The following is a 114,359-nucleotide window of genomic DNA, read 5'->3' as shown; positions in this document are numbered from 1 at the left end:
CGCTGGTGCCGATCGCCTCGGTGCTGGCCTCGGCCTACCTGATGCTCAACCTGCCGGTGGAGACCTGGATCCGCTTCTTCGTCTGGATGGCCGTGGGCACGGTCGTCTACTTCCTGTACGGATACCGGCGGAGCCGGGTGGCGAATCCTAGGAGTAAGCCGGGGGAGCCAGCCCTCGGACGATGAGCACGACGCCGACGGCGGCCAGCAGCACGCCGCTCGCGCCGAGCAGCAGGCGGTAGCCGCGGGGGGTCAGCCGGTGCCTGCCGGCCCCCACCGCCCCCGCCAGCGCCACCTTGGAACCGACCAGGACCAGGTAGAAGGCCCCGGTGAAGCCCAGCGCGTACGCCGGGGCCCGGTCCCAGGCCGCGACGTACACCGGCGAGCCCACCGCGATCCAGAACAGCCAGGGGTGCGGGTTGAGCAGGTTCACCACCACCCCGCGCAGGATCTCCCGCGCCGAGGACGGCGCGTCCTCGCCGGGCCGGGGCGGCAGCGCCGTACGGGCCTCGCGCAGCGTCTCCACACCCAGATAGACCACGTAGAGGCCACCGCACACCGACAGCACGCGCAGCAGCGCCTCCGGCAGCGCCCCGACGGCCGTCACGGCGAGCAGCACCACGGGCAGGTCCGACAGCAGCGGCACGCAGGCCAGGCGCACGCCCGCGCGGAAGCCGCCGCGCAGGCTGGCCGTGATGACGAGCGTCAGCAGCGCCCCGGGCATGACGCCCGCCCCCAGCCCCAGGCTGAGCCCCATGAGTAGTTCTGGCACATGACCTCCAGATTTGTCCGCACGAGAGGCTATCGGCGGCCGGCACGCGGCCCTGCCGGTGATCCGCTCGTCGGTGGTGTCCGGCTGTCCCGGCCTGCAGGTCGACGGGTGCGACGCCCGTGACCTCGTGAGCCACGGGGAACGGCATCCCGAACGATCTACCGATATGGCGGTTTATCAATTACCTTGACTTGGTGCAAAGGTGATCGATAACAGTGCCGGCGATAAAGGAGTTTCGGGATGACGTTATTCCGTCACGGCGGCGTGCGGCCCGGGGGGACGCGCCGGCTTCCGGCGGTGATCGCCGCCGGGGTCGTAGCGATCGCGGCGGTCCTGGTCGCGCCCCTCGTGCCCCTCTTCGCGCCCGGGCCGGCGGCGGCGGACACGCCGTGGCTGAACGTTTCGGACGACGGCTACCTGTCGATCAGCATCCCGGCGGCCTCCATCGAGGCCAAGGTGGGCCCGGTGTCGGAGGTGGCCGTCGAGGGGAACTTCGGCCCCTCCTCCGCGTGGGCGGAGTACGGCCTCACCCGCCGCGGCGACGTCTGGTGGGGGGCCCTCGGCCCGCTCAAGCCGGGCCTGTACTCCTACCAGGTCACGGGTGACATCACCAAGGGTCTCAAGGATCCGACGAACGCCACCAGCGTGGCGTCCAAGCCTCTGTGGAGCACCTTCCTCGTCGCGGGCGACTCGGCGCGTCTGCTGGCGGACGCGCCCGGAGGGCAGGGCGGCAAGGTCGGGACCCTGACCTACCGGGCCGGGACGCAGGAGCGGTCGGCGCTCGTGTGGACCCCGCCGGGGTACCCGGCCAAGGGCGGCAGGCCGCTTCCGGTGCTCTACCTGCTGTCCGGCCCGGACAGGAGCGCCACCGACTGGCTCGACCTCGGTCGTGCCAAGCAGATCCTCGACAACCTGTCGGCCGGCGGTTCCATCGAGCCGATGGTGGTCGTGATCACCGACGGTCGCGGGCCGGACGACGACAAGGACCTCAAGGACCTCCGCAAGGCCGTCGGGGACGCCTACCGCGTCCATCACGACCGGGAGCACCAGGCGATCGCCGGTGTGTCCGAGGGCGGGACGCGGGCGCTGCGGGCCGCCCTGACCAGGCCGGACGACTTCGCCTACGCCGGCTCGTTCTCCGGTCTGCTGACGGGTCCTCTGCCGGACGCGAAGGCGGTCAACCGCGACCTCAGGCTGCTGCGCCTGTACACCGGGAACGTGACCGACCCCGCCTACAACGCCACCGTCCGCCTGACGAAGGCGCTGGACCGCGCCGGTGTCAGGTACGAGTTCGACGGGGTCAACCCCGACGCCGGGGGGAACTGGACCGCCTGGCAGGAGAACCTGGCCGACTTCCTCCCGCGGCTGTTCCGCAAGGCGCCGGATCACGGTCCGAGCGCCGGTCACGAGCGGCTCAAGGGCGAGTTCCACCCGCCGAGGCCCGGCACGACTCCGACGCCGTTCGTGACGAAGGACGGCTTCGTCACCTTCGAGACCACGACGGACTTCAAGAACGCCCAGCACGTCACGGTGTGGGCCAACGACGCTCCCGGCGGGAGCTGGCTGCGCGTCCCGATGTCCCGCGACGGCGACCGGTGGCGGGTGACCATCGGTCCGCTGGACCCGTGGTTCTACTACTACCAGTGGATCGTGGACGGGGTCTCGGTCAAGGACGTGTCGAACCCGACGAAGGTGACCTCCGAGCCGAAGTGGAGCACCTTCCTCATCCCCGGTGAGCGGTCGCGCCTGCTGTCGGACGTCCCCGCCGGCCGGGGCGGAAAGATCGAGAGCCTGACGTATCCGAGCACCGTCGCGAACCAGGACCGGACCGCGCTGGTGTGGATCCCACCCGGATACGACGCCGGCCGGGCGGAGCCGTATCCCGTCCTCTACCTGCAGCACGGCAGCGGCCAGAGCTACACGGACTGGGTGGAGATGGGACGCGCCAAGCAGATCCTCGACCACGAGTTCCTGGACGGGAAGCTCGTGCCGATGGTGGTCGTGATGGGCGACGGCAACGTGCCCGACTTCGGCAAGGAGCTTCTCGACAACATCGTTCCGGCGGCCCGCGCCCGCTACAACATCTCCAGCGATCCGTCGCAGCAGGCCCTGGCCGGTCTCTCGATGGGCGGGGTGCAGACGCTCGGGGTGCTCAAGGCGTATCCGGGCCGGTTCGCCTACATCGCGGCGTTCTCGGCCTGGTTCGGCAGCGGCGACGGCGTCGACGCGGAGGCGATCAACAAGGGGACCAGGATGCTGCGCCTGTACGTCGGCGACCAGACCGACTTCGTGCAGCCGTTCTTCATGGCGTCCCTGCCCACCTTGGACGGTCTCGGCATCCACTACGAGTTCGACGGGGTGACCCCCGGGCCGCACGGCTGGGACGTGTGGCAGAAGAACCTCATCGACCTGGCGCCACGTCTGTTCAGGCGCTGACCCTCGGCTCCACGCGGCGCGGTCACCAGGGGTGACCGCGCCGCGTCCGTGTTTGTGCCCGTCCACAAACCATCCTCAATCTTCCGTCGCCACACCAATTGCCGGTCCCTTCGCTCCTCCTGCAGACTTGCCGATCCATAGCCCCTGACCTGGGGCTTCGCAGTGGAGGGAAAGGATCGGGTATGACCGTGCCCCGGGGGCCCACCGACTCGTCCCGGGTTCCGCGATTCGCCGGACCGGCCACCTTCGCGCGGCTGCCGCGCCTGGACGAGGTCGGCCACGCGGACGTCGCGGTGGTGGGCGTGCCGTTCGACAGCGGGGTCTCCTACCGCCCCGGCGCCCGGTTCGGCCCCTCGGCCGTCCGGGAGGCCAGCCGGCTGCTCCGGCCGTACCACCCGGGCCTGGACGTCTCGCCGTTCGCGGCGATGCAGGTGGCCGACGCGGGGGACATCGCGTGCAACCCGTTCGACATCCACGAGGCCGTCGAGACGATCGACGAGGCGGCGTCCGGGCTCATGGAGGGCGGCACCCGGCTCGTCACGGTCGGCGGCGACCACACGATCGCGCTGCCGCTGCTGCGCGCCGCCGCCCGGCGGCACGGCCCGGTCGCGCTGCTGCACTTCGACGCCCACCTCGACACCTGGGACACCTACTTCGGGGCCGAGTACACGCACGGCACGCCGTTCCGGCGGGCGGTCGAGGAGGGCATCCTCGACACCGAGGCCGTCTGCCACGTCGGCACCCGCGGCCCGCTGTACGGCAAGAAGGACCTGGAGGACGACCGGCGCCTCGGCTTCGGCATCGTGACCAGCGCCGACGTCATGCGCCGGGGCGTGGACGAGGTGGCCGGCGCGCTGCGGGAGCGCATCGGCGGCCGCCCGCTCTACGTCTCGGTCGACATCGACGTGCTCGACCCGGCCCACGCGCCCGGCACGGGGACCCCGGAGGCCGGTGGCCTGACCAGCCGGGAACTGCTGGAGATCCTGCGCGGCCTGACCGGGTGCGACATCGTCGGCGCGGACGTGGTCGAGGTCGCCCCGGCCTACGACCACGCCGAGATCACCTCGGTCGCGGCCTCCCACGTGGCGTACGACCTGATCAGCCTGCTCGCACTCAAGGAGGAGCGGTGAGCGACACGAACGCGGCGACGGGTCTTCCCGCCGCCTTCGCCTGGTCCCCGAAGGGCTGGCCCTCGGAGCGTGCGTTCGCCACGCCGGACGCGGCCGAGGTGTGGTGTTACACCGACCGGTTCTCGTACTTCCCCGGGGAGACCGTCCGCTTCCACCTCAGCGCGAACGTCCCGTCCTTCGACCTGGAGGTGGTCCGCGACGGGCTGGAGCCCCGCGTGGTGTGGTCGCGGCGCGGGCTGTCGGCGGGCTGGTTCGAGGCGCCGGCCGACGCCCACGCCGCCGGCTGCGGCTGGCCGGTGGGGCTGGAGCTGGAGATCCCGGACGACTGGCGGAGCGGCTTCCACATCGTCACCGTGCGCGCGGTCACGCCGTCCGGCGAGCTGTGGGAGCGCGAGCACTTCTTCGTCGTCAAGGCCCCGGCCGGGCGGCGTGCCCCGGCCGCGCTCGTGCTGACCACCAGCACGATGCTGGCCTACAACGACTGGGGCGGCGCCAACCACTACCGCGGACTGGGCGACGATCCGCGTTCCGACAACGGGTCGCCGCTGGCCTCGACGCAGCGTCCGATCGCCCGGGGAATGATCCGCAAGCCCGCGGGCGCGCCGCGGGAGGCCAACCCCGGCACGCTGCCGATGCACGGCGCTCCCCGTTACCCGTCGTACGAGTGGGCGCGCCTGTTCGGGTACAGCCGCCACCACGCCGACGCGTTCTGGGCGACGTACGAGCGGCACTTCGCGGTGTGGGCCGAGCGCCACGGGTACGAGATCGACTACCTGACCCAGCACGACCTGCACTTCGACCCCCAGGCGCTGGACGGGTACTCCTGCGCCGTCGTCGTGGGACACGACGAGTACTGGTCGTGGCGGATGCGCGACACGGTCGACGCGTTCGTCGACGCGGGCGGCAACCTGGCCAGGTTCGGCGGCAACTACCAGTGGCAGGTCCGGCTCGGCGACGACGGGACCACGCAGTACTGCTACCGGCTGCCGTCGCTGGACCCCGAGGCCGCCACGACGCCGCACCTCGCCACCACGGTGTGGGAGGCGAAGTCGGTCGGCCGGCCGGGCGCCACCACCATCGGGCTCAACGGCCTCGGCGGGATCTACAACCGCTACGGGGTCGCCACCCCCCGCTCGTCCGGAGGCTTCACGGTCTACCGGCCGCATCACTGGGCGCTGGAGGGGACCGACCTCTACTACGGCGACCTGCTCGGCGGGCCCCCGTACTTCCTCGCGGCCTTCGAGCTCGACTCGGTCGAGTACACGTTCCGGCGCGGGCTGCCGTACCCGACGTTCGAGGACGGCGCCCCCGAGACGCTGGAGATCCTGGCCCTCGCGCCGGCCGTACGCGGGGAGGAGGACCGCTTCGGCGGCCGGGTGCCGATCGGCGGGCCGGAGGAGGAGGTCTACAACTACAACGTGGACCTCGGCGACGACCTGCCCGGCTACGTGCACGAGGGGGAGATGCGCGGTGCCGGGATGATCGCGGCGTTCACCCGCGGGGACGGCGAGGTCTTCAACGGCGGCACCACCGAGTGGTCACACGTGCTCAGCCTCGGCGACCCCTTCGTCGAGCGCATCACGCACAACGTCCTGCGCCGCTTCGGCCTGCGCAGCCGCTTCGAGAACCAGAAGGGAGCCGCATCGTGAGCGACGGGCAGACCCCCGTGGGCATCGACGCCGTCCGCGTCGTCTCCGCGGCGAACGGCGAACGCTTCGTGCCCCCGCTGAATGGCTACCATGTGCTGTCCGCCGAGTGGACGGAGGCGGAGTTCCGCGTCTTCGGCGGCGCCGCGAGCGCGTTCACCGGCGGTTACTGGACGGGCGAGCCCGGCGCCGTACGGTTCGACTCCTGGCCCTACGACGAGATCTGCTTCATCCTCAAGGGCCGCGTGGCCGTGCAGGACGACTCCGGCCGGCGCAAGGAGTTCGGACCGGGGGAGTCGTTCCACATCCCCCAGGGCTTCCGCGGTGACTGGATCACCCTGGAGCCGAGCGAGAAGGTCTTCGTCGCGGTCAGCCGCTGAGCTCCCCCTTCCCGCCTTCGGGGCCCATCCGCCTTTCTCTCCCCACCTGCCTTCCTCCCAGCCCGCAGTAAGGAGCCCCTCCCATGCCCGGTCGTCCTCCCGACAGCTCCGCGAACGCCCCCGGTTCCCAGATCGGCTCCCTGGCCGGCAACGCCATGGGGACCAAGGACCTCGTCTTCACGGTCCTCGCCGCGCTGGCGCCGCTGACGCTCATCGTCGCGGTCGCCCCCCTGCACTTCCTCAAGGGTGGCGCCGCCGTCCCCGGCGGCTACCTGGTCGCCGGGGTGGTCATGGCGCTGTTCGCCGTCGGTTTCATGACCATGAGCCGGTACGTCCGCAACGCCGGGGCCTTCTACGCCACCGTCTCGCGCGGGCTGGGCAAGCCGGCGGGGTCGGGCGCGGCCATGCTCGCCGTCGTCGCCTACAACGCCCTGCAGATCAGCACGTACGGCGCGCTCGGCGTCTACGCCACCGAGACGTTCGAGAACTACTTCCACCGCGACGTGCCGTGGTGGGTGTTCGCGATCGTCGGCCTGGTCTTCGTGGGATGGCTCGGCTACCGGGGCATCCACACCAGCGCCCGGATCCTCGGGGCGCTGCTGGTGCTGGAGACGGCCGTGCTCGTCGTGCTGGCGGTCTACGTCCTGGTGAAGGGCGGCGCCGGGGACTGGTCCGCCGAGTCGTTCGCCCCCACGAGGGTGTTCGACCCGGGCAACGGAGCGATGTTCGCCCTGGTCGCCGGGGCGTTCATGGGCTTCGAGGCCACGGCGATCTTCAGCGAGGAGGCGCGGGGCGGCATCCGCACGGTCCGCCGGGCGACCTACATCGCGGTCGGGTTCATCGCCGTCTTCTACGCCTTCATCACCTGGGTCGTCGTCATGGCGTACGGCGTCGACAAGATCGCGGCCGCGGCCGAGGCCGACCCGGTCAACCTCGTCGTCGCCGTCTTCGACAGGTACGTGCCCGCCCCGATCACCGAGGTGATGCACATCCTGTTGCTGACCAGCGCGTTCGCCGCGCTGCTCGCGCTGCACAACGCGGCCAACCGTTACTTCTACGCGATGGGACGGGAGGGCCTGCTGCCCCGCCCGCTGGGCCGTACCCACCCGCGGACCAAGGCGCCGTGGACGGCCGGGCTCGTGCAGACCGTGCTGGCGGCCGCGGCGATCGTCGTGTTCGCGGTCTTCGGGATCGACCCCTACCTGGGGCTGCTGCTGTGGGGCAGCGCCCTCGGGTTCCTCGGGATCATCTGCCTGTGGGCGCTGTGCTCCCTGGCGATCATCCGCTTCCTGCGCCGGGAGGCGCCCGAGGCCGGGATCTTCCGTACCACGATCGCCCCCGGGCTCAGCTTCGCCGCCCTGGCCGTGGTGCTCTTCCTCGTCCTGAGCAACCTGCCGCTGCTGACCGGCGCCGGCACCGCCACCAACCTCCTGATCGTCGGTCTGGGCGTGGCGGCCGTCGTGACCGGCGTGGCCAGGGCCCTGTACCTGCGGGCCCGCGCACCCCGGCTGTACGCCGGGCTGGCCCAGACGTCCGTCGACGAGCCGCCCGCGGGGCGGAGAGAGCCTGTCACCGGAAATGCCTGATCACGACACGTCGCCCGCGGGCCGGGGCTACCGTCCGCTCGACCTCGCCGGTGTGTTCAACGTGCCCCGTTCGGTCCTGGACGACGGCGACTCCTATCCGCTCGGCGCGCGTACGCTCTACGGCCTGCCGTTCCTCTTCGGCGACGAACGGGACGCCGGGGCGGCCCTGCTCCGCGTCGGCGGCCCGCACCCGGCGGCCGTCACCATCCCGGTCGGCCGCGCGGTCACCTGGCTGGTGGTCGCCCACGCCCTGGAGTCCCCGGACCTGTTCGACGGGCAGGCGGTCGGCGGGACCTGCGGCCACTACACCCTCGTCTACGACGACGGGAGCACCGAGCGGCTGCCGGTGCGTCAGCGCATGGAGATCGGGCCCACGCCGCGGCTGTGGAGCGACCGCGCCATCCCGCTCGACTGGGGCCAGACCCCGTTCCTGGCCGTACCCGACGCCCAGCACCGGCTGATGCCGCGCACCCACGGGCGTTTCGACGCCGCCGGGGCGCGGTTCGTCGACATCGACGACCCGCAGGCGCGGTCGCCGTACGTCCTGCCCTACCGGTTCTACCTGTGGCCCTGCCGCAACCCCCGGCCCGGCCGCACGGTCCGCGCGCTGGAGATCCGGTCGGCGGGCCCGGCCATCCTCGTCGGCGCGGTGACCACCAGCGACCTCGACGAGGACCCCTTCGGGCGTACGGTGTGGCGCGACGTCCTGCTCGACCTGGACCCCTCGGCGGGACCGATCGCGGAGGACCTGGCGGTGACCGTCGACCGGGGCTCGGCGACCTACGTCTACTCCCGTACGGCCGGTGCCGCCGAGGGCGCACCGGCCTGGGGGACGCCCGTGGAGGAGCACCACCAGGGCTACGTACGGGTCGCGGCCACGCCCTCGGCGCGGCTGACGCTGACCCGCGGGGAGCACGTGATCAGCACCTGCGGGTGGGGCGAACTGCTCGCCGCCGGGCGGCGCCGCGACGGAGGGGTCACCTGGCGGGTCCCCGACGCCGGGCGGGCCTGGGTGCGCACCACGGTCAGGGACGCGGCCACGGGTGAGCCGATCCCGTGCCGGATCCACTTCCGGTCCGCCGACGGCGTGCCCTACCCACCCCACGGTCATCACGGGCACATCAACTCCGACGGCAACACCTGGAACCTCGACATCGGCGGGGACGTCCGCCTCGGCACCACGACGTACTCCTACATCGACGGCACGTGCGAGGGCTGGCTGCCTCTGGGGGAGGTCACGGTCGAGGCGGCTCGCGGGTTCGAGTACGAGCCGCTGCGCACCACGGTCACCATCCGGCCGGACCAGGCCGAGCTCGAGCTGACGCTGACCCGGGTGACCGACATGGCCGCGGAGGGCTGGTACAGCGGCGACACCCACGTGCACTTCGTCTCGACCCTCGGCGCGGAGCTGGAGGCCCGCGGCGAGGACGTCCGGGTGACCAACCTGCTGCTCAGCCAGTGGGGGCACCTGTTCACGAACACCGAGGAGTTCACCGGCCGCCCGCACACCTCGCACGACGGGCACACGCACGTGTTCGCCGGCCAGGAGAACCGCAGCGGCATGCTCGGCCACATCAACCTGCTCGGCCTGCGCCGCCCGATCATGCCGTGGTGCACCGGCGGCGCGGAGGAGTCGGAACTCGGCGGCGGCCTGGAGACCACGCTGTCCCACTGGGCCGACGAATGCCGCGAGCAGGGCGGCACCGTCGTGCTGGCGCACTTCCCCGTGCCCAACGGCGAGGCGGCCGCGCTGCTCGCCACCGGCCGGCTCGACGCCGTCGAGATGATCGCGTACGACCCGTACAACATCCAGGAGTACTACCGCTATCTCAACGCGGGCTACCGGATCACCCTGGTGGGCGGCACCGACAAGATGAGCAGCGAGGTCCCGATCGGCCTCATCCGCACGTACGCGCAGGTGCCGGCCGAGGAAGAGTTCGACTACTGGAGCTGGTGCCGGGCCGTCCGGCGGGGAGCGACCTTCGCCACCAGCGGTCCGCTCCTGTGGCTCGGCGTCGACGGCCGTCAGCCGGGCGAGGAGACGCGCGTGTCCGCGAGCGGCACCGTCCACGTCGGCGCCCGCGTCGAGTCGATCTTCGAGGTCGACCGGCTGGAGATCGTGGTCAACGGCCACGTCGTCGCCGAGCGGAGGGTCGAGACTCCCGGCCGTACGCTGGAACTGACCGCGGACGTGCCGGTGACCGAGGACAGCTGGATCGCCGCGCGCTGCTACGGGCCGGGCGCCGGAGTCGCCCGCCACCACGACGTGTGGGCCAGGCCGATCATGGCGCACACGTCGCCGGTCTACGTGCGTACGGGCGAGGAGTACACGCGATCCGACGCGGACACGATCGACCACATGCTGAACCTCGTCGACGGCTCCCTCGCGTACATCGACGAGCGCGGCCGTCGCCTGTGGCCCGGCCAGGTCTGCCATCGGCACGGGCAGGAGGATCACCTGGCCTTCCTCCGGGCGCCGTTCCTGCAGGCGCGCGAGCTGCTGCTGAAGCGCAAGGCGGCCGGCTGAGGGCCCGCGCCGTCTCGCCCGGGAACCGCCAGGGAGCGGATCTCGGGCGAGCGGTCATCTCGCGGTCCCCCCGGCGGACGACTGCGGGCCGTCGTCCGAGCCGAGAGGTGGGTCACCCCACACCCAGAAGCGGTAGAGCGCGTTCTCCCGTAGCGATTCGAACGACAGGCGGATTCCGGTGATCCGCTCCGTAAGGACGAAGGCGTGGATGCGCCAGTCGTCCAGCGTCTGCTCGCCCGGCACGAGGCCTCGCTCGACGTCGGCATACCGCTCGTGCAGGTTGAACAGGCCGTCGAGGTGCTTTCCGATAGAGGCCGTGTCACCCCAGATGTCGCCGCCGTAGTCGAACACGCACAGCCTGCGGCCCTCGCGTGCGTAGTACAACCTGCCCCGATAGAGCATCTGACCGTTTCTCCGCCATTCGCGATATTTCTCGGGAATAAATGTGTTCTGAGGGAATGCGGAACGCGTCGCATTCTGGGCAATTTGGGATTCCGGCTGTGGCTCCAACAAATCCCGGCGCGAGGGTGCTCGTGCCTGGTGAGGCGTGGAAGAATTAATACAGGTTTTCGAATCTCTAGGGAGGTGTGATGGATCTGTTCGACGCTGATCCTGAGCACCTCCGTCGTTCGAACGATACTGTTGATGGCGACTGGTGGGAGCGGCTCACCGCCAACTCGCCCCTTTGGTCTTCCGAGGGTGCGCTAGCCCGTGAATACGTGCCGATCGTCGAGCCCGGGGCACGGAAGCACGCGAGCCAGTTCGAGGGCTTGGCGGAATCGCCCAGATCTGCCCATGTATTCGAGACTCGTGGCGGCAACGCGTCCAGCGTTGAATTCACCGATGATGAGGCCGCAAGCGATGCCTCTTCCGGCGGTGCTTGTCCTGACAGCGTCCGGGGGGCCGACAGCGGCAATTCCGCTGGCGTTTCCTGCGACGCTTTGGCCGGCGCTCCGGGTGGTTTTCCCGGCGGTGCTCTTGGTGCTGTTCCCGGAGGTGCGTCGAACGGTGCCTCTGGCGCTGGCTGGGGTGATGCGGGCCGGGGTGATGCGGGCCGAGGTCAGGATGCGGGCAGTGAGCGGGACGTCAGTGGCGCATCCGGCGGCGCGTCGGATGGTGCGCCCGGCAGTGCGTCTGAGCGTGGCTTTGAGGGTGTTCGTGGTGTGGGGTCGTCGTCGTGGGTGGCGGTGGCGGCGGTTGGTGAGGCGGCGCGGGTGGTGGCGCTGGTGCCGGTGCCTGAGTCGGCGGAGGTGTGCCTGGCTGAGGCGGAGGAGTTGCTGGCGGCCCGCGATCGGATCACCTCGGCGTTGGCCGCCCGGGTGGGGCGGGTCCACCAGGCTGGGGAGGCGAGGAACCATGGGCATGCCTCGACCCGGTTGTGGTTGCGCTCCGTTGGCGGGATGACGATTCCGGGTGCGGGCCGGTTGGTGACGATGGGCGTGGAGTTGGGTCGTCTGTCGCGGGTGCGTGAGCGGTTCGCCGAGGGCAGCCTGGCGGAGGGGATTGTGGAGGCGATCTGCACGGCCACTGCGGGGTTGACCGACGAGCAGGCGACGACGGCTGAGGGGATTCTGCTGGAGTTGGCGGGTTCGGCGGGTGCGGCGGAGGTGGCCAAGGCGGGGCGGTATCTGCGGGCGGTGCTGGACCCCGACGGCCACGAAAGCGATGAGCAGGCCGATTTCGACCGCCGGTTCTTTAGGGTGCGGCGGCGCAGGAACGGCGGGCTGGAGGGAGAGTTCTACCTCCCGGTCGAGGCCGCGGCGCGGTTGCAGCACCTGCTGGACGTCTACGCCAGGCCCAAGGCCGAGGGCGATGACCGGACGCTGAGTGTGCGGAACGCCGATGCGTTCATCGCGTTCCTGGAGAACAAGATCGCGACTGAGCTTCTGGTGCTGGTCACCGCCGAATCCCTCCCCGACGACCCCCCAGCCGACGACCCCTCACGCGAGCCCGCAGGCACCGACCCCTCAGGTGATCCCACAGCCGACCCCTCTGCCGACCATCCCACCAGCGATCCCTCAGACACCGACCCGAGCGACGGCCCTGGCCCCGACCCTTCGGGTACCGGCCCCGCCTGTGGGACCTGTGCCGACGAGACCTGCGCCTGTGCGACCTGTGCCGACGTGGCCGACGCCACCGGCGAGCCCTCCGCCGCCGACACCGCCGACGCCGCCGCCGACTCCGCCTCTGATCCGCCGCCCGAGCACGGCGATCCTCCTGGTAGTCACACTGGGGAAAGCCCAGGCGGGGACTGCCCTGTCGGCGACTGCCCGGCGGGGGACTACCGGCATGCCTTCGCGCCGGGTGATACGCCGCACGGGATGCCCGGGGCGGGCTCCGACGCGCCGTCGGGTGCGGAGGGGAGCACCTGGCTGGGAGGCAGCGCCTGGCTGGGGGGAGATGCCCGGGTGGGACGCGGGGCCTGGTCGGGAGGCAGCGCCTGGCGGGGTGGCGGTGTCTGGGCGGGGGTGGGGGTGAACAGTCCCCCGCCGGGGGTGTGGTTGCGGGGGTTGCCGGGGCTGATCCTGGCGACCGGGCAGCTGCTGCCTGTTGCCAGCGTGCATCGGCTGGCCCGTACCAGCACTTTGGTGCGGATCGTGATGGACGCTGGTGGGCAGGTGCTGGACATGGGCCGCAAGGTGAGGTTGGCGACCCCGGCGCAGCGGCGGGCGGTCTTCGCGCGGTATGCGACCTGCTGGGTGGACGGCTGCCCGCTGCCCGCCACGATGTGCCAGATCGACCACGCCGAGGACTGGTGCAGCGGCGGGCTGACCGACCTCAAACTGCTCGGACCGGCCTGCCAGTTCCACAACCGCGACCGCTACCGCCACCCGGCCCGCTACACCCGCCGCAAGATCGGCGACGACCGCTGGGCCTTCACCTACCGCAACCTCCGAAACCCCCGCACCACACGACTGCAGGTGTAGAGACGGGGCACCGGCAGGGCCGGGGCGGCGAGTCGTCGTCGCCCCGGCCCCGTGCCGGCGCAGTAAGACCAGCGCAGTAAGACCAGCGCAGTAAGACCAGCGCAGTAAGACCAGCGCAGTAAGACCAGCGCAGTAAGACCAGCGCAGTAAGACCAGCGCAGTGCGACCAGCGCGGTTCAGGCCGGTACTGAGGCCACGCCGGGCTCCAGGAAGCGGGAGCCGGTGACCTCCTCGGAGATGCCTGCACGGTCCAGGTACGGCGTGATACCGCCGGTGTGGAACGGCCAGCCGGCGCCGAGGAGCATGCACAGGTCGATGTCCTGGGGCGCGGCGACCACGCCCTCGTCGAGCATCAGCCTGATCTCCTGGGCGAGGGCACGGAGCGCGCGCAGCCGCACGTCGTCGGTGGTCGAGGGGGACGTGGTCGAGGGGGACAGGCCGCCCTCGAACAGCGCCCGAACCTCCGGGTCGATCTGGAAGTCGGGGCCGTAGAGGCCCGGCTTGCCCGCCGCGACCAGCTTGGCGAGGTTCTCCGACACGCCGAAGCGGTCCGGGAACGCCGCGTGCATGGTCTCGGCCACGTGCAGCGCGACGGCCGGGCCGACGAGCTGGAGCAGCGCGAACGGCGTCATCGGCAGGCCGAGCGAGTCGAGCGCGTGGTCGGCGGTCTCCAGCGGGGTGCCCTCGTCGGCCGCGGCCGTGACCTCGCCCATGAAGCGGGTCAGCAGCCGGTTGACGACGAACGCGGGCGCGTCCTTGACCAGCACGCACGACTTCTTCAGCGTCTTGCCGACCGCGAAGGCCGTGGCGAGCGTCGCGTCGTCGGTGGCCGCGCCCCGGACGATCTCCAGCAGCGGCAGCACGGCGACCGGGTTGAAGAAGTGGAAGCCGACCACCCGTTCGGGGTGGCGCAGGCCCGCCGCCATGCCGGTGACCGACAGCGAGGAGGTGTTGGTCGCCAGCACGCAGGTCTCCGAGACGACCTCCTCCACCTCGGCGAACACCTTCTGCTTCACCGCGAGGTCCTCGAACACCGCCTCGATCACGAAGTCGGCGTCGGCGAAGGCGTCCTTGGTCAGCGACCCGGTCACCAAACCCTTGAGCCGGTTGGCCTGGTCGGCGGAGATCCGGCCCTTGGCCAGCAGCTTGTCCACCTCGCCGTGGACGTACCCGACGCCCTTGTCGAGGCGGGCCTGGTCGAGGTCGGTCAGCACGACCGGGACCTCCAGGCGGCGGGCGAACAGCAGCGCGAGCTGCGAGGCCATCAGCCCGGCGCCGACCACGCCGACCTTGGTGACCGGGCGGGCGAGTGACCTGTCGGGCGCGCCGGCCGGGCGCTTGGCCCGCCGCTGCACGAGGTCGAAGGCGTACAGCCCGGCGCGCAGTTCGTCGCCCATGAGCAGATCGGCCAGCGCCTCGTCCTCGGCAGCGAAGCCCTCGTCACGCGACGCCGTACGCGCCAGGGCGACCAGGTCGAGAGCCCGGTACGGCGCGGGGGAGGCGCCCCGCAGCTTGAGATCGACGAGGGTCCTGGCCTGGTCGATCACCGGCGTCCAGTCGCCGGCGGTGTGGTCGGGGCGCTCCACGGTCACCTCGCCGCGCAGCACCTGGGCCGCCCATCGCAGCGACTCCTCCAGGAAGTCGGCGGGCTCGAACATCGCGTCGGCGATCCCGAGGGCGTACGCGTCGCGGCCCTTGATCATGCGGTTCTGCGACAGCGGGTTCTCGATGATCAGCTTCAGCGCCTTCTCCGGGCCGATCAGCCGGGGGAGGAGCTGGGTGCCGCCCCACCCGGGCACCAGGCCGAGGAAGCACTCCGGCAGCGCGATCGCCGGGACCCCGGACGACACGGTCCGGTAGGTGCAGTGCAGGGCGATCTCCAGCCCGCCGCCCATCGCCGCGCCGTTGACGAACGCGAACGACGGCACGCCCAGCTCGCCCAGGCGGCGGAACACGTGGTGGCCGAGCGCCCCGATCGCGACGGCCTCCTCCCGGGCGGACACCTCCGCCGCGCCCTTGAGGTCGGCGCCGACGGCGAAGATGAACGGTTTGCCCACGACGCCGACCGCCGCGACGTCGCTGCGCGCGGCGATCCCGTCGAGCGCGTCGTCCAGCGAGAGCAGGCCGTGCGGGCCGAAGGTGTTCGGCTTGGTGTGGTCGTGCCCGTTGTCGAGAGTGATAAGCGCCATCGTGCCCGCGCCGTACGGAAGCTCGACGTCGCGCACGAGCGCCTTGGTCACGACCTCGTCGGCGTTCCTGCCCTCCAGGAGGGCCTTCCAGGTCTCGATCGTGCTCATGCGAGGTTCTCCCAGATGACGGTGCCGCCCATGCCCATGCCGACGCACATCGTGGTGATCCCGTACCTGACGTCGGGACGCTCGGCGAACTCGCGCGAGAGCTGGATCATCAGCCGCACGCCCGACGACGCGAGCGGGTGGCCGAACGCGATCGCGCCGCCGTACGGGTTGACCCGCGGGTCGTCGTCGGCGATGCCGAAGTGCTCCATGAAGGCCAGCACCTGTACGGCGAACGCCTCGTTGATCTCGAACAGGCCGATGTCGCCGATCGACAGCCCGGCCAGGCGCAGCGCGCGCTCGGTGGAGGGGATCGGCCCGACGCCCATCACCTCGGGGTCGACGCCGGCGAAGGCGTACGACACGAGGCGCATGCGCGGGGTCAGGCCCAGCTCCTCGGCCACCTCCTGGGCGGCCACGATGCAGCCGGTCGCGCCGTCGTTGAGACCGGAGGAGTTGCCCGCGGTGACCCTTCCGTGTGAGCGGAAGGGCGTCTTGAGGCCGCGGATGCCCTCCAGCGTCGTGCCGGGGCGCGGCCCCTCGTCCACGGTGGCGAGGCCCCAGCCCTCGGCGGCCTTGCGGGTGGCCACCGGCACGAGGTCGCGCTGGATCCTGCCGTCGGCGTACGCCTTGGCGACCTTCTCCTGCGAGGCGACGGCGAAGGCGTCGGCGCGCTCCTTGCCGATGGACGGATAGCGGTCGTGCAGGTTCTCCGCGGTCATGCCCATGACCAGCGCCGAGCCGTCGACGAGCCGCTCGGACAGGAACCGGGGGTTGGGGTCGACGCCCTCGCCCATGGGGTGGCGGCCCATGTGCTCGACGCCGCCCGCGATGGCCACGTCGTACGCGCCGAAGGAAATGCCGCCCGCGACCGTGGTCACGGCGGTCATGGCGCCGGCGCACATGCGGTCGACGGCGTAGCCGGGGACCGACTTCGGCAGCCCGGCGAGCACCGCCGCGGACCTGCCGATGGTCAGGCCCTGGTCGCCGATCTGGGTGGTGGCCGCGATGGCCACCTCGTCCACCCGCTCCGGGGGGAGGCCGGGGTTGCGCCGCATCAGCTCGCGGATGACGCGGACTACCAGGTCGTCGGCACGCGTCTCGGCGTACAGGCCCTTCGGGCCCGCCTTGCCGAAAGGCGTCCGAACGCCGTCGACGAAGACGACTTCACGGGACGCAGGCACGGGTTCGCTCCTACTAGTCGGTAGCTGCCGGAGTCCCATGCTACTGGTCGGTAACCCGTTCTGGGAGCGGTGGGCGCGCCGCGCCTGTGAGAGATCGTTAACCCGGGAGAAACCGGTAGGAATCAGCACATGTGACCAACAGCGATCTCATTCGGGATGTAAGCCCCACAAACCTCAAGATTCCCTCATGTAACTCCCGTGATCGGCATTCTTGGGGCATTGCACTTGAAAAGGGATCCAATGCACTCCCCTGTGCGCGCCTGGACCAAGGCGCTCGCCGCGGCCGTCACGGCCGTGACCCTGTCCACCTCCCTCCTCCCTGGTCCCGCTCACGCCGGGCCACCCGTCTCGGCCGGCTCGGCCGGCGACGACGGCACCTGGACCGTCGAGCCCGTCGGCGGCGGCCACCGGGTCACCCTCCGCCTGAACAAGCCGCTGCCGGTCCGCGACGCCGTTCCCGAACTCGCGGCGGACGGCCGGTCGCTCGGCCCGGCCGAGGAGTCGCCCGACGGAATGACGCTGACCGTCGTCACCCCCGACCCCGCCGTCGCCACGGCGTCCTCCGTGGACGTGGCCTGGAACGGCGAGGTGCCCAGGGTCACCGGGTCGGCCGTCGGCAGGGCCGTCCCGTCACCCGCAGGTTCTCCGACCAGGACACACGGCAAGCCGGCCCCCGTGCCCGTCGACCCGGCCGCGCCCGGCCCGTACGCCGTGAGCCACGACGAGTACGACCTCGGCGACACCGCCATCACGCTGGAGGGGCTCGGCGGCCGCCAGGCCGAGATCCGGGCGAAGGTCTACCTGCCCGAAGGCGCCCCCGGCAGGCGCCCGCTGGTCGTCTTCCTGCACGGCCGCCACTCGGCCTGCTACAACCCTGCGACCCGGGCGACGTCCAACACCCAGTGGCCCTGCCCGGCGGGGCAGCAGCCCATCGCCAGCTACCAGGGATACGACGGTCCCGCGGACGTGCTCGCCAGTCAGGGGTACGCCGTGGTGTCGGTCAGCGCCAACGGCGTCAACGCCGCCGACAACCCCTACAGCGAGGACCGGGGCGCGCTGGCCCGGGGCGAGGTCGTCATGCGGCACCTCGACCTGCTCGCCGACGCGGCCAAGGGGGTGGGCGACGCGAAGCTGGTGAGCCTCTTCGAGGACCGCCTCGACATGTCCGACGTCGGCCTGATGGGCCACTCGCGGGGCGGTGAGGGCGTCGTCAAGGCCGCGCTGATGAACGCGGGCCGGGCGAAGCCGTACGGGATCAGGGCGGTGCTCCCGCTCGCGCCGACGGACTTCGCGCGGGCGACCCTGCCCGGCACGCCGATGGCCGTCATCCTGCCGTACTGCGACGGGGACGTCTCCAACCAGCAGGGCCAGCACTTCTACGACGACTCCCGGTACGCCGTGGACGGCGACCCGGCCTTCCGCGCCTCGCTGATGGTCATGGGCGCCGACCACAACTTCTTCAACACCGAGTGGACCCCGGGCGTGGCGCACGCGCCCGCGTCCGACGACTGGTCGAACCGCAACGACCCCGTCTGCGGCGGCTCCGCGCCGTCGCGGCTGACCGCCGCCGAGCAGTACGCCGTCGGCACCGCGTACATCGCCGGGTTCTTCCGGCTCGTGCAGGGCGGCGAGCAGGGCCTGCTGCCGCTCTTCGACGGCAGCGGCGGCACCACCCCCTCCGCCGGGCGGGCGGTCGTCCACACCGTCGCCCAGGCCCCCGCGGCCGGGCGCCTCGACGTGGCCGCCTTCACGTCGCCGTCGCCGTCCACCCAGGTCTCCGGCGCGGCCACTGCGGTCGTCTGCGCGGGGATGCTCGACCGCTCGCCGCAGAGCGGCCTGCCGTCCTGCGCCTCCGCGCTGACCACCTCGCAGGCGCCGTCCTGGACGCCCGCGACGTACGCCGGGAACGTCGCCTCGACTCCGGTGCTGCGGTTCTCCTGGAGTGACCCGACGGGCGCGGTGACCGTGCCGCTGGACAAGCCCGACCAGAACGTCTCCCGCTACGACGCGCTGACCTTCCGGGCGGCCCGGGACGAGACGGCGACCGGCGAGGTGGACCTCGCGGTCGAGGTCGTCGACAAGAGGGGCGCGTCGCACACGTTCAAGGTGTCGGAGGTGAGCGACGCGCTCACGCCGTTCCCCGGCACGGCCTCGCCGCTGCCCAAGACCTGGCTGCGCACGGTCCGCGTCCCGCTGAGCGCGTTCACCGGCGTCAAGCCGCAGCAGATCAGCGAGATCCGGATCTCGGGCGCGAGCCAGAAGGGCGCCGTCTACCTCGCCGACCTCGCGTTCACCACCATGACCGCGGGCGAGGCCCGTACCGACAGGCTGCCGCAGGTGTCGGTGGAGGGCACCACGGTGGACGAGGGCGACGGTCCGGGCACGGCCCTGATGACGGTGCGGCTCTCGGAGAAGAGCAGGACGCCGGTGACGGTCCAGATCCAGACGATCGCGACCGGGGCCACACCGGTGGTCGCCTCCGCGGCGCAGGAGGTCGTCATCCCGGCCAGGTCCCTGGAGACGTCCTTCCAGGTGCCGGTCAACGGCGACACCGCGGTGGCGTCCGCGCCGCAGTCCTACCAGGTGGTCGCCTCGGTGCCGGTCAACGCGACGATCGGCGGCGGCTTCACCCGGCTCCTCGTCACCGACGACGACATGAGCTGACTCCCCTGCCGGCTGAGTCCTTCCGCCTGCGGAAGGGCTCAGCCGGCGTCAGGGACCGGCGTGCACGGTTTCACGGGTGAGCCCGCTCTGGCCAGCCAGGCGCCGAGTCTCCAGGGTCGTTGCGCGTTCTGGTTGTCGCGGAACTCCAGCACCAGGGTCTCGCCCGGCCGGATGAACTCCGGACGGATCCTGATCTCACGGACGTCGACCACCTGGGTCGCCTCGAACGAGCGCCACCGTTCCACACCCGCCCGCAACCGCGCCTCCGTGTGGCCACGCGACCCGTAGGAGGGATCCACGCCCTCGAACCGGGGATCCGCGCACCGCGTGTGCGGCGCCAGGAACGACACGTCGGCCGTGACGCCGGCCGCCAGCAGATCGGCCTGCAGTCCCTCGGGGTCGCGCATCTCGTCGAGAGCCACCGTGATCGTGCCGTCGGGGTTCTCGGTCACCGCGTACGCCGGGGTCCCGCCGCCGGCGACCAGCGGTGTGGCGACGGCCGCCGCCACGACGGCGGCCGCGACCAGCAGCCGAGGGGCGGTGACGACCCGCCGCCGGGCGTGCATCCCGTCCATCAGCCGCCGTCTCGCCCCGGTGAGGTCCTCGGAGGAGGCCACCGGGACGTCCTGCCACATGCCGTCGAGCACCTTCATGATTGTTCTCCTTCTGGTAGCGACTGCCGGATCTGGGCGCGGGCGCGGTTGAGCCGCGAGGCGACGGTGCCGGGAGGGATGCCGAGCGCGTCGGCGACCTCCTGGTAGGTGAGGCCGGCCCAGGCGACGAGCAGCAGCACGTCGCGGTCGGCCCGTTTGAGCCGCAGCAGGGCCCGCGCCAGCGGGCGGTTGACGGCCAGGGTGTTGACGCCGTCCTCAACCTGCGCGCCCGCTGTCTCCCCCGGGTGCACCCCGCTGCGCAGGTACGCGCGGTAGAGGGCGGCCTCGGCACGGCGGCGTCTGCCGATCATGTTCGAGGCGATGCCGTACAGCCACGGCCGGGCGTCGGGGCGGCCCCGGTCGTAGTCGGCCCGGCTCTGGAAGGCGGCCAGAAAGGTGTCGGCCACGACGTCCTCCGCCTCGCCGGGACCCAGTCGCCTGGTCACGTAGCGGTGCAGAAGCGGCGCGTGCCGGTCGAACAGGACGGCGAAGATCTCCGGCTCGTGCAGCGATCTCCCGATGAGGGTCGCGTCATCCGCCGCGATGACTTCGCGGGTGGTTGTCATGCATCTCGGCCTTTCCTGGCGTATGCGGTCACCAGTACTTGCCGCGCCGGGCCGAAATGCTTCATTCCCAGGGCACGCGCCGGTCGCCGGCGTCCCGGGTCAGACCTCTCCCTTGATCTCCAGCCGTTCGAGCGCCTTGGTCAGCGGGTGGACGGTCAGGCCGATCTGCCACTCCCGGGCGCCCAGCGCGCGCAGCCGCGCGGCCACCGACTCCTCCGTGACCGGGGCGGGCGGCTCCCACGTGAGGCGGCGTACGGCGTCGGGCTGGAGCAGGTTCTCGGTCGGCATGCGGTGCTCGTCGGCCAGCGCGGCGACGACGGCCCGCGCCGCCGCGAGCCGCTTGGCCGCGGCCGGGTCGCGGTCGGCCCAGCGGTTGGCCGGGGGAGGGCCGTCCCCGGGCCCCACGGGCTGCGGCAGCGCCGGTTCGGGCATCGTGCGGGCCCGGTTCACCGCCGCGAGCCAGTCGTTCAGGTGGCGCCGGGCGCTGCGGCCGACGAAGGGCGTGATCTCGGTGAGCGCCTTGGTCGTCCGCGGCTGGTCGAGCGCGGCCTGGACGATCGCGGAGTCGGGCAGCACGCGGCCCGGCGCGAGGTCGGCCTCCCGCGCGATCTCGTCGCGCAGCGTCCACAGCTCCCGTACCACGGCGAGCCCGCGCAGCGAGCGGACCCGGTGGATGCCGGAGGTGCGCCGCCACGGGTCGGTGCGCGGCGGATGGGCGGGGGCGGCCAGGATCGCGGCGAACTCCTCCAGCGCCCACTCCAGCTTGCCCGTGGCGGTCAGCTCGTCGTGCAGGAAGTCGCGCAGCTCGACCAGCACCTCCACGTCGAGCGCGGCGTACCGCAGCCAGTCCTCCGGCAGCGGGCGGGTCGACCAGTCCGCGGCCGAGTGCCCCTTCTCCAGCCGCAGCCCGAGGACCAGTTCGACCATGGTGCCGAGGCCCACCCGCTCGTAGCCGAGCAGCCGCCCGGCCAGCTCGGTGTCGAACAGCCGCCGCGGCCGGAAGCCCAGCTCCGCCAGGCAGGGCAGGTCCTGGTTCGCGGCGTGCAGGACGATCTCGGCCTCCCGCAGCGCCTCGTCCAGCGCGGACAGGTCGGGGCAGGCGACGGGGTCGATCAGCGCGGAGCCCGCGCCGGCCCGGCGCAGCTGCACCAGGTAGGCGCGGCCGCTGTAGCGGTAGCCGGAGGCGCGCTCGGCGTCGACGGCCACGGGCCCCGTGCCACGCGCGAAGGCCTCCACGGCGGCCCTCAGCGCGGCGGGGTCCTCGATGACGGGCGGGATTCCCTCGCGCGGCTCCAACAGCGGCTGGATCACGGGTTCTGACACTGGCTACGGGACCTTCGGGTCATCTCTGCGGGCGGGACGCGGGTGCAGCGTCGCGACGTCGGGGGGCAACGGGGGGATGCCCGCCGCCAGGCACATCAGATCGCACCAGGCGGCGGCGTGGGGCGACATGTCCTCGTCGAGCGGCGACCACGAGGCCCGCAGCTCGATCTCGGTGGTGACGGGGTCGTCGGCCTTGCTGCCGAACCCCTCCGACACCGCCCGGGTGACCGTGCCGCCGACCGCCGCGTAGCGCGCGCCGTGCGCGTCGAGCGCCTCGGTGAGCCAGCTCCAGGCCACCGGCCCGAGCAGCGGATCCGTGGTCATCTCCGGCTCCACGTCGGCGCGTACGTAGGCGACCAGGCGGAACTGCCCCTCCCAGCCGCGCTGGCCGTCGGGGTCGAAGAGCAGGATCAGGCGGCCGACGGCGAGTTCGTCGTCGTCGCGGTAGACGGAGGCCCCGACGGCCCCGGAGTACGGCGCGAGCCGCTGGGGCGCCGGGATGTCCTCCAGCTCGATCTCCGGCCGGACCCCGGTGGGGCGCAGCGTCTCCAGCGCGCGCCGGAAGGCGGCGGGAGGCGCCGGCGGCTCACCGAGGGTCATGACGGAAGCGTAGGTCGGATTCGGGAGAGCGCGAAGCAGGGGGGTGGCTGTGGGGGACATGAGAAGTCGTCAAGCCGTCGCCGCCGCTCGAGTACTCGGACGCCCGCCTCCCCGGCGGCAGGCAGGGCGCTCGGCACCGTGATCAGTGCGGTGTTCGGGGGAACTCCACATCGAAGTCATCGCTCCGGGGCCTCTCGTCGGATCCACGGTCGTGGCGGTCGCTCGGGACTGATCCGACGTTGGCACGTCCCGCCGACATTTCCCCGCATCGCACTCGGCGTGTCTCGAAAGTGGTATTGGAATCGATGCCGGATGCCCGATTGACGAACACATTGCCGAGCGGTGAGGCGACTCACAGGAGGGGATGGGGTTCACCTTACGGGATCGGCGGAGTTTTTCGCGTCCTCCGGGAACCCCAGGTGGTGGGTCCGGGCACGGGGCGACCTCCGGGCATGGCAGGCTGGTGCCGTGAAACCCCAGCTCGCCGAATCCGTCTTCGTCCGCGCCTGCCGGCGCGAGGCCGTCCCGCACACCCCCGTCTGGTACATGCGACAGGCCGGGCGCTCACTGCCCGAGTACCGGAGGGTACGCGCGGGTGTCGAGATGCTCACCGCCTGCGCCACGCCCGACCTGGTGGTGGAGATCACCATGCAGCCGGTCCGCAGGTACGGCACGGACGCGGCGATCTTCTTCAGCGACATCGTGGTCCCGCTCAAGGCGATCGGCGTCGACCTGGACATCAAGCCGGGCGTCGGCCCGGTCGTCGGGACCCCCATCCGTGACAAGGCGGGCGTCGACACCCTGCGGCCGCTGGAGCCGGACGACGTGCCGTACGTGACGGAGGCCGTCGGCGCGCTGACCGGCGAGCTGGGCGGGACCCCGCTGATCGGCTTCGCCGGAGGGCCGTTCACGCTCGCGTCGTACCTCATCGAGGGCGGCCCGTCCAAGAACCACGACCGCACCAAGGCCATGATGTACGGCGAGCCCGAGCTGTGGCACTCCCTGATGGAGCGGCTCGGCGCGATCACGCTCGCCTTCCTGCGCGTGCAGGCGCTGGCCGGGGCGTCGGCCGTCCAGCTCTTCGACTCGTGGGTGGGCGCGGTCGCGCCGCAGGACTACCGGACGTACGTGCTGCCGCACACCAGCCGGATCTTCGCCGGGCTCGCGGACCTCGGGGTGCCGCGCATCCACTTCGGCGTCGGCACCGGCGAGCTGCTCGGCGTGATGGGCGAGGCCGGCGCCGACGTGGTGGGCGTCGACTGGCGGGTGCCGCTCGACGAGGCGGCGCTCCGGGTGGGCGCGGGCAAGGCGCTGCAGGGCAACCTCGACCCGGCGATCCTGCTGGCGCCCTGGGAGGTCGTCGAGAGGCGGGCCAGGGACGTGCTCGAACGCGGCCGGGTGGCCGAGGGGCACGTGTTCAACCTCGGCCACGGCGTGCTTCCCTCGACCGATCCCGACCAGCTCGCCCGGCTCACCGACCTCGTCCACGAGGCGTCGGCCCGCTGACCACCGCTCCGGGTCCTACTCGGGCTCGTCGCCGGGCGCCTGCCCGGGTCCGGGGGTGTACGCGGGGGTCCGGACCGGCGGACGCGGCGCGGCGGGGCCGGGAGACGCGGGGGGCGCGGGAGGCGCGGCGGGCCTGCGCCGGCGGACCCGGCGCACGATCTCCCGTCCGGCCAGCCACAGCACCGCGCCCACGGCGAGCCAGGGCAGCAGCACGCCCACCACGGTCAGCGTCACCCCCGTCGCCGAGGACAGGGCGTCCCACCCGGCCCGCAGCCCGGCGAGGAAGCCGGGGGCGTCCTCGTTCTTCTTCGGCTGCGGGGAGGGGGAGGCGCCCGGCTGCGGGAACAGGGTGAGCGTCAGCGTTCCCATGCCGGTCTGCCCCTCCAGGGCCTTCTGCCTGGCCTGGAGCGACTCCAGTTCGGCCTCGCGGCTGGAGATCTCCCGTTCGATCTCCATGATCTCGCCGATCTTGTCGGCCTTCGACAGCAGCGTGCGGAACTGGCCGAGCGCGGCCTCGGCCGACTTCACCCGGCTGGCGACGTCGGCGACCTCCTCGGTGACGTCCTCGGTGTTCTGCCGCATCGACTTGCGGACGCCGAGGTCGCGTCCGAGCTGGGCCAGCACGCCGGAGTAGCGGTCCGGGGGCACCTTGAACACGATCACCCACTGACCGCCGCCCGGGGAGTGCTCGTCGCCCGCGTAGAAGTCGCTGCGTTCCTGGGCGACGTACCCGCCCGCGCCGCTCACGACCTCCTTGGCGCGGTCGGCCGCCGCCGTGACGTCCTTGGCCTCGACGATGAGCTCCGACGTGTAGACGATGGCGCGGTCGGCCTGGCCGAGCTTGACGTCGTCCTGCTTCCCGCTCCCGCCGCCGGACGCCGCTTTCGAGTCCTGTGCCGAGCCCCCCGCGGAGCCGGCCGCCGAGCCCCCCGCCGATCCCTCTCCGGGAGCCTGCTCCTGCATGGCGGGCACGGGCGCGGCGGCGTCGCTCGCCGCCTGGCCGCTCGACGAGTCGTCGCCGCCCCCACACCCCGTCAACAGAAAGGCGACGGCCGCCAGGGCCGCCGCACCGTACCGGATTCGACTCATGTCAGGTACATCGGTTCACCCGCACGGACAGTTCGACGCCGGCGATCACGATGGCATCACAATGCCTCTGGTCATCGCCGGCGTCTCGCCGCTGGGGGGTGAAGACCCGTGGGCCCCGGCCGGGCCGGGCCGGAGCCCACGGGGGTCGTGCCGGCTGAGTACTCGCCGAGTACTAGCCGAGCTGCCTGATCAGGTCCGCGGCGTCCCGGACGAGGACGTCGCGGACGGCCGGGTCGGACACCTTCTTGCTCTCTCCGGCGAACTCGATGAACTTCTCCAGCCTGCCGACGGCCTTGTGGTTGCGGCCCTTGCCGACCACCTGCTCCTCGGCCTTGTCGAGTTCCTTGAGCAGGGACTCACTCTTGATCTTGCCCGCCGCCTTGAAGGTCCCCAGCAGCGCGCGCACGTCGGCGAACGAGGTGGTGACCTGGAAGGTGACGGTCTTCTCGGTGGTGAAACCGGCCTTGTCGCGGGCGGTGACGGTCAGCGTGTTGTCGCCGAGCGGCAACGTCCACAGCGGGATCGCCGCCCCGGACTCGACCGTACGGTCGCCGATCCTGGCGGTGACGCTCGCCACGCCGGAGGCCGCGTCGGTGGCCGAGAAGACCGGCGTGATCGAGGCCGAGTCGCCGTACGCCTTGCTCTCGACGCCGCTCACGTCCACGGCGGGGGCGGTCTTGTCGATCTTCACCGTGACGGTGCCGATCTGCGAGACGTTGCCGCCGCTGTCGGTCGCGCGGTAGCGGACCTCGGTGGTGCCCTCGGTGCTCAGCGTCACCGCGTTGTTGGCGTTCAGCCAGGTGGTGCCGCCGTTGACCGAGTACTGCCGGCTCGCGACCGTGCCGTTGTCGGTCGCGGTGACCGTCAGCGTCACGTTGCCCTTGTACCAGCCGTTCTCACCGGTCGGCTGGGCCGGGTTGAGGGTGGCGGTCACGGTCGGCGGGGTCTTGTCGGCGACGCCGTCGCCCACGAAGGTGAACGCGTCCACGTCCACGCCGCCGGTGGAGGTGACGTAGAGCTTGCCGCTGCCCGTGGGGGCGTTCTTCAGGTCGGTGGTCACCGTCTGCCAGCCGGCCCCGGCCGGGATCGCGACGGTCGCGAAGGGCTCCGCGGTCGGCGAGTTCCAGCGCAGGGACAGGGTGCCCGCGCCGGTCGCCTGGGTCTTCACCGAGGTGATGCCGGCGAAGTTCACCGGGTCGTAGCCGATGTGGTCGCCCGCGTCGAGCGAGGTGACCTTGTTGAGGCCGGACGCCGTCGAGTCCGGGGTCTTGGTGACGCCCTTGCTGTCGTCCCCGTGCTCGGCCTGCATGAGCTTGGGGTTGAGGATCAGGGTCGTGTCGCTGGAGGCGCCGGGGATGCCGTTGGCGCCGTTGTCGCGGTAGCTGACCACGACCACGCCGAAGATGTTCTCGGTCACGCCGTGCTCGGGAGCGTCCGCGGGGGTCGCCCAGGTGATGGTGCAGCCCGTGCCGGTCGTGATCGGGTGGGCGTGCGTGTCGTGGCCGAGGCCGAAGGTCCACGCGACCCGGCTGCAGGTCGGGTTGTCGCCGTCCTCCTGGTCGGTCACCTTGACCTTGAACGGAACCGCGTTGCCCCAGTCGATGAAGCCGCCGTCACCGGGGGTCTCGATGGAGACCTTGGGTGCGGTGTTGCCGACGGTGATCTCGAGGGTGGCGAGGCCGAACCGGCCGCCCGCGTCGGTGACCCGCAGCCGGGCGGTGTACTGCCCGAGCTTGTCGTAGGTGTGGGTCGCCGTCACGCCCTTCGCGTCGAACGTGCCGTCGCCGTCGAAGTCCCACTCGTAGGTCAGGTCGCCGGCCTCGGAGTCGGAGGACCTGGCGCCGCTGAACTCGACGGTGAGCGGCGCGTTGCTGCCCGACGTCTTATCCGTGGTGATCTTCGCCTGCGGGGCCTTGTTGCCGGGCGAGTAGTCGATGCGGTAGAGACCCGAGTCGGGGTTGGCGCGGAAGAAGCCGTCGCCGTACTCCAGCACGTACAGCGCCCCGTCGGGACCGAACTCGAGGTCCATCGGGTTGTCCGTGATGGGCATCGCCATCTTGGTCAGCTCGGCGTTGGGCAGGACCTGCACGATCTTGGTGACCGGCCCGTCGGAGCCCGAGACCGTGAACGCCGCCAGGTAGTCCTGCGAGAACTCGCCGAAGAAGAACTTGTTGTCCCAGTACGCGGGGAACTTCGTCGCCGACTTGTTGTCCGCGTCGAAGTGGTAGACCGGGCCGCCCATGGGGGCCTGGCCGTTCTGCACCGGGTCGAACTCGGTGAGCCCGGACCACTCCGCCGGCTGGTCGCTCGCGCGGTCGCCGTAGTACAGGTCGGCCGGGGTCGCCGGGGGCAGCTTCTCCAGGCCGGTGTTCCAGACGGAGTCGTTGGTCGCGCCGCCCGCGCAGTCGAAGAACTCACGCGGCTTGGAATTCGCGTAGTCCCAGTGGTTGTAGTTGAAGTTGTTGCCGGTGCAGTACGGCCAGCCGCCGTTCATCGGCTTGTTCAGCGGGGTGACGTTCCACTCGACGAGACCCATCGGGCCGCGCTGGGGGTCGGCGGCGCCGGCGTCCGGCCCGTAGTCGCCCCAGGAGAGCGTCCCGGTCTTCGAGTCGACGTCGATGCGGAACGGGTTCCGCACGCCCATCACGAAGATCTCGGGCCGGGTCTTGGCCGTGCCCTTCGGGAAGAGGTTGCCGTCGGGGACCGTGTAGGAGCCGTCCGCCCCCACCTTGATCCGCAGGATCTTGCCGCGCAGGTCGTTGGTGCTGCCCGCGCCGCGGCGGTCGTCGAAGCCCGGGTTCATGCCGGGGGCGTCGTTGTTGGGCGCCATGCCGTTGGCGCCGGGGGTGCTGGCCGGGGTGTTGTCACCGGTGGCCAGGTAGAGGTTGCCGTCGTCGTCCCAGTCGAAGTCGCCGGCGACGTGGCAGCACTGCCCGCGGTTGGTCTCGACCTTGATGATGACCTGCTCGGTGGACAGGTCGAGCTTGTCGCCGTCCCACTTGAACCGGGAGACCTGGTTGTAGCCCTTCCACTGGTCCCAGTAGGACACGTCGGCGCCGGCGGGCAGGGAGTTGGGCGCCGATCCTGCCGGGGTCTCCGCCGGGTACGGCCCGGTCATCTTCCTCGGCGCGTAGTAGACGTAGACCCACTTGTTGTTCGCGAAGTCCGGGTCCAGGCCGATGGTCTGCAGGCCGTCCTCGGAGTTGTTGTAGACGTCGAACTTGTTGATGATCTTCGTCACGCCGCTGGCGGGGTCGGTCAGCCTGAGGTCGCCGTTGCGCGCGGTGTGCAGGACGCGGCCGTCCGGCATGACCGCCATGTCGATCGGCTCGCCGACGTCCTTGGTGAGAGTGACCTTCTCGTAGTTCTGCCAGTTCAGGGCCGGTTCGTCGGCCGCCTGTGCGGGTGCGGCGGTGAACGCCGCGAACGGGAGTGTCAGTGCCGCGGCGAGCCCGCCGAGCACGATGCGAGTACGCTTCAAGTCTGCTGCGCCTCTTCTCTTCCTGGGGGGTGGCAAGGCAACGGCGGGCCGCCACGAGTGCCGCTGCAATGGAACACGTGGCGGTCCGCCGATTCTCGGCGGCTGATAAAGATCGTCAGCCGCGAAGCTTGGAGATGTTGTTGTAGCTGAGCGCGGCGTACTGCAGCGACTGACCCGGGTTGGCGGTGCCGCCGGGCGCGTTGTCCTGCTCGTACATCGGGTTGTGGTAGCCCTTGGCGCCCATCTCGGAGAAGAAGGACTTGTAGTCGATGTCGCCGGTGCCGAACGGAACCATGTCGTAGCCGTTGGCGGTACCGGTGTTGATCTTGCCGTCCTTGGCGTGGAACAGCGGGAACCGCATGGTCTGGGCCTGCACGACGCCGAGCGGGTTGAAGATCTGCGTCTGCGCCGAGCCGTCGGGCGCGGTGTAGGCCTTGTGCTTGTACTGCGCCACGTGGGCCCAGAAGATGTCCATCTCCAGCCACACGTGCTTCGGGTCGGTGTTCTGGAGGAAGTACTCCAGGCGGCGGATGCCGGAGGAGCGGGTGGGCCGGCCCTGCGCGTCGAGCGGTCCGCTGTCGAGCAGGAAGCTGTAGGCCACGTCGTGGTTGTGGGTGTACAGCTTGAGGCCCGCCTCGGAGGCGATCTGGCCGAGAGCGTTCCACTTCTCGGCGGCCACGTCCCAGTCGGCCTTGTAGGCGCTGCTCGTCGGGTCGTTGCCGGTGCCGACGTGCTTCATGCCGAGGATGTTGGCGATCTCCAGGTGGAGCTTGAAGCGGTCCAGGTCGGCCTGGTTCAGCGGCCAGGAGCCGGGGATGAAGCCGTGGTTGCCCTGGGCGACCAGGCCGCTGTCGTCCAGCCAGCCGCGCAGCAGGCGGGCGCCCTCGACGCTCTCCAGGCTGGCGCCGCCCTCGGCGTTGCGGTGCTGGGCGTAGCCGGCGAACTCCACCTGCGCGTAGCCGATCCGGCCGAGCTCCTGCAGAACGGCCCGGAAGCCGGACGGGAGGTTGCTCGACAGCGGGTCGCGGCTGATCGCGTCCCGGACCGTGTAGAGGATGATGCCGCGCCGCGGCGGCGGGACCAGGATGCCGTTGGCGGCGCGGGCGACCGACTTCATCGGGCCGGCCGCGGTGACCGCGGCGACGGCCGCCATGCCGGTCGTGGCCGCGAGGAACTGGCGTCGGTTGAGCCCCAGCTTGCGTCCGAGGTTTCCGGCCGTCTCCATCTCTTCTTCGTACGCACTCATCTGTCTTACTAACTCCATCTGCGTGGAAGCACCTGGGTCCTCGGGTGGGTCCTCGGGGGTCAGGTGTGTGCGGAGCACTTGACGAGCAAGTTACGCCTCTTTCACCGGGCGTGGAAGAAGTTTCGTCATGATCTTTTGAACTTTCTACCGTCAGAGGACAAAGTTCCCCGCAGGGAGGTTGGGCGACCAGGGATTTCGGGTGGGAAACGAGGGGCGGAAGGGGTGGTGGACGATCTTGAGCTCACCGCTTCATCGCAGGTAGATGAACTTTGTGTAGCAAGCCGGAAACTTTTGCTTGTGCGTGGCAAAAGGTCCCACTTAGTATCCGAATGTTCCGGGGTCATCCTTCATACCCGAGTTGACGGGAGAGTTACAGTGCCCATCGGTGTCTGGCTGGTCGGCGCCCGGGGGTCCGTCGCGACCACGGCAGTGGTCGGAGCGGCGGCGGTACGGGCGGGAGCCGCCCTGCCCACGGGTTGCGTCATCGAGGCCGCCGGCTTCCCCGGCGACTTCCCGCCCCTGGCCGACCTGGTGTTCGGCGGCCACGACGTGGTCGGTACGCCGCTGCGCAAGAGGGCCGAACTGCTCGCCCAGGCGGGCGTGCTTCCTCCCGCCCTGACGACTCTCCTCTCGGCGGACATCGACGCCGCCGAGGCCGAGATCCGGCACGGCTACGTCCCGGGCGTGGAGACCCAGGCGGAGGCCGCGCGCCGGCTCGCCGGCGACATCGCGGACTTCCGCGAGCGGCACGGCCTCTCCCGCGTGGTCGTGGTGGACGTGTCCTCGACCGAGCCGCCGGCCGAGGTGCCGTACGCCCGGCTCGCCGACCTGGAGGAGGCGCTGGCGTCCGGGGCGGACGCGCTGCCGCCCAGCTCCCTCTACGCCTACGCGGCCTTCCTGACCGGCAGCGGCTACGTGGCGTTCACGCCCTCCGCCGGACCGACGCCGCCCGCCCTGGACGAGCTGGCGCGGCGCAACGGCGCTCCGTACGCGGGACGCGACGGCAAGACCGGGGAGACGCTGATCAAGAGCGCGCTCGCGCCGATGTTCGCCGGCCGCGCGCTGCGGGTCCGGTCGTGGTCGGGGCTCAACCTGCTCGGCGGCGGCGACGGCGCCACGCTGGCCGACCCCGCCGCCCGGGCGAGCAAGTCGGCGAGCAAGGCGCGCGCCGTCCCCGCGATCGTGGGCGAGGAGGTCGAGGGCCTGACGCACATCGACTACGTCGCCGACCTGGGGGAGTGGAAGACCGCCTGGGACCACATCACGTTCGAGGGGTTCCTCGGCGTCCGGATGACCATGCAGTTCACCTGGCAGGGGTGCGACTCGACGCTGGCCGCCCCGCTCGTCCTCGACCTCGTCCGCCTCGTCGCGCGGGCGCAGGAGGCCGGGCACAGCGGCGTGCTGCCCGAGCTCGGCTACTTCTTCAAGGACCCGCTGGGCGGCGCCGGGCACGACCTGCCCGCCCAGTACGCCCGGCTGGTGGAGTTCGCCCGGTCACTCGCGGGCGAGACCCCGGCGGACGAGGCACCGACGGACGAGGCACCGACGGGCGACCGGCCGTGAGGGCCTGGCTGGAGCTGGTCCGCGCGCCCGCCGCGCTGTCCGTCCCCGGTGACACGCTCGCGGGGGCGGCCGCGGCCGGGCGGGCCGCCCGGCCCGGCCTCGCCGCGGCGTCGGTGCTGCTCTACTGGGCCGGCATGGCGCTCAACGACTGGTCCGACCGCGAGCTCGACGCGGTCGAGCGGCCGGAGCGGCCCATCCCCTCCGGGCGGATCAGCCCGGCGGGGGCGCTCGGGGTCGCCGTCGCGCTGACCGGCGCCGGGGTGGCCGCCGCCGGGATCTTCGGCGGACGGCGCGGGCTGGCGCTCGCGGGCCTGCTCGCGGGTTCCGTGTGGGCCTACGACATCAAGCTCAAGCACACGCCGGCGGGCCCGGCCGCCATGGCGGCCTGCCGCGTGTTCGACGTCCTGCTCGGCGCGGGCCCCGCCACCCGGGCCGCGGCCCCCATGGCCCTGGCCGTCGGCGCGCACACGTACGGGATCACCCTGCTGGGCACCGCCGAGGTCGACGGCGCCGAGCCTTCGACGATCGTCGGCGCGATGGCCGCCACCGGCGCGACCGCCGCGCTGGCCGCCGTCGCCTGCCGGGGCGGCGGAACCGTGGAACGCCTCGGCGCCGCCGGGCTGATCGCCGGGTATCTCGCCACGGCCGGGCGCGCCCAGGTGGCGCTGTGCACCGACCCCGACCCCCAGCACGTACGGCAGGCCGTGCGGATGAGCATCCTCGGCCTGATCCCGCTGCAGGCGGCGGCCGTCGCCGGGCGGGGCAGGCTCGCCCAGGCGGCGGCGCTGCTCGCCGCGCTGCCCGCCGGCCGGTGGCTGTCGGCGAAGGTGGCCACCTCGTGAGCGCGCTCCTGAACAGCGTCCCCGTGAATTGGGCGTACTGCACCAACGGCTTCCGCGACCACCCGCTCGACGAGGCGCTGCGCGTCCTCGCCGGCCTCGGCTACACCGGTGCGGCGATCACCCTCGACCACGGTCACCTCACCCCCGACGCCCCGCCCGCCGAGGTGGACCGGATCGCGGGGCTGGCGCGGCGGCTCGGCCTCGCCCTGGCCGTCGAGACCGGCGGCAGGTACACGCTCGACTCCCGGCGCAAGCACTTCCCGACGCTGCTGCACGCCGAGGGGGAGGCGCGGGCGGACCTGATCCGCCGCGCCATGCGGATCGCGGCCGACCTCGGCGCTCCGGTGGTGCACTTCTGGAGCGGCATCCGGCCGCCGGAGGTGCCCGAGGCGGAGGCGTGGGACCGGCTCGCCCGGCACTGCGAGCGCCTGCTCTCCGAGGCGGAGCGGGTGGGCGTCACGCTCGGGTTCGAGCCGGAGCCGGGGATGCTCGTGCAGGACCTCGCCGGGTACGAACGGCTGCGCGGCCTGCTCGGCGGGCACCCCCGCTTCGGCCTCACCCTCGACATCGGGCACTGCCGCTGCCTGGAGCCGTACGACGTGCCCGAGTGCGTCGAGCGGGCGAAGCCCTATCTGGTCCACGTGCAGATCGAGGACATGCGGCGGGGCGTGCACGAACACCTCGAGTTCGGCGAGGGCGAGATCGACTTCCCGCCCGCGCTCGCCGCCCTCGACGGCTTCGGCGGCCTCGTGGCCGTCGAGCTCGCCCGGCACAGCCACGCGGCTCCCGACGTGGCGAGAAGGTCGATCGAATTCCTGAGGAGGGCACATGACCTGGCTGGCGCGGGCCGTAGCCGACGTTGAGCGCGACCCGGAGACCGTCCACGCGCTGTTCCCGAGGGCCGCGCGCGACGGCGGCCCCGGCGCCCGCGTGGAGCTGCTGAGAGCGCTCGCGAAGGCCGGGCCGGAGCCGGCCGAGGCCGTCACGAGGCTCTACTGGCAGGGTGACGCCTCCGAGCGGCTGGACATCCTGCGGGCGCTCCCGGACCTCGACCTCGGCCCGGCCGCCCTGCCGCTCGTGCACGACGCCCTGCGCACCAACGACACCCGGCTGGTCGCCGCCGCGCTCGGCCCGTACGGCTCGGCCTGGCTCGACGACCACGCCTTCCGGCAGGGTGTGCTCAAGTGCGTCTTCATGTCCGTTCCGCTAGCGTCGGTCGAGGGCCTCGACCGGCGCTTCGACGAGGAGCTGCGGCGCATGCTCGCGGACTTCGCCGCCGAGCGCCGCGCGGCCGGACGTCCCGTTCCCCCCGACGTTCTCGAGAGGCTCTGATTCCCATGCGGATCTTCGATCCCCACGTCCACATGACGTCCCGCACCACCGACGACTACGAGCGCATGTACGCCGCCGGGGTCCGGGCCATCGTGGAGCCGGCCTTCTGGCTCGGCCAGCCGCGCACCAACGTCGGGAGCTTCCTCGACTACTTCGACGCGCTGCTGGGCTGGGAGCCCTACCGGGCCGCGCAGTACGGCATCCGCCATTACTGCACCCTCGCGCTCAACCCCAAGGAGGCCAACGACCCGCGGTGCCAGGGCGTGCTCGAGGAGCTGCCCCGCTACCTGCTGAAGGACTCGGTGGTCGCGGTGGGCGAGACGGGGTACGACTCCATGACGCAGGAGGAGGAGCGCGTCTTCGAGGCCCAGCTCGCGCTGGCCGAGGAGCACGGCCTTCCGGTGCTCGTGCACACGCCGCACCGCGACAAGGCCGCGGGGACCCGCCGCACGCTCGACGTGGTCAAGGGGATCGACCCGGGGAAGGTGCTCGTGGACCACCTCAACGAGCTGACCGTCGGCATGGTCCACGAGGCCGGCTGCTGGATGGGCTTCTCGATCTACCCCGACACCAAGATGGACCCGGACCGCATGGTCGCGATCCTCAAGGAGTACGGCACCGATCGGATGATCGTGAACTCCGCCGCCGACTGGGGACGCAGCGACGTGCTGAAGACCCGCGAGGTCGGCGAGGCCATGCTGGCCGCCGGGTTCACCGACGACGACGTGGACCAGGTGCTGTGGCGCAACCCGGTGGCCTTCTACGGCCAGAGCGGGCGCCTGGTCCTCGACGACGTCGAGTCCGGCGGCGACTACGAGGGCAACACGATCCTGCGCGGGACGCGCTGACCATGCGCCTGCGTCATCCCGCCGGTCCCGTCGTCCACCTGGCCTACTGCACGAACGTCCACCCCGCGGAGGACCTCGCGGGAATCCACGAGCAGCTCACCGGAGTCGCCGCGCGGGTGCGCTCGCTGACCGGCGCCGGGCGGCTCGGGCTCGGTCTGTGGCTGTCGCGCCGCGCCGCCCGGGCGCTGCGCGACGACCCCGCCGAGCTCGCCCGGCTGCGCGCCCGGCTGGACGAGCAGGGGCTCGAGGTCGTCACCCTCAACGGCTTCCCGTACGGAGGCTTCCACGACGAGGTCGTGAAACTGCGGGTCTACCGGCCCGACTGGGCGGAGCCGGAACGGCTCGCCTACACCCTCGACCTGGCCGAGATCCTCACCGCGCTGCTGCCGGACGACGTGACCGAGGGCTCGATCTCGACGCTGCCCCTCGCCTGGCGCACCGGCTGGACGCCGGCCAAGGCCGCGGCCGTCAACGCCAGCCTGGCCGTGCTCGCCCGGGGCCTGCGGGCGCTGGCGGAGCGCACCGGCAAGACGATCCGGGTCGGCTTCGAGCCCGAGCCGGGCTGCGTCGTGGAGACCACCCCGCAGGCGGTGGCGTTGCTCGGCGGGGCCGACCGCGACCACCTCGGCGTCTGCCTGGACGCCTGCCATCTCGCCGTCGGCCTGGAGGAGGCCGCCGACGCGGCGGCCCTGGGACTGCCGATCGTCAAGCTCCAGGTGTCGTCGGCGGTGGAGGCGCCGCCGGGCGGCCAGCACGCGCTGGCGGCGTACGTGGAGGAGCGGTACCTCCACCAGACGCGGTGCGCGGCGGGCTACACCGACGACCTGCCCGAGGCGCTGGCCGGGGCGCTGCCCACGGACCTGCCGTGGCGCACGCACTTCCACATGCCCCTGCACGCCGCGCCCCCGCCGCCGCTCACCACCACCTCCTCCTATCTGGAGGACCTGCTGCGGCTGCTGGTGACCCCCGCCTCCCCCCACGGGGACCTCGCCGCCCCCCTCACCCGGCACCTCGAGGTCGAGACCTACACCTGGAGCGTGCTGCCCGGCCCGGTGGACATCGCCGAGGGCATCGCCGCGGAGCTGGACTGGACCCGGCGGCGGCTCGCCGCCCTCGGACTTAAGGAGATCTGATGGCGCCCGTCGTCGTCGTCAACGTCGTCGGCCTGACCCCGCGCCTGCTCGCGCACATGCCGAACGTCGCCAAGGTGGGGGCCGCGGCCACCCTGAAGCCCGTGCTGCCCGCGGTGACCTGCACGATGCAGGCCACCCTGCTGACCGGGGCCATGCCGCGCGACCACGGCATCGTCGCCAACGGCTGGTACTTCCGCGACCTCGGCGAGGTCTTCCTGTGGCGGCAGCACAACCGGCTGATCCAGAGCGAGCAGCTGTGGGACGCGGTGCCGGGGATGCGCACGGCCAACGTCTGCTGGTGGTACGCCATGGGCGGCTCCAGCGACTTCATCGTCACCCCCCGGCCCGTCTACTACGCGGACGGCAAGAAGGACCAGGACTGCTACACCCGTCCTCCGTCGCTGCACGACGACCTCGTGGCCGAGCTCGGGGAGTTCCCGCTCTTCTCCTACTGGGGGGCGAACGCCAACATCGCCTCCTCCAAGTGGATCATCGCGGCCGCGCGCCGCATCCTCACCCGGGAACGGCCGGACCTGCTGATGGTCTACGTGCCGCACCTCGACTACGACCTGCAGCGGTTCGGCCCGGACGCGCCGCAGGCCGTCGCGGCGGCCCGTGAGGTCGACGCGGCCCTCGCGCCCCTGCTGCGGGAGGACGCCACCTTCGTCGTGGTGTCGGAGTACGGGATCACCAACGCGTCCCGGCCGGTGGACGTGAACCGCGCGCTGCGCCGGGCCGGGCTGCTGGAGGTCTACACCCAGGCCGGGATGGAGTACCTGGACCCCTGGGCGTCCCGGGCCTTCGCCGTGTCCGACCACCAGATCGCCCACCTCTACGTGCGCGACCCCGCCGACCTGCCCCGCGTCCGCGACATCGTGGCCGAGCTGCCCGGCGTGGACGAGGTCCTCGGCCAGGAGGGCAAGGCGAGGTACGGCCTCGACCACGACCGGGCCGGCGATCTCGTCGCCGTGGCCGACCCGGACGCCTGGTTCACGTACTACTACTGGCTGTCCGACGATCGCGCGCCCGACTTCGCGAAGCTCGTGGAGATCCACCGCAAGCCCGGATACGACCCGGCCGAGCTGTTCATGGACCCGGACGACCCGTTCGTGAAGCTCCGCGCCGGCGCGGCGCTGGCCCGCAAGAAGCTGGGCTTCCGCTACATGATGTCGGTGGTGCCCCTCGACCCGGCGCCGGTGCGGGGCAGCCACGGCCGGCTGCCCGACACGGCGGCGGACGGTCCGGTGCTGCTGGGCCCCTTCGAGGGCGAGTCCTACGCCGCGACGGAGTTCAAGGGCCTGTTGACGCAGCTGCTCAAGGGCTGAGAGACACCTGTGACAAGGCCGCCGTCCCGCGATCGGGGCGGCGGCCTTCGCCTTGGGGGAAGGCTCACTCCGCCGAGAACAGGTGGTCGCTGATCAGGCGGGCCGCCCCGACGATTCCGGCGGTCCCGCCGAGCTCCGACAAGACGATGGGCAGGTTGCCGGTCGCCAGCGGCAGGGAGCGCTGGTAGACGACGCTGCGGACCTCCGCGAGCAACGCGTGGCCGAGACCCGCCACCCCGCCCCCGATGATCACCAGGCCGGGGTTGAAGAAGCTCACCAGCGAGGCGAGCACGAGCCCCACGTGCCGGCCGCCCTCGCGGACCATCCGTACGGCGGCGGCGTCGCCCGAGGCCGCCGCCGCGCCCACGTCCTCGGCGGTGAGCACGCCCTCGTGCGCGAGCCGCTCGGCGAGGAAGGCGGAGTCGCCGGAGCGGGCGGCGGCCAGGGCGTCGCGGGCCAGCGCCGCGCCGCCGAAGTACGCCTCAAGACAGCCCGTGTTGCCGCACGTGCACAGGGGGCCGTCCTCGTCCACCCGGATGTGGCCGATGTCGCCCGCGCTGCCGGTCACCCCGCGGTAGATCCCGCCGTCGACCACGATGCCGCAGCCGATGCCCGTACCGATCTTGACGAGCAGGAAGTCGTCGACGGACCTCGCGAGCCCGGCGTGCAGCTCGCCGAGCGCCATGATGTTCACGTCGTTGTCCACCAGCACCGGGCAGCCGAACTCCCGGGTCAGCGACTCCCGTACGGGGAAGCGGTCCCAGCCGGGCATGATCGGGGGCGAGACCGGCGTCCTGTCGCGGAAGCTCACCGGGCCGGGGACGCCGAGGCCGATGCCGTGGATCACGCCGTGCGTCTCGGCCGTCTCACCGGTGAGCAGCTTGCCGACGAGCTCCATCGTCTGGTCGAGGACCGCCTCGGGGCCCTCCCGCACGTCGGCCGGCTTCGACAGGTGGCCGAGCACCTCCAGCTCGCCGTTGGTCACGCCCACGTCGATGGAGGTGGCGCCGATGTCGACGCCGACGAAGCGCAGATCCGAGGAGAGGCGCACGATGCCCGAGCGCCGTCCGCCCCGGGACGCCGCGAGGCCTCCGGACTCCACCAGGCCCAGCTGCGCGAGGCGGTCGAGTTCGAGGGCGAGCTTGGACGCGGACAGACGGACCACCTCCCCGAGCTCGGCGCGTGAGCGCGCGCCGTCCTGACGCAGGAGGCGCAGGAGCCGGGCCTGGTGCGGATTCTCGGGGCGAACCGTCATTCGCTTCACGCCGCTCTTCGGGGTCGGGAGAACTTCGGGATCGGGGAAATCGGTTGCATGAAGTAACTGACTCTACTTCTGCTCTGGCCCCCTCAACTTTATTACAGGACTGTCTTACTTTTAGCCTGGTATGTGAAAAGTTTCTATGAATCTTGCCCAGGTGGCGGCCATGCCGATACGGCCACCGCGTGTACGGGCCGGTAGCTTTGCCTCCATGGGCAGGACGATGGGCAGGACGGCGGGTAGTCATGTGGTCGTCGTGGGCGCCGGCATCGCGGGACTGGCCGCGGCGCTGCACCTGAGCCGGGCCGAGGCGGGGCTGCGGGTCACCGTGCTGGAGGCCGCGCCGAGGATCGGCGGCAAGCTGTACTCCTCGCCCGTCGCGGGGGTGGAGGTCGACGCGGGCGCCGAGTCGATGCTGGCGCGGCGGCCCGAGGGCACGGAACTGGCCCGGCTCGCCGGTCTCGGCGACGACCTGGCCGACCCGGGCACGACCCGGGCGGCGGTCCTGTCGCGGGGGTCCCTGCGCCCGCTGCCCAGGCAGCAGGTCATGGGCGTGCCCGCGGACGTGGTCGCGCTCGCCCGCTCGGGCATCCTGTCGCCCGCCGGGCTCGCCCGGGTGCCGCTCGACCAGTTCCTGCCGCCCACGCTCGTGACCGGCGACGTCTCCGTCGCGGCCTACGTGCGGGCCCGGATGGGGAGCGAGGTCGTCGAGCGGCTGGTGGAGCCGCTGCTGGGCGGCGTCTACGCCGGGCGGGCCGAGTCGCTGTCGCTCGACGCGACCATGCCGCGCGTCGCCGCCGCCGCCCGCACCGAGCGGTCCCTGCTGCAGGCCGCGAGGAGCATGGCCGCCGAGGCCCCGGCGGACGCCGGGCCGGTCTTCACGACCCTCAGGAGCGGCATGGGCGCGTTGCCGGCCGCCGTGGCCAAGGAGTCCGGCGCGCAGGTCCGGACCGGCGTCACCGTGCGCGACCTCCTCCGCACGCCAGACGGCTGGCGGCTGGTCACCGGCCCCACCCGCGACGAGGAGATCATCGACGCCGACGCGGTCGTCCTGGCGGTCCCGGCGCGGCCCGCCTCCCGGCTGCTGCGGCGCGAGGTGCCCGGGGCGGCTGCGGAACTGGCCGCGATCGAGTACGCCGGGATGGCGATCGTCACGCTCGCCTACCCCCTGACGGCCTTCCCCGAGCCGCCGACCGGCAGCGGCTACCTGGTCCCGCCGGTGGAGGGCCGGCCGGTCAAGGCCGCGACGTTCAGCAGCGTCAAGTGGCCCCACCTGGCGGAGGCCGGCCGGGACGTGCTGATCGTCCGGTGTTCGCTCGGACGGCTGGGGGAGGAGGCGGTGCTCCAGCGCGACGACGCCGAGCTGACGGCCCTGGCGACGGACGAGATGACCGAGGTGATGGGCGTCCGCGGGCTGCCGCTCGACACCCGGGTGACCCGCTGGGGCGGCGCGCTCCCGCAGTACGAGGTCGGCCACCTCGACCGGGTGGCCCGGGTGCGGGCCGCGATCGCCGGGCAGCCCGGCCTGGCCGTGTGCGGCGCCGCGTACGAGGGCGTCGGCGTCCCGGCCTGCGTCGCCGGCGCCCGGACGGCCGCCCGGCTCGTGCTCGACCACCTGCGGACGGCGCAGGCCGCCCCGGGGGCCTGACCACCTCGCCGTACGGGCAGAATGGAGCCATGACGGAGCCCGCCCCGCGCCCCAAGGCACGCGATCTCAACCTGGTCATCCGGTACACGATGTGGTCGGTCTTCCGGCTGCGCGACCGGCTCCCCGACGCCCGTGAGGCCGTCGCCGGAGAGGTCGAGGAGCTGCTCGCCCAGGCGGCGGGCAAGGACGTGACGACGCGCGGCTGCTACGACGTGGCGGGGTTCCGCGCCGACGCGGACTTCATGTTCTGGTGGCACGCCCCCTCCCCGGAGGACCTCCAGGAGACCTACGCCCGGTTCCGCCGTACGGCGCTCGGCCGCGCGAGCGAGCCGGTCTGGTCGGCGATGGCCCTGCACCGGCCCGCGGAGTTCAACAAGTCCCACGTCCCGGCCTTCCTCGCCGACGAGGAGCCCCGCGGCTTCGTCTGCGTCTACCCCTTCGTCCGGTCCCTGGAGTGGTACCTGCTGGAGGACTCCGAGCGCCGCAGGATGCTCGCCGAGCACGGGATGATGGCCCGCGAGTACCCCGACGTGCGGTCCAACACGGTCGCCTGCTTCGCGCTCAACGACTACGAGTGGATGCTGGCCTTCGAAGCCGACGAGCTGCACCGCATCGTCGACCTGATGCGCCACCTGCGTGGGGCCGAGGCGAGGCGGCACACCAGGATCGAGATCCCCTTCTACACCGGCACCCGCAAGCCGGTCAGCGAACTCGTCGCCGCGCTGCCCTAGCGATCGACACCCCCAGGACGGCCCAGGTCAGGGCTTCGACCAGGGGGCCCGCCGCGCCGAGCGCCATCGTCAGCGGCAGCGTCGCGGGCAGGACGGCCGCCACGGGACGGGGCACCGGCCCGTGGCGGAAGCACGCGATCGCCAGCAGGACCAGCCCGGCCATCCACAGCGCGATCCCCGGCACGAACAGCGCGCCGAGCGGGTCCGGCGCGTCGTGGCCGAGGAGGAAGGTGGTCGTCACCGGGACCGCGACGAGCGCGTGGCCGAGGCCGTACAGCAGCGCCCCGGCGTCGCCGACCCGCCCCCAGCCCTCCGCCGGGCGGTGGACACGGCGCAGCGCGAGGACGGCCGCGACCGCCGCCATCAGATAGAGCGCGTACGCGCCCTCGATGACGTAGTCCGCCGGAGAGGCGAACGGCACCGTCTGCGCGTGCAGGATCTGCGTCACGCCGAGCGTCAGTGCCGCCGCCGCGGCGGCGGCCGGAGCGGCGGCCGGCGCGGTGGGGGTGGTGGAAGTGCGGGGCGACGCGGTGGCGTCCATGACGGTTCTCCTCCGGAGGGTGCTGTCGTTGCCCGTCCAGATTCGGGCCGTGACGATCCCGGCCGGAGGAGCCGATGTTCCCGTCCGCGGGGGAACGCCTCCCGGATCTCCGGGAGGCAGGCTCAGCCCGTGGCGAGTCCCGCCGCGCGGGCGGCGGCGACCGCCCCGGCGCGGTCGCGCACGCCGAGCTTGACGAGGACGCCGGAGACGGCGTTGGCCACGGTCTTCGGGCTGACGCCCAGGCGCGCCGCGATCGCCTGGTTGCCCAGGCCCGACGCGACGAGTTCCAGGATCTCGTACTCCCGGTCGGTGAGCGCGGGGAACGGCCGCGGGGACACGCGGGGCGGCGCGTGCAGCAGGTTGATCAGGGACTCGGCCGCGCCGGTCCCGAAGACGGCCTGTCCCCGGGCCGCCGCGCGCACCGCGGCGACCACGTCGTCCTGGCCGGCGTTCTTGAGCAGGTAGCCCCTGGCGCCCGCGCGGACGGCCGCCAGCAGCGACAGGTCGTCGTCCGACATCGTGAGCATCACCACGCTCGGCGGGCGGGCCCCGGCGGACAGCCGCCGGGTCGCCTCGATGCCGTCCATGTTCGGCATCGAGATGTCCATGAGCACGACGTCGGGGCTGTGCGCGCGGGCGGCGGCGAGCGCCCGCAGGCCGTCCTCGGCCACCGCGACGACCTCGATGCCCTCAACGGTCGACATCAGCGCCCCGAGGCCGTCGCGGACCACCGGGTGGTCGTCGACGACGAGCAGCCTGATCACAGGGGAATCCACGCGGCCACCACCGTTCCGCCGCCGGGGGCGGCGTCGATCGTCAGCTTTCCGTCCAGCTCCTCCACCCGCTCCCGCATGGAGGTCAGCCCGACTCCCGGGACGGCCTCGGGCGCGAGCCCGCTCCCGTCGTCGCGCACGCTCAGCTCGAACCCGTCCGTCGTGCCGGTCTTCGCACCGGCCGCGGTCCGGCCGAGGCGTACGGCGCAGCGGCGGGGCCCGCCGTGCCGCACCGCGTTCGTCAGCGCCTCGCGGGCGACCAGGTAGGCCGTGACCTCCACGGCGGCCGGCAGGCCGCTCACGTCCCCGGCCGTGACCTCGATCTCCACCCCGCCGGCGCCCAGCGTCGCGGCGGTGTGCTCGACGGCGCCGGCCAGCCCGAGCTGGGCCAGCTCGGGTGGCCTCAGCCCCCGCACCAGGCGGCGTACGCCCGCGCCCGCCTCGGCCACGTGCGTCCTGATCTGGGTGAGCAGGCCGCGCGCCCGCTCCGGGTCGGCCTTCAGCGCGTTGCCCGCGGCGTCCACCGTGAAGCCGATGCCCGCGAGGAAGGCGCCCAGCCCGTCGTGCAGGTCCCGGCTGAACCGCCGCCGCTCCTCCTCCCGCGCGGTGACCAGCAGCGTCCGCGAGCGCTGCAGCGCCGCGGCGCGGTGGGCGGCGGCGAGCGCCGCCCCGGCGTGCGACGCGAGCGGGGCGAGCACCCGCACGTCGCCTCCCGACAGGCCGAGGACGCCGAGGACCTCGTCCTGGAAGCGCAGCGGCACCGACACGCCGAGCGGGGCGGGCGTGCCCCGCCGGCGCCGAGGCAGATCCACAGCAGCTGGGTGCGCCGCTCGCCCTGCGCCCTGACGGTGCGGACGACGAGCCCGGCCGCGCAGGCGAGCGAGACCGCGGCCAGGAGCACGATGACGGCGGGCAGCGCGTCCCGCGCCGGTGCCAGGGCCTCGACCGGGAACGGCCGGTCCGGGCCCTCGGGCACCAGCGCGGCCAGCACCGTGAACGCCGCCGTGGCGGCCACTCCCGTCGCGGCCACCGGCCGCCAGGCCCGCCCGGGCAGGCGGCCGTCCGGCACGAGCAGCAGCACGCCGCCCACGGTCAGCAGGGCGGGGGCCCAGGCCCACGCGCCCACCCAGGCGGCCCAGCGGCCGCCGGGCAGGCCGGGCCGGAGCGAGTAGGAGTCGGCGAAGTAGGCGACGGCGCCGAGCACGGTCACCAGGCAGCAGGGTCCGACGGCGCCGCCCCTGCGACGGGCCACCAGATAGGCGCCGAGCGGGGTGAAGCCGAGCGCGACCGCGGCGTCCACCGGGTCGGCGCCGCCCAGCGCCCCTCCGGCCGCGACCAGGACGCAGGACAGCCCGAACACGAGCCAGGACACGGTGGGGGACACGGCGGCCGGCACGGACCCTCCCTGTGATCGGCGGAGGACGGGACTCCGTTGGAAGGGACATTCTGTCGGACCACGTGCGAAACGCCTGAAAGGGACTTGGCGGCGGCTGGACTTTGCCATACTGTGACGGAAGATCTACGTCTAGGTGAGGCAGAGTGTCAAGCGGGCTGGCACGTTCCAGGGGGCGCCGCCGTAAGAGGCGGACCCGTTCACACGTCGTCGAACTGTCGCTGGGAGCCGCCGCCTTCGCCGTCGGGGCCTTCGCGATCGCCGGGCCGCTGTCGCACCCGGACGCGGCTCCGGCCGGCGTGGCCGCCGCGCCCGCGCCGCACGCCTCCCCGGCCGGTGAGCTCACCGTCGCGAGCGTCGACACGGGGAAGAAGGCGGACGGCGCGCGGAAGAAGAAGGCGTCGGCGAAGAAGGCCTCGGGACCGTCCAAGTACACCGACAAGAAGGCGGACGCCTACTTCCGCAGCCGGTGGAACGACAAGACGGCCAAGAAGGTCAAGGACATCCGCACCACCGGCCGCTATCTGCGCATCTACACGAGCCTCCCGGAGAACGCCGACAACTCCAAGGCCGCGATCACCCTGTGCAAGCGAGGCCTGGAGTACCTGGCCGAGCGGGGGGAGGTCAACCCCGTGGTGTTCGTCCAGTCCAGGTTCGGCGAGAACGGCAATCCCGTCCTCGCCAACGTCCTCGGCCCGGACGACGACGACTGCCGGGTCACCTACCCGAAGCCGAACTGAGCCGGCCCTACTCGGCCGGTCGCAGGGTCAGGCTGACGGAGTTGATGCAGTACCGGTCGTCGGTCGGGGTGGGATAACCCTCGCCGTGGAACACGTGCCCGAGGTGCGAGTCGCACCGCGCGCAGCGCACCTCGACCCGGCGCATGCCCAGGGAGTCGTCCTCGTGCAGCGTCACGGCCTCCGACTCCGACGGCTCGAAGAACGACGGCCAGCCGCAGTGCGACTCGAACTTGGCCTCCGACCGGAACAGCTCCGCGCCGCAGGCGCGGCAGGAGTAGACGCCGACGGTCTTGGTGCCGACGTACTCGCCGGTGTAGGGGCGCTCGGTCCCCGCCTGCCGGAGGACGCGGAACTCCTCCGGGGAAAGCTGCGCGCGCCACTCGGCGTCGCTCTTGACTACCTTTTCCATGCTCACCACCCTGTGCCCGGTGGCCCCTCGCGGGGATTACGAAGTGAGGAACCATCAGGCCGTCCCGGATCTTCCCCGGGGGTAGGGTCGCCTACATGGCTTCGCCGTACATCGAGATCGAGGTGGGTGACCGGGTCGTCAAGGTCACCAACCCGGACAAGGTCTATTTCCCGGCGATCGGCGCGACCAAGCGCGACCTGGTGACGTACTACGTGAGCGTGGGGGAGGGCGCGCTGCGCGCGATGCGGGAGCGGCCGACCTACCTCAAGCGGCATCCGGACGGCGTCGGCTCCGAGGCGATCTACCAGAAGCGGATGCCCCGGCATCCCGACTGGATCGAGACCGTCACCGTGCGCTTCCCCAGCGGGCGCACGGCCGACGCCTTCTGCCCGACCGAGGTGGCGGCCATCGCCTGGTGCGCCAACCTCGGCACGATCGACTTCCACCCCTGGCACGCCCGCCGCGCCGACCTCGACCACCCCGACGAGCTGCGCATCGACATCGACCCGCAGCCCGGCACCTCGTTCGAGCAGGCCCGTACGGTCGCCTTCACCGCGAAGGAGGTCCTCGACGAGCTCGGCATGCGGGGTTTCCCGAAGACCTCCGGCAGCCGGGGCGTCCACGTGAACGTGCGCATAGAGCCGCGCTGGACCTTCACCGAGGTGCGGCACGCCGCCATCGCCTTCGCCCGGGAGGTGGAGCGGCGCACCGATCTCGCGACGACCGCCTGGTGGAAGGAGGAGCGGGGGGAGAAGGTCTTCATCGACTACAACCAGAACGCCCGCGACCGGACGGTGGCGTCCGCCTACTCGGTGCGCGCCCGGCCCGACGGCCGGGTGTCGGCCCCCGTGACCTGGGCCGAGCTGGAGGACTGCGACCCCGGCGCCTTCGACCTGAGGACGATGCCGGACCGGTTCGCCACGCTGGGCGACGTACAGCGGGAGATCGACGACCGCGCCTTCGGCATCGGCACGCTCCTGGAGTGGTACGACGCCGACGAGCGGGGCGACCTGCCGTATCCGCCGAACTACCCGAAGATGCCCGGCGAGCCCAAGCGGGTGCAGCCGTCCAAGGCCCGGCCCGAGGGCGACGCCGCCGGTGCCTGAGCCCGCCGCCGGCGGATCAGTGGTGGAAGCTCGTCGCGTCGTCCGGGCCGAAGAGGGGCGCCGGCTGTCTGTGCAGCCAGGGCAGCAGGCCGCGAAGGTCGTCCACCAGCCGATCGGCCAGATCGAGCGAGAACCCGTTGCGGCACACCACCCTCAGCACGTGCAGGTCCTCCCGGTCGGGCGGGAAGGCGTAGGCCGGCACCAGCCAGCCCCACTCCCGCAACCGCCGGGAGACGTCGTAGACGTTGAACCGGGTGACGTCGTCGCCGGTGGTGAAGGCGAAGACCGGCAGCTGGTCGCCCCGGGTGAGGAGCCGGAAACAGCCGAGGTCCTCGATCCGCCCGGCGAGATGGGTGGCCACCCGCCGCAGTGCTCCCTGCACCTCGCTGAAGCCCGCGTGACCGAGCCGGAGGAAGTTGTAGTACTGCGCGACGACCTGCGATCCGGACCGGGAGAAGTTGAGGGTGAACGTCGCCACGTCTCCGCCGAGATAGTCCACGTGCTCCACCAGGTCGCCGGGGAGCGCGTCCCGGTCCCGCCAGAGGATCCACCCGAGTCCCGGGTAGACCATCCCGTACTTGTGGCCCGAGACGTTGATCGAGGCGACCCGCGGCAGGCGGAAGTCCCACACCAGGTCCGGATCGAGGAAGGGGGCGATCATCCCGCCCGATGCGGCGTCCACGTGCACGGGCACGGACCACCCCGTGCGTTCCTCCAGCGCGTCGAGCGCCGCGCAGACGTCGGCGACCGGCTCGTAGCTTCCGTCCATCGTGGAGCCCAGGACGGTGACGACGCCTATGGTGTTCTCGTCGCACCGCTCGGCGGCCTCCTCCGCGCCCAGGTGGAACCGGTCGCCACTCATGGGGACCAGGCGGGGCTCCACTTCCCAGTAGTTGCAGAATTTCAGCCAGCACACCTGGACGTTGACGCCCATGACCAGGTTGGGCCGCGCCCCGGCGGCGCGGCGGCCGGCGTCGCGCCGCGTCCAGCGGCGCTTGAGCGCCATCCCGCCGAGCATGCAGGCCTCGCTGGAGCCGACGGTGGAGGTTCCGACCGAGGCGTCGGGGTCGGGGGCGTTCCACAGGTGGCCGAGCATCGGAACGCAGCGCCGCTCAAGCTCCGCCGTCGCGGGATACTCGTCCCTGTCGATGAGGTTCCTGTCGGCGATGCCGGCCATGAGCGCGTGCGCCTCCGGCTCCATCCAGGTGGTCACGAACGTGGCGAGGTTCAGCCGCGGGTTGCCGTCCAGCATCAGCTCGTCGCGGATGAGCCGGGACACGGTGGCGGGCGCCGCGGGCCCGTCCGGCAGCCGGTGCCGGGGAGGAACCGTCGTGATCCCGGAGGCGGGGTCGGTCGCCCCGAACAACGGATTTACCCATACCGGCCGTTGCCCGGACCGTTCGCCGTCCCGTGAAGCCACCGTCCGCTCCTCTCCGCCTCGAACGAGTCTGGCAGTCGGCGGCTACAGACCGGGCAGACGATGGTCAAAGCCGCGGTACATGCTTCTGCGTCATTCCGGTGCCACCGGGTTGAAGGGGTGCATCTCGAAGAAATCCGGTTTGACGATCGTGTACGTCGACTCCGGAACCTCCAGCCACAGACCCGGCAGATCGCGCAGAGGCTCGGACACGACGACCCGCGCGTCGTCCGAGAGCTCCACGGACGCGAACACCTCCGGATGGAGGTGCCGGAGCGTCTGGGTGTTCGCGCTGTGGAACAGCGATCGCGAACGACGGTCGCTGGAGTAGCGGAAGGACCACACGTGCTCGCCGTTCGACGTGGCCAGCGACATCTGGAGCGGGTGCTCCACGCCGTGCTCGCGCGCCGTCCGCTCCACGAGACCGGCCATCCGCTCCACCGCCCCCGGCGGGTCCTCCCGCAGCCCCAGCGTGAGCGCCAGGAAGAACATGACCTCCGAGTCCGTGGACCCCTCGATGGCCGCGAACAGGTCCGGGGCGACGGCCATGACCAGATCCCGTTTGAGGCGCCCGAACTCGGAGATCGCTCCGTTGTGCATCCACAGCCACGGGCCGTACCTGAACGGATGGCAGTTCGTCTGCTGTATCGCCGTTCCCGAGGACGCCCGCACATGCGCCATGAACAGCGGCGACCGGGTATGGCGGGCGAGTTCGTGCAGGTTGCGGTCGCCCCAGGCCGGTTTGGTGTCCTTGAACACCGCCGGTGCCGCGTCACCGTCCCCGTGGTGGCCGTCCCCGTGGTAATCGGCACTGTAGTAGCCGACGCCGAACCCGTCGCCGTTCACCGTCTCCTGGCCGTACCTGGCATGGAGACTCTGGTCGATCAGTGAGTTCTCCGGCTCGTAGAGCAGTTTGTCCAGTGTGATCGGCGAGCCGGAGTAGGCCAGCCAGCGGCACATGTCCCCTGTCCCTCCCGTCGCATCGGCTCGTCCGGCGTCCCGGGTCCCGCTCGGCACCGGCGATGACGCCTCCCCCGATGAGCCGTTCCCGGGCGGCCGGTCCGTACGCGTGGCGGGGCCGGGTCGTGGCGGTGTTGTCGGTGCGGTGTGCGAGTGTGGGAACCGTGCGCCGCATCCATCCCCACGCCGAGGACGATCCCGACATCGCCGCCGCCTACGCCTACCCGCGTGACCACTGGCTGCGTCTCAACATGGTGGCGAGCGCCGACGGCGCGGCCTGGGTCGAGGGCCACTCGGAGGGCCTGTCCGGCCGGGCCGACAAACGGATCTTCGGGCTGCTGCGCGGCCTGGCCGACGTGGTGCTCGCCGGCGCCGCCACCGTCCGCACGGAGGGCTACCGTCCGGCCCGCCCGCGCGAGTCGTGGCGGGCGCCGCGCGAGGGCCGCCCGCCCGTTCCGCAGATCGCCGTCGTCACCCGCCTGCTCGACCTCGATCTCGGGGGCCCGCTGTTCACCGAGGCCGAGCCGTACGCCCGGACCATCGTGATCACGACGGAGGCGGCGCCGAAGGAACGCCGGGACGAGGCCGCGGACAAGGCCGTCCTGATCGTCGCCGGAGAGGACCGGGTCGATCTCGCGACCGCGGTGGAGGAGCTGCGCGGCCTGGGGCTCGGGCGGATCCTGTGCGAAGGCGGGCCGCGGATCAACGCGCAGCTCGCCGCGGCCGGGCTGGTCGACGAGCTGGCGCTGACGGTGAGCCCGCTGCTCGCCGGGGGCGACGCCGCGCGCATACTGGACGGCGTCGCCTCGCGCACGCCGCTGACCCTCGCCCAGGTGCTGGAGGAGGACGGCTTCCTCTTCTGCCGATACCTCAGGGAGGCGCATGATGAAGCCGCCGGTTGAACCGCTGATCCCGGACCTGGACCTGCCGGTGGTGCCGCCGGTCGCGCCGATGCTCGCGAAGGCCGTCAAGAAGCTGCCGGAGCAGGACGGCACGCTCTACTACGAGCCGAAATGGGATGGCTTCCGCTGCATCGTCTTCCGCGACGGCGACGAGGTCTTCCTGGGCAGCAGGAACGAGCGGCCCTTCACGCGCTACTTCCCTGAGCTGGTCGAGGCCGTCAGGAAGGAGCTGCCGCCCCGGTGCGTGGTGGACGGTGAGATCGTGCTCATCAGGGGCCAGTCGCTCGACTTCGACGCGCTCCAGCAGCGCATCCACCCCGCCCAGTCCCGGGTGCGGCTGCTGGCCGGGAGCACGCCCGCCTCCTTCGTCGCGTTCGACCTGCTCGCCGTCGGCGCGGAGGACCTGATGGAGGCGCCGTTCTCGGAGCGGCGGGCCCGGCTGGAGGAGGCGCTGGCGGGGGCGGGCCGGTCGGTGCGGCTCACCCCGGTCACCCGGGACGAGGGCCGGGCCGCCGAGTGGTTCGACGCGTTCGAGGGCGCCGGGCTCGACGGCATCGTGGTCAAGCCGGGAGACCAGCCGTACACGCCGGACAAGCGGGTGATGTTCAAGGTCAAGCACGAGCGGACGGCCGACTGCGTCGTGGCGGGCTACCGCGAGCACAAGTCGGGGCCGGTCGTCGGGTCGCTGCTGCTCGGGCTGTACTCCGCCGACGGCCGCCTGCACCACGTGGGGGTGGCCGCCTCCTTCCCGATGAAGAAGCGCGAGGAACTGGTCGGGGAGCTCGCGCAGTACCGGATGGAGGACCTGAGCGAGCACCCCTGGGGACACTGGGCCGAGGTGGCGGAGGGCGGCGCGCAGGGTGGCGCGCAGGGCCAGCGCCTGCCGGGCGCCGTCTCGCGGTGGAACGCCAAGAAGGACCTGTCGTTCATCCCGTTGCGGCCGGAACGGGTCATCGAGGTCGCCTACGACCACATGGAGGGCGACCGGTTCCGGCACACCGCCCAGTTCCGCCGCTGGCGCACCGACCGCACGCCCGAGTCCTGCACCTACGACCAGCTCGAACGCCCGGTGAGCTACGACCTCGACGAGATCCTCGCCCGCTGAGCCGTCCCGGCATCCGGCCGACCGGCAGAGGTCGGCGGAGCTCAGCCGGTCAGGGCGCGGACGGCGGCGGTGACGACGACGGCCACCGCGACCACCACCAGGAAGGGCGCGCGCAGCAGCAGCGCGACGGCCGCCGCGGCGAGGCCGGCGGCCCGGGCGTCGACGACGAGCGTGCGGCCGTCGGCGAAGGTCTGCAGGGCGATCAGCGCGGCCAGCGCCGCGATCGGCACCAGCGCGGCGAGCCTGCGCATGAGCGGCCGTTCCAGCACCGCCGCCGGGACCGACAGCCCGAGGAGCTTGACCGCGTAGCACCCGGCGACGGTGACCGCGATCGCGATCCACACCCCCATCACGCCTCCTCCGCCCGCGCCGCCGCGCTCCGCTCCCGCCGTGCGGCGGCGCGGGACCGGAGCGCGGCGACGGCCAGGACGGCGGGCGCGGCGAGCACGGCCACCAGCACCGGGACGCCCGCGGGCAGGAACGGCACGCAGGCCAGCGCCAGTACGACGGCCAGCACGGCCACCGCCACCTCATGCCGGAGGACCGCGGCCCGGGCCGGCCGGGCCGTCGCCGTGCCCTCCCCATCCTGGACCGGAGCCGGGGTGGCGCCTGCCCGCGCCGAAGGAGCGGCGGCGGAGCGGTCCGGGAGCATGGGCAGGAGCAGGGCGAGGAAGACGGCCGGACCGGCCACGTCGAGCCCCCAGGCCGCCGGGTCGCCCAGGGCCGCTGCGCCCAGCGCGCCGAGGAGGGTCGTGACGTTCCACCCGGCGTACAGGGTCACGCCCGTGACGGTGAACCCGAGCCGGGCGAGCCGCCGGTCGGGCTGGGCCAGGGCCACGGCCGAGGTCTCGTCGATCACCCAGTGGGCGGCCAGCGGGCGGACCGCCGCGGGAAGGCCGAGCACCTGCGACAGACGCAGGCCGTAGAACGCGTTGCGGACGCCCAGCAGCAGCGCCCCCGCCGCCGCGGGGAGCGGTGCCCCGCCGGCGCCGAGCGCGCCCACCAGCGCGAACTGGGACGCCCCGGTGAAGACCAGCAGCGACAGCACGCAGGTCTGGGCGAGCGTCATCCCGGCCCCGGCCGACGTCACGCCGAACGCGAACCCGGAGAGCCCGACCGCCGCGCCGACCCCGAGGGCGTCCCGTACGACCGCCGACCGGGGCTTCGGCGGCAGGCCGGAATGCGGTTTTTGCGGTGGTGCCGTAGTCACCCGACCGAGGGTAACCGGCGGCTCGGGCCGCCGGCGCACACGAGGACGCGCATGGACCGGTCGGTGACGGTGACCTTGGACCCGGCCGCCAGCGTCTCCGCCGCGTCCGGGTCGTCCGGCGGGTCCTCGTCGGCGGTGTCGAGCACGGGACGCCAGGCCGCGCCCAGCTCCGGGCCGGGGAGGGCGAAGGTCAGGCTCTCGTGGTGCGCGTTGATCAGCAGCAGGAACGTCGCGTCGGTGATCCGCTCGCCCCGCGCGCCGGGCTCGCTGATCGCGTCGCCGTTGACGTAGACGCCCAGCGACTTGGCGTAGCCGGTCTGCCAGTCGGCGTCGGTCATCTCGGTGCCCGACGGCGTGAGCCAGACGATGTCCCTGCTGTCGTCCCCGACCGTGCGGCCCAGGAAGAACCTGCGGCGCCGGAAGACGGGGTGCGCCCGCCGTAACGCGCCCAGGCGGCGGACGAAGTCCAGGAGGCCGGGTTCCCGCCCCACCAGGGACCAGTCGATCCAGGACGTCTCGTTGTCCTGGCAGTAGGCGTTGTTGTTGCCCTGCTGGGTGCGGCCGAACTCGTCGCCCGCCAGCAGCATCGGCACGCCCTGGGACACGAACAGGGTGGTGAGGAGGTTGCGCCGCTGGCGCCGCCGCAGCCGGGTGATCGCCGGGTCGTCGACCGGTCCTTCGGCGCCGCAGTTCCACGACCGGTTGTCGTCCGTGCCGTCGCGGTTGCCCTCGCCGTTGGCCTCGTTGTGCTTGTGGTCGTACGACACGAGGTCGGTGAGAGTGAACCCGTCGTGGGCGGTGACGAAGTTGATCGAGGCGACCGGGCGGCGGCCGCTGGTCGCGTACAGGTCGCTCGACCCGGCGAGGCGCGAGGCGAACTCGGGCAGCGTCCGGGAGTCGCCCCGCCAGAAGTCCCGTACGGCGTCGCGGTACTTGCCGTTCCACTCGGTCCACAGGGGCGGGAAGTTGCCGACCTGGTAACCGCCGGGACCGACGTCCCACGGCTCGGCGATCAGCTTGACCTGGGAGATCACCGGGTCCTGCTGGATGAGGTCGAAGAACGCGCTGAGCCGGTCGACGTCGTGCAGCTCGCGGGCGAGCGCGGCGGCGAGGTCGAAGCGGAAGCCGTCCACGTGCATGTCGAGCACCCAGTAACGCAGCGAATCCATGATCAGCTGGAGCGCGTGGGGCGAGCGGACGTTCAGCGAGTTGCCGCAGCCGGTGTAGTCGAGGTAGTAGCGGCGGTCCTCCTCGCGCAGCCGGTAGTAGGCGACGTTGTCGAGGCCCCGGAACCCGAGCGTGGGGCCCATGTGGTCGCCCTCGGCCGTGTGGTTGTAGACCACGTCGAGGATCACCTCGATCCCCGCGTCGTGCAGGGCCCGGACCATCGCCTTGAACTCCTGGACCTGCTGGCCGCGCTGCCCCGCGCAGGAGTACGCGTTGTGCGGTGCGAGGAAGGCGATCGTGTTGTAGCCCCAGTAGTTGGTCAGCCCCCGGGCGACCAGGAAGTGCTCGGGCACGAACTGGTGGACGGGCATGAGCTCGACCGCCGTCACGCCGAGCGACCGCAGATGGTCGATCACGGCCGGGTGCGCGAGCCCGGCGTAGGTGCCCCGCTGCTCCTCGGGCACGGCGGGGTGACGCATGGTGAGCCCGCGCACGTGCGCCTCGTAGATCACCGTCTCGTGGTACGGCGTGCGGGGCGGCCGGTCGTTTCCCCACTCGAAGAACGGGTTGACCACCACGTTCTTCGGCATGTGCGGCCCGGAGTCCTCGACGTTCAGCCGGGTGGGGTCGGCGAAGTGGTAGGAGAACAGCGACTCGTTCCACCGGACCGAGCCCTCGATCGCCTTCGCGTACGGATCGAGCAGCAGCTTGGCCGGGTTGCACCGGTGGCCGTGCTCGGGCCGGTAGGGGCCGTGCACGCGGAAGCCGTACCGCTGGCCGGGCATGATCCCCGGCAGGTAGCCGTGCCAGACGAAGCCGTCGACCTCCGGGAGGTCGACGCGGGTCTCCGCGCCGTCGTCGTCGAACAGGCACAACTCGACCCGCTCGGCCACCTCCGAGAACACCGAGAAATTGGTGCCCACACCGTCCCAGGTGGCGCCGAGTGGGTAGGGCTCTCCAGGCCAAACCTCGCGCATGTAACCTCATTCTCCACTGCCCGGACGATTCGTGCACCTGGGGCGGTACCCCTGCTCCCGGTCCGCGCACGCGGAGGCCCCCGCCGGACCGGTCCGGCGGGGGCCCCACTGGTGGTTCAGCCGACGAGTTCGGCGTTCAGGGTGATAGTCGTGCCGGCCAGCGCCTTGCTCACCGGGCAGTTCGCCTTCGCGGTCTCGGCCGCCTGCTGGAAGTCCTCGGCGGACAGGCCGGGCACCTGGGCCCGTACGGAGAGCACGATGCCGGTGATGCCCTCTCCGGGCTGGAAGGTCACGTCGGCCCGGGTCTCGACCGACTGCGGCGGAGTGCCCGCCTGGGCCAGGCCGTGGGACAGGGCCATCGAGAAGCACGAGGAGTGGGCGGCCGCGATGAGCTCCTCCGGGCTCGTCTTGCCGTTCGCCTGCTCGGCCCGGGAGGGCCAGGAGACGTCGAAGGTGCCGACGCCGGAGGTGTCGAGCGAGACAACGCCCGAACCGTCGAGCAGGGCGCCCTTCCACTGCGTCGTCGCGGTACGAGTGGTCGCCATGGCGATATCCCTTCACTAGCGAGTCTTAATCCATTCAGCAGCGACCTTAACGCCACCCGCGCCGCCGGTCGTCCCGCGACCCTCCCGCGAACCCACGATCACGCCGGCGCGGCGGCGACACGCGCCTGGTGGGCGCGGTGCTCGGCCCGGACCAGGTCCTCGACCTCCGCCCTGATCCGCAGGAACTCCGCGGAGCGCTTGATCTCCAGCGGGCGGGGCTCCGGCAGGCCGATGGCGATCTCCTGGCTGATCCGGCCGGGATCGCTGGACAGCACGATCACCCGGCGCGCGAGGAACACGGCCTCCTCCGTGTCGTGGGTCACCATGACGACCGTCGGGCGTTCCCCGGCCGGTGTCACGTCCTGCCAGACCTGCCGTACGAACAGCTGCATGTCCTCCTTGGTCTGCACGTCGAGCGCGCCGAAGGGCTCGTCGAGCAGCAGCACGCGCGGCGCGCAGGCCAGCGCGCGGGCGATCGCCACCCGCTGCTGCTGCCCGCCCGACAGGCGTCCGGGCAGGGCCCCGGCCAGGTGGCCGAGGCCCACCTCGTCGAGCAGCCACCGCACCCGCTCCCGCCGGGCGGCGCGCGGCACGCCGAGCGCCTCCAGGCCGAACGCGACGTTCTGGGCCACGGTCCGCCAGGGATACAGCGAGGCGGTCTGGAACACCAGCCCGCGGTCCGGGCCGGGACCCGCGACCTCACGGCCGTCCAGCAGCACCCGGCCGGACGTGGGCGGGACGAGGCCCGCGACCATGCCCAGCAGGGTCGACTTGCCCGAGCCGCTCGCCCCCACCACGCAGACGAAGTCGCCGGACGCCACGGACAGGTCCACGTCCTGGAGCACCGGCCGGCCCGGGACGAACTCCTTGCCCACGCCCTCCAGCCGGAGACCGCTCGGTGCGCTCGTCAACGGGCCCACCTCCCCACCCGGGCGCGCAGCAGGCGCAGCGTGACGTCGATGGCCAGGCCGATCAGGCCGATCACCACGAGGATCGCGAAGATGCGGTCGGTCTGCAGGAACCGCTGGGCGCGGGTGATCCGGTAGCCGAGTCCCGAGGTGGCCGCGACCAGTTCGGCGACGACCACGAAGTTCCACGCCGCGGCGGCGTTGACCCGCATCGCGTCGATGATCCCCGGCAGCGCGTACGGGAACACCACCCGGGCGGCCACCCGCGGCCGGGACGCCCCGAGGGTCGCCGACACCTCCAGCAGCCGGTGCGGCACCTGCCGTACGGCGTCGGCGGTCATGAGCGTGTTGAAGAACACCACGCCGAGGACGAGCAGCGCCACCTTCGACGCCTCGCCGATGCCCAGCCAGATGATCAGCAGCGGGATGAAGGCCGACGCGGGCAGGTAGCGCAGGATGCCGACGGCCGGTTCGAGCAGCGGCTGCGCCCAGCCGAGCGTCCCCATCGCGAACCCCAGCGGCACCGAGATCAGGACGGCCAGGCCGAAGCCCGCCGCGATCCGGCCGAGGCTCGCCGCGAGGTCGGCGGCCAGTTCGCCGCCGGCCGCCATGTCCACCCCGGCCGCCCAGACCGCCGACGGGGAGGGCAGGAACGCGGGGTCCACCCGGCCGCTCGCGCTGACCGCCTGCCAGACGGCCAGCGGCACGAGGATCGACAGGCACCGCAGGAGCCAGGCCGTACGCGCGGAGACCGAGGTCGTGAGCGCCTTGGTCGTGAGCGGCCCGGTCCTGAGCCTCGCCCGGCGCGGCGCGGGCTCCTCCGCCGCCGGGACCGTCCCGGCGTCCTGTCTCGGCATCGCCTCGGCCGCGGTCACGGCTGCACCGCGCGGACGAACTGGGGCGCGAACAGTCCCTCCAGCGGCGGGGCCTTGTCCACCAGCTTCGCCGAGACCAGGAACTCCGCGATCTCCTTGGCGCGGCCGTCCAGCTCGCCGGAGAACGCCGTCCGGTTGCGCTCCAGCGTGAAGATCGTCGTGCCCTTGTCGTACGACTCGTAGTCGGACACGCTCACCCCCGCCCGCTTCGCCATGATCTCCAAGGCCTCCGGCCGGTGCTCGCCGATCCAGGTGAGCGCGTCGAACCAGGCCGACACGAGCCCCTGCACGGCCTTCGGGTCGCGGGAGACGAGGTCACGGGTGACCACCAGGTGGTCGGGGATCGCCCCGGGGAAGTCGGCCGACGTCGCGATCGCCCGGCTGCCCTTCCGCTTGAGCGCGGTCGTGGTGAAGGGGGCGAACACCCCGACGGCGTCCACCTGCCCGGCGGCGAAGGCCGCCGCGGCGGCGTCGGTCGGCATCGGCCGGAACTGCACGTCCGCCTCGGTGAGACCGGCCTTCCGCAGCGCGAGCAGGAGCAGGTAGTGGTCGACCGTGCCCTGCTCGGCGGCGACGGTCCTGCCCTTCAGGCCGGACAGCGACGAGATGCCCGGCCCCGCGATGATCTGGTCGTTGCCGCTGGAGTTGTCGTTGACCAGCACGACGCTCTGCTTCGCCCCGCCGGCCACGGACGCCAGGGTGTCGTTGAGCGTCTGGCTGTTGGCGTCGATGGTTCCCGTGGCCAGCGCGTTGAGCGAGTCGGTGTAGCTGTCGAAGTACTTGAGCTCGACGTCCACGCCGTTCTTGCGGAACAGGCCCTGCTCGCCGGCGACCTGCCAGGGGAACCAGCCCGGCCAGGCGCTGAAGCCCAGGGTGATCGTCGAGCCGGCCGGGGCGGCGGCCTGCCGCTCCCCGGGGGAGGCGCAGCCCGCGAGCAGGAGCAGGACGAGAACGGCGGCGAGGTGTCGGCGCGTCATTGGACGGCCTCCTTCTTCCTCTTCGGCAGGTGTCCCGAGCGCACCAGGCACCCGAGGGTGTCGCAGATGACCCGGGTGGCGATGAGCGAGGTGATCTCCGCGTTGTCGTACGGCGGGGAGCACTCCACCACCTCGATCCCGGCGAGCGGCCGGGCGTCGGCGATGAGCTGGATGAACTTGAGCACCTCGCGGGGGAGGAACCCGCCGGGCTCGGGCCAGCCGGTTCCGGGCACGAAGGCCGCGTCGAGGCAGTCGACGTCGAAGGACAGCCAGACGGCCTCCGCGCCGTCCCAGGCGACCTCCAGGGCCCGCTCGGCGGCGGCCTCGATGCCCATCTCGACGCAGTCGGTGACCGTCATGATCGTGGTGCCCCGCTCGCGGCCCACCTTCACGCCCGGGCGGGGCGCCTGCCAGCCGCCGATGCCGATCTGCACGAGGTTCTTCGGCGGCACGTTCGGGATGTCGGTGGCGTGGAACCAGGGGGTGGTGTGCATCCGCTCGTCGAGGTCGGTCTCCTGGGTGTCGACGTGACGGTCGAAGTGGATGATGCCGACGTTTCCCCGCACGTGTTCGGCCACCCCGCGCACGGTCGGGTAGCCGATCGAGTGGTCCCCGCCGAGGATCACCGGGAAGGCGCCGCTCTCGAAGACGTGCGCGACGCCCTTGCTGATCTGGTCGAAGGTCTTCTCGATGTTGCCCGGGATGGTGAAGATGTCGCCCAGGTCGCAGATCGTGATCGACTCGCGGAGGTCGACGCCGAGCTCGAAGCTGTAGGGGCCGTACAGCGCGGAGATCTTGCGGATGCCCTGTGGCCCGAAGCGGGTGCCCGAGCGGTAGGTGGTGCCCCCGTCGAAGGGCGCGCCGAGCACCGCCACGTCGTACTCCCCGCAGCGCCGCACGTCCTCGACGTACGGCGCCTTGAGGAAGGTGTTGATCCCCGCGAAGTGCGGCAGTTCGCCGCGGGAGAAGGTGGGAATGGTGCGGTCGACGATCGAGTCGGCGCCCTGCAGGCCGAGTTCGAGCCCGCGGGCGATCTCCCGCTCGTGCATGGTGGTGGGGATCTCGGCCTCACGCTCGACGGCGTTACGGGCTTCGGGACCGTAGTGGGAATGGAGGTGGCCCACGGCACTCCTCGGGGGACGGCTGGTCCACCGCCGCCCGGCGGGCGGCGGGATTCGCGACCCGCGGCGTCTCCCCGGTCCCGGCCGCGCCGTTGACCGGGGAGACGCCGAAGTCACAGCCTCCCGGGCTTTTGTCCCGCCGTGGAACGGCTCCGCGCCGAGCCGCCTGCACCTCTCGGACCAGCCGAACGGAACCCTAGGTGCGCCTCACCGGGGTGAGCCGGTGAGTCCCCTTCATGACAGCGGCGGCCTGTTTCCGCCGCATTTCCGTGGCGTAGCCGTCCCGTGACCGCCTGCTCACGCGGGCGCCGCGCGGTCCAGGATCGGCTCCAGGTCGAGGCCGGCCGGGAGCGTGCCGAAGGCGCGGCCCCAGTCGCCGCCCAGGCGGGAGGCGCAGAACGCGTCGGCCACCGGCGCCGGGGCGTGCCGCACGAGCAGGGACGCCTGCAGGACCAGCGTCATCTCCTCGGCCACCCGGCGGGCGTCGGCCTCACCGGCGGAGGCGAGCGTCTTCAGCACCCGCCCGGCCGCGTCGCCGACGCGGTGGTCCCCGGCGCGGGCGACCTCGGCGAAGAACGCCTCGACCGCCTCCGGCTCCCGGGCGAGCACCCGCATCAGGTCGAGGGCGGCCACGTTGCCCGAGCCCTCCCAGATGCCGTTCAGCGGGGACTCCCGGAACAGCCGGGGCATCTGCGACTCCTCGACGTACCCGTTGCCGCCCAGGCACTCCAGCGCCTCGGCGGCGTGGACCGGAGCCCGCTTGCAGATCCAGTACTTGGCGGCGGCGAGGGCGGCCCGGCGGAACAGCCCCTCGGCGGCGTCGCCCGCCACCGCCCGGTCGGTCGCCCCGGCCAGGCGGGTCATCAGCGTGGTCGCCGCCTCGGACTCCAGCGCGAGGTCGGCGAGCACGGCGCGCATCAGCGGCTGGTCGGCCAGCGGCCGGCCGAACGCGCTCCGGTGTCGGGCGTGGTGGAGGGCCTGCGACAGCCCCTGCCGCATGCCGGCGGCCGAGCCGGTCACACAGTCGAGCCTGGTCATGTTGACCATCTCGATGATCGTGCGGACGCCCCTGCCCTCCTCGCCGACGAGGAAGGCCGTCGCGCCGTCGTACTCGACCTCCGCGGAGGCGTTGGACCGGTTGCCGAGCTTGTCCTTCAGCCGCATCAGGCGCATCGCGTTGCGGGTGCCGTCGGGCAGCACACGGGGAAGCAGGAAGCACGACAGCCCGCGCGGGGCCTGGGCCAGCACCAGGAACGCGTCGCACATCGGGGCGGAGTTGAACCACTTGTGCCCGGTCAGGGCGAAGCTCCCGTCGCCGAGGGGTTCGGCCCGGGTGGTGCCGGCCCGCACGTCGGAGCCGCCCTGCTTCTCGGTCATGGCCATCCCCGCCAGCACCCCCCGCTTCTCCAGCGGCGGGCGCAGCCCGAAGTCGTACGTCCGGGAGGCCAGCAAGGGCTCCCACTCCGCCCGCAGCGACGGCGAATGCCGCAGCGCGGCCACGGCGGCGTACGTCATGGAGATCGGGCAGCCGTGCCCGGCCTCCACCTGGGACCATACGAAGAACTTCGCGGCCCTGGCGACGTGCGCCCCCGGCCGGGCCGAGGTCCAGGGGGAGGCGTGCAGCCCGTTGCCGACCGCGACCGACATCAGCTCGTGCCAGGCGGGGTGGAACTCGACCTCGTCGATCCGGTTGCCGTACCGGTCGTGGGTGCGCAGGACGGGCGGGTGCTCGTTGGCCAGCCGCCCCCACTCCTGCGCCTTCTCGGATCCGGCCAGCAGGCCGAGCCGGCGCAGCTCCCCGGTCGCCCAGTCCGCCCCCTCCCTGGCGAGCCCCTCCAGCAGCGCCTGGTCGGCCGAGACGTCGTGCCCGGCCAGCGGGGGCGCCTGGTTGGTCACGTCGTGAGTCGCGTCGCGGGTCACAGGGTCCTCCTCGGGTGATGCCGGGTCCTCGGCGCCGGGAACCGGGCGAGGCCGGAACTCCATCTCAGCACTCGGGCCCGCCGGGACAAACACCCGCCGCCGCGCTCAGGCGCCGGAGATGTCCAGGCCCAGCTCCTGGGCCGCCTCAAGGGCGAGATCACGGGCGTAGCCCTGACCGGCGCCCGCCTCGCACAGCACCCGGTGGACGCCCGTGAGCGCCCGCCTGTCGCCGCGCGCGGCCAGGCCGCGGGCCGCCTCGGCCACGGTCGTCACGTCACGGTCGGCCAGCCGGGCGGCCAGCGCCTCCCTGATCCGGGCGGTGTCGGCCGGCAGGCCGGCGAGGCCCATGGTCGCCCAGTCGCGCACCTCGTCGTCCCCGCACTCGGTCAGCCGGATCAGGGCGGCGAGGCCGTCCTCGTCGCCGGACGGCAGGACCGCGGCGAGCGCGACCGGGTCGTTGACGGTGGGCTCGCGCCCCGGGCCGCCCACGATCGCCAGCACCTCGGGCAGGGCCCGCTCGTCGGCCCGGTGGCCGAACGCCGCGAGCAGGGCCTCGACCACCGCGGGCTCGGTCTCCCGGCGGGCCAGGTCGCGCAGGATGCCGAGGACCTCGTCCTGCCGGTCGTCGTGGCCCGTGTCCTGTCCCGGGAGGTGGCCCGTGTCGCGGCCGAACTGGGCGAGGACGTCGACGCCGAACTCCCGCCGCACCGGGTCGTCGCTCTCGCACAACCGCGTCACCGCCCGGAACGTCTCCTCGTCGTGGCGCCCCCGCAGCGCGTGGACGGCCGCCCACCACGTCTCGTCGTCCTCGTCCAGGTCGCGGTAGGGCAGGACGCGGCGGAGCAGCTCCTCGGGCGGCGGCCGGAGGCCGAGCGCCGCCTCCAGGACCGTGGCGGCGGCCGCGTGCCCGTACTGGCGGGCCACGGTGTGGACGCCGGTGCGGGCGCCCTCGCCGCGCGCCTCGACGGTGACCCGCCGGGTGCCGTCCGGCGCGGCGGAGTGCGCCACCAGCACCGTGTGCTCGCCGCCCAGCCGCGCGGCGACGTCGTCCCGGAGGACCGCCTCCAGATCGGCTCCCGCCAGACGGGCGGCGATCTCCAGCGGGGTCGCGCCGTCCCAGCCGGGCGCCGCCGGGTCCGCGCCGTGCTCCAGCAGGGACCAGACGATCCCGTACGCCCCGAACAGCGCGGCCAGTGTCAGCGGCGTGTCGCCGTCCTCGTCGGCCAGGCCGGGATCGGCCCCGGCGTCGAGCAGCACGTCGGCCGACTCGAGGTTGCCGTTGGCGGCCGCCCACAGCAGGGCCGTCCAGCCGCCCTCCTCCGCCGCGTCGGGGTCGGCGCCTCCGTCCAGCAGCGCCTGCACGGTCTCGGCGTGGTCCCAGCAGGCCGCGGCGCACAGCGGCAGCCCCTCCTCGGGCCCGCCGCTCGGCCGGTCGGGGTCCGCGCCGTGGTCCAGCAGCAGCCGGACGATCTCGTGGTGCCCTCCGGCGGCGGCCCGGTAGAGCGGCGTCGTCCCCTGGGCGGGGTCGACGGCGGGGGACACAGGGGAGGACACAGGGGATACCGGGGCCTCCGGGTGCAGCATCTCCGCCACCCGCGCGGCGTCCCCCTCCGCGATCGCCTCCAACAACCTGCTGCGGGTCACGTCTCCATGCTCACACAACCCCTTCTGGAGGACCCCGCAGGGATCGTCCCCAGGGAGGATGGGGAGCGGGGCCGGTCGGGGTTACGGTGGGGGACGTGAACGATCCGGGTGGCATGCGGGCGTCCGACGCCGAGCGCGAGTCCGTGGTGGAGCGGCTGAGGGTGGCGTCCGCCGAGGGGCGGCTGACGCTGGCCGAGCTGACGGAGCGGACCGAGGCCGCCTATCTGGCCCAGACGCACGGCGAGCTCGCCCAGATCATCGCCGACCTGCCGGGCGGCGCCCCGGCCCCCGCGCCCGCGGCTCCGGCCGCCACGCAGGGCAGGATGCGCAAGTGGATCGTGGCGGTGCTGGGCGACGCCAAGAGGACCGGCTCGTGGCGGATCGACGACGGCGTCGGCGCGGTCAGCGTGCTGGGCGACGTGACCCTCGACCTGCGGGAGGCCGAGGTGCGCGGGCGTGAGGTGGACGTCGTCGCCGTCTGCGTGCTGGGCGACCTCAAGATCATCGTGCCGGACGGGATCGACGTGGAGCTCTCCGGCGTCACCGTCCTGGGCGACAAGAAGGTCCAGGTGATCGAGGCTCCCGCCGGGCAGGCCGCCCCCGTCGTCAGGGTCAGGGCGTATGTCCTGCTGGGCGACGTGAAGATCATCGGGGACTCCCGGGCGCAGCCGATCAAGCGCGGCTGGTTCGCCTGGAGCGAGTGGTGGCAGGAGCGCCGCGCCTCCCTCACCGAGGGATACGAGAGCTCCGAGCACGGCCTGCACGGGCTGCACGGGCTGGACGGCCTTCACGGCATGCACGGGCTCCGCCCGCCCCGCCCGCCTCGTCCTCCCCGGCTCCGCGACCGCCGGCGCGACTCCCGCTGAACGGCCCCCGAGCGCGCGGCCGTGCGCCGCAGGGGAACCCGATCGCCGTCCGAGGCAACGGCGCGGCGCTCCCAGGGCGTAGTCATCGGTGACCGTCCACCGAGGACCGCACCGATCACTGGGGGCCGCACATGCGCGACCGGGCCGACTTCGAGCGCTACGTCGAGCAGCGCTCGGACCGCATGCTGCGGACGGCCTACCTCCTCTGCCGCGACTGGGGCACGGCAGAGGACCTGGTCCAGACGGCGCTGGCCAAGGCGTGGCTGGCCTGGCGGAGGGTCGGTGACAATCCCGACCCGTACGTCTACCGCATCCTGACCAACACCCATGCCAGCTGGTGGCGCAGGCGCTGGCGCGGCGAGCAGCCGACCGAGGTGCTGCCGGAGCCGGCGGTCGGCGACGCCGCCGACCTGTTCGGCTTCCGGGACGCCGTACGGCGGGCCCTCGCGGGACTGCCGCCGAAACAGCGCGCCGTGATCGTGCTGCGCTACTTCGCCGACCTCGGCGACGACCGGATCGCGGAGATCCTCGGCTGCTCGGCGGGGACCGTGCGCAGCCAGGCGAGCAGGGCCCTGGCCAGGCTGCGCGTCGATCCCGCCGCCCGCTCCGCGATGAGCCTGGAGAGCTGACGATGACACTGACCGAGACAGAGCTCCGCGAGCTTCTCGCCGGGGACGCCGCCACGGGACGGGGCGGGGGACGGGGCGGGGGCGTCGCTCTGGCCGACGTGGACCGGCGCGTCCGCCGCGTCCGCCGGCGACGGGCCGGTGCGGGGGCGGCGCTGGCCACCGGTCTGGCCGCCGCGGTGATGGTCGCGACCGCGCCGCGCACGGTCACGATCGCGCCCCCCGGAGACGGCGGACCGGCCGTCCTGGCGGCCGTTCCCTCCGAGGGCTTTTACCTGACGGGGGAGCGGGTGTTCCTCAACGGAGCGATCGAGACGGGCGGGCGGGTCCTGAGATTTCCCTACACGGGCATCAGCGAGTCGGTGAACGTGCGGGTCGACTGCCGGGACCCGTCGTACGCGCTCGTCTGGCTGAACGGCCGTCTGGTGACGCAGGGCGTGTGCGGCATCCAGAGCGACCACGTCGATCACTCGCTGTCGTGGACCGACGAGTCCGGCGGGGATCTGAGGGGACGCAACGACGTGGACGTCGCGCTGGTGCCGGTCCAGCGGGTCGCGGCGGGCCTCGAACCGGGGGCGCCGATCCCCGCGCTCGGCGAGCGGGAGGCCGGGCGCGTCATCGAGGAGACCGGCGAGTACCGCACCGGCGGACGGCTCACGATCAGGGAGGCGTGGCCTCTCGTGGCGGGGCCGACGCCGGTCGCCTGCGACCAGGACATCGTGATCCGCAGGCCCAACGGGCAGGAGATCCTCTCCTCCGCGTGCGGGGACCCCGCCGTCACACCGTCGCCGGGGTCGCGGAGGTGGTCCCTGCTGGACCTGGAAGCGGACCCGGGAACCGTCGGCTAGGCCGCCTGGCGGGCGGCGCGGACGGCCTGGGCGTGGCGTTCGAGCAGGAGCGCGACCAGTTCGGGGGCGGCGCCGAGGACGCCGCCCACGGCGTGCGCCCCGGCGTCCAGGGCGTCGCGCCGCACGGCGTCGGCGAAGTGGCCGGGGGCCAGCAGGTACGGCGCGACGACGACCTTCGGCGCGCCCGCCCGCCTGAGCCGTTCGACCTCCTCCCGGGGCCTGGGCGCGGCGGCGGAGGCGTAGGCGGCGGTGACCGACCACCAGGGGCGCTCCCGCGCCCACGCGCGGGCGACGGCGGCGATCGTCGCGTTCGCCCGGCCGTCACTGGACCCGGCCGAGACCAGTACCACGGCGGTCTCCGGGTCGCCGATCTCCACCCCGGCCTCGGTGAGGCGGCGTTCGAGGGCCCGGACCAGCAGCGGGTGCGGGCCGAGCGTGGGGCCGCAGACGGCCCGCAGGCGCGGCGCGCGGGCCGACGCCTCCCGCAGGGCCGCCGGGATGTCCACCCGGCTGTGGTAGGCGGCGGTGAGCAGGAGGGGGAGCACGACCGCCTCGTCCAGGCCCGAGAGGGCCCGAGGCAGCGACGGCGGGGCGTGGTCGAGGTAGGCGGCGCGGACGTCGAGGCCGGGCCGGGCCCGCCGTACGCCGTCGAGCAGGGCCTCCACCGTCGCGGTGGCGCGCGGGTCGCGGGACCCGTGCGCCACCGCGATCAGCGGCGCGTTCCCGTGTGGAGCACTCGTCACAGGTGGATGCCGCACTCGATCTTGCCGAGGCCGGACCAGCGCCCGCTGCGCGGGTCCTCGCCCGGCGCCACGCGGCGGGTGCAGGGGGCGCAGCCGATCGACGGGTAGTCGTCGTAGTGCAACGGGTTGATCAGCACGCCGTTGTCGGCGATGTAGTTGTCGACGTCCTCCTGGGTCCACCGGGCGATGGGGTTGACCTTCACCATCTGCCGCTTGGCGTCCCACTCGACGACCTTGGTGTTCGCCCGGGTGGGCGACTCGTCACGGCGGATGCCCGACACCCAGGCGAGGTACGGCTCCAGCGCCCGGTTGAGCGGCTCGACCTTCCGCAGGTAGCAGCACAGGTCGGGGTTGCGCCCGTACAGGCGCGGGCCGAGGTCGCGGTCCTGCTCCTCGACCGTCCTGGACGGCTTCACGTTGATCACGTTGACCTTGTAGACGGTCTCGACCGCGTCGCGGGTGCCGATGGTCTCGGCGAAGTGGTAGCCGGTGTCGATGAACAACACGTCGACGCCCGGCTTCACCCTGCTGACCAGGTCGATCAGCAGGGCGTCGCTCATCGACGAGGTGAGACAGAGGCGGTCGCCGAACGTGGCCGCGGCCCACCGGATGATCTCCCGGGCGGGGGCGTCCTCAAGGAAGCGCGCCGCGGACTCCACGATCCCCTGGAGGTCCAGCGTCGCCCGCTGCCGCTCCAGGCCCGCCTCTATCTCTGCCACCGACATCGTTACTCCTCACACGTCGTTCACTGGTTCATCGGATGATCGGACGACAAGCCTTCGAACAATCACGAACGCACGCCGACGCCGAGGAATTTCACCCGGAAGGCACGGGCGCAGGCCCTGCAGTACCATCCGTGGCTCTCCTCCTCGGTCACGTAGGGCTCCAGGTCCTCGTCGCCGCAGTACGGGCAGTAGAACGGCGCCGCCCGCTCGCTCACTTGAGGTCGCTTTCGTCGGCGCGCTGGACCCACTCGGCGAAGGTCTCGCCCTCGTTCCGCTGCTTCTCGAAGTTGCGGGCGACCCGCTCGACGTAGTCGGGCAGTTCCTCCGCCGTGGCCTTGAGCCCGCGCACCTTCCGGCCGAAGGTCGGGTTGAGCCCGATCGAGCCGCCCAGGTGCACCTGGAAGCCCTCGACCTGCTCACCCTTGTCGTTGGCCACGAGCTGGCCCTTGAGGCCGATGTCGGCGACCTGGATGCGGGCGCAGGAGTTCGGGCAGCCGTTGACGTTGATCGTCAGCGGCTCGGCGAAGTCCGGCAGGCGCCGCTCCAGCTCGTCGATCAGGGCCGACGCGGTGGCCTTGGTCTCGACGATCGCGATCTTGCAGTACTCGATGCCGGTGCAGGCCATCGTCTGGCGGCGGAACGTGGACGGGTTGACCTGGAGGTCGGCGGCCTCCAGCTCGCCGACGATCGACTCCACCTGGTCGGGGGCGACGTCGAGGATGACCATCTTCTGCTCGACCGTCGTGCGGATCCGGGCGGAACCGTGCCGCTCGGCGATGTCGGCGATGCGGTGCAGCGTGTCGCCGTCCAGCCGGCCCACGCGCGGGGCGAAGCCGACGTAGAAGTTGCCGTCCCGCTGCGGGTGGACCCCGACGTGGTCGCGCCGGCCGCTCTGCGGCGCCTCCGGAGCAGGGCCGTCGGGGAGGGCGTACCGCAGGTACTCGGTCTCCAGGACCTGGCGGAACTTCTCCGCGCCCCAGTCGTTGACGAGGAACTTGATCCGCGCCCGGTGGCGCAGGCGGCGGTAGCCGTAGTCGCGGAAGATGCCGGTGACCCCGGCCCACACCTCGTGGACCTGGTCGGGCCGGACGAACGCGCCGAGCCGCTGGGCGAACATCGGGTTGGTCGACAGGCCGCCGCCCACCCAGACGTCGAAGCCGGGCTCGCCCTGCTCGTTCACCACGCCGACGAACGCGACGTCGTTGATCTCGTGGACGGTGCAGTGGGCGGTGCAGCCGCTGATCGCCGTCTTGAACTTGCGCGGCAGGTTGGAGAACGCCTTGTCCCCGACGTACCGGTCGTAGATCTCGTGGATCTGCGGCGTGCCGTCGATCACCTCGCCGGCGTCGATCCCGGCCAGGGGGCAGCCGAGGATGACGCGGGGGGTGTCGCCGCACGCCTCGGTGGTGGACAGGCCGACCGCCTCCAGCCGCCGCCAGATGTCCGGGACCGACTCGATCTCGATCCAGTGGAGCTGGATGTTCTGCCGGTCGGTGACGTCGGCGGTGCCCCGGCCGTAGTCGTTGGAGATGTCGGCGATGGCGCGCAGCTGCTCCAGGCTGAGCTGCCCGCCGTCGATGCGGACCCGCAGCATGAAGTAGCGGTCGTCCAGCTCCTCGTCCGGCAGGATCGCGGTCTTGCCGCCGTCGATGCCGGGCTTGCGCTGGGTGTAGAGACCGAACCAGCGGAAGCGCCCGCGCAGGTCGGCGGGGTCGATCGAGTCGAACCCGCCCTTCGAGTAGATGTCGATGATCCGCTGGCGGACGTTGAGCCCGTCGTCGTTCTTCTTGTTCTCCTCGTTCTTGTTCAGTGGCTCACGGTAACCGAGAGCCCACTGACCTTCGCCGCGCGGGCGTCTGTGGTGGCGGTTCGCCGGGCGGGCCGGGGTGCTCATGGGCACACGTCCTTCTCCGAGGCTCGGGTCGAGATCGGTCTTCGGCGGACACCGGCGCAGGCGGCCTCTCACCTCGCCGGCGGCATTGCGCGGCCGAGTATGAGGGCATACGAAAACGACGCCTGGCCGAGCGCCCGGGTAACGGAGGGCGACGGTCAGCCGGCGTCGATACAGATCGCGCTACGGACGCGCAGGAGATCGACGTGGCGTCGCACGACGAGCAACGGGTCCGCTGGCATGTCCCAAACGATACCCCCGAGATCCTGGATGTCCAAGTTCGTGTCCAGGATGCGGGATTGTAACGGCATAATGACGGGAGGTTGTCAGCCCTTGCGGACCCAGTTCTCCGGCGGCTCCGCCTCGCGGTCCTGCTCGGCCGGCTCCTTGTGCTGGCAGTCGCACCAGGACCCGCCACGGCACTCCTCGTGCCTGTGTTCCCCGCACGCCCGGCAGATCATGTCTTCATTGTTCCCCTCCCATGACAGCCGGATGACACCCGCGCGGACCCAGGTGAGAGTCGTGATTATCGCGAGAGGGGGGCGGGGGCCCCTATTCTGGGCGGCGACGATCCGCTCGCACGTCACGTGATAAGAGCCACGCCGGCGGGTAGAGCCCAGTTCTCATGACCGGTTGGGTGCCATGACCTCCACGGACGCGCGGGCGCGCAGGCCGCGGCGCATCACGCGCAAAGGCATGGCCATCGCCCGCGCGCGCCTGAGCTGGGTACGCGAGACGACCATCTGGGCCCTGGTCAAGGCGACCACGATGGCGGGGGTCAACTACCGGGTGACCGGGCTGGCGGGCGAGGCGGCGTTCTTCGCCCTGCTGTCGCTGCCGCCGTTCGTGCTGGGGCTGCTCGGGGTCATGGGTCATCTGAGCGGGCTGCTCGGCGACGCCGGCGTCGCCGAGATCAGGCGCTGGGTGGTGGACCAGTCCGAGTTGTTGTTCACGCACAACACGGTGGAACGGGTCGTGCAGCCGCTGCTGTCCGACGTGCTGAGCGGCGGCCAGGTCTCGCTGATCTCCGTCGGGTTCCTGCTGTCGCTGTGGTCGGGCTCTCGGGCCCTGTTCGTGTACGTCGACCTCATCTCCATCGCGTACGGGCTGGGGGAGACCCGGGGGATCATCCGCACCCGCGTCCTGTCGTTCGGCCTCTACGTCGCGGCGCTGCTGATGGGCCTGGTCGTCATGCCGGTCCTGGTGATCGGTCCCACGCTGATGTCCAACGCCCTGCCCAGGTACGCCGCGCTGGTGACGATCCTCTACTGGCCCGTGCTCGTCGTCGGCTCGGTGCTGATGCTCACGCTGCTCTACCACGTGAGCGTGCCGCACCGTACGCGCTGGTGGCGGGAGACGCCGGGGGCCGTGCTCGCGCTGGTGATCTGGATCGTGTGCGCGGCGTTCCTGCGCGAGGTGCTGGCCGCGTGGTTCACCCCGCTGTCGATCTACGGCTCGCTGGCGGCGCCCATCGCCGTGCTGCTGTGGCTCTACATCACCGCGCTCGCCGTGCTCATCGGGGCGACCCTGAACGCGGAGATCGACCGGCTGTGGCCGCTGGGCGGCGCCCCCCGGCACGAGCACCATCACCGCAAGTCCGGCAAGGCATGATCTGGCCCCGTCGCCGATGAGTGAGGGCACCGCCGCGTCCCGATAAGGTGGGAGGGTCGCGACTGGCGCTGACGAGCCCGGCAGGGGAGCGTCGCTAGGTGGGGCACCACCGGGGAGCGAATCAGCGGAGGCCGTGCGCCTGGGTCGCCGCCGCTGTCGACGTGGAGAAGGAAGGCGCCATGGCTGAGCACTCGCTGAACGTCGTCGATCCCGAGATCGCCGAACTGATCAGGGCGGAGGAGCGGCGGCAGGCCGACACCGTCAAGCTGATCGCGTCCGAGAACTACGTGTCCAGGGCCGTCCTGGAGGCGACCGGCACCGTTCTCACCAACAAGTACTCCGAGGGCTACCCGGGCAAGCGCTACTACGAGGGCCAGCAGGTCATCGACCAGATCGAGACGCTGGCCGTCGAGCGGGCGAAGTCGGTCTTCGGCGTGAACCACGCCAACGTCCAGCCGTACTCGGGCTCGCCCGCGAACCTCGCCGTCTACCTGGCGTTCCTGAACCCGGGCGACACCGTCCTCGGCATGGGCCTGCCGTTCGGCGGCCACCTCACCCACGGCTGGTCGGTGTCGGCCACCGGCAAGTGGTTCAACTCCGTGAAGTACGGCGTGCGCCGCGACACGGGCCGCATCGACATGGACGAGGTGCGCGCCCTGGCGCTGGAGCACCGGCCCAAGCTGATCTTCTGCGGCGGCACCGCGATCCCGCGCACGATCGACTTCCCGGCCTTCGCCGAGATCGCCAGGGAGGTCGGCGCCGTGCTGGCGGCCGACATCGCCCACATCGCGGGCCTCGTCGCGGGCGGCGCCCACCCCTCGCCCGTCGGGCACGCGGACGTGATCTCCACGACCACCCACAAGACCCTGCGCGGCCCCCGCGGCGCGATGCTCATGGCGAACTCGGACGAGGTCGCCACCGCGCTCAACAAGGCCGTCTTCCCCGGCCTCCAGGGCGGCCCGCACAACCACACCACCGCCGCCATCGCCGTCGCCCTGCACGAGGCCGCCCGGCCGGAGTTCAGGGCGTACGCCGCGCAGATCGTGAAGAACGCCCAGGCGCTCGCCGACGAGCTCCTGAACCGCGGCTTCGACCTCGTCTCCGGCGGCACCGACAACCACCTGATCCTGATGGACCTCACGTCCAAGGGCGTCGGGGGCAAGCCGGCGGCGCAGGCGCTCGACCGGGCGGGCCTGGAGACCAACTACAACACCGTGCCGTTCGACCCGCGCAAGCCGTTCGACCCGTCGGGCATCCGGATCGGCACGCCCTCGGTCACGTCGCGCGGCATGGGCGAGGCCGAGATGCGGCAGATCGCCGCCTGGATGGACGAGGTCGTCACCGCCGTGGCCAAGGGCGACGCGGAGGACGTCATCGCGCGGGTGCACGGCGAGGTCACGGAGCTGACGAGCCGGTTCCCGGCTCCCGGCCTTTCCTGATCCCCGGGAAAAAAAGGGTTGCGGGAGGTGGCGGCGGTGCTGCTAACGTTCCCGCATCCGACGCCGCTCGCGCGTCATGAGGGTGGCCGCCGGTTGGCGGCCTGACACCGGGGAGGTGAGGACCATGCGGGTCTTTCTGACGACCATGCCGTCCGTCATCTCCCGGGTGTCCGTATAACCCTTTTCCGCAGGGACACCCGGTCTTTCCGAAGGGTGTCCACAGCAATGTCGTACGAACTCTCGCTTCTCGGCTGGCACGACGACCTCGCCGAGTCGCTTCCCGACCTTCCCGGCGGGGCCGTGCCCGGCCGGGTGGCGCGGGTCGACCGCGGCGCCGCCGAGGTCGTCGCCGCCGGCGGGACCCACCACGCGCGGCTGTCCGCCCGCGTACGGAGGGCCGCGGCGGCCGACCCGCTCGCGCTTCCGTGCGTGGGAGACTGGGTCGCGCTCACCCCCCTCGCCGAGGGCCGGCACGAGCTGGCGGAGGTGCTGCCGCGCCGTACGGCCTTCGTCCGGGGCGGCGTGAGCCGCGACTCGCGCGGCGGCCTGTCCGGCGACGGCCAGGGGCAGGTGCTGGCCGCGAACGTCGACGTCGTCTTCGTGGCCGAGCCGTCCATGCACGCCGACGACTTCGCCGATCTCGGCAGGATCGAGCGCCTCGTGGCGCTGGCCTGGGAGAGCGGCGCCCGGCCGGTCGTGCTCGTCACCAAGGCCGACCTGTTCGCCGATCTGCAGGACCGGGTGCTCGGCGACCTGCTCGCCGACGTCGAGGCGGCGGTGCCCGGGGTGGAGGTCCACCCGGTCTGCTCGCTCACCGGCGACGGCGTGGACCTGGTGCGGGCCCATCTCGGCGAATCCGGCACCGCGGTGATCCTCGGTCCCTCGGGCGCGGGCAAGTCCACGCTCGTCAACGCCCTCGCCGGTGCGGAGGTGATGGAGACCCAGCGCGTCAGGGCCGGCGACGGGCGGGGCAGGCACACGACCGTCCACCGGCAGCTCATCCCGCTGCCCGGCGGCGGGCTGATCATCGACACCCCCGGCATCCGCCGGGTGGGACTGTACGAGACGAGCGAGGGCGTGGACCTGGTCTTCGCCGAGATCGACGAACTGGCCGGCGGCTGCCGGTTCTCCGACTGCGGGCACGGCCAGGAGCCGGGCTGCGCCGTGATCGCGGCGGTGGAGTCGGGCGAGCTGCCCGAGCGGCGGCTGGAGAGCTGGCGCCGGCTTCAGCGGGAGGCGGCCTGGATGGCCCGCCGCACCGACGCGCGGCTGCGCGCCGAGGAGACCCGCAAGTGGAAGTCGATCCACCGGCAGATGCGCGGCATGGGCCGCCCGTAGCGGCCCGCGCGACGACGGGCCGGACACCAGAAGGGCGTTTCACGCCTGCCGTCTGTCCGGGGGACAGGGGCGGGACGTGGAACGCCCTGTGGGTGACGCTGTGATGACGCTGTGGTGGAACCGTGGTGACGCGTGTCGGGGAAGGGGAAAATCGCTCAGGCGACGGCGCTGATGCCGGCGCTGGCGGCGCGGCGCATGCGGCGGCGACGCTCGGAAGCGCGCTCGTCCTCGTTGAGACCGCCCCAGGTGCCGTACTTCTCGGGCCGCGAGAGCGCGTAGTCGAGGCACTCCGCGCGCACAGGACACTGAGCACAGATGGCCTTGGCCTTGCGCTCCCGGATGTCGCGCTCGGGCTGACGCTCGCCGTCAGGACCGAAGAACAGCACCAGGTCCTCTCCCCGGCACGCGGCATCATCCTGCCAACCCCAGCTGGGGCGCGGGCGGGCGAGCTGCCGACGTACCTGAGACATGAGAAACCACCTTTGGTGAGAGGTATTTCAGTGTTTGTGCCGCTTTGGACGCTTGTGGCGTCCCTTGTGCCAACGCCGGGATAGGCCGTGGTGTTCCCGGCTTCTCGCGAAGCCCTCAGGTCGATACCGGCATGAGCGGACTCAGTTCGGCCAACCTGTAGGTCGGGATTCCGTCGGCGCAGGTCATCCCGCACGGCGCCGAGAACACCGTGGGTTCGACCACGACCCGGAATCGCGACGTCCCACGCCCCGTCGTGCACCGCACGACGCAGACGGTGGAGTCGCCGACCGACCGGGAGGATTCCACGGCCACCCCGCCGACCGAGATCTCGCCCGTATGAGCGCGGACGAAGTGCTCGGCGGCCTGGAGTGGCTCAGGGATACCCGCGCGTCCCCGGAAACGGTCGAGGACGACCTCGCCGTGCCGGTACGCGTTTGCCGCCGCGATCGCAGCAGCCTGAGACATGCTGCCGTAGTAAAGCCCGTGTGGCAAGCATACGAGGTTGGCGGCGTATCGATCGCCGCCAACATGTGTGGTTTCCCACACTTCGCCGGGCAGGTTCTCGCTGAGGAACCGGGCCAGCGGCAGTCCGAGCCGAGCGCAGCAGGCGTTGTGCTTGCCGTGGGTGCAGACCAGGAACATCGGCTCGTTCACCAGTATGCAGGACTCCGGAACCACTCCGTGCACGAGAGACCGCAGGTCAAGATCGTCCGGGCTCTCCGGGAACGCCTCCGCGAGCCACGGCTCGTTCACCGCGGCGGCGGCGAGGTAGACGTGCAGCGGGCCGCTCCGGGCCTCCCTGCGGCCGGGGCGGCGGATAAGCTGCGGCCGGATCCCGAGTTCGCGCGCGCGGGAGATCAGCGTGCGGGCGTCGTCCGGCAGCCGGCACTCCTCGATCTCCGCGGCCCAGGGCCCCGCGTGCTCGATGAGCAGCCAGAACCGGCCCTTCTTGGTCGCGCTCGCCAGGACGGGAGCCTCCCCCGTGTGGCACGCGGCGGGGTGCTCGCACCCGTTGGCCATCAGGTCCCGTCCCTCCCGTACGTTTCTTAGGTAAGACTAACCTTATCCAATGAGGTCAAGAATCGGGTGACTTCCCCGACGAATCAGGAACAAACGCCTTCGCGGTGGGGTCAGGCGCGATAAAGGGCGGCCTCGGCGGCGGGAAGGGCGGCCGCCCGGTCCTCCGCCACCAGGCCGATCCTGGTCCGCCGGTCCAGCAGGTCGCCGGCGTCGAGCGCGCCCTCGTGGCGGACCGCCCAGACCAGATCGGCCAGGGTGATCCCCGCCGCCACCGGCTCGGCCAGCTCCGGCTCGCGCCGCATCAGGTCCAGCACCGCCCCGGCCTCCGCGCCGTACCGCAGGACCAGCCGCCGGGGGAAGCCCGGCCGCACCGGTCCGGCCCCGGCCAGCGGCAGCCGCGCCGTACGGCTCGCGGGCGCGTGGGGGCAGGCGGCGCCGACGGCGTCCTCGGCCATCCGGCGGTAGGTGGTGAGCTTGCCGCCGACGACGGTGACCACGCCGTCCGGCGAGCGCAGCACGGCGTGCCGGCGGGACAGGTCCGCGGTGGCCCCGCCGACCCGGCCCGCCCCGCCCGGGCCGTCGACCAGCGGCCGCAGGCCGGCGAAGGCGCCCGCCACCTGGTCGCGGCCCAGGGGACGGTCCAGCACGCCGCCCAGAACCTCCAGCAGGAAGGCCACGTCGCTCTCCGGCGCCTCGGGGACGTCCGGGACCGCGCCGTCCAGCGGCTCGTCCGTCAGCCCCACGTAGATCCGCCCGTCGGCCTGGGGGAGCACCAGCGCGAAGCGGGCGCGCTCGCCCGGGATCGGCACGTGCAGCCCAGCGCGCAGCGCGCCCAGGGCTCCCGGCCGCAGCACGAGGTGGGTGCCCCGCGACGGCCGCAGCGCCACCGAGGGCACCAGCCCCCCGGCCCACACGCCGGTCGCGTTGACCACCGCCCGCGCCCGGATGTCGAACTCCGCGCCGGTCAGCTCGTCGCGCACCCGGGCGCCGTCCCCGGCGAGCGCCAGCGCGCGGCACCGGGTGAGCACCCGCGCGCCGTGGGCGGCGGCCGTACGGGCGATCGCGACCACCAGGCGGGCGTCGTCCACCACCCGGCCGTCCCAGGACAGGAGCGCGCCACGCAGGCCGTGCGGGCGCAGGGACGGGGCGAGGGCGAGCGCCCGCGCGGCGGTCAGGCGGGACGGCCCGGGCAGCAGGCTCCTCGGCGTGCCCGCGGCGGCCCGCAGCGCGTCGCCCAGCCGGTAACCGGTCATCACGGTCGCGGCCTCACCCGGGCCGACATCGGACGTCAGCGGCAGCAGGTACGGGTGCGCGGCCACGAGGTGGGGGGCGGTGCGGCGGAGCAGGACGCCGCGTTCCACGGCGCTCTCCCAGGCCACGCCGACCTGGCCGCTGGCGAGGTAGCGCAGCCCGCCGTGGACCAGCTTGGAACTCCACCGGGAGGTGCCGAAGGCCAGGTCGTGGGCGTCCACCGCGGCCACCGACAGCCCGCGTGAGGCGGCGTCGAGCGCGGCCCCGGCCCCCGTCACGCCCAGGCCCACCACGAGCACGTCGACGACGACCGTGCGCACCTCGTCGAGTTCCCGGGCCCGCCGGGCGGCGTTCAGTGAGGATTCCATGACCCCGCCTCTATGGTCGCGTTACCCTTGAGTAACCTATCTGGAGGCGCACCGGTCATGGAATCCCCTCTCCTGCCCGCGGAACCCATGCTCTGGTCGGGCTGGGGCGACCCCGCCAGGGCCGCCGAGCTGCCCGCGCCGGTGCGCGAACTGCTCACGGAGCTTCTCGGCGTGCGCCCGCCCGCCGCCCCGGCCGCGACGTTCGGCGAGGTGCGGCTGCCCCCGGCGGCCCTGCCGCAGGCCGTCCTCGCCGCGCTGGCCGCCGTGACCGGCGAGGAGCACGTGCGGGCCGACGACGACGCCCGCATCCGGCACACCCGGGGCAAGTCCACGCCCGACCTGCTGCTGATGCGCGCGGGGGACGCCTCCGACGCGCCCGACGCCGTCGTGCTCCCCGGCTCGCACGAGGAGGTCGTGGAGGTGCTGCGCCTGTGCGCGGAGCACCGGGTGGCGGTGGTGCCGTTCGGCGGGGGCACGTCGGTGGTCGGCGGGCTCACCCCCGCACGGCGGGGCTACGCGGGAGTGGTCGCCCTCGACCTCGGCAGGCTCGACCGCCTGCGGTCCGTCGACCCCGTCTCGATGACCGCCGACCTGGAGCCGGGACTGCGCGCGCCGCAGGCGGAGCGGTTGCTCGCCGGGCACGGGCTGACGCTCGGGCACTTCCCCCAGTCGTACGAGTACGCGACGCTCGGCGGGTTCGCGGCGGCCCGGTCCAGCGGGCAGGCCTCGGCCGGCTACGGCAGGTTCGACGACATGGTCGTGGGCATGACCGTGGCGACGCCGCGCGGCACGCTGGAGATCGGCCGTGCCCCCAAGTCGGCCGCCGGGCCCGACCTGCGCCAGGTGTTCCTGGGCTCCGAGGGCGCCTTCGGGGTGATCACCTCGCTGCGGCTGCGGGTCCACCGGGCCCCGGCCGTCCGGGCGTACGAGGGCTGGCGGTTCGAGACCTTCGCGGCGGGGACGGCCGCCCTGCGGCGGCTCGCGCAGGAGGGCGCGCCGCCCACCGTGCTGCGCCTGTCGGACGAGACCGAGACGATGGTCGGGCTGGCGAAGCCCACGGACCTCGGAACGCCCGGGGGCGACTCGGGCTGCCTGGTCGTGGCGGGCTTCGAGGGCGCCCCGGGCGACGTGGCCCACCGCCGGGAGCACGCCGCCGCGCTGCTCGTGGAGGCCGGCGGGGTGCACCTCGGGCCGGAGCCGGGGGAGAAGTGGGCGCAGGGCCGGTTCTCGGCCCCCTACCTGCGCGACTCCCTGCTGGCCGCCGGGGCGACAGTGGAGACGCTGGAGACCGCCTGCTTCTGGTCGGACCTGCCGCGCCTGTACGACGCCGTACGGCTGGCCCTGCTCGGCGCGCTCGGCGCACCGCTGGTCATGTGCCACATCTCCCACGTGTACGCCACGGGGGCGTCGCTGTACTTCACCGTGGTGACGGCGCAGACGGGCGACCCGCTGGCGCAGTGGGCGGCGGCCAAGCGCGCCGCCGGCGAGGCGATCGTCGCGGCGGGCGGCACGATCTCGCACCACCACGGCGTCGGCCGTGACCACCTGGAGGCGTACGCCGCGGAGATCGGCGACCTGGGCGGCGAGATCCTGCGCGGGATCAAGGAACGGCTCGATCCGGCCGGGATCCTCAACCCGGGTGTGCTGATCCCGGTGTACTGATCCCCGGAAAACGCCAAGATTGTCCCCATGGTCGATGTGGGCGCGGCGGCGGCGCGGGGAAAGCAGGTCTCGTCACGGGTGTCGGAGGCGGGAGCGGGCTGGGCCTGCTCGCAGATCGGCACGTTCCAGGCGCTGCGCCCCAACCAGGACTCCTTCAGCTGGCTGAGCCCTGCGACGCTCTGGCGCTCGCGCAACGAGGTGATCGCCCAGCTCTTCGGCGATCCCTCGCCGCAGGTGCGCCGCCGCTGGGTGGCGGCCCAGCGCGACCGCGGCGCCGACCCCGACTTCCGGGTCAGGCTCGACCTCGGGGAGGAGTTCTCGTTCCTGCTGCTCGGCGACACCGGCGAGGGCGACGCCTCGCAGTACGCGGTGGTGCCCGGGCTGCTCAGGCTCGGCGAGGGCACGTCGTTCGCCGTCGTCGCCAGCGACGTGATCTACCCGACCGGCTCGGGCAACGAGTACTGCGACAAGTTCTTCCGGCCCTACAAGGACTACCCGGCCCCGATCTTCGCGATTCCCGGCAACCACGACTGGTACGACGGGCTCGGCGGCTTCATGCGGGTCTTCTGCGACGCCCGCCCCCTGTCCGCCGAACGGCGCGGCTTCCGCCTGTCGCCTGGCGGGCTGCGCGGGCTGCTGTGGAAGAAGCCGGAGACGATCGACGAGAACGCCCTGGCCGAGGCGAGGAAGATGCGCCCGGACCCCGGGCCCGCCCTGCCGGGGCCGTACTGGGTGATCGACACCGGCCGCCTGCTGCTGGTCGGCATCGACACCGGGATCAAGGGCACCCTCGACCGCGAACAGGGCGAGTGGCTGCGCCGGGTCTCCGCCGACCCCAGGCCGAAGGTCCTGGTCACCGGCAAGCCGATCTACGTCAACAACGCCTACCACCCGTGCGAGATCGAGGGCGGCGGCACGGTGGACGACGTCGTCCGCGACCCGGCGAACAACTACGTGGCCGCCGTCGGCGGCGACGTCCACAACTACCAGCGCTATCCCGTACGGGTGGACGGCCGGCTCATCCAGTACGTGGTCTCCGGGGGCGGCGGGGCGTTCATGCACGCCACGCACACCATCCCCCGGGTGGACGTGGCCGGGGTCCACGAGGACGACTTCAAGTGCTATCCGCTGCGCGGCGACTCGCTGTCGTTCTACAGCCTGCTCTACAGCAGGCGGCTGCGGCTGCGCGGGCTGTACGTCACCCCGGAGGAGGGCCTGGCCCTGATGTCCCGGCAGATCGGGAACACCCCGCCCCGGCCCACGCCCGGAGCGCCGATCGGCGCGCGGGTGAGGTGGGCGGCCCGGCTGCTCGGCGGCTGGCCGATGCCGTTCCACCTGCCGGTCGGGCGGGTCTTCCACCGGTACATCTCGGAGCTGTCCGACTGGGACACCCCGCCCTTCTTCAAGAGCTTCCTGCACATGTCGGTGACCGGGGACACGCTGCGGCTGCGCTGCTTCGCCGCGACCGGCTGCCTCCCCCAGGAGCAGGAGCCCCCACTGGAGGACGAGGTCGAGATCCCCCTCTGACGGGATTGTCGGTGCGGGCTGGCACGCTGGGGGGATGCACGTCGTGGTCGCGGCCGGCGCCGAGGGGGGCGGGACGATCCGGCCGCTCGGCGGGACGGCGGCCCGGGTGCCCGACCTCGCCGCGGCCGTCCGGTCGCTGGAGGCCGCCGAGCGGCCTCGCTGGGTCTGGGCCGACGCGCGCCGCGTCTACCCGGCCCTCCTCGCGGCCGGCGTACGGCTGTCGCGGTGCCACGACGTCGCGCTGACCGAGGGCCTGCTGCTGGCGGCCGACGCCCGTTACGGGGAGCCCAGGCAGGCGCGGGCGGCCTTCGCGCGCCTGCACGGCCTTCCGGTGCCCGAGGACCCGCACGAGGCCGCGGAGGGGCACCAGCCGGGCGGCACGCAGGCGAGCCTGTTCGAGCCCACACCGGCCGAGGACCCCGCGTCCGAGGCCGGCATGGTCGCCGAGGTGTTCGAGGACCAGCTCCGCCGCGTCGCCCGCACGCCCGATCCCGGGCGGTTCCGCCTGCTCGTCGCCGCCGAGTCGGCCGGGGCGCTGGTCGCGGCCGAGATGCGGCACGACGGCATGCCGTGGCGCGAGGACGTCCACGACGAGTTGCTGACCGGCCTGCTCGGGCCGCGCCCCGCCCACGGCATGCGGCCCGGGAAGCTCCAGGCGCTGGCCGACGAGGTGGCGGCCGCCTTCGGGCAGCCGGTGAACCCCGACTCCCCGCAGCAGATCGTCCGGGCGTTCAAGGCCGTGGGGATCGAGGTCCCGTCGACCCGGTCGCACGTGCTCAAGGCGGTCGATCACCCGGCCGTCGCGCCGCTGCTCGCGTACAAGGAACTGGCCCGCCTGCACAGCGCCCACGGCTGGGCCTGGGCCGCGCAGTGGGTCGGCGGCGGCCGTCTGCGCCCCGAGTACGTCGTCGGCGGGGTGGTGAGCGGCCGGTGGGCCACCAGCGGCGGCGGCGCGCTGCAGATCCCCAAGGTGATGCGCCGGGTGGTGGTGGCCGACGACGGCTGGACGCTCGTGGTCGCCGACGCCGCGCAACTCGAACCCCGGGTGCTGGCGGCGCTGTCCGGCGACCGGGGGCTCGCGCGGGCGGCCGGGGAGATCGACCTGTACGCCGCGCTGGCCGGGGCCTTCGGCGGCGTGCGCGACTCGGCCAAGGTGGCCATGCTGTCCGCGATGTACGGCGGGACCAGCGGCGACGCCTCCAAGCTGCTGCCCGTCATGCGGCGGCGCTTCCCCAAGGCGTACGCGTTCGTGGAGGACGCCGCCCGCGCGGGGGAGGAGGGGCGGCTGGTCCGGTCGTGGCTCGGCCGCACCTGCCCGCCGCCGTCGGAGCGGTGGCGCCGCCTGGTGGCCGGGCCGGAGGGCGCGCGGGCGGCCCGGGACCGGGGGAGGTTCACCCGCAACTTCGTCGTGCAGGCGACCGCGGCCGAGTGGGCGCTGACGCTGCTCGCGGTGCTGCGCGGGCTGCTTCCGGACCCGGCGCGTCTGGTGTTCTTCCAGCACGACGAGGTGATGGTGCACTGCCCGCTCGGCCTGGCCGCCGAGGTCCGGGAGGCGGTCGGGCGGGCGGCGGACGAGGCGACCCGCCTGCTGTTCGGCGACACCCCGGTCCGCTTCCCGATGGAGGCGGTCGCGGTCGCCTGCTACGCCGACGCCAAGTGACGCGCCCCGGTCAGGCGGTGCCGGTCAGGCGGGGCGGAAGGTGTTCCAGAGGGCCTGCCGCACCGGCGCGGCGGCCTCGGTCCAGTCGAAGTCGGGCGAGGCGAACATGACCGCGTACGCTCGCCCGTCCGCCTCCAGGTAGCGGATGACCGCGTGGACGGTGACCTGGCTGGAGTTGGTGTAGGTGTACTCCCAGTCGGCGGCGGGGTAGTGGTAGTCCGCCTCCCGCAACTGGATCTGCGTGTAGTCCGGGTAGTCCTTGATGTTCAGGTTCTGCTCCGCGGCCCGCAGCGCCTCCAGGCCGCCGTCGGGGATCCTCCTGACGGTGATGCTCTGCCCGCTGTCCTTGGGGCCGAGGAGCCTGACGGCGCCGCCGTCGTCGGTCGTCGCGGTCCACGCCTGGGGCACCGCGATCGAGACCCCGCCCTCGGTCACGAGCCGGTAGCCCTCGGGCACGCGTACGGCGGGAAGGGAGCGCCCGGCCGCCCTGGCGCCGCCCGTGGACGCCCCGGCCGCTCCGGTCGCCAGGCCGCGTGCCCCGGAGGTCGTCTCTCCCTGGTCGCCGGAGCCCCCCGGCAGCAGCACGAGCGCGATCGTGACGATCACCGCGAGGACGGCGACGCCGGCCACGACGAGCAGCAGCCTGGCGCGGGGGTCGCGGTCCGTCCCCCGCTGGGTCTGCTCCTTGCGCCTGCGCCCCACCCGGGGACGGTGCGGGCCCGTGGTGACGGCGTCCGCGGCCCGGCCGGACCTCCGGCCGTTCCGCGTGTCCGTCTCGGGCGGACCGGCGCCTGGACCGGCGCCGGGGCCGGAGGCCGGACCCGATCCCGGGCCCTGAACGGTGCCGAGGCCGCCGCCCAGGTCGCCGGGCATGTCGCCCGGCGCGGGGGCCGGCCACATGCCCTCCTTCCGCCGCTCCGGCGCGTACGACGACCCGGATGGAGACGACAGCGGGTCGAACGCCGGGGCCTGGCCGAAGGGCGTGACGGGCCCGAAGGCGGCGAAAGGCTCGAACGCGGGATCGGCGGCGGGCTCGGCGGTGGGACCGGGCGGCGCGCCGCCGGGGAGGCCGTTGTGGGCGAGCGGCACGCGGACCGGGCCCGAGGGCGTCTCGACGATGCGCGAGGGCAGCGGCCCCGAGGGGATGTCGAGCGGCGGCAGCAGCCCCGCCGGCATGGAGTTCTGCGGGGTCGGCACCGAGGACGGCGTGCCCGCCCGTCCCGGCAGCCCGGCCCCGTGGCTGTGCAGGATCCGTTCCAGCATCTCCGCGACCTGCGCCGCCGGGAGGCGGTCGGCCGGGTTCTTGCGGAGCAGGCCCTCGATGACCGGCAGCAGCGCGCCCGCCCGGCGGGGCCGGCTGGGCTCCTGGGTCAGCACCGCGCCGAGGACGGCGACCGCGTCGGGTCCCTCGTACGGCGGGCGGCCCTCCACGGCGGCGTACAGGGTGGCCCCGAAGGACCACAGGTCGGCGGCGTGGGTGATCGTGCGGCCCTGCAGGCGCTCCGGCGGGATGTAGGCGGGCGAGCCCATCAGCAGGCCGGTCTGGGTGATCGTGACGTCGCCCTCGATGGCGGCGATGCCGAAGTCGGTGAGCACCACCCGGTCGGCGGTGAGCAGCACGTTGCCGGGCTTCACGTCCCGGTGCAGGATGCCGGCGGCGTGGGCGTGGCGCAGGGCGTCGAGCACCCGGACGCCGATCTCGGCCGCCTGCACGACGGGCAGCGGCCCGCCCTGCCGCACGGCCTGTTCGAGGGACCAGGCGCGGACCAGTTCCATGACGATCCACGGCCGCCCGTCCTCCTCGACCACGTCGTGGACGGTGACGATGCCGGGGTGGCTGAGGCGGGCCGCCGACCGCGCCTCGCGCAGCATGCGCCGGTGCGCCGACTGGGCGCCCGCCTGGTCGAGCCCGAACGGCAGGAGCAGTTCCTTAACCGCTACGTCGCGGTCGAGCAGCACGTCGTGGGCGTGCCACACCATCCCCATGCCGCCGCGGCCCACCGGGGACAGCAGCCGGTAACGCCTCCCGACGAGACGGCCCTGCCCGTCGGGAACGCCGGCCGGGGGGCGCCCCGCGGGTCCCTGACCCTCTGGCATAGGGGGGACCATACCGAGCAGGCGATCGGTCGTCATAGAAAAGGTCCCCAATTCACGCTCGATCCGCAGGATCCCCCGTCCGGACCGTGCGAATTGCTCCGGATATCTGAGACTGACGACGATATTACGGTCTGATGACGGTCAAAGGGAATTCATGCGGCGGCCAGCGCGTCGAGGGCGGCCGTGAAGACTCCGGCCGGCGGGCTGACCAGCCCCGCCCCCACCTGCCCCGTTCCGGCGACGCGGCCCGCGATGCCGGTGTTCACGACGGGCAGCACACCGGTCCTCGCCACGAGGGCGACGTCGATGCCGGCGGGCGTGCCGCGGAAGCCCAGCCCCGGGATCTGGTACGCCGGGTGCTCGGCCAGCGTGATCTCGTACATCGAGGTCGTGGCCGCGACGGCGTCGGCCACCTCGCCGCCGACGAACCTGACGATCGCCGGGGCCGCCGCCATCGCGAAGCCGCCGAGCCCGGTGGTCTCGGTGATCGTGGAGTCGCCGATGTCGGGATTGGCGTCGTCCGGCCCGTAACCGCCGAGGTAGAGGCCGTCGGGCACCCCGGCCGGGCCGGTGAACCACCGGTCGCCGAGCCCCGACACCTGTATTCCGAAATCCGTTCCGTTGCGGGCCATCGCCACGACCAGGCTCGACCCCGGCACGCCGCGCGCCGCGTCGGCCGCGGCTTTCGCCGCCGCCATTCCCGCGTTCAGGAAGAAATGATCGTTTCCATTGATGAAACGCAGCACCTCGGCCGCGCGGCCCGGGGCGGCCTCCACGACCGCGGGGGCGATCTCCCGCACCAGCAGGGACGTCGCCGCCCGGTTCCGGTTGTGCAGCTCGTCGCCCATCTGCAGGGCCTGCGCGATCAGGGTGCGCAGGTCGAGGGGCCCGCACCGCTCCAGGGCCGCCGCGAGCACCGGACCGAGCACCTCGCCCATCCAGCGCAGCCGCTCGATCACCTCGGGTCCGTACGCGCCGTACCGCAGGACCTTGCCCAGCCCCTCGTTGAGCGAGCAGTAGGCCGTGCCGCCGTGCTCGGCGTCGGTGACCTCCAGCATCCACATGGACGGGCTGACCACCCCCGCCATCGGGCCGACCGTGCGGTGGTGGTGGCAGGAGTCCAGGGTGATCCCCGCGCCGGAGGCGAGGCGCTCCGCGGCCTCCTCCGGGGTGGCGGCCAGGCCCTCGAACAGCATGGCGCCGACGAGCGCCCCCCGCATCGGCCCGGACGCCCGCTCCCATGTGATCGGCGGGCCGGCGTGGAAGAACGACCCGGCCTCCAGGCCCAGCGCCTCGCGGGCCGGCCGCACGCCGGAGAGCATGGGCCGCGCGGACAGCATCCTCCCCACGGCCGTCGCGTTGGCCCGCTCACGCCGGGGATCGGCGAGCACCTTGGCGAGCATCCCGGCGAGCGCGGCGGAGACGCCCGGGGCCGGCGGCCGCCAGTCGACCCGCCGCTGCGGCACGGCCTGCCGGTCCAGCGCCTCGGCGAGCACCTCGGCGCCCACGGTGATGACGCGCGGTTCGCCGTACAGCATGGAGAGGGTCATCGGCTGCCTCCGGTGAGCCGGGTGGGACTACTCGGCCGCACAGCCGTCAGCCGTCGGCCAGGCGGCGGGCGTGCCGCGCCGCCGCCGCGTTGGAGGTGAAGACGGCGGCGCCCGCCTCGTTCAGGCGCGCGGCCTGGGTGCGCGGCCCCTGCGGGTCGCCGTCGGCGCCGACCAGGGCGACCACCACGTCCACGCCCCTGGCGGTGGCGTCGCGGACCTCGGGCGCGAGCCAGGAGGACGGATCGGGGTCGGCGCCGTGCCCGAGCACCACGTCGAGCAGCACGACGCCCGAGTCGACGCCGCGCAGCGCCTCCCGGCGCAGCGACGGGTCGATCATGGGGTGGGCCCGCCCCCGCGTGTACGCGTCGTCCCCGTAGTCGACGAACCACGCCTCGCCGCCCGGCTCCACGGCGCCGGCGATCAGGGCCGCCTCGGCGCACAGCGTGCCCCCGGAGTAGAGCCCCCGCAGCGGACGCCGCCCCTCGCGCGCGGGCGCGGTGCCGGCGGGCCAGGACGGCCACTCGGGCACGTCCCGGCCGAGCGCGCGCAGCGCCTTCTCCGCGACGGCGGTCAGGTCGTCCTGCCCCGGCCCGAGCAGCGCGGCGACGACCGGGGTGGCCAGGTCGAGGTCCCGTACGGCGCGGGCCGCCTCGGGGGCGGGCGGCTTGGAGATCAGCACGATCAGTTCGGTCGCCGGGTCCTCGTCCAGCGCGCGCAGTGCCTGCACGGCCGAGCGCCCGCCCACCTCGGCGGACAGGTCCCGGCCACCCACGCCGAGCACGTGCGACACGCCGACGCCGGCGATGTCGAGCAGGCACGTCACCTGCTGGGCCCCGGTCCCCGAGGCGGCCACGACCCCCACCGGGCCCGGCCGCAGCACGTTGGCGAAGCCCAGACCGGCCCCGCCCACGACGGCGGTGCCGCAGTCGGGCCCCATGACGAGCACGCCCCTGGCCCGCGCCCGGTCCTTGAGCAGGATCTCCTGCTCGACCGGCACGTTGTCACTGAAGATCATGACGGAGAGCCCGGCCTCCACGGCGTCCAGCGCCTCGGCGAAGGCGTGCTCGCCGGGCACGCTCACCAGCGCCAGGGTCGCCTCCCACGACCGCGCGGCCGACCGGACGGTGCGGGGCGGCGCCTCGTCGCGGGTGGTCCCGCCCGCCGTCCCGGTCGTGGCGAGCTGCCGCTCCAGTTCGGCGGCGGCCTCGCCGAGATCGGCGGCCGAGGCCGCCCTGATCGCCACCAGCAGGTCGCCGGGCGTCGTGGGCGGGACCTCGAAACCGAGATCGCGGGCGAGACCGGCGTTGAGGTCCGTGCCCATCGCGACGACGGCGACGGCCACCTCCGGCCGGGCGGTGAGCGCCTGGCTCACCCGCATGAGCGTCACCGAGTCGTGGTAGACGCCGGGGCGGACCTCGACGAGGTCGGTCACGGCCGCTCCCGGCGGGAGGGGGCGCCCGCGACGGCGGGACCCGCGCCGAGGAGGGACAGGACGGCGGACACGCCGATCTGCACCCCCCACGCCAGGTCGGCGCCGGAGGTGTGGCCGAGGCGGAGCAGGCGGTTGACCGCGGGTTCCAGCGGCTGGTGCCCGGCCGCCGCCCGCAGCACGCCGAGGACCTCCGGGCTCGCCTCGCCCCTGGCCGCGCAGTGCAGCAGGGTCGCCGAGATGGAGGTGGTCCTGGTGCGGGCGTCGAAGGTGACCGCGGCGGCCAGCCAGTCCGCCAGCCACACCGCGCGCGGGACCCCGGCGGCCTGGCCGAGGTGGCGCAGCGCGACCAGCAGCCCCGCCAGCATGTCGTCGCCGCTCGGCGTGAGCCCGGGGCCGAGGCCGATGAGCCGCTCGGCCGCCGTGATGCTCTCCACCAGCGAGCCGCGCAGGCAGCCCCGCTCCAGCAGCGCCGGGGCCCCGGCCGCGTCCAGCCCCGGCTGCCGGGGCGACGCCGCGCGGATCCCGGCCAGCGCCGCGGGGGCGGACGCCAGCCGCGCGGGGTCGGCGGGCGCGAGCGGGGGAGCGGGGTCCCACCAGCGGCGGACGCCGACGCACAGGCCGCCGATCTCGATGGAGCCGTCGCCGACCCAGCCGTCGTCGCCGGCCGACACCCCGTCGAGGGACTCGGCGAGCACCACCGCGTTGGGCAGGCGGACGCCCTCACCCGTCACCACGGCGATGACGTGCGGCTCGCACTCGCTCCTGACCTCCAGGTAGAGCGCGAGCGGGAAGGCCGCGAGCACCCGTGCCGGGCGGCGGGGAGACTCCAGGGCCGGCCGTACGGCGACGCTCGCCGCGCCGCTCACGTAGGCCGGGGCCGCCGGGGGGCGAGGGGCGGGCGCCGCCGCCCGCCGCCCTTTCTGGCGCGTGCCAACACTCACCGGGACCTCCCTCGCCAGTCGTTGCCGACGCTAAGGCCCGCCTTCCCCCCTCCGTACGGAGAAAGATGCCAACAGTCGGCCGAATGCTTGGCTCTTCCTGACAGGACCGGCGTCGGGCAGAATCTCCGTGAGACGTCCCGAGTACGTCGACACTCCCCGGAGAGGCCCTTGCGCAACGACCCGGCTCCGCCCGCGATGCGGCTGGCCAGCACCGGCACGATCCTGCACGGGGTGTCGGTGGGCGAGGTGCTCGGCGTGTCCACGCTCGCGGACGCCCGCCTGATCGCCGGCGGGGACGGGCTCGGCCGCATCGTGCAGCGCCTCAACGTGATGGAGGTCCCCGACATCCTCGCCTGGGTGAAGCCGCACGAACTGCTGCTCACCACGGGCTACCCGCTGCGCAACACCCCGCAGTCGCTCGACCGGCTCGTGACCGACCTGGACGAGCGGGGCCTCGCCGCCCTGGCGATCAAACTCGGGCGCTACCTGGACGAACTGCCGGGGGAGATGGTCGAGCAGGCCGACCGGCTCGGCTTCCCGCTGATCCTGCTCCCCAACGACGTGGGGTTCGACGACATCCTCAACCAGGTGCTCACCGACATCCTCAACCGGCAGGCCGCGATCCTCGCCAGGACGGAGGAGGCCCACCGGGCGCTCGTGCAGATCGTGCTGGCCGGGGGCGGGATGCGGGAGGTCACCGCGGAGGTGGCCGGCCTGCTCCGGGTGGCGGTGGGCGCGATCGACGCGTCCGGGCACTTCCTCGCGGCGGCCGGGGAGGCGGCGCAGGTGGCGCGGCTGCGGGAGATCGACGCGGCCCCCGTGCGGACGCCCGCCGGTGCGGGACGGACGCCGGGGAAGGCCGCCGGGAACGGGCACCACGCGAGCGTGCCGATCGTCGCGGGCGGCCACCACCACGGGAGGATCGCCGCCTACAGCGCCCACGGCACGCTCACCCCGAGCGACGTCGGCATCCTGGAGCGGGCCGCGACCGTGGCCGCGCTGGTGATCACCAAGCAGGAGGCGGTCACCGCCGTCGAGAGCAAGTACCGGGCCGACTTCCTGCGGGACGTGCTGACCGGCCGGGGCGGGCTGCGGGTGGCCGAGCGCGCCCGGGCGTTCGGCTGGGACCTGGAGCGCCCGGTGAGCGTGATGGTGGCGGAGATCGACCCGGACGCCGAGGAGCGGCCCCTCCAGGACCGCATGTGCGCGGCCTGGCAGGCGTCGGTGCGCAAGCACGACCCGCGCGGCGCGGTGGCGGGTTTCTCGCACGAGGTCGTGGCGATCGTCGGGGCGTCCGCGGACCCCGCGCGGGTGGCGCGGGACGCGCTCGCGGGGATCTCCGACGGAACGTTCTCCACCGGGCTCAGCCGGGTCGCCTCCGGGGTGGACGCCCTGCCCGGCGCGTACAACCAGGCGCTGAAGGCCGCCCGGGTGGGCCGCCAGCTGCACGGGGCGGGCGCGGTCGCCCACTTCGACGAGCTGGGGGTCTATCGGCTGCTGTCGCTCGTCAGCGACACCGACGAGCTGCACTCCTTCGTACGGGAGACCCTGGGCCCGCTCGCGGGGGACGACGACGCCGAGAACGCCGACCTGCGCCGCACCCTGCAGGCGCTGCTGGAGACCAACCTCAACGTCGCCGAGACCGCGAGGCGGCTGCACTTCCACTACAACACCCTGCGCTACCGCATCGGCAAGCTGGAGCGCCTGCTCGGCAACTTCACCGAGGACGCGCACCTGCGGCTCAACCTCACCCTCGCCCTGCACGTGCTGCGCATGCGGGGCATCTGACTCTTTAAGCTGGCGCCGTGAACGAGGCCATAACCTTCGAGCTCGACGGCGACCACATCCCGCTCTGCGATCTCCTCAAGTTCTGCCAGATCGCCGACAGCGGCGGCGCGGCCAAACACCTCGTCGCCGAGGGCCTGGTCCGCGTCGACGGGCAGGTGGAACTGCGCAAGGCCTGCAAAATCAGGGCGGGCCAGGTCGTCACCGGCGACGACTACACGATCCGCGTGGTGTAGACGCCCCGGTGGTCGTCGTTTTGGCAGATCATGCCCATGTCTGTCGCGCACGCCGGTCCTAAAGTGCCCCAAACGGTCAAGGAAGTACGCGGGACGCCTGCGGGGTGGCCGAGCCCACGGCCCAGCTGGAGGGACGTACATGGCTTTCAGATGGACGGTGCACGGAGACGGCAGAGGGCTGGCACCCGGCGAGGTCGTCAAACCCGATGAGAGGCTGAGCTGGCCGCGGATGGCCGGCATCGGCGCGCAGCACGTGATCGCCATGTTCGGCGCGACCTTCGTGTTCCCCCTCGTGATGGGGCTCGACCCGAACACCGCGGTGATGATGTCCGGCGTCGCGACGATCCTGTTCCTGCTGATCACCCGCGGCAGGGTGCCCAGCTATCTCGGCACCTCGGCGTCGTTCGTCGGCGGCGTGGTGGCGGTGCGCGCGGCGTTCGGCGGCGACACCCCGGGGGCCGACCGGGTCGTCACCGGGGCGATCCTCGTCGCGGGTCTCGTGCTCGCGGTGTGCGGCGTCGTCGTCCACGTCCTCGGCGTGCGGGTCATCCACCGGATCTTCCCGCCGGTCGTGACCGGAGCGGTGGTCATGCTGATCGGCTTCGGCCTGGCGTACGTCGTGGCCGACGTGTACTGGCCGCAGGACCCGTGGATCGCGCTGATCACCATGATCGCGACGTTCGTGTTCGTCGTGCTGTTCCGCGGCTTCCTCGGCCGGATCGGCGTGCTGCTGGGGCTGGTCTTCGGGTTCGTCCTGTCCTGGCTCGCCGACAGGGTGTTCGGGAACATCACCGCCTACAACGCGGGCACCGGGGCGGTCGACACCCATCCCCGGGTGAGCTTCCAGGCCGTGGCCGACGCCGGCTGGATCGGGCTGCCGCACTTCCACGCGCCGTCGTTCCAGGCGTCGGCCGTGCTGGTCGTGCTGCCCGCCGTGATCGCCCTGATCGCGGAGAACGTCGGCCACGTCAAGGCGGTCGGCCAGATGACCGGCGCCGACGTCGACCCCCTGATGGGCCGGGCGATCGCCGCCGACGGCGTCGGCACCGCGGTCGCGACCGCCGTCGGCGGCTCGCCCACCACGACGTACGCGGAGAACATCGGCGTCATGGCGGCCACCAGGGTCTACTCGACGGCCGCGTACTACATCGCCGCGGTCATCGCGATCCTGTTCGGCCTGTGCCCGAAGTTCGGCGCGCTGGTCGCCGCCACGCCCGGCGGCGTGCTCGGCGGCGTCACGGTCATTCTGTACGGCATGATCGGGCTGCTCGGCGCGAAGATCTGGGTGGAGAACCGGGTGGACTTCGCCGATCCGGTCAACATGGTGCCGATCGGCGCGGGGATCATCCTCGCGATCGGGCCGGTCACCCACCAGATCACCGGGGACTTCTCGCTCGCCGGGATCGCGCTTGGCACGATCGTGGTACTCGCCGGCTATCACCTGCTCCGCGCCATCGCGGGCAGGCCTGCGAAGGAGGTCACAGGTGGGGAGATCGGGCTCGAACGCGACCCGGCCGTCTGATCGGCGCGTGTCCCGGACGACGCGGTGAAGCCGCCTCCGTTCGACTACCGCCGCCCGGCCACCCTCGGCGAGGCGCTCGGCCTCCTCGCCGAGGCGGGCTCCGGCGGGAAGGTCCTGGCGGGCGGCCAGAGCCTGATCCCGCTGCTCAACATGCGCCTCGCCGCGCCCGCCCGCGTCGTGGACGTCAACCGCGTGCCCGGCCTGGACGGGATCGAGGCCGGGCCGTCCGGCGTACGCGTCGGGGCCCTCGCCCGCCACGCCGCCGTCGAGCGCTCGCCCGGGGCCGCGGCGGCCCAGCCGCTGCTGCGGCAGGCGCTGCGCCTGGTGGCCCACCCCGTGATCCGCAACCGGGGCACCGTGGTGGGCAGCCTCGTCCACGCCGACCCCGCCGCCGAGATGCCCGCCGTCCTCGCCCTGCTCGGCGGGTCCGTACGGCTGGCGAGCCGGGGCGGGGAGCGGGAGGTGCCGGCCGCGGCGTTCTTCACCGGCCCGATGGAGTCGGCGGTGCGGCCCGGCGAGCTGGCCGTGTCGGCGTTCTTCCCGGCGCTGCCGGCGCGGTCGGGCACGGCCTTCCACGAGGTGGCCCGGCGGCACGGCGACTACGCGGTGGCCGGGGTCGCCGCCGCCGTCACCCTGGACGAGGACCTCCGGATCGCCGCCGCCAGCGTCGCCTGCGTGAGCGTGGGACCGGTCCCGGTGGTCGCGGACGTGACCGCCGCCTGCGGCCCGCGCCCGGCGGCCTCGGTGGCCTGGGAGGCGGTGGCGGCGGCCGTACGGGACCTGGTCGAGCCGGAGGGCGACATCCACGCGACGGCGGACTACCGCCGTCACCTCACGGGCGTGCTCGCCGTACGGGCGCTGCGGGACGCCGCTTCCGCGGCCCACGGGGAGGAATCGTGAACGAGACGCACCATCACGTGACGCTGACGGTCAACGGGGTCGTGCGGGAGGCGACGGTGCCCGGGCGGCGGCTGCTGTCCGACTGCCTGCGCCACGATCTCGGCCTCACCGGCACCCACGTCGGCTGCGAGCACGGCGTCTGCGGCGCGTGCACGGTGCTGCTGGACGGCGAGCCGGTGCGGTCGTGCCTGACGTTCGCCGTCACGGTGGACGGTCAGGAGATCACGACGGTGGAGGGGCTGGCCCGCGACGGCGCGCTGTCCCCGGTCCAGCGGGCCTTCACCGAGTGCCACGCCCTGCAGTGCGGGTTCTGCACGCCGGGGTTCCTGTGCACGGTCACCGCGTTCCTGCGGGACAACCCCGCGCCGACGGAGGAGGAGGCGCTGGAAGCCGTGGCGGGCAACCTGTGCCGGTGCACCGGCTACCAGAACATCCTCAAGGCCGTCCACCGCGCCGCCCAGATGCAGGCGACACAGATCCAGGCGGAAGAGGGTGGGGCATGACGACCAGGCTGTTCGGCGAGCCGGTCCGGCGGCGCGAGGACCCCCGGCTGATAACCGGTCAGGGGCGCTACCTCGACGACCTGGGCGCGGGCGCGCTGGCCGCCGCCTTCGTCAGGTCGCCGCACGCCCACGCGCGGATCCTCGACGTCGACGTGTCCGGCGCGCTCGACGTGGACGGCCTGGTCGCGATCTACACGTGGGAGGACCTGCCGGGCGCGCTGGCCGAGCCGCTGCCGCTGCTGATCCCGCACCCGGCCCTCACCCACGGCCGCACGGCGTACGCGCTGGCCCGGGAGGTCGTGCGGCACGTGGGGGAGCCGGTCGTGATGGTCGTCGCCCGCGACCGCTACCTCGCCGAGGACGCGTGCGCGCTGATCCGGGTGGACTACGAGGTCCTCAAGCCGGTCGTGGGTTTGGAGGAGGCCGCCGGAGGCGCGCACCTGGTGCACGAGGACGTGCCGGGCAACATCGGCGCGCACCTCGTGCAGGAGGTGCCCGGCCCCGGCGGCGTGACGGCGCGGGAGGCGGTCGACGCGGCCCCCCACCGGCTGCAGTTCCGCCTCGACGTCGAGCGCAGCGCCTGCACGCCACTGGAGGGGAAGGGCGTGTACGCCCGCTGGGACGCCGACGACGAGTCGCTGCGCGTCTACTCCTCCACGCAGACCTCCACCAGCGTGCGGATGGCGATCGCGGCCAAGCTGGGGCTGCCGCTGCCCAAGGTGGAGGTCGTCGCGCCCGACGTCGGCGGCGGCTTCGGCGTCAAGATCGTCCATCCCTGGCCCGAGGAGATCCTCGTCCCGTGGGCGGCCCGGCTGCTGAACCGGGAGGTGAAGTGGACCGAGGACCGGCGCGAGCACTTCGTCTCCTCCTCCCACGAGCGCGGGCAGGTGCAGCACGTGCGGGCCGGCTTCGACGACGACGGGCGCCTCCTCGGGCTGGAGGTGGAGATCCTGCACGACCACGGCGCGTACACGCCGTACGGGATCATCGTGCCGATCATCACCTCGACCCAGCTGCTCGGGCCGTACCGGGTGGGCGCCTACCGGGTCGAGTTCTCCTCGGTCTACACCAACACCGTGCAGGTCACGCCGTACCGGGGCGCGGGCCGCCCGCAGGGCGTCTTCTGCATGGAGCGCACCATGGACAAGATCGCCGCCTACCTCGGCCGGGACCGTACGGAGGTCAGGGCGGCCAACTTCATCCAGCCGGACGAGTTCCCCTACGACCAGGGCCTGACGTTCCAGGACGGGCGCCCGCTGATCTACGACAGCGGCGACTACCCCGAGGCCCTGCGCATGCTCAAGGAGCTGATCGGCTGGGACGCCTTCCCGGAGGAGAAGGCGCGGGCGGCGGCCGAGGGCCGCAGGATCGGCATCGGCGTCGGCTGCTACGTCGAGGGCACCGGCGTCGGGCCGTACGAGGGCGGTCACGTGCAGATCACCTCCGACGGCCGGGTGCACGTGTCGACCGGCCTCACCTCCCAGGGGCAGGGCCACGAGACGGTGTTCGCGCAGATCGCGGCGACCGAGCTCGGCGTGCCGATCGGGAAGGTGTCGGTCGTCACCGGCGACACCCGGCGCTTCGGCTACGCCGTGGGCACCTTCGCCTCACGCGCGGCCGTGATGAGCGGCAACGCGATCGCGCTGGCCTGCCGCAAGGTCAGGGAGAAAGCGCTGCGGATCGCGGCCGAGGCGCTGGAGGCCGACCCGCGCGACCTGGAGATCACCGACGGGATGGTCCACGTGGCGGGCGCGCCGTCGGCGTCGATCCCGCTGGCGACCGTCGCCGTGCTGTCCAACCCGCTGCGGTACGCCTTCGACGAGGAGGCCAAGCGGGCCACCCAGTTCGCCGGGCCCGCCTCGGACGACCGGCCGCCGGTGGCGGAGGGGGAGGAGCCCGGCCTGGAGGGCCGCGACTACTACTCGCCGGTCAGGTCGACCTTCGCGGCCGGCATGCACGCCGCGATCGTGGAGACCGACCCGGACACCGCCGAGATCAGGATCCTGCGGTACGCCGTCGTGCACGACTGCGGCAGGCTGATCAACCCGATGATCGTCGAGGGGCAGATCCACGGCGGGGTCGCCCAGGGCGTCGGCGGCGCGCTGTACGAGAAGATGGTCTACGACGAGCACGGCCAGTTGCTGAACGCCTCGTTCATGGACTTCCTGATGCCGTACGCCACGGAGGTGCCGCGTATCGAGACGGCCCACCTGGAGACGCCCTCGCCGCTCAACCCCCTGGGGATCAAGGGCGCCGGGGAGGCCGGGGTCATCCCGGTCTCCGCCGTCGTCGCCGCCGCGATCGAGGACGCCGAGGGCATCCCGATCGACCGGATGCCCATCTCCCCCTCCGACCTCCACACCCTGCGCCTCACGCGCTGAGTACGGCGGCGGCCCGAGAGCCGGGCGCCTTCAGCGAACCAGACCGAGCAGGAGATGGAGCGCTTCGTCGATTTCGAGCAGTTCGGCGGGGGAGAGCCGACCGGTGAAGGAACCGAGTCGCTCCGGTGCGACCGCGGCGGTCTGTTCCAGCATGATCCGCGTCGACTTGCCCAGCAACTCGATCTCGGGACGGAAGGATGTAGGACGCGCGCTCGTGGAGGTCGGAGCGACGAGCAGCGTCGAGAGAGCCGGGATGAAGTCGGACTGGATCACTACGGCGAACCGCTCGCCGCTCTGCTCGTGCTTCACGCCGTCCCGGGGAGGGTGGAGACGGTAGACATCACCACGCACGGAGGGATTCCATGTCACGCATGATCGCACGGGCTTCCTCGCGGTCCTCTGGATCATCCGCGAGAGCGAGGGCCTCGCGCCGCGCCGTTTCCGCGCGCCGTAGCCGCCAAGCCATCACGATCGCCTCGCGGATCACCTCGTCGGTAGCCTGACCGTCGGCGGTGAGTTCGGCCAGCGCGGCTTCGGTGCGCGGATCGGCCTGAAAGGTAACCACGCTCATATTCTCAGCGTACGACACGGTCTCCCGCAGGCCTTCGCGACGATCCGTGAAAGATTGAGTACTCTGCGTATTCGTCTGTTCGTCGGCTTGGAGAAACTCAGGAGACCTCGGCGGTGAGGCGCTTGCGGAACACCCAGTAGGTCCACGCCTGGTAGGCGAGGACGCCCGGCAGGGCGATCAGGCCGATCCAGGTGAGGAGCGTCAGCGTGTACGGCGCGGAGGCCGCCTCGGCCAGGGTCAGGCCGGGCAGCGGCGCCGCCGACAGCACGCCGAAGACGGTGGCGGTCGTCGCGGTGATCGCCGTGGCGGTCGCCGCGAAGGCCCAGCCCTCCCGGCGGCCCCACACCAGCGTGACCCCGGCCGCGAGCGCGGCGGCGGCGAGCAGGGCCGTCCCCAGCGTCCACAGCGGCCCCCTGCCGGGCACGGACGGCAGCGTGCTGAGCGCGACCGGCATCGCGCCGACCGCCGCCAGCAGGGCGGCGCGGCGGGCGCGGGCCCGCACCCCGCCGGTCGTCTTGAGCGCCACGAACACCGCGCCGTGCAGCACGGCCACCGACAGCGACAGGGCCCCGCCGAGCACGGTCGCGAGGGCCGTGCCGAACAGCAGGTTGCCGAAGATCGCGCCCCACAGGAACGCGGGCAGCACGCTGCCGGTGACGATCCCGGCGTCGCACAGGGCGACCTCGCGCCGGGAGTGGACCTTGCCGCGCCACTCCAGGCCGACGCCGCGCACGATCAGGCCCGTGATCACCAGGAAGACCGGCAGGTAGAAGCCGCTCAGCAGGCCGGAGTACCACGCGGGGAAGGCGGCGAACATCGCCCCGATCGCGGTGATCAGCCAGACCTCGTTGCCGTCCCACACCGGGCCGATGGTGCCGAGCACCTGCCTGCGGTCCGCCTCCGAGCGCGACAGCAGTGGCAGCAGCGCGCCCACTCCGAAGTCGAACCCCTCCAGGACGAAGTAGCCCGTCCAGAGGAAGGCGATCACGATGAACCAGAAGGTCGTCATCTCGTGGCTCCTCAGTACATGAGGGTCGGGGTGAGCCGGGTCTCCTCCGCCCGCGCCGGCGGAACCGCGGCGGCGGGCCCGGGGGCCGGGGCGGGCAGTTCGGGGCCGGCCTTGACGTGCCGCAGCAGCAGCGCGCCCTCGGCCAGCGCGAGCACGCCGTACAGGACCGTGAAGACGGCCAGCGTGATCGCGACCTCGGTGAGCGAGACGCCCGGCGACACGCTCGCGGCCGTCATGAGCTCGCCCTGCACGGTCCACGGCTGGCGGCCGATCTCGCTGAGCAGCCAGCCGGCGATGATCGCGGTGGCCGGGAGCGGGAGCGCCAGCACGCAGAGGCGGGCGAACCAGGCGGGCACGGGCTCGCCCTGCCCGGCGTGCTGCCCGGCCCGCCGCCCGCGGCGCTTCCTGGTCAGCCAGAGGCCGAGCACGGACAGGCCCACCGTGGCCATGCCGAAGTTGATCATCACGCGGAACGACCAGAAGACGACCGGCAGGTTCGGGGTGTAGTCGGCGGGGCCGAAGGCCTTCTCGTACCTCGCCTGGATGTCGTCCACGCCCTGGACGGTCGCGGCGGGGTCGTGCGCGGCGAGCAGGCTGAGCAGGCCGGGCACCTCGACGCCGGGCGCGATCGAGAACGGCGCGCCGGCCGTGTCGTGACGCAGGCCCTCGGCCGCGGCCAGCTTCATCGGCTGCTGCTCGTGCAGGAGCCGGCCGGACAGGTCGCCGGTGCCCGCGACCACGGCTCCCGCGATCGCGGTCATCACGAGGGCGGCGCGCAGGGCGGTCCGCCACATGTCCGGGAGGCGGCGCATCGGCGTGGTGGCGTCCCCGGCGGTGACCGTGCGGGCCCGGCGGCCGGGCAGCACGCCGAGGCCGCGCTCACGCAGGACGCGGTAGCCGATGACGGCGAGGACGAACCCGCCGGCCACGACGAACGAGGCGGCCACGACGTGCGGCACCTGGGCGAGCGCGGTCGAGTTGGTCAGCACGGCCCACAGGTCGGTCATCCGGGCCCGGCCGTCCACGACCTCGTAGCCGACCGGGTGCTTCATCCAGGCGTTGGCCGCGAGGATGAAGTAGGCCGACAGGTTGGAGCCGATGACCGCCGCCCACAGGCAGGCGAGGTGGACCCGCTTGGGCAGCCGGTCCCAGCCGAAGATCCACAGGCCGAGGAACGTCGACTCCAGGAAGAAGGCGAGCAGCGCCTCCAGCGCCAGCGGCGCGCCGAACACGTCGCCGACGAAGGTCGAGTACTCGCTCCAGTTCATCCCGAACTGGAACTCCTGCACGATGCCGGTGACCACGCCCATGGCGAAGTTGATCAGAAAGAGCTTGCCGAAGAACCTGGTGAGCCGCAGGTAGTGCTCCCGGCCCGTACGGTGCCAGGCGGTCTGCAGGCCGGCCACGTAGACGCCGAGCCCGATCGTCAGGGGCACGAAGAGAAAGTGGTAGACGGTGGTCACCCCGAACTGCCACCGTGCCAGGTCAAGCGCGTCCATGTCTTCCTCACGCCGAGCTCTACGACTTGTAGTTCTATATTCAGTAGTACTACAAGCTGTAGAGCATTAGGGCCCCGCGAGATGCGATCTTCGTCACAGCCGTGAGGCATGCCGAAGCGGCCCGGTTCGCGGTGCCGGATCCCCGTTCCTTGCAGTACGGACGATGCCGGTAGGACGGTCCCGGTGAACAGGGACAGGTGTCCCGTCCCGCCGGGCGTGCCCGGCTCGGGCACATGACCAAGAGTGGCCCGACGGCGGCACGGGCGGCGTCCGCCGTGCGGCTGATTCCCCCGTACGCCGCGCGGTTGACGTCGCGAGCCCTCCGGCCGTCGCGGAGACGCGCGTGGAAACGGCGAGGACCTCCGGTTCCGCGAACCGGAGGTCCTCGCCTGGTCTTCCGTGGTCCTTCCCGCGCTCCTTCCGGAGCTTTCCCCGGGGTCAGGTTCCCCGTGGTCAGGCGACGGCGGGGTGGAGGGCCAGGGTGGGGTAGTCGGTGTAGCCGCGGTGGTCGCCGCCGAAGGCCGTGCTCAGGTCCGCCTCGTTCAGCGGCGCGCCGACGCGCAGGCGCACCGGCAGGTCGGGGTTGGCCAGGAAGGACTTGCCCAGCGCGACGAGATCGGCGCCCCAGCGCAGCCGTTCCTCGGCGGAGGCCGCCGGGTCGGTCGCCGTGGGGTCGTTGACGATCAGGGTGTTCGGCCACAGGTCCCGGATGCGCGCGTCCAGCTCGGCGCCGCCGGTCGCCAGCAGGTGCAGGTAGACCAGGTCGAGACCGGCGAGCTCGGACACCAGCGCGGGATAGACCTCGTGGGCGTCCTCCTCCACCAGTCCCTGGGCGCCGTTCCGGGGGGACAGCCGGATTCCCACCCGGGAGGGGCCGATCTCGTCCGCGACGGCCTTCGCCGTCTCCACCGCGAACCGGATCCGGCCCTCCACCGACCCGCCGTACCGGTCGTCGCGGAGGTTGGCGTTCTGCGACAGGAACTGGTGGATCAGGTAGCCGTTGGCGCCGTGCAGCTCGACGCCGTCGAACCCGGCGTCCACCGCGCGCCGGGCGGCGGCGGCGAAGTCGCCGACCGTGGCCTCCACCTCGGCGGTGGACAGCTCCACGGCCACCGGCGTGTCCTGAAGGCCCGCGGGCGTGAAGATCTGCTCACCGAGCCGTACGGCGGAGGGGGCGACCGGGAGGTGGCCCGTGTTGTCGGGGTGGCCCACCCCGCCCGCGTGCATGATCTGGGCCACGATCCGGCCGCCCGCCGCGTGGACGGCGTCGGTCACCTCCCGCCACCCGGCGACCTGCTCGTCGGTGTGCAGCCCCGGGGTGTTCATGTAGCCCTGTCCCACCGCGCTGGGCTGGACGCCCTCCGTGACGATCAGGCCGGCCGAGGCGCGCTGGGCGTAGTAGAGCGCGGTCAACGGCGAGGGGATCCCCGCCACGTACGCACGTGACCGCGTCATGGGCGCCATGACGAGACGGTTCGGCAGGCGAAGGGAGCCCAGGGTGTGGGGTGTGAACAGCATGGTCAAGACCTCCCGAATTTACTTGGTCGGCCAACTTGGTCGGCCATAGATACTCATACAACTTGGCCGACCAATATGCAAGCGGTAGGCTCATCGCAGAGGAGGCGGCGTGATGACGGAAGCACGGACGGACGGCGTGGAGGCGTGCGGGACGACGTCCGCGGCCGGGGCGGGGTGCGGTGGGGCGCCCGGAGAGGACCCCGACAGCCTGAGCTGCCTGATGGCCCAGGCGGCCCTGGGGCACCGCGTCCTGCTCGCCGCGCTGCTCGCGGAGATCGGCCTCTATCCCGGTCAGGACCGGGTGCTCAACGCGCTGTGGGCCAACGGCCCCATGTCCCAGAACAGGCTCGCCGCGGCGGTGGGCATCGACATGTCGACGATGACCAAGAGCCTGCAACGGCTGGAGCGCAGCGGGTTCGTGAGCCGCGCTCCGTCCCCCCGCAACCGGCGGATCAGCGTGGTGAGCACGACGCCTAAGGGCGACACGCTGCGTGCCGAGGTCCGCCGGGTGGAGGAGGAGCTTCACCGGCGGCTGTCCGACGGCCTGACGCCGGAGCAGGTCGAGACCCTCCGCTCCCTGCTGGGGGTGGTCCGCCGCAACGTCTGCCGCGAGACCGCGCCGTCCCCGCTTCCCGCGGCGGAGCTCCCCGGGACGGAGCTTCGTGAAGCGGATCCTCCCGCCACGGTCGCGGCCTCCCGGTAGCCCGGCCGTACCGCCGCGCCGTGGCCGGGCATGTCTTGCCGTTCCCGCCGTACGGGTGATTCTCTAGGGTGCTCGGCATCGGAGGTGGCCATGAAGGTCTCGGGCAGCGCGGTGGTCGCGGCGGAGCGCAAGCGGGTCTGGGACGCCCTCCAGGACCCCGGCGTCCTGGTGCGGACGATCCCCGGCTGCGAGCGCCTGGAGACGGTCGGCGAGAACGTGTACGCGATGACGGTCACGGCGGGGGTCGCCTCGGTCAGGGGCGTCTACCAGGGTGAGGTGGCCCTGCGCGACCAGGAGGAGCCGGACCGGTTCACGCTCGGCGCGCGCGGCCAGGGCGCCCCAGGCACCGTCGAGGCCACCGTGGCCGTACGGCTGAGCGACGCCGAGGGCGGCACCCGGGTCGACTTCGACGCCGAGGCCGTGGTCGGCGGCATGATCGGCGGCGTGGGGCAGCGGATGCTCGCCTCGGTGGCCAAGAAGACCGCCGGGGAGTTCTTCTCCGCCGTCGAGCGGCACCTGCTGTCCGCCTCCGCCGTTCCCGCCGCCGTGTCCGGAACCGCTCCCGCCGTGTCCGAGGCCGTTCCGGCGGCGACGGCCGCGGCCGGGGAGACGGCGCCGCGCGTGTTCACCCGTGAGGCTCCGGCCGCGCCCCGCCAGGGCGTGCCGGCCTGGACGATGCTCGCGGCCTTCGGCACGGGCGCCGGGGTGGCCCTCGGCAGCGCCGTCATCGGCTGGCTCCTCGGCCGCAACTCCCGCCGCCGCTAGCCACCTTCTCCTGGTTCCGGGGGAATCGGCCGGAGGGCGCGCCGGTTGGGACATGTCGTGAAAGTCGAGATCTTCTCTGATGTCGTGTGTCCCTGGTGCTACATCGGGCACCACCGGCTCCAGCAGGCCGTACGCCTCTTCGAGGGGGACGTCGAGGTGGCGCACCGCCCCTTCCAGCTCGACCCGGACGGCGTCTCCACCGGTGAGCCGCTGCTGCGCGTGCTGGAGCGCAAGTTCGGCGGCGCCGGGCAGGTGGCGCAGATGACCGCCCGCGTCGCGGGCGTGGCCGCCGAGGACGGGCTGGACCTCCGCTTCGACCGGGCGCTGCAGGCCGGCACCTTCGAGGCGCACCGGCTGATCTCGCTGGCCGGGCGGGCCGGACGCGGAGGGGCGATGGCCGAGCGGCTGTTCCGGGCCCACTTCACCGACGGCCTCGACGTGGGGGACCCCGGCACGCTGGCCGGGCTCGCCGCCGAGACCGGCGTCGAGGACACGGGGGAGGGCGCGGAGCAGGTGCGCGCCGATCTGGCCCGCGCCCACGCGCTGGGCGTGCGCTCCGTCCCGCTGTTCCTGTTCGAGGAGAAGTACGCCGTCTCGGGCGCACAGCCCGTCGAGACGCTCGTGGCCGCGCTGCGGGAGGTCGAGGCCCGTACGGCCGAGGAGAAGGCGGCCCTGGGGAAGACGACGCAGGAGAAGGCGGGTGAAGGCTGCGACGGCGACGCGTGCGCGGTCTGATCCCGTAGGGGATCCGGGTAGGCGGTCCGGGTAGGCAGGGTGTGACGACGGTGTCCGGATTCTTCGGCAGAGTGCGCCGGTTCTTCCCGGTGGCGGCGCTCGATAGACACTGAGCATGTCCATCCGCATCGGGGTAGACACCGGCGGCACCTTCACCGACGTCGTTCTCGTCGACGAGGAGTCCGGCCGCGTCGTCACGACCAAGACTCCCTCCACTCCTGCCAACCCGGCCGATGGTTTCATGGCAGGCGTGCACAAGGTGCTGGAGACCCATGGGGGGTCCCGCGACCTCGATGCCGTCGCCGCCCTCGTCCACGGCACGACCGTCGCCACCAACCAGTTGCTGGAGGACCGCCCGGACGGCACCGCCCATCTGGGGTTCGTCACCACCGAGGGCTTCGAGTCCGTACTGGAGATCGCCCGGCAGAGCGTGCCGGACGGCTACGGCAACTCCTACTTCTGGGTGAAGCCGCCGCGGATCGTGCCCGTCCACCGGGTGCGTGCCGTGGGGGGACGGCTCGACCACCTCGGCCGCGAGGTCCGGCCGTTCGACGAGGAGCAGGCCGCGGCCGCCGCGCGGTGGTTCAGGGAGCGGGGTGTCACCGCGATCGGCGTGTGCTTCCTGCACTCCTACGCCAACCCCGCCCACGAGCGGCGGATGCGCGAGGTGCTGGAGCGCGAGCACCCGGAGGCCGTCGTGTCGCTGTCGAGCGACGTGCTGCGGGAGTACCGGGAGTACGAGCGGTCGGTGACCACGCTGGTGGACGCGGCGGTCAAGCCGATCATGCGGCGGTACATCGAGAACCTGTCCGAACGGCTCGGCCGGCCCTTCTCCGTCATGAAGAGCAACGGCGGCGTGCTGTCGGCGGCCGAGGTGGTGCACCAGCCGATCACGACCGTCCTGTCCGGCCCGGCGGCGGGCGCGCTCGGCGCCGCGCTGGTGGCCGGCGCCGCCGGGCATCCGAGCGCGATCACCCTCGACGGCGGCGGCACCTCGACCGACGTGGCCGTGGTGGTGGACGGAGAGCCCTCGACGACGACCGAGGGCAGGATCGGCCGCTATCCCTGCAAGATCCCGATGATCGACATCGTCACGGTCGGGGCGGGCGGCGGGTCCATCGCCTGGGTCTCCCCGGAGGGGACGCTGAAGGTGGGCCCCCGGTCCGCGGGCGCGGACCCCGGGCCGATCTGTTACGGGGCGGGCGGCACCGAGGTGACGGTGACCGACGCGCACGTCTTCCTCGGCCGGGTGCCGCCGCACCTGCTCGGCGGGGAGATCCGCCTCGACGTCGCCGCGGCGCGGGCGGGCGTCGAGGCGCTCGCCGCCCGGCTCGGGCTGACCCCCGAGCACTGCGCCACCGGGATCCTGGAGATCAGCGCGTTCAACCAGTCGAACGCGATCCGGCAGATCACCGTGCAGCGCGGCCTCGACGTGCGGGACTTCCCGCTGGTCGCGTTCGGCGGCTCCGGCCCGCTGCTGGCCTGCCGGCTGATCGACGTCCTCGGGCTGCCCGCCGCGATCATCCCGCCCGACCCGGGGAACGTGTCCGCGTTCGGCCTGCTCACGGTGGACGTGAAGAACGACTACGTCCGCACGCACGTCACCCGTGAGCCGTCGCCGCGGGCGCTCGGCGAGATCCTCGCCGGCCTGGAGGCCGAGGCGGCGGACGCGCTCGGCCGCGAGGGCCTCGCCGAGCACGTGTACGCGCGCACCGCCGACCTGCGCTACTACGGCCAGGCGTACGAGGTGCGGGTGCCCGCGCCGGACGGCCCAGTCGACGAGGCGTGGCTCGCCGTGGTCGCGGACCGGTTCCACGCCGAGCACGAGAGGCTCTACGGGTACGGCTACCGCGACGATCCCCGTCACGCCGTCGAGTGGGTCAACCTCCGGGTGTCCGGCATCGGCCCGATCACCCGGCCGAAGCTCGCGCGCAGGCCGTACCAGGTGGACGAGCCGAGCCCGGTCGGGACCCGTGACGTGTACTACGAGCGGTGGGGCAGGACCGTGGTCTACCGCCGCGACGACCTCGGCGCGGGCGCCGTGGTGCGCGGCCCCGCCGTCGTCGAGGAGTACGGCTCGACCCTGCCGGTGCATCCCGGCTTCACGGCGACCATGGACGACTACGGCAACCTCGTGGTGGTGAGCGATGACCGGTAGGACCGCCGACCCCGTGCTCGTGGAGATCGTGGAGGGCACGCTCGCCTCGGTCGAGACGGAGGTGGAGACCGCGATCGCGCGCACCGCCCGCTCGCCGATGATCCGCGACGCGCACGACTTCCGGGCCGGCATCCACGACGCGCGGCTGCGCAAGCTGACCGGCCGTTCCTATTCGGCGCTGGTGCAGCCGGTCGTCCGCGACTTCCCGATCGGGACGATGCGGCCCGGCGACGTGTTCTTCCACAACGACGTCTACCTCTCCGAGGGCGGCATCGGCCACCTGCCCGACCTGTGCGTGACGGTGCCCGTCTTCCACGAGGGCGAGGTCGTCGCGTTCGTCCAGGCCTTCGGCCACCACGACGACATCGGTGGCGCGGTGCCGGGATCGATGCCGTCGCACGCGCGCAGCGCGTTCGAGGAGGGCCTCATGGTCCCGCCGATCAGGTTGTGGGACGAGGGGGTGCCCAACCGGGCCGCCCTCACGATCATGACGCGCAACTCCCGCATGCCCGACTCGCTGGCCGGGGACCTCGACGCCGAGTGCTCGGCCTGCCTCATGGGCGCCCGGCGGCTCGGCGAGCTGTTCGGCCGGTACGGCCGGGAGGCGGTCGAGGCCTGCTTCGACGCGATCATCTCCAAGACGACCGAGACCTTCCGGCGGGAGCTGCTCGCGAAGATCCCCGAGGGGGTCCACGTCTGGGAGGACTACGCCGAGCACGACGGCGTGGACGAGCCGCGGCTGCACACCCAGCGCATCACGCTGACCGTCGACCACTCCGCGGACACCCCGCTGACCATCGACTTCACCGGCACCTCGGCGCAGGCCAAGGGGCCGATCAACCACGCGGGCGACTACGCCGAGGGCGTCTTCCTGAAGAAGTGGCTGGCGCCGATCCTGCGCAACCTCGCCGACACCCCCGAGCGGATGGCCGAGCTCGACGTCAACGAGGGCGTCGTACCGCTGATCAGGATGGTCTTCCCGGAGAAGGGCACCCTGCTCACGCCGATCTTCCCCGCGCCCACCAACGCCCGCACGTTCGTGATCCTCCGCCTGCTCGGCGTGCTGGCGGGCGTGCTGGCCAAGGCGACCGGCGGCCGGATGCCCGCCGACCAGGAGACGATCCGCTACACCGGCGTGTACGGCGAGTCGGACGACGGGCCGTACCTCATGCGCGAGGTGCTCGGCGGCGGGTCGGGCGGGCGCTGGTACGCCGACGGGGAGGACACCATCCACGTCGTGCCCGACAGCCGCAACATCCCCGCGGAGTTCGCCGAGGCACGCTGGCCGTTCCGGGTCGAGCGGCTGGGCCTGGCCGTGGACAGCGGCGGGCCGGGGGAGTTCCGCGGCGGCCTCGGCTACGACAAGCACATCCGGATGCTGCGGGACGCCTCCTTCATGTCGATCGCCGACCGCTCGATCCTGTCGTGCTGGGGCGTCAACGGCGGCCGGGCGGGCCGTCCCTTCCAGGTCACGGTCGACGGGGTGGAGATGGAGGGCCTGGTCGACGACTTCCCCGTACGCGCCGGGCAGGTCATCCGCATCCGTACGACCGGGGGAGGCGGCTGGGGCTCGCCGTACGACCGGCCGGCCGAACGCGTGGCCGACGACGTCCGCGACGGGAAGGTCTCCTTCGAGGGCGCGCGCGACGACTACGGCGTCGTCCTGACCGGCACCCGGGACGACGTCGTCGTGGACGCCGAGGCGACCGCGCGCCTGCGGGAGCGGCTGCGGGAGGCGCCGCCTGCGGCCTTCTTCGACCGCGGCCCCGGCTATCCCCGGCTCTCCGGCGGCCTCCCGCACGCCGAGGTCGACATCGTGTGAGCGCCGGCGACGCCCGGAGCCGTCCGGGATTGGCGGCGGTGCCGTTGGGTAGCCGTTCAATGACGGCACAAACAGGATGGTGAGTTCGAAATGGCGAATATCGTCCAGCGCATCAGGGAGTACCTGCAGACCCCCAAGGGCCGCGAGAACATGGAGAAGGCCAAGACGATGGCCCGCGATCCCGAGAACCGGCAGCGGCTGCGCCGCCTGATGGACCAGGTGCGCGGTCACCGTACGCCGCGCTGAGGCGTCCCGGTCGTACGGCGGGCGCGGGGCTCCCCGGCCCCGGCGGCGCGGCCCGTACGGCGGAGCGGCGGGGCCGGTGGGGATGATCAGCTGGACATCGGCCCCGTAGTACCGAAAATATGCGGCACAAGGGATAGTTCGCGTATCGGGAAGAGCTGATCGCCGAGATGGAGAAGCCGCCTGCGGCGCACGGGCACCGGCGCGTGGCGCCGGGGCGGCGGCCGTCGTGACCAGGCCGGACGCGCGCGCCCTGATCGCGCGGGTGCTCGACCCGCACTCGTGGAAGTCGTGGGACGGGCCGCCGCTCGACCGGGCCGCGCCGGGCTCGGAGTACGCGGCAGAGCTCGCCCGGGTGCGGGCCAGGACGGGATACGACGAGTCGGTCGTCACCGGGGAGGGGACCCTCGACGGCCGCCGGGTCGCCGTGATGGCCTGCGAGTTCTCCTTCCTGGCCGGTTCGATCGGGGTGGCGGCGGCCGAACGGCTCGTCCGGGCCGTCGAGCGGGCCACCTCAGAACGGCTGCCGCTGCTCGCCGCCCCGGCCAGCGGCGGCACCCGGATGCAGGAGGGCGCCCTGGCCTTCACCCAGATGGTGAAGATCACCGCCGCGGTCGGCGCGCACCGGGCCGCGGGGCTGCCGTACGTCGTCTACCTGCGCCACCCGACCACGGGCGGGGTGTTCGCGTCGTGGGGGTCGCTCGGGCACGTGACCGCGGCCGAGCCGGGCGCGCTGATCGGCTTCCTCGGGCCAAGAGTGTTCGAGTCGCTGCACGGCTACCCGTTCCCCGAGGGCGTCCAGGTCGCGGAGAACCTCCACGCCCACGGGCTGGTCGACGCCGTGGTCTCGGCCGGGGACGCCCGGGAGATCGCCATCAGGGCGCTGGCCGTGCTCTGCGCGCCCCGCTCGGGGCTGTCGCCGGGCCCGGAGCCCGAGGAGGCGGCCGAGCCGGTCCCGGCGTGGGAGGCGGTGACCCGCTCCCGCCGCGACGACCGGCCCGGCATCCGCGAACTGCTGAGACACGGGGCGCGCGACGTGACCCCGCTGCAGGGCACCGGCACCGGTGAGCGCGACCCCGGCCTGCTGCTCGCGCTGGCCAGGTTCGGCTCGGCGCCCGCCGTCGTCCTGGGCCAGGACCGGCGGCGGCGCGGGGGCAGCGGGCTCGGCCCCGCCGGTCTGCGGGTGGCCCGGCGCGGCATGCGCCTGGCCAGCGAACTGGGCCTTCCCCTGGTCACGGTCGTCGACACGGCCGGGGCGGCGCTGTCGAGGGCGGCCGAGGAGGGCGGCCTCGCCGCCGAGATCGCCCGCTGCCTGGCCGACCTCGTCATGCTCGACGCGCCGACCGTGTGCCTGCTGCTGGGGGAGGGCGCGGGCGGGGCGGCGCTGGCCCTGCTCCCGGCCGACCGGGTCGTCTGCGCGCAGCACGCCTGGCTGTCCCCGCTTCCGCCCGAGGGCGCGTCGGCGCTGTTGTACCGGACCGTGGACTTCGCCCCGGAGATGGCCGCGGCCCAGGGCATCCGCGCCACCGACCTGCGCCGCGACGGCATCGCCGACCGGGTGGTCCCGGAGCGGCCCGACGCGGCGTACGAGCCGGAGGCGTTCTGCGGCCGGGTGGCCAGGACGCTGGAGCACGAGATCGCCGGCCTGCTCGCGCGCCCGGCGGAGGACCGGACGGCCGCCCGGTACGCCCGCTTCCGCTCCCTGGGCCTCTGACCGGCCTTATCCGGGAGGCGCCGTCATCGGTCGCCCGGCTCCTGGCCGTCCGGCCGGTCGGCGGCGAGCGGCACGGGCACCCGTTCCACCCGGACGGCGTGCACCTCGTCGCGGGGCACCACCACCTCGTACGCGCCGTGGTCCACGAGCCAGTAGCCGAGCGCCTCCGCCTTCAGGCCGTTGTGGCCGGTGTAGGCGATGTGGAGGCCGCCCTCCCCGCCGTCGCCTCCGTCGTCCTCGTCCAGCACCAGGCAGGGCTCCCCGCCGAACGCCCCGACCGTACGCAGCAGGGTGAGCCGGTCCAGCGCGGACCGGTCCACCCGCAGCCGCCAGTAGCCCCCGGCGGCGGTGAAGCCCTCCTGCGGCGCCTCGCTGAACAGCACCACGTCGTCGCTGCCCGGCCCGAGCGCCGCGGCGTACTCCCGGTCCCGGTAGAGGGCGACGAACCCCAGGCCGACCGGCTCGCCACCGCTGATCGGGGCGCTCGCAGGGCCGCTCATCGGGCCGGCCGCCACGTCAGGCCGTCGTACGCGGCGAAGGAACGCGCGGCGCCCGGCGTGAGGTGCACGATCTCCGCGCCCGCGGGGATCGGCATCGGCATCGTGTGGAACTGCGGCACCACCTGCTCGCGCGAGGCGGTGAACCCGTTCCCGGTGAAGGGCGGTGCATCGCTCCAATCCCCGCCCATGTGCTGGCCGTACGGGACGACGTAGGTGTCGATGTCCCGGGCGTCCCACCGCATGACGTACAGCTCGGGCACGTCCGGCGTGAGCTCCGACCCGTCGAAGCCCAGGTCGAGGGCTTCGACGAGCGCGGCGGGCGAGGTGAGGCGGTCGCAGTCCTGCACCCGGTAAACGTACCCGGAGATGATCGTGCGCCGGCCCGACAGGTACGGCACGAGCAGCCGCGGCGGAATCACCTTCTGCATCCGCGTCCTGTGTCCCGGCTCGTTCATGGGGGGTAGTTTACGATCTGTCGACACCCAGCCGTCGGTGTTCCAGCGAGGGGAGGGTGGCGCGCGCGGTCGCCGTCCAGGCGGGGTCGATCTCCGCGACCAGCACGCCGGGGCCGGGGCCCAGGTCGTGGCGGGCGACGCCCATCGGATCGACGAGCATGCTGCGGCCGACACCGAACCCGTCCGGTATGGCGGGATTGGGAGCCTGGCCGACGGCGATCGTGCAGGTGGTGTTCTCGATGGCCCTGGCCCTGACGAGGGTCGTCCAGTGGTCCTCCTTGAGCGGCCCCGAGCCCCAGGCGGCGATCACCGCGAACGTGTCCGCGCCCCGGTCCACCAGCGCTCGCGCGAGCTCGGGGAACCGGACGTCGTAGCAGGTGACCAGGCCGATCCTGAGCCCGGCGAGCTCCACGACCACCGGTTCGTCCCCCGGCGCGACCAGGTTCGACTCCTTCGCGCCGAACGAGTCGAAGAGATGGATCTTCCGGTAGGCCGCGGCGAGCGAGCCGTCCGCCCGCAGGGCGACGGCGGTGTTCCACACCCGGCCGTCCTCGGCGGGTTCGAAGACGCCGGCGATGACGGCGACGCCGTGCTCGCGCGCCGCCTCCGCGAGGCCGGTGACGAACGGCCCGTCCAGCGGTTCGGCCGTGTGCGTCACGCCCCGGCCGAACCGGGTCAGCGTGGCCTCGGGGAACACGGCGAGGTCCGCTCCCGGCACCCGGGCGAGGGCGTCACGCACGGTCTCGAGGTTGGTCTTCGGGTCGTGGTCGACGGGGATCTGGCACAGCGCTATGCGGGTCACGGCTCCCAGTCTGCCCGGCGGGCGGCTCTCCCCACCAGGTGAGCGTCCGCCACACCCGCTCCAGTGGGCCGTACCGGTGGCGGGCCAGCCACCACCGGCAGAAGGCGGCCTGCGCGGCCAGGGTCACGACGGTGAGCCCCACGACGACGACGGCGCCGGAACCGCCGGTGGCGGGCGGCGGCAGCGCCACCGCGATCACCAGCGTGCCCGTGACGTAGTTCGTCAGCGCCATCCGTCCCAGTGCCTCGAACAGGGCCGTCCGGCGGGCGAGCAGCAGGAACGCCGCCGCGTAGGCGGCCGCGCCGCTCACCGCCGCCGCCTGGTAGACCCCGCCGCCGGGCGGCGCGTGGTTCCACCACCAGGTCAGCCCGGCCGTCAGCGCCCCAGCCGTTCCGCAGACGGCGGCGAGGACCCGCGTCCCGCCCAGGTCTCCCCAGCCGCCCGCCACGCTCGGGGCGGCGGCCAGGCCGAGCAGGAACAGCGCGCTGATCAGCACGTACGGCTCGGAGTCGAGCAGGGCGGCGGCCAGCGTGCCGCAGCCGAGCAGCAGCACCACCCATCGGGGCAGCAGGCTCGCCGGGAGCAGGACCGCCACTCCCAGCAGCGCGTACGGCAGCAGCACCCCGCCGGGATGGATGACGGTGTGCGCCGCGCCCAGCACGGCCAGCACGGCCAGGCGCCGCAGCAGGACGACCCGGGGGCGGGCCGAGCGTTCCCGGGCCGAGCCGAGGAACAACGCGAAGGACAGGCCGAAAAGGAACGCGAAGATCGGGTAGAAGCGGCTCTGGACCAGGTTCTCCATCACCCAGCCGAACGGGGACAGATCACGTCGCTCCGCCGTCCGCTGCCAGGTGTTCACCAGCATGATCCCGCAGACGGCGAACCCGCGCAGCGCGTCGACCCGCCGGATCCTGCCCGGGGTCACACTCACCGGCAAGTTCCTTCCTGAGTGCGGACCGAGACGCGGGTCCACCCTCCGGCGGCCAGGCTGAGCGGCGCCCGCTTGTACACACGCCCCTCCCATTCAGGAGGCGAACGGTGCATGATGGACGGATCGCCGGACAGGAAAGGGCGGACGTGGATCCATTGACTCTCGCGATCGCAGGCGCCGTCGCCACCGGACTCGCCACCGGAGTCGGTGAATCCGGCGGAACGGCCCTGCCGATCCTGATCGCCAAAATACGTGAGCGCTTCGTGCGGCGTCCGGAGCGGCTCGAATCCAGGGAACGGCTTGCGGCCGCGCTCGACGAGGAGTTCAGCCGGGACCCGGCGTTCCGGCGGGAATGCGAAAACCTGTGGAACCAGGCCGACGGTGACGGTGTCGTCAACGTCTTCAATGGTCAGGCGAAGACTGTCGTCCAGGCACGTGACGTGCACGGAGGGCTGACGATCAACTGATTCCCCGTCCGCCTCCTCGCTGATGCGCCCGGTCATCCCGGTGCCTGCCCGTGCGGCAGCGTAAACGGTCACGGCGGGTTCTCGGGTGTCATGTGCTCCTGGCCGACGGCGGGTATGCACATCTCCTGTGTGATGGCCCAGCGCTCGTGGTCACGCCATCCTCCATTTATCTGGATGAAAGCGGGAGAAAATCCCTCCTTGCGGAATCCGAGCCGTTCGATCAATCTCCTCGAAACGAAGTTGTCCGGTTGGATATCCGCTTCCACGCGATGTAAATTCAGGCACCCGAAGGCGTGCCGCACCGCGAGGGCGACTGCTTCCGACATATATCCCTGTCGCACGTAGGGCAGGAACGCGGCGTACCCCAGGATGCACTTCTGGTAGGAACCCCTGACGATGTCGTTGAGGTTCACCATCCCCACCAGGTCTCCTCCGCTCCTCAGACAGGTCACCATGCACACCGCGCTGACCTGATCCGATCTGGCCAGATATGACGAGAACTCCGCCGGTGTGGTGGGCAGCCGGACCCAGGGACGGTGGAAAGCCGCGCTGGCGTTGGCCAGTTCGAGGAACCGTGCCTGATCCTCGGACGTGACGGCCCTGAGCACTACGCGGGACGTCGAGGTGGGATGGGCGCTCATCGTGCACAGTTTAGATCCTTACGGGATGACCGGTGAGCAGCCGAATAGTTCGGCCCGCCGCGATTACGGTCGAGCGAAACCGGCGAGAGTGCGTTGACGTGGGGGAGTCCCCGGCGACTCCAGATATTCGGTCGTACGGCGGAGTCCGGTGGTGGGCCGCTGGTCGAACCGCTGGAGATCGTTTCCCGGACCTCCTGGAAAGCGGTCTTGACTTGCGAAAGCAGGTGAACATACTTGACCTGTCTCATCTGTGGCGGTCGCTCATGCTTCGGCGAGACCATGCGGAAAGAGGGACTATGAGTACCGGAAAAATGCCCATCTGTCGGATTCCCGATCTGAGAGACGTATCACTCGCCGAGTTGTTCCAGGATCCGGTCGTCACCGCCGGCGTCTACGGAATCGTGTCGATAGGCGAGGATCCTGAATCCGCGTCTGCCGGATCCGACTCGCCCAAATCGTTCTACGCGTTCAACTCGGATGTCGGTGGCGGCGACTAGTGCCGGCCGAGATCGGCGAATACATACTCAAGGTGCACGGTCGATGCAATCTGGCCTGTGACCATTGCTACGTCTACGAGCACGCCGACCAGAGCTGGCGAGCCAAACCACGCGCGATGAGCTTGTCCGTGGCGGCCAAGGCCGGGGAGCGAATCGCGGAACACTCGAGAGCTCATGGGCTGCGGGAAGTCCACGTCGTCCTGCACGGAGGCGAGCCGCTCCTTGTCGGGGTGCCGGGCATGCGCGCATTGATCGCAGCTCTTCGCGCTCAGATGCCTGCGGCGGTCGGTATGGGTCTGTCCGTTCAGACGAACGGTGTGCTGCTCTCCGAGGAGTTCTGCCGGCTGTTCGACCAATTCGGTGTGCGTATCGGGGTCTCTCTCGATGGTGGCCGGACTGCCAACGACCGGCATCGCAGGTATGCCGATGGCCGCAGCAGTCATTCCGAGGTGAGGCGTGGTCTCGCCCTGCTCAGGCGTCCGGAGTTCCGCCATCTGTACGGCGGCATCTTGTGCACGGTGGACCTCGATAACGATCCGATCGATGTGTACGAGGCACTGCTGGCCGAATCGCCGCCACGCCTCAATTTCCTGCTGCCTCAGGCGACATGGGCGAATCCACCCCCTCGTCATGGAGAGGTTCCGGCACCGTATGCCACGTGGCTTGGCCGGATTCACGCGAGGTGGGACGGAGACGGCCGGCCTGTCCCGATCCGCCTGTTCAACTCCATGGTCAGGGCGGCGCGAGGGGTTCCCAGTGATAGCGAAGCGGTGGGGCTGGGGCCTGTGGCGCTTGCCGTGGTGGACACCGACGGCTCGTGGGAGCAGGCCGACTCGTTGAAGACCGCGTATGAGAGCGCGCCCTCGACGGGAATGACGGTCTTCAGCCACAGCGTGGACGACGTTACCGGTCATCCCGGCGTGGCCGCCCGGATGCAGGGATACGACGCGCTCTGCGAGGAATGCAAGGCCTGTCCCGTCGTTCGTCCCTGCGGAGGTGGTCTTTACGCGCACCGCTACCGTCCTGGCAACGGCTTCGACAATCCATCCGTGTATTGCGCAGATCTCAAGGTGCTGACGCAGCAGGTGGTGGGGCCGCGCCGGTGGGTCGGAGTGGCAGCCGGTGTGCGCGGCGTTCGCGGACCCGCGCACATGCTGACCGATGGTGACTTCGACGCCTTCGCCGCCGGTGCTGGAACCGTCAGCGGGATGAGGACCCTCCTGGAGACGCGGCTCTCGATGAATCGCGCTCTCGTGGCAGCGGTGGCCTCGGACGGTCGTCGATCGGATTCGGGTCCGGTCTCTGCCGGTTGGCAGTTGCTGACCGAACTCGACATGAGTCATCCGGACGAAATCGCCGAGGTCTTCCTTCACCCCTGCATAGAGCCCTGGGCCATGAGATGCCTTCGTGCCGACACGACGCGTCTCGACCGGGAGAGGGCTCATCTGACAGGCGTCGCGGCCGCCGCTGCCTGGAGGGCCGGGCTGGACGCGACACTGCCGCTGCCTGTGAGGGACGGCCTGGTGCACCTGCCGGGTGTCGGTGCGTACCGAACGGCCGCGGATGGTCCGACTGTGATGTTCTCATCGGCTCGCGTCGATGCCTGCGCGGACGGATGGTTGGAGGTCAGGCGCCTGCACACACCTCATCTGTCGCTTGCCGTCGACGACCTCGACCCTTACCGCGGCCGTCCTGACAGCCCGGTCACCGGCCGGCTGCCGCCCGCGCAATGGACGGTTTGGCGGGACCTGCTCGCGCGTGGGGGGTCCGAGGCCGCGCGGCTCGTCCCTGACCACGCGGCTGTACTTCGAGTGGGGCTGCAGGCGGTGATTCCGGTGAGCGCAAGCATCACGAGCCGCCGAGGGAGGGACAGGGGGCGGGGGCCTTCCGGAAGCATCTACGTGGCCGCGACCAACGACGAGGACTTGGCGAAAACGCTTGTGCGAGGTTTTCAGGATGTCAAACTGACGGCGCTGTTGGACATGTACGAGTTCTTCTCCGAAGGCCATCCGCCGGTCGGGGTCACATGGCGGCCGGAGGCCCTTTCCGTCCGGGAGATCTTTTACGAGCTCTACGCGGATGCGGCACTCGCCGAACTCTGGTGCTCGCGTCTGGCGCTCGCATGCGGTTCTGAAGACAGCGGCCCCGAAGCGGCGGCGGCGTTCCGGCTCCACCGTACGCGGGTGAGACAGGCCACCGACACCTTGGCGTCCGAGGTGCCGCTCACCCACCGCGGCCTGCGGTTCATTACCGGTCTGCGAGGCAGAATCGACGGCCTGGACGATGGTCGCGGCGGTGCTCCGGACGCCTCGCCGTCGGGCCGACCGGGAGACCCGCTTGGAACGTGAGGAGAACGAAGAGACCGGAGACAACACTTTTGCGGGCGGCGCCACGAACGTCGTTCAGGCGAGCAGGATTTTCGGCGGGGTCCGATTGACGTCGGGGGAGGCGATGCCTGTCCCACGGCAGTTGCCCAGGGCTCCCACGTGTTTCACCGACCGAGCCGACGCCATGGAAAAGCTGAGTGAGATCGCCGCGACGGAGAACGGAATAGCCGTTGTTTCGGGGCCGCCAGGAGTGGGGAAGAGCGCGCTAGCCGTATTTTGGGCGCATCTCATGAAGAAACAGTATCCGGATGGCCAGCTCTACGTGGATCTACGCGGTTATGATCGGCGTGCTCCGCTACGTCCGGAGGAGGTCCTCCGCGGTTTTCTGTACTCTCTGAACGCCTCGGTCACCCGAATCTCCGATGAACTCGACGCGATGTGCGCCCTCTTCCGGTCTCTGCTGGACGGCAAGCGGCTGCTGCTCGTGGCGGACAACGCCAACAACGCCGGACAGGTACGGCCGCTGCTCCCCCCGTCCGCCACCTGTTTCACCATCGTGACGAGCAGAAGCAGGCTCGGCAGCCTGGTTGCGGTCGACGGAGCCATGCCCATACCCGTCATGCCCCTGGAGACAGATCAGGCCGTCCGACTATTCGCGCGCCTTTCCGGCCACACGGACACGGAGGGGTCGGCGCGGCTGGTGCTCTCCTGCGGGCGTCTGCCGCTCACCATCCGTATCGCGGCCCAGCAGGTCAGCGGCACCGCGGATCTCGCGGAACTCCTCGAGGAGTTGAAAGGCGACCAGGCGCTCGCCGCGTTCGCGACGCCGGATCAAGGAACGGAGGTGCGTGCCGTGTTCTCATGGTCCTACCAAACGTTGAGCCCATCCACCGCGCGGGCCTTCCGGCTGCTTGCGTTCCATGCGGGGCCGCACTTCTCGTTGGAGGCCGCCGCCGCCCTGGTCGGGGTGCCGGTGCCGGAGGCCCGGCGGGTCCTGCGTGCGCTGGAAGCCGTGAACATGCTCGAGGAGATCGAGCGCAGGCGCTACCGCTATCACGATCTCCTGCGCGACTACGCCAGGGAGCGGGCGTTGGAGGAGGAGACGGCGGCGGGTACGGCGGCCGCGGTGCGTAGGGAGCTGTCCTACTACCTGAGCATGGTGGATGCGGCTGATCGCGTTCTTGCTCCCGAGCGCATGCATGTGCCGATTCCCACGACGGAGCGGGCGGGTGAGCGACCGTTCGACAATCCCGCCGCCGCCCTCGCCTGGTGCGACTCCGAACTGTCCAGCCTTGTCCCCGCCGTGGATCAGGCCTACCAGATGGGCTTCGACGAGTTCGCATGGAAGCTTCCCGTGGCCCTGGTCTACTTTCTGCGCCTGCGCCAACACCATCATCACCGCCTCCAGCTGTCGGCGACCGCCGTACAGGCCGCACGGCGAGCCGGCGACAGCCCGGGGGAGGCCTGGAGCCTCATATGTCTCGGTGGAGCGGAGTCCGACCTCGGTCGCCATGAGGAGGCGATCGGCTATTTCGCCGAGGCATCGCGCCTCAGCGGCGAAATCGGTGACCTCCACTGGCAGAGTGTCAGCGCCTACAACCTGGGATGGAGCAGCCGCCTGCTTGGGCGGACAGCCGAGGCCAAGGCGTATCAGTACCGCGCACTGGCCATTCAGCGGGAATGCGGTGACCGGCGCAGTGAATCGATCACGCTTACCGAACTCGGCGCACTGGCATTGGACCTCGGCGATTCCGGTCAGGCGTACGACGACTACCTGAGCGCCCTGGACGCGTCGCGTGAGACCGCCGACCTGTACACCGAGGGGAAATGCCTGCACGGACTCGGCGACGTCTGCAGAGCGCTCAAGAGATTCGGCGAGGCGCTCGAATGGTATGAACAGGCAGTCGAAATCCGCCAACAGGTCGGAGATCTGCTCGGATACGCCTGTTCTCTCTTCGAGGTGGCCAGGCTACATGTCGAGTCCGGGCGGTCTACCGCCGCGAGGCAGCTTCTCGACATCGCCATCGGTGTACTCGACGATATCCAGGACCCTTTCAGCCGGCAGGTCCGTGACTATCGCGACGCGAACACCGGTTGAGTGTCCTAGTGCCATACGCCTGAAATTCGTCGGATAAATACTTATCCTGATGTGTATGGGGCATCCGGGTCCGTCTGCAATACCCATCGAGTTGACCGATGCTGAGCGGTCCTGGCTGCATGGCCTGACGGC

At 72.4% G+C, this 114,359-nt stretch carries 100 protein-coding genes and 1 riboswitch (1 of these 101 running past the window's edge); of the genes, 49 read left to right on the top strand and 51 right to left on the bottom strand.

The features are described from left to right. On the top strand, positions 1 to 185 hold the 3' end of the coding sequence (locus HHX33_RS09615; protein WP_310741281.1) for an amino acid permease. The gene continues 1,303 nt to the left of window position 1, outside the view; the window shows 185 of its 1,488 coding nt (coding positions 1,304–1,488); its start codon lies beyond the left edge, outside the window; its stop codon occupies positions 183 to 185. Here the strand turns inward: HHX33_RS09615 and HHX33_RS09610 are convergent. Further along, a complete protein-coding gene (locus HHX33_RS09610) occupies positions 148 to 771 on the bottom strand; it encodes a LysE family translocator (protein ID WP_182874258.1) in 624 nt (207 codons plus the stop codon). The two genes, HHX33_RS09615 and HHX33_RS09610, sit on opposite strands and share 38 nt — an antisense overlap. A gap of 240 nt (positions 772 to 1,011) precedes the next feature. Between HHX33_RS09610 and HHX33_RS09605 the strand changes: the two genes are divergently transcribed. The 6 genes from HHX33_RS09605 to HHX33_RS09580 all read left to right on the top strand — a co-directional run bounded on the left by HHX33_RS09605 (position 1,012) and on the right by HHX33_RS09580 (position 10,476). Further along, on the top strand, positions 1,012 to 3,207 hold the full coding sequence (locus HHX33_RS09605; RefSeq protein ID WP_182874257.1) for an alpha/beta hydrolase: 2,196 nt from the start codon (positions 1,012 to 1,014) through the stop codon (positions 3,205 to 3,207). A gap of 182 nt (positions 3,208 to 3,389) precedes the next feature. After that, positions 3,390 to 4,337 (top strand): agmatinase, encoded by a 948-nt coding sequence (gene speB / locus HHX33_RS09600; protein ID WP_182874256.1) that lies wholly within the window; start codon positions 3,390 to 3,392, stop codon positions 4,335 to 4,337. Next, positions 4,334 to 5,986 carry a N,N-dimethylformamidase beta subunit family domain-containing protein gene (locus tag HHX33_RS09595; protein ID WP_182874255.1) on the top strand — a complete coding sequence of 551 codons (1,653 nt, stop codon included), beginning with the start codon at positions 4,334 to 4,336 and terminating at the stop codon, positions 5,984 to 5,986. Before speB ends, HHX33_RS09595 begins: the two co-directional genes overlap by 4 nt. Further along, on the top strand, positions 5,983 to 6,363 hold the full coding sequence (locus HHX33_RS09590) for a cupin domain-containing protein (protein WP_220501665.1): 381 nt from the start codon (positions 5,983 to 5,985) through the stop codon (positions 6,361 to 6,363). Before HHX33_RS09595 ends, HHX33_RS09590 begins: the two co-directional genes overlap by 4 nt. 83 nt (positions 6,364 to 6,446) lie before the next feature. After that, positions 6,447 to 7,949 (top strand): APC family permease, encoded by a 1,503-nt coding sequence (locus HHX33_RS09585; protein ID WP_182874254.1) that lies wholly within the window; start codon positions 6,447 to 6,449, stop codon positions 7,947 to 7,949. After that, a complete protein-coding gene (locus HHX33_RS09580) occupies positions 7,942 to 10,476 on the top strand; it encodes a CehA/McbA family metallohydrolase (protein WP_182874253.1) in 2,535 nt (844 codons plus the stop codon). Before HHX33_RS09585 ends, HHX33_RS09580 begins: the two co-directional genes overlap by 8 nt. Positions 10,477 to 10,530: 54 nt before the next feature. On the opposite strand, the gene HHX33_RS09575 is transcribed toward HHX33_RS09580, so the two are convergent. Then, positions 10,531 to 10,878 carry a hypothetical protein gene (locus tag HHX33_RS09575; RefSeq protein ID WP_182874252.1) on the bottom strand — a complete coding sequence of 116 codons (348 nt, stop codon included), beginning with the start codon at positions 10,876 to 10,878 and terminating at the stop codon, positions 10,531 to 10,533. 761 nt (positions 10,879 to 11,639) lie between these two features. Between HHX33_RS09575 and HHX33_RS09570 the strand changes: the two genes are divergently transcribed. After that, complete coding sequence (locus tag HHX33_RS09570; RefSeq protein WP_182874251.1) at positions 11,640 to 13,403, top strand: HNH endonuclease signature motif containing protein; 1,764 nt, start codon at positions 11,640 to 11,642, stop codon at positions 13,401 to 13,403. 176 nt (positions 13,404 to 13,579) lie between these two features. Here HHX33_RS09570 and HHX33_RS09565 read toward each other — a convergent pair whose 3' ends face one another. Both HHX33_RS09565 and HHX33_RS09560 read right to left on the bottom strand, forming a co-directional pair. Continuing rightward, complete coding sequence (locus HHX33_RS09565) at positions 13,580 to 15,700, bottom strand: 3-hydroxyacyl-CoA dehydrogenase NAD-binding domain-containing protein (protein ID WP_182874250.1); 2,121 nt, start codon at positions 15,698 to 15,700, stop codon at positions 13,580 to 13,582. Next, positions 15,697 to 16,920: a thiolase family protein gene (locus HHX33_RS09560; RefSeq protein WP_220501664.1), complete on the bottom strand. Its 1,224-nt coding sequence runs from the start codon at positions 16,918 to 16,920 to the stop codon at positions 15,697 to 15,699. Before HHX33_RS09560 ends, HHX33_RS09565 begins: the two co-directional genes overlap by 4 nt. A 201-nt stretch (positions 16,921 to 17,121) precedes the next feature. Here HHX33_RS09560 and HHX33_RS09555 point away from each other — a divergent pair, with 201 nt between their 5' ends. Beyond that, positions 17,122 to 19,545, top strand: a complete 2,424-nt coding sequence (locus HHX33_RS09555) for a hypothetical protein (protein ID WP_182874248.1) — start codon at positions 17,122 to 17,124, stop codon at positions 19,543 to 19,545. Between the two features lie 38 nt (positions 19,546 to 19,583). Here HHX33_RS09555 and HHX33_RS09550 read toward each other — a convergent pair whose 3' ends face one another. From HHX33_RS09550 to HHX33_RS09535, 4 genes are all read right to left on the bottom strand, one after another. Beyond that, entirely contained in the window at positions 19,584 to 20,198 is a 615-nt protein-coding gene (locus HHX33_RS09550; protein WP_182874247.1) for a hypothetical protein, read from the bottom strand. Continuing rightward, positions 20,195 to 20,764: an RNA polymerase sigma factor gene (locus HHX33_RS09545; protein ID WP_111697963.1), complete on the bottom strand. Its 570-nt coding sequence runs from the start codon at positions 20,762 to 20,764 to the stop codon at positions 20,195 to 20,197. The genes HHX33_RS09550 and HHX33_RS09545 overlap by 4 nt, the downstream gene beginning before the upstream one ends. Positions 20,765 to 20,863: 99 nt before the next feature. After that, on the bottom strand, positions 20,864 to 22,087 hold the full coding sequence (locus HHX33_RS09540) for an HRDC domain-containing protein (protein ID WP_182874246.1): 1,224 nt from the start codon (positions 22,085 to 22,087) through the stop codon (positions 20,864 to 20,866). A gap of 3 nt (positions 22,088 to 22,090) precedes the next feature. Then, positions 22,091 to 22,687 carry a DUF3000 domain-containing protein gene (locus HHX33_RS09535; RefSeq protein WP_111697961.1) on the bottom strand — a complete coding sequence of 199 codons (597 nt, stop codon included), beginning with the start codon at positions 22,685 to 22,687 and terminating at the stop codon, positions 22,091 to 22,093. A 468-nt stretch (positions 22,688 to 23,155) separates the two neighbouring features. Between HHX33_RS09535 and hemE the strand changes: the two genes are divergently transcribed. Next, complete coding sequence (gene hemE / locus HHX33_RS09530) at positions 23,156 to 24,193, top strand: uroporphyrinogen decarboxylase (RefSeq protein WP_111697960.1); 1,038 nt, start codon at positions 23,156 to 23,158, stop codon at positions 24,191 to 24,193. 15 nt (positions 24,194 to 24,208) lie between these two features. Here the strand turns inward: hemE and HHX33_RS09525 are convergent, their stop codons facing one another. The 3 genes from HHX33_RS09525 to HHX33_RS09515 form a co-directional block, all read right to left on the bottom strand. Further along, on the bottom strand, positions 24,209 to 25,282 hold the full coding sequence (locus HHX33_RS09525; RefSeq protein ID WP_182874245.1) for a DUF4349 domain-containing protein: 1,074 nt from the start codon (positions 25,280 to 25,282) through the stop codon (positions 24,209 to 24,211). Positions 25,283 to 25,454: 172 nt separating this feature from the next. Then, the gene (locus HHX33_RS09520; protein WP_220501663.1) at positions 25,455 to 28,763 is read right to left on the bottom strand and encodes a PQQ-dependent sugar dehydrogenase; all 3,309 of its coding nucleotides are present in this window, start codon (positions 28,761 to 28,763) and stop codon (positions 25,455 to 25,457) included. Positions 28,764 to 28,878: 115 nt separating this feature from the next. Then, positions 28,879 to 30,009 (bottom strand): sugar phosphate isomerase/epimerase family protein, encoded by a 1,131-nt coding sequence (locus tag HHX33_RS09515; RefSeq protein WP_182874244.1) that lies wholly within the window; start codon positions 30,007 to 30,009, stop codon positions 28,879 to 28,881. Between the two features lie 375 nt (positions 30,010 to 30,384). On the opposite strand from HHX33_RS09515, the gene HHX33_RS09510 reads away from it, so the two are divergent. From HHX33_RS09510 to HHX33_RS09480, 7 genes are read left to right on the top strand one after another with little or no spacing between them, the layout of a single operon-like run. Further along, a complete protein-coding gene (locus HHX33_RS09510; protein ID WP_182874243.1) occupies positions 30,385 to 31,572 on the top strand; it encodes an inositol-3-phosphate synthase in 1,188 nt (395 codons plus the stop codon). After that, positions 31,569 to 32,414, top strand: coding sequence for an SCO3242 family prenyltransferase (locus HHX33_RS09505; protein WP_182874242.1), 846 nt, complete (start codon positions 31,569 to 31,571; stop codon positions 32,412 to 32,414). Before HHX33_RS09510 ends, HHX33_RS09505 begins: the two co-directional genes overlap by 4 nt. Further along, positions 32,411 to 33,277, top strand: coding sequence for a sugar phosphate isomerase/epimerase family protein (locus HHX33_RS09500; protein WP_310741280.1), 867 nt, complete (start codon positions 32,411 to 32,413; stop codon positions 33,275 to 33,277). The genes HHX33_RS09505 and HHX33_RS09500 overlap by 4 nt, the downstream gene beginning before the upstream one ends. After that, complete coding sequence (locus tag HHX33_RS09495; RefSeq protein WP_111699525.1) at positions 33,243 to 33,746, top strand: EboA domain-containing protein; 504 nt, start codon at positions 33,243 to 33,245, stop codon at positions 33,744 to 33,746. The genes HHX33_RS09500 and HHX33_RS09495 overlap by 35 nt, the downstream gene beginning before the upstream one ends. A 5-nt stretch (positions 33,747 to 33,751) precedes the next feature. Further along, a complete protein-coding gene (locus tag HHX33_RS09490; RefSeq protein WP_182874241.1) occupies positions 33,752 to 34,594 on the top strand; it encodes a TatD family hydrolase in 843 nt (280 codons plus the stop codon). A gap of 2 nt (positions 34,595 to 34,596) precedes the next feature. Beyond that, positions 34,597 to 35,727 carry a metabolite traffic protein EboE gene (gene eboE / locus HHX33_RS09485; protein ID WP_111699527.1) on the top strand — a complete coding sequence of 377 codons (1,131 nt, stop codon included), beginning with the start codon at positions 34,597 to 34,599 and terminating at the stop codon, positions 35,725 to 35,727. Beyond that, positions 35,727 to 37,052: an alkaline phosphatase family protein gene (locus HHX33_RS09480; protein WP_111699528.1), complete on the top strand. Its 1,326-nt coding sequence runs from the start codon at positions 35,727 to 35,729 to the stop codon at positions 37,050 to 37,052. The genes eboE and HHX33_RS09480 overlap by 1 nt, the downstream gene beginning before the upstream one ends. A gap of 64 nt (positions 37,053 to 37,116) precedes the next feature. Here HHX33_RS09480 and HHX33_RS09475 read toward each other — a convergent pair whose 3' ends face one another. Then, positions 37,117 to 38,307: an ROK family transcriptional regulator gene (locus HHX33_RS09475; protein ID WP_138460001.1), complete on the bottom strand. Its 1,191-nt coding sequence runs from the start codon at positions 38,305 to 38,307 to the stop codon at positions 37,117 to 37,119. A gap of 214 nt (positions 38,308 to 38,521) precedes the next feature. On the opposite strand from HHX33_RS09475, the gene hemG reads away from it, so the two are divergent. Together hemG and hemQ are read left to right on the top strand one after the other, a co-directional pair. Then, on the top strand, positions 38,522 to 39,958 hold the full coding sequence (hemG, locus tag HHX33_RS09470) for a protoporphyrinogen oxidase (RefSeq protein WP_259402302.1): 1,437 nt from the start codon (positions 38,522 to 38,524) through the stop codon (positions 39,956 to 39,958). 29 nt (positions 39,959 to 39,987) lie between these two features. Beyond that, a complete protein-coding gene (gene hemQ / locus HHX33_RS09465; RefSeq protein ID WP_138460003.1) occupies positions 39,988 to 40,689 on the top strand; it encodes a hydrogen peroxide-dependent heme synthase in 702 nt (233 codons plus the stop codon). Here hemQ and HHX33_RS09460 read toward each other — a convergent pair. From HHX33_RS09460 to HHX33_RS09450, 3 genes are all read right to left on the bottom strand, one after another. Next, on the bottom strand, positions 40,661 to 41,230 hold the full coding sequence (locus HHX33_RS09460; RefSeq protein ID WP_182874240.1) for a hypothetical protein: 570 nt from the start codon (positions 41,228 to 41,230) through the stop codon (positions 40,661 to 40,663). The two genes, hemQ and HHX33_RS09460, sit on opposite strands and share 29 nt — an antisense overlap. A gap of 122 nt (positions 41,231 to 41,352) precedes the next feature. Next, the gene (locus HHX33_RS09455; RefSeq protein ID WP_310741279.1) at positions 41,353 to 42,006 is read right to left on the bottom strand and encodes a response regulator transcription factor; all 654 of its coding nucleotides are present in this window, start codon (positions 42,004 to 42,006) and stop codon (positions 41,353 to 41,355) included. Beyond that, the gene (locus tag HHX33_RS09450) at positions 41,991 to 42,815 is read right to left on the bottom strand and encodes a sensor histidine kinase (RefSeq protein WP_182874239.1); all 825 of its coding nucleotides are present in this window, start codon (positions 42,813 to 42,815) and stop codon (positions 41,991 to 41,993) included. The genes HHX33_RS09455 and HHX33_RS09450 overlap by 16 nt, the downstream gene beginning before the upstream one ends. A gap of 9 nt (positions 42,816 to 42,824) precedes the next feature. Between HHX33_RS09450 and HHX33_RS09445 the strand changes: the two genes are divergently transcribed. Beyond that, on the top strand, positions 42,825 to 43,175 hold the full coding sequence (locus tag HHX33_RS09445) for a hypothetical protein (RefSeq protein WP_182874238.1): 351 nt from the start codon (positions 42,825 to 42,827) through the stop codon (positions 43,173 to 43,175). A 367-nt stretch (positions 43,176 to 43,542) separates the two neighbouring features. Beyond that, complete coding sequence (locus HHX33_RS09440; RefSeq protein ID WP_182874237.1) at positions 43,543 to 44,136, top strand: hypothetical protein; 594 nt, start codon at positions 43,543 to 43,545, stop codon at positions 44,134 to 44,136. 7 nt (positions 44,137 to 44,143) lie between these two features. On the opposite strand, the gene msrB is transcribed toward HHX33_RS09440, so the two are convergent. Then, the gene (gene msrB / locus HHX33_RS09435) at positions 44,144 to 44,545 is read right to left on the bottom strand and encodes a peptide-methionine (R)-S-oxide reductase MsrB (RefSeq protein WP_111699536.1); all 402 of its coding nucleotides are present in this window, start codon (positions 44,543 to 44,545) and stop codon (positions 44,144 to 44,146) included. A gap of 95 nt (positions 44,546 to 44,640) precedes the next feature. Here msrB and ligD point away from each other — a divergent pair, with 95 nt between their 5' ends. After that, positions 44,641 to 45,651, top strand: a complete 1,011-nt coding sequence (gene ligD, locus HHX33_RS09430) for a non-homologous end-joining DNA ligase (protein WP_182874236.1) — start codon at positions 44,641 to 44,643, stop codon at positions 45,649 to 45,651. A 16-nt stretch (positions 45,652 to 45,667) separates the two neighbouring features. On the opposite strand, the gene HHX33_RS09425 is transcribed toward ligD, so the two are convergent. Beyond that, positions 45,668 to 47,017, bottom strand: a complete 1,350-nt coding sequence (locus tag HHX33_RS09425; protein ID WP_220501662.1) for a glutamate decarboxylase — start codon at positions 47,015 to 47,017, stop codon at positions 45,668 to 45,670. A gap of 144 nt (positions 47,018 to 47,161) precedes the next feature. Then, the gene (locus HHX33_RS09420; RefSeq protein WP_182874234.1) at positions 47,162 to 48,028 is read right to left on the bottom strand and encodes a class II glutamine amidotransferase; all 867 of its coding nucleotides are present in this window, start codon (positions 48,026 to 48,028) and stop codon (positions 47,162 to 47,164) included. A 77-nt stretch (positions 48,029 to 48,105) separates the two neighbouring features. Between HHX33_RS09420 and HHX33_RS09415 the strand changes: the two genes are divergently transcribed. Both HHX33_RS09415 and HHX33_RS09410 read left to right on the top strand, forming a co-directional pair. Then, positions 48,106 to 48,930, top strand: a complete 825-nt coding sequence (locus HHX33_RS09415) for a pyrimidine reductase family protein (protein ID WP_220501661.1) — start codon at positions 48,106 to 48,108, stop codon at positions 48,928 to 48,930. A gap of 16 nt (positions 48,931 to 48,946) precedes the next feature. Continuing rightward, entirely contained in the window at positions 48,947 to 50,035 is a 1,089-nt protein-coding gene (locus HHX33_RS09410; RefSeq protein WP_182874425.1) for an ATP-dependent DNA ligase, read from the top strand. A 41-nt stretch (positions 50,036 to 50,076) separates the two neighbouring features. On the opposite strand, the gene HHX33_RS09405 is transcribed toward HHX33_RS09410, so the two are convergent. From HHX33_RS09405 to HHX33_RS09360, 10 genes are all read right to left on the bottom strand, one after another. Next, a complete protein-coding gene (locus tag HHX33_RS09405; RefSeq protein ID WP_111699539.1) occupies positions 50,077 to 50,385 on the bottom strand; it encodes an AzlD domain-containing protein in 309 nt (102 codons plus the stop codon). Then, positions 50,385 to 51,245, bottom strand: a complete 861-nt coding sequence (locus tag HHX33_RS09400) for an AzlC family ABC transporter permease (protein ID WP_182874233.1) — start codon at positions 51,243 to 51,245, stop codon at positions 50,385 to 50,387. Before HHX33_RS09400 ends, HHX33_RS09405 begins: the two co-directional genes overlap by 1 nt. Continuing rightward, entirely contained in the window at positions 51,242 to 53,389 is a 2,148-nt protein-coding gene (gene glgX / locus HHX33_RS09395; RefSeq protein WP_182874232.1) for a glycogen debranching protein GlgX, read from the bottom strand. Before glgX ends, HHX33_RS09400 begins: the two co-directional genes overlap by 4 nt. A gap of 116 nt (positions 53,390 to 53,505) precedes the next feature. Further along, positions 53,506 to 53,934 (bottom strand): OsmC family protein, encoded by a 429-nt coding sequence (locus HHX33_RS09390; protein ID WP_111699541.1) that lies wholly within the window; start codon positions 53,932 to 53,934, stop codon positions 53,506 to 53,508. Between the two features lie 98 nt (positions 53,935 to 54,032). After that, the gene (locus tag HHX33_RS09385; protein ID WP_111699542.1) at positions 54,033 to 54,845 is read right to left on the bottom strand and encodes an ABC transporter ATP-binding protein; all 813 of its coding nucleotides are present in this window, start codon (positions 54,843 to 54,845) and stop codon (positions 54,033 to 54,035) included. Continuing rightward, positions 54,842 to 55,717 carry an ABC transporter permease gene (locus HHX33_RS09380; RefSeq protein ID WP_220501660.1) on the bottom strand — a complete coding sequence of 292 codons (876 nt, stop codon included), beginning with the start codon at positions 55,715 to 55,717 and terminating at the stop codon, positions 54,842 to 54,844. Before HHX33_RS09380 ends, HHX33_RS09385 begins: the two co-directional genes overlap by 4 nt. Further along, complete coding sequence (locus HHX33_RS09375; RefSeq protein ID WP_182874231.1) at positions 55,714 to 56,694, bottom strand: ABC transporter substrate-binding protein; 981 nt, start codon at positions 56,692 to 56,694, stop codon at positions 55,714 to 55,716. Before HHX33_RS09375 ends, HHX33_RS09380 begins: the two co-directional genes overlap by 4 nt. Next, on the bottom strand, positions 56,691 to 57,818 hold the full coding sequence (locus tag HHX33_RS09370) for an agmatinase family protein (protein ID WP_111699544.1): 1,128 nt from the start codon (positions 57,816 to 57,818) through the stop codon (positions 56,691 to 56,693). Before HHX33_RS09370 ends, HHX33_RS09375 begins: the two co-directional genes overlap by 4 nt. A gap of 115 nt (positions 57,819 to 57,933) precedes the next feature. Next, positions 57,934 to 58,026, bottom strand: a riboswitch (guanidine-I (ykkC/yxkD leader). An 86-nt stretch (positions 58,027 to 58,112) separates the two neighbouring features. Then, positions 58,113 to 59,735, bottom strand: a complete 1,623-nt coding sequence (locus HHX33_RS09365; protein ID WP_310741278.1) for an isovaleryl-CoA dehydrogenase — start codon at positions 59,733 to 59,735, stop codon at positions 58,113 to 58,115. Positions 59,736 to 59,840: 105 nt separating this feature from the next. Then, a complete protein-coding gene (locus tag HHX33_RS09360; protein ID WP_310741277.1) occupies positions 59,841 to 61,379 on the bottom strand; it encodes an ankyrin repeat domain-containing protein in 1,539 nt (512 codons plus the stop codon). Positions 61,380 to 61,474: 95 nt separating this feature from the next. On the opposite strand from HHX33_RS09360, the gene HHX33_RS09355 reads away from it, so the two are divergent. From HHX33_RS09355 to HHX33_RS09345, 3 genes are all read left to right on the top strand, one after another. Continuing rightward, positions 61,475 to 62,245 (top strand): DUF1707 SHOCT-like domain-containing protein, encoded by a 771-nt coding sequence (locus tag HHX33_RS09355; RefSeq protein ID WP_182874228.1) that lies wholly within the window; start codon positions 61,475 to 61,477, stop codon positions 62,243 to 62,245. 131 nt (positions 62,246 to 62,376) lie between these two features. Continuing rightward, a complete protein-coding gene (locus HHX33_RS09350) occupies positions 62,377 to 62,874 on the top strand; it encodes a SigE family RNA polymerase sigma factor (protein WP_182874227.1) in 498 nt (165 codons plus the stop codon). A 2-nt stretch (positions 62,875 to 62,876) separates the two neighbouring features. Next, positions 62,877 to 63,719 (top strand): hypothetical protein, encoded by an 843-nt coding sequence (locus HHX33_RS09345; protein ID WP_182874226.1) that lies wholly within the window; start codon positions 62,877 to 62,879, stop codon positions 63,717 to 63,719. Here the strand turns inward: HHX33_RS09345 and HHX33_RS09340 are convergent. From HHX33_RS09340 to HHX33_RS35750, 6 genes are all read right to left on the bottom strand, one after another. Next, complete coding sequence (locus HHX33_RS09340) at positions 63,716 to 64,462, bottom strand: sirohydrochlorin chelatase (protein WP_182874225.1); 747 nt, start codon at positions 64,460 to 64,462, stop codon at positions 63,716 to 63,718. The two genes, HHX33_RS09345 and HHX33_RS09340, sit on opposite strands and share 4 nt — an antisense overlap. Beyond that, positions 64,459 to 65,187 (bottom strand): phosphoadenylyl-sulfate reductase, encoded by a 729-nt coding sequence (locus HHX33_RS09335; protein ID WP_111699547.1) that lies wholly within the window; start codon positions 65,185 to 65,187, stop codon positions 64,459 to 64,461. The genes HHX33_RS09340 and HHX33_RS09335 overlap by 4 nt, the downstream gene beginning before the upstream one ends. A 62-nt stretch (positions 65,188 to 65,249) precedes the next feature. After that, a complete protein-coding gene (locus tag HHX33_RS09330) occupies positions 65,250 to 65,402 on the bottom strand; it encodes an Insertion element protein (RefSeq protein WP_111699548.1) in 153 nt (50 codons plus the stop codon). Further along, complete coding sequence (locus HHX33_RS09325) at positions 65,399 to 67,081, bottom strand: nitrite/sulfite reductase (protein ID WP_182874224.1); 1,683 nt, start codon at positions 67,079 to 67,081, stop codon at positions 65,399 to 65,401. Before HHX33_RS09325 ends, HHX33_RS09330 begins: the two co-directional genes overlap by 4 nt. Before the next feature lie 155 nt (positions 67,082 to 67,236). After that, complete coding sequence (locus HHX33_RS37680; RefSeq protein ID WP_357054749.1) at positions 67,237 to 67,320, bottom strand: putative leader peptide; 84 nt, start codon at positions 67,318 to 67,320, stop codon at positions 67,237 to 67,239. Between the two features lie 84 nt (positions 67,321 to 67,404). Continuing rightward, positions 67,405 to 67,539 carry a hypothetical protein gene (locus HHX33_RS35750; RefSeq protein ID WP_259402300.1) on the bottom strand — a complete coding sequence of 45 codons (135 nt, stop codon included), beginning with the start codon at positions 67,537 to 67,539 and terminating at the stop codon, positions 67,405 to 67,407. Between the two features lie 181 nt (positions 67,540 to 67,720). Between HHX33_RS35750 and HHX33_RS09320 the strand changes: the two genes are divergently transcribed. The 3 genes from HHX33_RS09320 (at position 67,721) to rsgA (ending at position 71,466) form a co-directional block, all read left to right on the top strand. Then, positions 67,721 to 68,689, top strand: a complete 969-nt coding sequence (locus tag HHX33_RS09320) for a YihY/virulence factor BrkB family protein (RefSeq protein WP_259402299.1) — start codon at positions 67,721 to 67,723, stop codon at positions 68,687 to 68,689. Between the two features lie 179 nt (positions 68,690 to 68,868). Then, positions 68,869 to 70,128, top strand: a complete 1,260-nt coding sequence (glyA, locus tag HHX33_RS09315; RefSeq protein WP_182874223.1) for a serine hydroxymethyltransferase — start codon at positions 68,869 to 68,871, stop codon at positions 70,126 to 70,128. A gap of 225 nt (positions 70,129 to 70,353) precedes the next feature. Then, a complete protein-coding gene (gene rsgA / locus HHX33_RS09310) occupies positions 70,354 to 71,466 on the top strand; it encodes a ribosome small subunit-dependent GTPase A (RefSeq protein ID WP_182874222.1) in 1,113 nt (370 codons plus the stop codon). Positions 71,467 to 71,621: 155 nt separating this feature from the next. On the opposite strand, the gene HHX33_RS09305 is transcribed toward rsgA, so the two are convergent. The 3 genes from HHX33_RS09305 to HHX33_RS09295 form a co-directional block, all read right to left on the bottom strand. Then, positions 71,622 to 71,936, bottom strand: coding sequence for a WhiB family transcriptional regulator (locus HHX33_RS09305; RefSeq protein WP_076434697.1), 315 nt, complete (start codon positions 71,934 to 71,936; stop codon positions 71,622 to 71,624). Between the two features lie 115 nt (positions 71,937 to 72,051). Then, entirely contained in the window at positions 72,052 to 72,957 is a 906-nt protein-coding gene (locus HHX33_RS09300; RefSeq protein ID WP_111699553.1) for a sucrase ferredoxin, read from the bottom strand. Positions 72,958 to 73,067: 110 nt separating this feature from the next. After that, positions 73,068 to 74,576, bottom strand: a complete 1,509-nt coding sequence (locus HHX33_RS09295) for a glycerol-3-phosphate dehydrogenase/oxidase (protein WP_182874221.1) — start codon at positions 74,574 to 74,576, stop codon at positions 73,068 to 73,070. A gap of 57 nt (positions 74,577 to 74,633) precedes the next feature. On the opposite strand from HHX33_RS09295, the gene HHX33_RS09290 reads away from it, so the two are divergent. From HHX33_RS09290 to HHX33_RS09280, 3 genes are read left to right on the top strand one after another with little or no spacing between them, the layout of a single operon-like run. Then, positions 74,634 to 76,238, top strand: a complete 1,605-nt coding sequence (locus tag HHX33_RS09290; RefSeq protein WP_259402298.1) for an FAD-binding oxidoreductase — start codon at positions 74,634 to 74,636, stop codon at positions 76,236 to 76,238. 27 nt (positions 76,239 to 76,265) lie between these two features. Continuing rightward, positions 76,266 to 77,765: a metallophosphoesterase family protein gene (locus HHX33_RS09285; RefSeq protein WP_182874220.1), complete on the top strand. Its 1,500-nt coding sequence runs from the start codon at positions 76,266 to 76,268 to the stop codon at positions 77,763 to 77,765. 34 nt (positions 77,766 to 77,799) lie between these two features. Beyond that, on the top strand, positions 77,800 to 79,425 hold the full coding sequence (locus HHX33_RS09280; protein WP_182874219.1) for a bifunctional 3'-5' exonuclease/DNA polymerase: 1,626 nt from the start codon (positions 77,800 to 77,802) through the stop codon (positions 79,423 to 79,425). A 24-nt stretch (positions 79,426 to 79,449) separates the two neighbouring features. On the opposite strand, the gene HHX33_RS37095 is transcribed toward HHX33_RS09280, so the two are convergent. From HHX33_RS37095 to HHX33_RS09260, 4 genes are all read right to left on the bottom strand, one after another. Continuing rightward, positions 79,450 to 81,522, bottom strand: a complete 2,073-nt coding sequence (locus tag HHX33_RS37095; RefSeq protein ID WP_182874218.1) for a serine/threonine-protein kinase — start codon at positions 81,520 to 81,522, stop codon at positions 79,450 to 79,452. 152 nt (positions 81,523 to 81,674) lie between these two features. Next, complete coding sequence (locus HHX33_RS09270) at positions 81,675 to 83,072, bottom strand: DUF1116 domain-containing protein (RefSeq protein ID WP_111699559.1); 1,398 nt, start codon at positions 83,070 to 83,072, stop codon at positions 81,675 to 81,677. Between the two features lie 46 nt (positions 83,073 to 83,118). Continuing rightward, complete coding sequence (locus HHX33_RS09265; RefSeq protein ID WP_182874217.1) at positions 83,119 to 84,504, bottom strand: FdrA family protein; 1,386 nt, start codon at positions 84,502 to 84,504, stop codon at positions 83,119 to 83,121. Beyond that, complete coding sequence (locus HHX33_RS09260; RefSeq protein WP_182874216.1) at positions 84,501 to 85,445, bottom strand: DUF2877 domain-containing protein; 945 nt, start codon at positions 85,443 to 85,445, stop codon at positions 84,501 to 84,503. The genes HHX33_RS09265 and HHX33_RS09260 overlap by 4 nt, the downstream gene beginning before the upstream one ends. A gap of 195 nt (positions 85,446 to 85,640) precedes the next feature. On the opposite strand from HHX33_RS09260, the gene HHX33_RS09255 reads away from it, so the two are divergent. From HHX33_RS09255 to cutA, 6 genes are all read left to right on the top strand, one after another. Continuing rightward, entirely contained in the window at positions 85,641 to 87,233 is a 1,593-nt protein-coding gene (locus HHX33_RS09255; RefSeq protein ID WP_117409528.1) for a PucR family transcriptional regulator, read from the top strand. A 17-nt stretch (positions 87,234 to 87,250) separates the two neighbouring features. Further along, a complete protein-coding gene (locus HHX33_RS09250; RefSeq protein WP_117409520.1) occupies positions 87,251 to 87,466 on the top strand; it encodes an RNA-binding S4 domain-containing protein in 216 nt (71 codons plus the stop codon). Between the two features lie 139 nt (positions 87,467 to 87,605). Continuing rightward, positions 87,606 to 88,988, top strand: coding sequence for a uracil-xanthine permease family protein (locus HHX33_RS09245; protein WP_182874215.1), 1,383 nt, complete (start codon positions 87,606 to 87,608; stop codon positions 88,986 to 88,988). A gap of 24 nt (positions 88,989 to 89,012) precedes the next feature. Beyond that, positions 89,013 to 89,888 carry an FAD binding domain-containing protein gene (locus HHX33_RS37090; RefSeq protein ID WP_182874214.1) on the top strand — a complete coding sequence of 292 codons (876 nt, stop codon included), beginning with the start codon at positions 89,013 to 89,015 and terminating at the stop codon, positions 89,886 to 89,888. Next, positions 89,885 to 90,391, top strand: a complete 507-nt coding sequence (locus HHX33_RS09235; RefSeq protein ID WP_117409517.1) for a (2Fe-2S)-binding protein — start codon at positions 89,885 to 89,887, stop codon at positions 90,389 to 90,391. The genes HHX33_RS37090 and HHX33_RS09235 overlap by 4 nt, the downstream gene beginning before the upstream one ends. Continuing rightward, entirely contained in the window at positions 90,388 to 92,772 is a 2,385-nt protein-coding gene (gene cutA / locus HHX33_RS09230) for an aerobic carbon-monoxide dehydrogenase large subunit (protein WP_182874213.1), read from the top strand. Before HHX33_RS09235 ends, cutA begins: the two co-directional genes overlap by 4 nt. A gap of 30 nt (positions 92,773 to 92,802) precedes the next feature. Here the strand turns inward: cutA and HHX33_RS09225 are convergent, their stop codons facing one another. The 5 genes from HHX33_RS09225 to HHX33_RS09205 form a co-directional block, all read right to left on the bottom strand. Next, the gene (locus HHX33_RS09225; protein ID WP_259406316.1) at positions 92,803 to 93,081 is read right to left on the bottom strand and encodes a type II toxin-antitoxin system PemK/MazF family toxin; all 279 of its coding nucleotides are present in this window, start codon (positions 93,079 to 93,081) and stop codon (positions 92,803 to 92,805) included. A 31-nt stretch (positions 93,082 to 93,112) separates the two neighbouring features. Beyond that, positions 93,113 to 93,343, bottom strand: a complete 231-nt coding sequence (locus HHX33_RS09220) for a hypothetical protein (protein ID WP_182874211.1) — start codon at positions 93,341 to 93,343, stop codon at positions 93,113 to 93,115. 97 nt (positions 93,344 to 93,440) lie between these two features. After that, on the bottom strand, positions 93,441 to 94,352 hold the full coding sequence (cydB, locus tag HHX33_RS09215; protein WP_182874210.1) for a cytochrome d ubiquinol oxidase subunit II: 912 nt from the start codon (positions 94,350 to 94,352) through the stop codon (positions 93,441 to 93,443). Between the two features lie 11 nt (positions 94,353 to 94,363). Then, on the bottom strand, positions 94,364 to 95,851 hold the full coding sequence (locus HHX33_RS09210) for a cytochrome ubiquinol oxidase subunit I (RefSeq protein WP_182874209.1): 1,488 nt from the start codon (positions 95,849 to 95,851) through the stop codon (positions 94,364 to 94,366). A gap of 453 nt (positions 95,852 to 96,304) precedes the next feature. Beyond that, the gene (locus HHX33_RS09205) at positions 96,305 to 97,369 is read right to left on the bottom strand and encodes an alkene reductase (protein WP_182874208.1); all 1,065 of its coding nucleotides are present in this window, start codon (positions 97,367 to 97,369) and stop codon (positions 96,305 to 96,307) included. Between the two features lie 112 nt (positions 97,370 to 97,481). Between HHX33_RS09205 and HHX33_RS09200 the strand changes: the two genes are divergently transcribed. The 7 genes from HHX33_RS09200 (at position 97,482) to HHX33_RS09170 (ending at position 105,509) form a co-directional block, all read left to right on the top strand. Beyond that, entirely contained in the window at positions 97,482 to 98,072 is a 591-nt protein-coding gene (locus tag HHX33_RS09200) for a MarR family winged helix-turn-helix transcriptional regulator (RefSeq protein ID WP_117409512.1), read from the top strand. A 90-nt stretch (positions 98,073 to 98,162) separates the two neighbouring features. Continuing rightward, a complete protein-coding gene (locus HHX33_RS09195) occupies positions 98,163 to 98,837 on the top strand; it encodes an SRPBCC family protein (protein WP_182874207.1) in 675 nt (224 codons plus the stop codon). 57 nt (positions 98,838 to 98,894) lie between these two features. Then, positions 98,895 to 99,572 carry a DsbA family oxidoreductase gene (locus tag HHX33_RS09190; RefSeq protein ID WP_182874206.1) on the top strand — a complete coding sequence of 226 codons (678 nt, stop codon included), beginning with the start codon at positions 98,895 to 98,897 and terminating at the stop codon, positions 99,570 to 99,572. 115 nt (positions 99,573 to 99,687) lie between these two features. Continuing rightward, a complete protein-coding gene (locus HHX33_RS09185; protein WP_182874205.1) occupies positions 99,688 to 101,730 on the top strand; it encodes a hydantoinase/oxoprolinase family protein in 2,043 nt (680 codons plus the stop codon). Then, positions 101,720 to 103,552 carry a hydantoinase B/oxoprolinase family protein gene (locus tag HHX33_RS09180; protein WP_182874204.1) on the top strand — a complete coding sequence of 611 codons (1,833 nt, stop codon included), beginning with the start codon at positions 101,720 to 101,722 and terminating at the stop codon, positions 103,550 to 103,552. The genes HHX33_RS09185 and HHX33_RS09180 overlap by 11 nt, the downstream gene beginning before the upstream one ends. Before the next feature lie 90 nt (positions 103,553 to 103,642). Further along, positions 103,643 to 103,798, top strand: coding sequence for a hypothetical protein (locus HHX33_RS09175; protein WP_165900867.1), 156 nt, complete (start codon positions 103,643 to 103,645; stop codon positions 103,796 to 103,798). Positions 103,799 to 104,024: 226 nt separating this feature from the next. After that, positions 104,025 to 105,509 (top strand): carboxyl transferase domain-containing protein, encoded by a 1,485-nt coding sequence (locus tag HHX33_RS09170; RefSeq protein ID WP_182874203.1) that lies wholly within the window; start codon positions 104,025 to 104,027, stop codon positions 105,507 to 105,509. A 23-nt stretch (positions 105,510 to 105,532) separates the two neighbouring features. Here the strand turns inward: HHX33_RS09170 and HHX33_RS09165 are convergent, their stop codons facing one another. From HHX33_RS09165 to HHX33_RS09150, 4 genes are read right to left on the bottom strand one after another with little or no spacing between them, the layout of a single operon-like run. After that, on the bottom strand, positions 105,533 to 106,009 hold the full coding sequence (locus HHX33_RS09165; RefSeq protein ID WP_182874202.1) for a hypothetical protein: 477 nt from the start codon (positions 106,007 to 106,009) through the stop codon (positions 105,533 to 105,535). Next, positions 106,006 to 106,464, bottom strand: coding sequence for a hypothetical protein (locus tag HHX33_RS09160; RefSeq protein ID WP_244361334.1), 459 nt, complete (start codon positions 106,462 to 106,464; stop codon positions 106,006 to 106,008). The genes HHX33_RS09165 and HHX33_RS09160 overlap by 4 nt, the downstream gene beginning before the upstream one ends. A gap of 10 nt (positions 106,465 to 106,474) precedes the next feature. Then, entirely contained in the window at positions 106,475 to 107,266 is a 792-nt protein-coding gene (locus HHX33_RS09155; RefSeq protein ID WP_138460028.1) for a carbon-nitrogen hydrolase family protein, read from the bottom strand. Next, positions 107,196 to 108,197 carry a DUF418 domain-containing protein gene (locus HHX33_RS09150; RefSeq protein ID WP_220501656.1) on the bottom strand — a complete coding sequence of 334 codons (1,002 nt, stop codon included), beginning with the start codon at positions 108,195 to 108,197 and terminating at the stop codon, positions 107,196 to 107,198. The genes HHX33_RS09155 and HHX33_RS09150 overlap by 71 nt, the downstream gene beginning before the upstream one ends. 107 nt (positions 108,198 to 108,304) lie before the next feature. Between HHX33_RS09150 and HHX33_RS09145 the strand changes: the two genes are divergently transcribed. Beyond that, positions 108,305 to 108,664, top strand: a complete 360-nt coding sequence (locus HHX33_RS09145) for a hypothetical protein (protein WP_182874200.1) — start codon at positions 108,305 to 108,307, stop codon at positions 108,662 to 108,664. 68 nt (positions 108,665 to 108,732) lie between these two features. Here HHX33_RS09145 and HHX33_RS09140 read toward each other — a convergent pair whose 3' ends face one another. Then, positions 108,733 to 109,305 (bottom strand): GNAT family N-acetyltransferase, encoded by a 573-nt coding sequence (locus HHX33_RS09140; protein ID WP_182874199.1) that lies wholly within the window; start codon positions 109,303 to 109,305, stop codon positions 108,733 to 108,735. Between the two features lie 496 nt (positions 109,306 to 109,801). On the opposite strand from HHX33_RS09140, the gene HHX33_RS37085 reads away from it, so the two are divergent. Both HHX33_RS37085 and HHX33_RS09130 read left to right on the top strand, forming a co-directional pair. After that, positions 109,802 to 112,150, top strand: a complete 2,349-nt coding sequence (locus tag HHX33_RS37085) for an FxsB family cyclophane-forming radical SAM/SPASM peptide maturase (protein WP_182874198.1) — start codon at positions 109,802 to 109,804, stop codon at positions 112,148 to 112,150. Further along, the gene (locus HHX33_RS09130; RefSeq protein WP_182874197.1) at positions 112,140 to 114,227 is read left to right on the top strand and encodes an ATP-binding protein; all 2,088 of its coding nucleotides are present in this window, start codon (positions 112,140 to 112,142) and stop codon (positions 114,225 to 114,227) included. The genes HHX33_RS37085 and HHX33_RS09130 overlap by 11 nt, the downstream gene beginning before the upstream one ends. Positions 114,228 to 114,359 lie beyond the last annotated feature (132 nt).

Source organism: Microbispora sp. H10670 (genome assembly GCF_014161385.1).
Classification (GTDB): Bacteria; Actinomycetota; Actinomycetes; order Streptosporangiales; family Streptosporangiaceae; genus Microbispora; species Microbispora triticiradicis.
Note: the sequence above shows the minus strand (reverse complement) of the source record. Positions and strands in the feature narration are given on the sequence as shown.

What these genes read in the sequence shown, in the direction of transcription:
- HHX33_RS09605 (WP_182874257.1), top strand. Translation starts at nt 1,012, where the DNA reads ATGACGTTATTCCGTCACGGCGGCGTGCGGCCCGGGGGGACGCGCCGG.
- speB (WP_182874256.1), top strand. Translation starts at nt 3,390, where the DNA reads ATGACCGTGCCCCGGGGGCCCACCGACTCGTCCCGGGTTCCGCGATTC.
- HHX33_RS09585 (WP_182874254.1), top strand. Translation starts at nt 6,447, where the DNA reads ATGCCCGGTCGTCCTCCCGACAGCTCCGCGAACGCCCCCGGTTCCCAG.
- HHX33_RS09580 (WP_182874253.1), top strand. Translation starts at nt 7,942, where the DNA reads ATGCCTGATCACGACACGTCGCCCGCGGGCCGGGGCTACCGTCCGCTC.
- HHX33_RS09575 (WP_182874252.1), bottom strand. Translation starts at nt 10,878, where the DNA reads ATGCTCTATCGGGGCAGGTTGTACTACGCACGCGAGGGCCGCAGGCTG.
- HHX33_RS09565 (WP_182874250.1), bottom strand. Translation starts at nt 15,700, where the DNA reads ATGAGCACGATCGAGACCTGGAAGGCCCTCCTGGAGGGCAGGAACGCC.
- HHX33_RS09560 (WP_220501664.1), bottom strand. Translation starts at nt 16,920, where the DNA reads ATGGGACTCCGGCAGCTACCGACTAGTAGGAGCGAACCCGTGCCTGCG.
- HHX33_RS09555 (WP_182874248.1), top strand. Translation starts at nt 17,122, where the DNA reads ATGCACTCCCCTGTGCGCGCCTGGACCAAGGCGCTCGCCGCGGCCGTC.
- HHX33_RS09550 (WP_182874247.1), bottom strand. Translation starts at nt 20,198, where the DNA reads ATGAAGGTGCTCGACGGCATGTGGCAGGACGTCCCGGTGGCCTCCTCC.
- HHX33_RS09545 (WP_111697963.1), bottom strand. Translation starts at nt 20,764, where the DNA reads ATGACAACCACCCGCGAAGTCATCGCGGCGGATGACGCGACCCTCATC.
- HHX33_RS09535 (WP_111697961.1), bottom strand. Translation starts at nt 22,687, where the DNA reads ATGACCCTCGGTGAGCCGCCGGCGCCTCCCGCCGCCTTCCGGCGCGCG.
- HHX33_RS09525 (WP_182874245.1), bottom strand. Translation starts at nt 25,282, where the DNA reads ATGAGTCGAATCCGGTACGGTGCGGCGGCCCTGGCGGCCGTCGCCTTT.
- HHX33_RS09515 (WP_182874244.1), bottom strand. Translation starts at nt 30,009, where the DNA reads ATGAGTGCGTACGAAGAAGAGATGGAGACGGCCGGAAACCTCGGACGC.
- HHX33_RS09495 (WP_111699525.1), top strand. Translation starts at nt 33,243, where the DNA reads ATGACCTGGCTGGCGCGGGCCGTAGCCGACGTTGAGCGCGACCCGGAG.
- HHX33_RS09490 (WP_182874241.1), top strand. Translation starts at nt 33,752, where the DNA reads ATGCGGATCTTCGATCCCCACGTCCACATGACGTCCCGCACCACCGAC.
- eboE (WP_111699527.1), top strand. Translation starts at nt 34,597, where the DNA reads ATGCGCCTGCGTCATCCCGCCGGTCCCGTCGTCCACCTGGCCTACTGC.
- HHX33_RS09480 (WP_111699528.1), top strand. Translation starts at nt 35,727, where the DNA reads ATGGCGCCCGTCGTCGTCGTCAACGTCGTCGGCCTGACCCCGCGCCTG.
- HHX33_RS09475 (WP_138460001.1), bottom strand. Translation starts at nt 38,307, where the DNA reads ATGACGGTTCGCCCCGAGAATCCGCACCAGGCCCGGCTCCTGCGCCTC.
- hemG (WP_259402302.1), top strand. Translation starts at nt 38,522, where the DNA reads ATGGGCAGGACGATGGGCAGGACGGCGGGTAGTCATGTGGTCGTCGTG.
- hemQ (WP_138460003.1), top strand. Translation starts at nt 39,988, where the DNA reads ATGACGGAGCCCGCCCCGCGCCCCAAGGCACGCGATCTCAACCTGGTC.
- HHX33_RS09460 (WP_182874240.1), bottom strand. Translation starts at nt 41,230, where the DNA reads ATGGACGCCACCGCGTCGCCCCGCACTTCCACCACCCCCACCGCGCCG.
- msrB (WP_111699536.1), bottom strand. Translation starts at nt 44,545, where the DNA reads ATGGAAAAGGTAGTCAAGAGCGACGCCGAGTGGCGCGCGCAGCTTTCC.
- ligD (WP_182874236.1), top strand. Translation starts at nt 44,641, where the DNA reads ATGGCTTCGCCGTACATCGAGATCGAGGTGGGTGACCGGGTCGTCAAG.
- HHX33_RS09420 (WP_182874234.1), bottom strand. Translation starts at nt 48,028, where the DNA reads ATGTGCCGCTGGCTGGCCTACTCCGGCTCGCCGATCACACTGGACAAA.
- HHX33_RS09415 (WP_220501661.1), top strand. Translation starts at nt 48,106, where the DNA reads ATGAGCCGTTCCCGGGCGGCCGGTCCGTACGCGTGGCGGGGCCGGGTC.
- HHX33_RS09405 (WP_111699539.1), bottom strand. Translation starts at nt 50,385, where the DNA reads ATGGGGGTGTGGATCGCGATCGCGGTCACCGTCGCCGGGTGCTACGCG.
- glgX (WP_182874232.1), bottom strand. Translation starts at nt 53,389, where the DNA reads ATGCGCGAGGTTTGGCCTGGAGAGCCCTACCCACTCGGCGCCACCTGG.
- HHX33_RS09390 (WP_111699541.1), bottom strand. Translation starts at nt 53,934, where the DNA reads ATGGCGACCACTCGTACCGCGACGACGCAGTGGAAGGGCGCCCTGCTC.
- HHX33_RS09375 (WP_182874231.1), bottom strand. Translation starts at nt 56,694, where the DNA reads ATGACGCGCCGACACCTCGCCGCCGTTCTCGTCCTGCTCCTGCTCGCG.
- HHX33_RS09350 (WP_182874227.1), top strand. Translation starts at nt 62,377, where the DNA reads ATGCGCGACCGGGCCGACTTCGAGCGCTACGTCGAGCAGCGCTCGGAC.
- HHX33_RS09345 (WP_182874226.1), top strand. Translation starts at nt 62,877, where the DNA reads ATGACACTGACCGAGACAGAGCTCCGCGAGCTTCTCGCCGGGGACGCC.
- HHX33_RS09335 (WP_111699547.1), bottom strand. Translation starts at nt 65,187, where the DNA reads ATGTCGGTGGCAGAGATAGAGGCGGGCCTGGAGCGGCAGCGGGCGACG.
- HHX33_RS09325 (WP_182874224.1), bottom strand. Translation starts at nt 67,081, where the DNA reads ATGAGCACCCCGGCCCGCCCGGCGAACCGCCACCACAGACGCCCGCGC.
- HHX33_RS37680 (WP_357054749.1), bottom strand. Translation starts at nt 67,320, where the DNA reads ATGCCAGCGGACCCGTTGCTCGTCGTGCGACGCCACGTCGATCTCCTG.
- HHX33_RS35750 (WP_259402300.1), bottom strand. Translation starts at nt 67,539, where the DNA reads ATGATCTGCCGGGCGTGCGGGGAACACAGGCACGAGGAGTGCCGTGGC.
- HHX33_RS09320 (WP_259402299.1), top strand. Translation starts at nt 67,721, where the DNA reads ATGACCTCCACGGACGCGCGGGCGCGCAGGCCGCGGCGCATCACGCGC.
- glyA (WP_182874223.1), top strand. Translation starts at nt 68,869, where the DNA reads ATGGCTGAGCACTCGCTGAACGTCGTCGATCCCGAGATCGCCGAACTG.
- rsgA (WP_182874222.1), top strand. Translation starts at nt 70,354, where the DNA reads ATGTCGTACGAACTCTCGCTTCTCGGCTGGCACGACGACCTCGCCGAG.
- HHX33_RS09305 (WP_076434697.1), bottom strand. Translation starts at nt 71,936, where the DNA reads ATGTCTCAGGTACGTCGGCAGCTCGCCCGCCCGCGCCCCAGCTGGGGT.
- HHX33_RS09300 (WP_111699553.1), bottom strand. Translation starts at nt 72,957, where the DNA reads ATGGCCAACGGGTGCGAGCACCCCGCCGCGTGCCACACGGGGGAGGCT.
- HHX33_RS09295 (WP_182874221.1), bottom strand. Translation starts at nt 74,576, where the DNA reads ATGGAATCCTCACTGAACGCCGCCCGGCGGGCCCGGGAACTCGACGAG.
- HHX33_RS09290 (WP_259402298.1), top strand. Translation starts at nt 74,634, where the DNA reads ATGGAATCCCCTCTCCTGCCCGCGGAACCCATGCTCTGGTCGGGCTGG.
- HHX33_RS09285 (WP_182874220.1), top strand. Translation starts at nt 76,266, where the DNA reads ATGGTCGATGTGGGCGCGGCGGCGGCGCGGGGAAAGCAGGTCTCGTCA.
- HHX33_RS09280 (WP_182874219.1), top strand. Translation starts at nt 77,800, where the DNA reads ATGCACGTCGTGGTCGCGGCCGGCGCCGAGGGGGGCGGGACGATCCGG.
- HHX33_RS37095 (WP_182874218.1), bottom strand. Translation starts at nt 81,522, where the DNA reads ATGCCAGAGGGTCAGGGACCCGCGGGGCGCCCCCCGGCCGGCGTTCCC.
- HHX33_RS09270 (WP_111699559.1), bottom strand. Translation starts at nt 83,072, where the DNA reads ATGACCCTCTCCATGCTGTACGGCGAACCGCGCGTCATCACCGTGGGC.
- HHX33_RS09255 (WP_117409528.1), top strand. Translation starts at nt 85,641, where the DNA reads ATGCGGCTGGCCAGCACCGGCACGATCCTGCACGGGGTGTCGGTGGGC.
- HHX33_RS09245 (WP_182874215.1), top strand. Translation starts at nt 87,606, where the DNA reads ATGGCTTTCAGATGGACGGTGCACGGAGACGGCAGAGGGCTGGCACCC.
- cutA (WP_182874213.1), top strand. Translation starts at nt 90,388, where the DNA reads ATGACGACCAGGCTGTTCGGCGAGCCGGTCCGGCGGCGCGAGGACCCC.
- HHX33_RS09220 (WP_182874211.1), bottom strand. Translation starts at nt 93,343, where the DNA reads ATGAGCGTGGTTACCTTTCAGGCCGATCCGCGCACCGAAGCCGCGCTG.
- cydB (WP_182874210.1), bottom strand. Translation starts at nt 94,352, where the DNA reads ATGACGACCTTCTGGTTCATCGTGATCGCCTTCCTCTGGACGGGCTAC.
- HHX33_RS09210 (WP_182874209.1), bottom strand. Translation starts at nt 95,851, where the DNA reads ATGGACGCGCTTGACCTGGCACGGTGGCAGTTCGGGGTGACCACCGTC.
- HHX33_RS09205 (WP_182874208.1), bottom strand. Translation starts at nt 97,369, where the DNA reads ATGCTGTTCACACCCCACACCCTGGGCTCCCTTCGCCTGCCGAACCGT.
- HHX33_RS09200 (WP_117409512.1), top strand. Translation starts at nt 97,482, where the DNA reads ATGACGGAAGCACGGACGGACGGCGTGGAGGCGTGCGGGACGACGTCC.
- HHX33_RS09195 (WP_182874207.1), top strand. Translation starts at nt 98,163, where the DNA reads ATGAAGGTCTCGGGCAGCGCGGTGGTCGCGGCGGAGCGCAAGCGGGTC.
- HHX33_RS09185 (WP_182874205.1), top strand. Translation starts at nt 99,688, where the DNA reads ATGTCCATCCGCATCGGGGTAGACACCGGCGGCACCTTCACCGACGTC.
- HHX33_RS09180 (WP_182874204.1), top strand. Translation starts at nt 101,720, where the DNA reads ATGACCGGTAGGACCGCCGACCCCGTGCTCGTGGAGATCGTGGAGGGC.
- HHX33_RS09175 (WP_165900867.1), top strand. Translation starts at nt 103,643, where the DNA reads ATGGCGAATATCGTCCAGCGCATCAGGGAGTACCTGCAGACCCCCAAG.
- HHX33_RS09165 (WP_182874202.1), bottom strand. Translation starts at nt 106,009, where the DNA reads ATGAGCGGCCCTGCGAGCGCCCCGATCAGCGGTGGCGAGCCGGTCGGC.
- HHX33_RS09160 (WP_244361334.1), bottom strand. Translation starts at nt 106,464, where the DNA reads ATGAACGAGCCGGGACACAGGACGCGGATGCAGAAGGTGATTCCGCCG.
- HHX33_RS09140 (WP_182874199.1), bottom strand. Translation starts at nt 109,305, where the DNA reads ATGAGCGCCCATCCCACCTCGACGTCCCGCGTAGTGCTCAGGGCCGTC.